Below are 84,119 nucleotides of genomic sequence, written 5' to 3' on the forward strand. Positions count from 1 at the left end.
GCCGGCCGCCCGCTGCGCCACGGGGCGGGCGGCGAAACCCGCGCTGCGCGGCTCGGCCTCCCACTGGCGCCAGGCGTCCACGCCGGGTCGCATCAGCACCCGGGCGCGCGCCGCCATCATGGCGTGCTCCAGCGTGGGCGGTGGCGCGGCCTGCGCCCCTGGGGGAATGCGGGAATGCATGTCGGCAATGCGCTGGCTCGTCAGCGGGTGGCTGCGCAGATACGGCCAGCTGCCGTTGTCGTTGATGCGGTTGGCCTGCTGCAGCTTGTCGAACATGCTGACGAAGCCCTGCGGCGCAAAACCGGCGGGCGCCATCAGTCCGTAGCCGACCCGATCGGCCTCACGCTCCATGTCACGGGAGAAATTCAACTGGTTCTGGACGGCCAGCGCCTGCCCACCCACCATCATCGCCTGCGCCGCCTCGGGGTTCTTGCTGGCCGCCAACGCGCCCAGCACCAGAGCCCCCAGCATCAACGGCGTCTGCCGGTTCTGCTGCGCGATCAGGCGGGAAATATGGCGCTGGGTGACGTGGCTCAACTCGTGCGCCAGCACCGAGGCCAACTCGTCCCGCGTACTCACCACGCCGACCAACCCCAGATGCACGCCGAAATAGCCACCGGGCAGTGCGAAAGCATTCACCGTACGGTCGCGGCCCAGCAGCACCTCCCAGGCAAAGCGCTCCTCCAGCTCCTGCGACAGCTCACCCCGCTCGCGCGCCGCCTTCAGCAGCTGCTGAAAAAGCGTCTGCACGTATTCGTTCAGGATGGGGTCGTCGATGTAGTCCGGGTCACGGTACAACTCGCGGATGATCCGATCGCCGAGGCGGCGCTCGTCGCTGGTTGTCATGTCGGCGCCGTCGCCCATGGAGGGTAGGCTGCGTTGGGCATGGGAGGCGGCAGCCGGGACTAGCCAGAGCGGCCCGATCACAGCCGCAGCAAGAAGCGCTCGCCGCCACAGCGGCCAAACCCATCTTTGAACTAAGACCATGAAACATCTCCAATAAACGCCGCCGTGTTGGTACTGTACTCGGGCGCACATGGATCGCCGTATGATGCATTGTTTTCTGCCCACTGGCTGACCACGCGCGCCCCTCAAATCATGAGCCACTCCCCCGCTTCATCCCCCCTTACTCACTTTGACTCTCACGGTCAGGCGCACATGGTGAATGTGGGCAGCAAGACCTCAACGCATCGCATTGCATTAGCATCCGGACGAATTGAGATGAATAAAAAGACTCTGGATTTGATCAAGGGCGGGACGACCAAAAAGGGTGATGTATTGGGTATTGCCCGAGTCGCGGGAGTGATGGCGGCAAAAAAAACAAGCGATTTGATTCCTCTATGCCATCCACTGATGCTGACTCGAATAGCAATTGATTTCGAAGATTTCTTTTCTACCGAACGGTCAACCACAGGTATTGCATGCACGGCCACCGTCGAGACCTTCGGGCCAACCGGTGTTGAAATGGAAGCTCTGATGGCCGTTCAAGTAGCCTTACTCACAATTTATGATATGTGCAAAGCGGCCGATAGAAAAATGAAAATTCAAGAAATTTTGGTAGAAAGGAAAGTTGGCGGCAAGTCCGACATTGCGTCTGATTGTTCAGCATAGCAAATCACTCAAAACCATCGATTTCGACGTATTCTATAATTTCCCCTTTCGCATTTAATATCACAGCCCAACCATGTTTCTTAGTTGAGGTTAGAGGCAGATAAAAAAAATCACCTTGAGCATCGCGATTTAGTTCCAATCGCTCTTCGACGAGTCGCTTATTTTTTTCGTTAGAATTAATCAATCCCTCAATAGGTTTAGCCCTAGTCATAGCTGAAGCTTTTGCAGATTCATCATAACGAGTCCACCAATTCGGCCGCATAGCCTGCGTAACCCCTTGAATGGATAGCTGGATACTAGACAAATATTCTTCCGCAGTTCTTGCCGCCCGAAGACTCAAGACACTAACACCAAAGTTTGGAATTTTCCGCAGGCCTGCAGGGGCTGCCTCGAGCAAATCTTTTTGAATTTCGTTTGCGGCAATGATGGTAAATCGATCCACTTCATACACCAAAGCAACCGGTCTGGCTTGGTACATCGACCAGACACCATATGCGAGCGCGGACAATTGCACAACAGCTATGAATAACAAATCCCAAAGCAATTGACGTCTGCTTTTTGAGGGCTTGGCAATCAACAAGGTCAACAGGGGTCCGCAGACTAGGTCAACCCCGACCATCATGATAAATATTTTTTCGACACCAAGCAATTTCCACCAAGGAGTCGGATACCACCCCCAAAAAACCAAAGCGCAAGCCATTAGGGAGACAATCAGACTGCATCCCAAATGCACTAACGCGCACTTGCAAGCAAATTCTATTTTTGGTGCTAGGACATCTTTCTTTGACACAGCATTCGATGGGATAAGTTGGCAAAAAAAAGAGCGCCGAGGCGCTCTTTTTATCGTTACTAGTGACTTAACGGCATTCCGATGGAGCAAAACGTACTGGCAGCGTAGCAGCGAAAGGTGCGGCAGGCAGCGCTGCTGCAGTGCGGGAGGCGACACCTGCAGCATAGCAGTCCCAACGAATCGTTTGTGCCGGGGGGGTACTTGCGGTAGCGGTACCTGCCAAAACAGCTCCTCCAGAGGTGGGAACCAAAGACAAGCGAGCGGAGGCAGCAGGTTGGACATTAGTCAGATAGTTGACTGCGATCGCTCCGGTAGCCTGCGAGATGGCAATACCAGTGGTAGCAGTATTCAGACTGGCAATGGTTGCAGGCAGCGTCGCGTTAGCGCTCACGCTACGGGTGGCGGGGGTGCCTGTGTAACCCAAGCCAAAAGCATTGCCTGCCGCTGCGTTCTCCGTCACAGCGAGCTTAGCCGCTCCAGCCAAGGTAAGTCCTTCCGTCACTCGAGCGCGAACTGTGTAGTCCTGATAAGCAGGCAGTGCCACAGCAGCCAAAATACCAATGATCGCCACAACGATCATCAATTCGATCAGGGTAAAACCCTTGTGCAGATTGCGTTTCATAAAATTCTCCAAGAGTCAAATTTCAAAAGTAACCTGCCGAAGATTCACCAGGTTCGGCACATCATCAGCAGGTTGCATGCCAGGTCGTTGATTCATTGTTCAGGGCTACAAACAGCCGCAAAGGTCAACAAAAAGTTACATGACAGCGCTCAGCCTGAAGAGCCCGACAATTTTGTAAGAGCTTGCTGTCAAATTCGTCAGATCGTGGACGTAGCGAGCAGGAATTCCATCTCCGTCCCTGCCAGTTCGATGCGGTCGCCGCCTCTCAGCGCCGTGGCCTCCGCCCCCGTCGCCACCCCATTCACCCGCGCCGTGCTTTCGCCTTCCACATGAACCAGCATGAATTCGTGATGCCGCTTGTTGATGGACGCCACGGCCACCCCTGGCTTGCCGATGGTGGTCACCACCTTGGTCAGTACCACCTCGCGGCCCGCAGCCGGGCCGGTGAGCACGCGGATGGAAGCCGTGGGAGCGGGCGTGGCGCTGAGCGGCATGGCGCCGGACAGGGGCGCAGGGCGCGAGGACTCCGCTCGTGGCGGCACCATGCCGGGCCGGAACACCATCGTGCGCTCGAAGTTGTCGGCGGGTTCTGCTTCGTGGACGAAGCGGATCTTGTACTTGCCCAGATCGACCACGTCGCCGTTGCGAAGGCGCAGTCGCTGGATGGGCTGGCCGTTGACGTAGGTGCCGTTGGTGCTCTGCAGGTCTTCGATTTCCACGGTGCCGCCGGGCACGGGCATGTGCAGTGCGGCGTGTTCGCCGCTGATGGCCAGGTTGTCGATCACGACGTCGTTGTAAGGGCGCCGGCCGACCGTGGTGCGGTCCTTGGTCAGTGGGACTTCCTTGATCACCACGCCGTCGATGGAGACGATCATTTTGGGCATGGGCCACTACTCCTGGTTGTTATGTCTCTGTGGGGGGCGCTGGCGGGCTCTAAGTCACCTTGCGCAGGATGTGGCTTCATTCGCCCGCCCTGCCTTTGCCGAAAAGCCGCGCCAACAGGCTGCGGCTCTTCGGTGCGCTGCCGGGTGCGGCACGGCTCTGGACCAACAGCACGGTGATGTTGTCCCGCCCACCCATCTCGTTGGCCAGTTCGACCAATCGGGCGGCTTTCAAGGGCAAAGCAAGCGGCATGCTCAGCACGTCGGCTACGGCGGCGTCCGCCACCATGTCGGTCAGGCCGTCCGAGCAGAAAAGGAACAGGTCATCGGACTGGACCGGAAATTCGTTGATCTCGACCTGCACGGTGGCGTCCACTCCCAGCGCCCGGGTGACCAGGTTGCGGTAGCCCGAGGCGGCGGCCTCCTCCGGCGACAACAGCCCGGCGTCGATCTGCTCTTGCAGCCAGGAGTGATCGCGGGTGATCTGCTGCAGTGTGCCGCTGCGCCACCGGTAGCAGCGCGAGTCGCCGATGTGCCCCAGGATGAGCCGCTCATGCTGAAACACGCCCACGACGAGGGTGGTGCCCATGCCGCTGTATTCGGCGTGGGCCAGCGCGGCGCTCAGGATGGCGTAATTGGCGTTGGTGACGGCGGTTTCCAGCGCGCGGCGGAGGTCCGCGCCGGCGGCGTCGGGGCCCGCTTCGCGCAGCCAGCCCGTCATGTCCGAGCAGATGACTTCCGTGGCCATGCTGCTGGCCACCTCTCCAGCGTTGTAACCCCCCATGCCGTCCGCCAGGACGGCAACGCGCAGATCTTCCAGCACGGCCACGGCGTCTTCATTGTTGCCACGCACGCGGCCACGGTCAGACAGGGCGGAGAACTCGTACTCCAGCCGGCCAGCGCAGGCGGAAAGCTTCATGGGCGCTGCGGCCACGCCAACGCGTGGTTCACAGACGCAGCGATGCCGGCCGACTGATACCGGATGGCGAGTGAAAGCGAGGGGTGGGTGGACCGCTTCGGTGCCGCTGAAGAGTTGTGGAAATCCGCCATATCGTGCCTTGTTCGTCGCGCACGCATCATAGACGAGGGGGTAGGCGGCAGCAGCAGCCCATAGCGAAAACCGGCCCGGTATCGCGACAACGCGCAGGACCGGGCTTGATGAATGACGTCCGTCCGCGCGGTTGCGGCCGGACGAGCCGCTCAGGCGGCCGCGGCCGTGTTCCGGCGATGTGCCCGCGCCTGCATCCACTTGCCGCCGCCGACCACCAGCAGCGCACCCAGCGCGGCAGCCACGTAGTGCAGCCAGGGGTGGGCCATGGCGTAGCCATGCAGCGCGGCGTCGTTGGCGATGGTTTCGCCGCCCACCCAGCCGATCAGGCCAGCGCCCAGCAGAATGATGACGGGGAAGCGCTCCATCAGCTTGATCATCAGCGTGCTGCCGAAGATCACCAGCGGGATGCTGATGGCCAGGCCCAGGATCAGCAGGACCATGTTGCCCTGCGCCGCTGCGGCTACCGCGATGACGTTGTCCAGGCTCATCACCAGGTCGGCGATCAGGATGGTACGCACGGCGGCCATCAGTCCGCCATTGGGCTTGGCTTCGCCCTCGCCGTCGTCGTTGTCGGTCAGCAGCTGGAAGCCGATCCAGAGCAACAGGCAGCCACCGATGATCTGCAGGAAGGAGAGCTCGAGCAGCTTGGCCGCGACCACGGTCAGGACGATGCGCAGGAAGACTGCGGCACCCGAACCCCAGGCGATGGCTTTCTTTTGCTGGTGGGGTGGCAGCGAGCGGGCCGCCAGCGCAATGACGACGGCGTTGTCGCCCGAGAGGATGATGTTGATCCAGACGATCTTGACCAGGCCGATCCAAAAGTCGGCGGAATGCACGAATTCCATGGCGATTGCTCCACTGTTATGAATGCAAGAAGCGCCCGAAACCTGCGTTTCGGGCGCTTCTCTTATGGGAGCGCACAGTGTAGCCAAGGCCGACGGGCCGGGTCGTGCGTAGTTTTGCGTAGCCAGCCACGCTCCACGTCACGGCCCTTCCGGGGCCCGTCACTCCACACACCGGCAGGAGGCCGGCGCAGGCGGCTTACTTCAGCTGGGCCTTGAGCAGCTTGCCCAGTTCCGACGGGTTGCGCGTGATGATGAAGCCGGACTCTTCCATGATGGCCAGCTTGGCATCGGCCGTGTCGGCACCGCCGGAGATCAGCGCGCCGGCGTGGCCCATGCGCTTGCCGGGAGGGGCGGTCACGCCAGCGATGAAGCCGACGATCGGCTTCTTCATGTTGGCCTTGCACCATTGGGCGGCTTCGGCCTCGTCCGGGCCACCGATTTCGCCGATCATGATGACGGCGTCGGTGTCCGGGTCGTCGTTGAACGCCTTCATCACGTCGATGTGCTTCAGGCCGTTGATGGGGTCGCCACCAATGCCCACGGCGCTCGACTGACCCAGGCCGACCTCGGTCAACATGGCGACGGCTTCGTACGTCAGCGTGCCCGAACGGGACACGACGCCAATGCGGCCCTTGCGGTGGATGTGACCGGGCATGATGCCGATCTTGATTTCGTCAGGCGTGATCAGGCCGGGGCAGTTGGGGCCCAGCAGCAGGGTCTTCTTGCCGCCGGCGGCTTCCTTGGCCTTCATCTTGTTGCGCACTTCGAGCATGTCGCGAACAGGAATGCCTTCGGTGATGCAGATGGCCATGTCCAGGTCGGCTTCGACCGCTTCCCAGATGGCGGCGGCAGCGCCTGCGGGCGGCACGTAGATCACCGACACGGTGGCGCCGGTCTGCGAAGCGGCTTCCTTGACGGAGGCGTAGATCGGGATGTTGAAGATCGACTCGCCGGCCTTCTTCGGGTTCACGCCGGCCACGAAGCAGTTCTTGCCGTTCGCGTATTCCTGGCACTTTTCGGTGTGGAACTGGCCCGTCTTGCCCGTGATGCCCTGGGTGATGACCTTGGTGTCTTTGTTGATGTAGATCGACATGATGCGTGTCCTAGTCAGTCGGGGACGGAGCTAAACGATCCGCCCCCAAAGGTCATTACTTAACGGCAGCAACGATCTTCGTCGCGGCTTCGGCCATGGTGTCTGCGGCGATGATGGGAAGGCCCGATTCGGCCAGCATCTTCTTGCCCAGCTCTTCGTTGGTGCCCTTCATGCGCACGACCAGCGGCACGTTCAGGTTCACGGCCTTGCAGGCGGTGATGACGCCGGTGGCGATGGTGTCGCACTTCATGATGCCGCCGAAGATGTTGACCAGGATGCCTTCGACCTTGGGGTTCTTCAGCATGATCTTGAAGGCTTCGGTGACCTTCTCGGGGGTGGCGCCGCCGCCCACGTCCAGGAAGTTGGCCGGCTCGCCGCCGAACAGCTTGATGGTGTCCATGGTGGCCATGGCCAGGCCCGCGCCGTTCACCAGGCAGCCGATGTTGCCGTCCAGGCTGATGTAGGCCAGGTCGAACTTGGAGGCTTCCACTTCGGCCGGATCTTCTTCGTCCAGGTCGCGGTAGGCCACGATCTCAGGGTGGCGGAACAGCGCGTTGGCATCGAAGTTGAACTTCGCGTCCAGGGCCATCAGGTTGCCTTTGGAGTCGCAGTTCAGCGGATTGATTTCCACCAGCGACGCGTCGGTCTCCATGTAGCACTTGTAGATCTTCGCGAAGATGTCCACGGCCTGGTCGACGGAGGCACCCGTCAGGCCGATGGCGGCCGCGACCTTCTTGCTCTGCTCAGGCGTGATGCCGGTCTGCGGGTCGATCATCTCGGTGATGATCTTCTCGGGAGTGGAGTGGGCCACTTCCTCGATGTCCATGCCGCCTTCGCTGGAGGCGATCAGGGCGACCTTCTGCGTGGCGCGGTCGGTGACCAGCGAGACGTAGAGTTCGTTCTTGATGTCGGCGCCGTCTTCGATGTAGAGGCGGCGGACCTTCTGGCCTTCAGGGCCGGTCTGGTGCGTCTTGAGCTGCATGCCCAGGATGTCACCAGCGAGCTTCTTCACGTCGTCGATGCTCTTGGCCACCTTCACGCCGCCGCCCTTGCCACGGCCACCGGCGTGGATCTGGGCCTTGACCACCCACACGGGGCCGCCGAGCTTCTGGGCAGCTTCCACGGCTTCCTGAACCGTGAAGGCGGGGATGCCGCGCGGAACGGGCACACCAAAATTGCGCAAGATTTCCTTGCCTTGGTATTCGTGAATCTTCATGAGGTCTCTCTCAGGAAAGTATGGTGGTTACCCGTTTGCCATGATCAGATAGGGATGTCTGGCGCGGGCTCGAGGACATGGCAACCGACGACTGTATCATGCTGCGGCGCACCATCCATGTGGATATAACTTACGTGTCCGTCGCGGCCCGCCCGCTTTCATTGCAGGAGCAGATTGATGTCTAAAGTGTTTATCGATGGCGAAGCCGGCACCACGGGACTGGAGATCCGCGAGCGCCTGCAGGCCATGCCGCAGATCGAGCTGGTGAGCATCGCGCCCGAGCTGCGCAAGGACGCCGCCGCCAAGCGCGCGCTCATCGCCGGTGTCGACCTGGTGGTGCTGTGCCTGCACGACGACGCCGCGCGCGAGACCGTCGCCCTGGTCGACGCCATCACGGCCGAGACCAGCCGCACGATCCGCATCATCGACGCCTCCACCGCCCATCGCACTGCCGCTGGCTGGGTCTACGGCTTTCCGGAGCTGTCGGCCGATCAGGCCGAGGCCGTGCGCGGCGCGCTGCGGGTCTCCAACCCGGGCTGCTATGCCACCGGCGCCATCGCGCTGGTGCGCCCGCTGGTCGATGCCGGCCTGCTGCCCAAGGACTACCCGGTGGCCCTGCCTTCGGTCAGCGGCTACTCGGGCGGCGGGCGCACCATGATCGAGGCCTACGAGAAGGGCGAGGCCGCGCCTTTCGAGCTGTATGCGCTGGGCCTCTCGCACAAGCACCTGCCCGAGATCATGAAGTACACCGGCCTCACCCGCCGGCCCATCTTCACGCCCTCGGTGGGCAACTTCCGCCAGGGCATGCTGGTGCAGCTGCCGCTGCACCTCGACCTGCTGCCCGGCACGCCCAAGGCGTCGGACCTGCACGACGCGCTGGCCGCCCACTACGCCCGCAGCAACACGCCCGACCAGTGGGTGCGCGTGCTGCCCCGCACGGACGACGGCAAGATCGAGCCCACGGCCCTGAACGACACCAACCAGCTGGAGCTGCGTGTGTTCTCCAGCGACGAGCACCGCCACGCCGTGGTGGTGGCCCGGCTGGACAACCTGGGCAAGGGCGCCAGCGGCGCGGCGGTGCAGAACCTGAAGCTGATGCTGGGGCTGTAAGCCCACAGCGGGCCGCCGCAACGCGGCTCGTGATCCGGAAGACCACAAGAAGAAGACCGCCGATGCGCGGGCGGCTCGGGGAGGGCCGTGTTCCATGCCACGTCACGATCTCTTGCGCCACGCTCGCCGGATGGCCAGCCGCGCGCGCCTGTCCGCCGCGGCGGCTGCAACCACCGCTGCAGCCGCCCTCGCCCTGCCTGCCCTGGCGCAGACCCTGCCCACCGTGGACGTGCAGGACGCCCCTTCCGCCATCGACGCCCAGACCCGCTCGTACGGCCGCGAGGAACTGGCCCGCTACGGCGACGCCACCCTGTCCGACATCCTCCGGCGCCTGCCCGGCATCACGCTGGATGCGGACGGACGGCTGCTCCTGCGCGGCATGGGCGGCGGCTACACGCAGGTGCTGCTGAACGGGCGGCCCCTGTCCATGCAGGGCAACGGACCGATCCTGGACGGCCTCGGCGCGGAGGTGATCGAGCGCATCGAGATCGTGCGCGGCAGCACCGCCACCGACAGCGGGGAGGGCGTGGCCGGCACGGTGCGCATCGTCACGCGCGAAGCCCACGGCGAACGCATCCGGCGCGCCCGGGTGGAGGGCGGCCGCACCCAGGGCGGCTCCACCGGCCTGCTGGCGCTGGAGCTGGGGGACCGGCTGGGCGACGTGGACTGGGTCGTGTCCGGCCGCTGGCGCAACGAGCACACCGACATTCGCCGGCTGACCGAGTCGATGGGCTCGGCGGCGGACGGCTCGACCTATTACCTGGACCGCACCCGCCTGGACACCGCCGAGCGCCGGCGCGACTTCGTCACCCAGGGCGCACTGGCCTGGCGCGCCACCGCGCAGGACCAGCTCACCCTGCAATGGCTGGGCGAGCTGGGCGCATCGCGCAAGCACACGCCCGGCGTGTTCCAGCACGACGCCCCCTGGCCCGCGCCGTATGCGACGTCGCTCACGCGGGACGACGAGCCCCGCTTCTGGCACCTGGAGCCGCAACTGCGCTGGCAGCACCGGCTGGCCGATGGCGGCACCTGGACGGTGGATGCGAGCCAGTCCCGCTCCGGCTCGCGCAGCCAATGGGACACCGCCACTTTCGACGGCGCCGGCGAACTGCTGGACCAGAGCGACTGGCGCGGCAGCTCGCGCGAACGCAGCCAGCGCGTCGGGCTGAAATGGGAGCAGCCCCTGGCGGCCGGCTGGCGCTGGGCCGCCGGCACCGAACTGCTGCGGGAGCGCTATCGCGAAGACGCGCTGTCCGACGACGAACCCGAGAGCTCGCGGCTGCGCCGCCGCGCCGTGTCCCTTTTCGGGCAGGTGCAGTGGAGCCCGGCGGCCGACTGGCGCATGGAAGCGGGCCTGCGCCGCGAACGCCGGCACATCGACAGCGGCGACGCGGAGAACGCCCGGCAACGGCAGAACGCCGACCACCTCTGGCTGCCGTCGATCAATGCGACATGGCATGAGACGGCCGACCGCAGCTGGCATGCCGGACTGGCCCGCAGCTACCGCCAGCCGCGCCTGCGCGACCTGTCGCCCGGCGGGCGCAGCACCGGCGATGCCAACCAGCCCTTCTTCCCCGACACGCGGGGCAACCCGGCGCTGCGCGCCGAAACCTCCACCGGCGCCGAACTGGGCCTGCGGCAGGCCTGGGGCCGCGCCACGCCGCATGAAGAGCGACCGGGCGAGCTGCGGCTGGGCCTGTTCGCCCGCCACATCCAGGACGCCATCACGCGCCGGCTGTTCCAGGATGACGACGGCCGCTGGGTGGTGGCGCCGTTCAACATCGGCCGCAACCGCGTGCTGGGCGCCGAGGCCGAGGTGCGCTGGGACATGGACAAGCTCGCCCCCGATCACCCCTGGCGCGCGCCGGTCGTGCTGCGCGCGGACCTGACGCTGACCCGCTCGCGCGTGGCGAGCAACAGCCCCGGCGTGCCCGCACGGCTGGTCGGGCAGTCGCCGGTGGTGCTGGGCGTGGGCTTCGACGCCGGCAGCCGCCGGTGGCCGGCGCTGACGTGGGGCGCCACCCTGCGGGCCGAGGCCGGCTACACGTCGCAGCCCAACACCGTCGGCCACCTGCGCACCCGCCCGCTGGCCACGCTGGACGCCTATGCGCTGTGGAAGGTCGATGCCGCCACCCGGCTGCGGCTGCGCACCACGCAATGGGGTTCCGACTGGCGCACCCGCCTGACCACGCCGCTGCACGAGAGCGGCAGCCAGCAGGTGGACACGGTGCGGCTCTCGCGCCCCTGGACGGTGGCGCTGTCGCTGGAACGCGACTTCTGACCGTGGGCCTGCGCCGTGCAGCGTGGAGGAGCATGCGGCACGCCGTGGCGGCCGCAGCGGTGCTGCTCGCGACGCTGGTCAGCGCCCTCGCATCGGAGGCTGCGAGCGCTCCCGGGGCCACTCCCGCCGCCACTCCTGCCACCACTTCCGCCGCCACCCCCGCCCCACCCCCTGCGACGACCGCCACGCGCGCCGAAGCGCTGCTGCAGCGGGCCGCCGCCACCTTGCAGGGGGCGCCCGACCCGGCGGCCTGGGACGCACTGCGGCAGGCCCGCCGCCTGTGGTCCACCGGCCCGGGGCTGACGCCGCGCGAGCGCGCGCTGGGCCTGGCCCGCGCCGGGCAGATCGCGAGCTGGCTGCATGCGCAGCGCGGACAGCACGAACGCGCCGACGCCGAGGCACGGGCATCGCTGCGCATCGCCCGCCAGTGGCTGCCGCCGCACGGCGCAGAGGTGCTGGGCGCGCGGCAGGTGCTTTTCTCGCACGCCGTGGCCCGGCAGCAGTGGGCCCGGGCCCGGGCAGAACTGGAACTGCTGCGCCCCTGGCTGGCCGCCGACGAGGCGTGCGACGACCCGCTCTGCGCGAACGTGCTGGCCACCCGATCGCGCATGCACGCGGCGCAGCAGGATCTGGACGCCGCCTATGCCGCGGCCCGTGCCGCGCACCGCTTCAGCCTGCGCACCGGTGAGCCGCACGGGCTGGGCTGGGCCGAGCTGTCGCTGGCCAGCCTGGCCCAGCGCCTGGGCCGGCGTGCGGAAGAACGCGACTGGCTGCAGTCCGTGCTGCAGCGCGCGGACTGCGGCGAGCTGCCCGCCGACCACCCCGCCGTGCCGCAGGCGCGCAGCGCCTACCAGGCCTTGCTGGCCAGCGACGGCGGCACGGCGGCGCTGGAGGCCGCGCGCCGCCAGGCACGGGAGGCCACCGCCACCCTGCAGGCGCGCGAAGGCCTGCTGTCGCGCGACCGCGCCGGGCTGCTGCTGGACCGCGCCGCCCTGAGCCACCAGGCAGGCGACCTGGACGCCGCGCGCCGCGAAGCGGCCGAGGCCTGGGCGATCGGCTGGGCGACGCAGCACGTCGACACGCAGTGGCAGGCCGTCGAGCGGCTGGTGCGGCTGTCGCAGGGCCGGAAGGCGCCGTGGGCGGAAGCGGCCTACGGCAAGATGTTCGTCAACACCGTGCAGCAGCAGCGGGCCGGCCTGCGCAGCTTCGCACCCGACGCGCAGGAGCGCTTCGTGCAGCCGCGCCTGCCAGGCTATGAAGAGCTGGCCGACGCGCTCTTGCGCATGCAGCGCTGGGCGGAGGCCGAGCAGGTGCTGTCCCTGGTGCGCAGCAACGCGTACCACGCCCTGGTGCGCAGCGCGCCACCCCCGCTCACGCTGCCCTTCACTCCAGGCGAGCGGCCCGGCCAGCAGCGGCTGGCACAGGCGGGGCAGTCGCTGCGGCAATGGCACGCGCAGCTGCAGCGGACCGGGCGGCCGGCGGACGACGCCACCAACGCGCGGCTGCAGGCCGAACTGGAGGGGGCCGTGCAGGCGCTGCTCGACCTGGCCCGGCCGCCCGTGGGGGTTCAAGGCGGCCCAGGCGGCCCAGGCGCTCCAGGTGCCGCCTCCGCAGTGACGCGAGCCGCCCTGCCCCCTGCCCCCCCGCCGGGCGGCGGCATCACCCGCGTGGTCTACCTGCCCGGCCCCGATGCGCTCTACATCGCGGTGCAGTCGCAGGGCCAGGCCACCGTGCGGGAGGTTGCGGTGAGCGACGCCGACTTGCTGGACCATGTCGCCGCGCTGCGCCGCGCCCTGCAGAACCCGGGCGCCGACCCCTTGCCGGCCGCGCAGGCGCTGCACGCGCTGCTCTGGGCGCCGATTGCCGACCTGGTGCCCACGGGCGACCATGCCCCGCCCGTGCGGCTGCGCGCCGAAGGCGTGCTGCGTTACCTGCCGTTCGCCGTGCTGCACGATGGGCAGCGCTGGCTGGTGGAGCAGGCCACGCTCAGCCTCGACGGGGGCGGCGCGCTGCCCGATTCCGGCCCGCCGGCGCCCCGCTCCACCGCCGCGCCCCGCCAGGGCTGGGCCCTGCTGGGCGCCAGCCACGGCGGCGGACTGCCGGCGCTGCCGCAGGTGCCGCACGAGCTGCGCGGCCTGCAACAGCTGGCGCCCGGGCCGGCGGCCGCCACGCCGCTGTCGCTGGACGAGCGCTTCACGCCCGAGCGACTGCGCCAGGCGCTGGCCACGCGCCAGGTGGTGCACATCGCCAGCCATTTCGTGCTGACCCCCGGCCAGCCCGCGGGCGGATGGCTGCAGCTGGGCAACCACCGGCGGCTGACGCTGCAGGCCCTGGCCGGCCCCGCCTACCGCTTCGACGGGCTGGAACTGCTCACCCTCTCGGCCTGCGAAACCGCCTTGCCGTCCGCGCCCGGCACGGACGATGCCCCGCTGGAAAGCCTGGCCTGGCTGGCCCATGCGCGCGGCGCGCGCAATGTGCTGGCCAGCCTGTGGGCCGTGCCCGATGCGCCTACCGGCCAGCTGATGCAGCGCGTGTACCGGCAGATCGCCCAGGGCCAGCCTCCCGCCGCCGCCCTGCAGCGCGCACAGGCCAGCCTGCTGACGGAGCCGCCACCGCCGGGCCCAGGCCCTGCCGCCGCCCGCGGGCTGCGCCCGCTCGCCCCGGACGCTGCAACGGCAGAGCCGCGCCAGCGCCCGCCGTCGCTGCACCCCTACTACTGGGGCGCTTTCGTGGTGCTGTCAGCCACGCAGGATTGATTGCTATTTTTTTAATAGCAATAAACGCTGAAGGGACAAGCGCCCGAGGCACTTTTGATTCGAAATTGACGGAAGCCCCGCCTGTCGGCGGGCCGGGCCCGGTGCGCCGCCGGCCGATCGAACGCCCACCGCTCGCTCTTGTTTTGATAGCTGAACCACCAGTTGGCATGCGCGCCGGAGGCGGTCTGCATTCCCGTCCCCTGGCCAGGGCTCAGGTGGGCGGGCGGGCGCCGGGGTGGCCGTCCGTCACCTGCCAGCCTGCGCGCGCCTGCCAAGCGGGCGGCACGGCCGGCGACGCTTCTCGGGGCAGGCCGTCCTTCGGCACCGGGGCCACCTGCAGCACCAGCGACTCCTGCGCTGGCGACAGCCCCGGCGTGATGTCGAAGCGCCGATGCAGCCGGGCGGGCGCGCGCGGGGTGCCGGCATCGAAGCGGGTGCTGTCGCCCGCCAGCGCCGGGTAGAGCACCGTCTGGACGCCGGCGGCGTCCACATGCACCAGCAGCACGTCCACCGGCAGGCCGCTGGTGTTGTCCAGCTGCAGATCCAGCACCGCCCCGACCGGCAGCGGGCCCAGCGCGAGCAGGGGCTGCCGCGCCCAGTCCCACGACCGCGCGGGCGTGCCGGGCAATGACGATGCCAGCCGCACCCGCACGCCGGCCGGGAGCGCGGCCGGCGGGGGCGCCGCCGCGTCGTCCAGCCGCAGCGGTGCCTGCGGCACCAGCGTCCAGAGCGGCGCGAGCAAGGTGCCCTCGAAGCGCGGCGAGGGCCAGCCCGAGGCCGGCAGACCGGCCGCCGCCGCCCACTGGCGGGACCGCGCCGTCAGCCCCCGGGCCAGCGCCGCATAGTCGGGCAGCGAGCCAACGCCGGGCGCCAGGGCGGCGCACAGGGCGCTGGTGAACAGCCCGCGCACGATGCCATCGGGCCCGCGCCATTCGGGCGTGCGCTGGGTGGACTCGCAGGCCAGCAGGGCGATGTAGCCTGCGGGCCGGGCGCGGGCCGGGGGAAGCTGGTCGGGCAGTTGGGCGGGCACATGGGCGGGCGACCCGCTGGAGGCCGGGGCGGGCGTGCGCAGGCCGCTGCCCGGCAAAGGCTGCAGGGACTGCAGATCGGCCACGCGCAGGCCGCGCCAGGCCAGGTCCAGCACGCTGGAGCGGGTGGCCGACGCGGCATGGCAGGCGTCCACCGCCAGCACCACGTGGGCGCCGCGCGCCAGCCAGTCGTCCACGCACTGGCCGATTTCGGCATCGCTCACCGCGCCCTGCAGCGGCCAGGCGCTGCCGGCGGGCAGACGGGCGGCGTCCGAGGTGAGCAGGCAGGTGCGCTGGCCGTCCGGCTCGTTCGCCGGCGCCGCCGGGGCCGCCACCCGCACACCGTGCCCCGACCAGAACAGCAACACCGTGTCGCCCGGCGCCAGCCGGCTGCCCTGCGCTTGCAGCGCCTTCAACACCTCGGCCCGGTCGGGCGAGGGCGCCACGGTGCCGGCGACGCCGTCGGCCAGCACGGTGATGTGCTGCGGCAGGAAACCGTGGCCGCCCAGCACCTTCCGCATCGCCACCACGTCGTGCGCGGGGCCCTTGAGCCACAGCGCGGCAGGCTGGCGCGCGAGGGCCGAGACGCCGATCAGCAGGGCATGCCGCTGGCCGCCAGCGCCGCGGGCGGCATCGGCCGGTCGCGGCCACAGGCCGGCCCACAGAGCGCCGGCGCTCGGCAGGACGGCGGTGGCACCCCAGGCGGCGGCGGTGGCGGCGGTGGCGGCGGTGGCGGTGATCGCTTGGCGGCGTTGCACGGCGGTGGTGGAAGACGGGAGCGGTCGCGAGCGGGTAGGCGGGGTGGCGGGCAGGGTGGCGATTCAGGGCGCCTCGGCCTGCAGGACGGCCGGATGGGCGCGCGCGGCCTGCAGCGCAGCCACTGCGTCGGCGGCCGGCACTTCCAGCACCCAGCGGCCCGGCGCCTCCAGCACCAGGCGGTGGCCCGGATGGCCGGCCAGCAGCGCCGGCAGCGTTTCGGCCTGCGCTCCAGCGCGCAGTCGCAGTGCGATGCGGACGGTGGCGGGAGGCGGTGCCTCCTGCAGGGCCTCCACCCCGGCCCCACGCCAGGCCAGGTCGGCCGGCGGGTGGGTGTCGCGCCAGGCGATCCAGCCGGCCTGCGCCACGATCACCAGCGTGGCCAGCGCGCCGGCGGGCTGGGCGAACCAGAGCGCCCAGCCCGCCCGGGTCCGGGAGGGCCGGGCACGGGGTGCCACCGCGGGCGCGGGGCCGGCTTCGGCGCCGGGCACCCGGCCCGGGTCGGCCGGGCGGACGGCGGTCTGCGCGGCGGCCGCGCCCGACGGGGCTTGCCGCATGCGCGCGCGCAGTTGCTCCAGGCCGGCCTGCAGGGGTTCCCGGGCGGCCTCGTCGCGCAGCTCGGCGCGCATCTGCCGGAGCCAGCGCACCTCCTGCGCGCTGGCGGGGTGGCGCGCGACATGCGCCACCACCCAGGCGGCGTCCGCCGGAGGCAGTGCGCCGCTCAGGTAGTCGGGCAGCAGGTCGGCAAAGCGCCTGGCCTCGTCCTCGCCCGGCAGGCCCGGTGGGGCGTCGTCGGTCATGCGCGCCCCCCTTGCAGGCCCAGCCAGCGCTCCATGCACAGCCGCAGGTGGCTGCGGCCATGGAACAGGCGGGTCTTGACCGTGTTTTCAGGGCACTGCTGGATGCGCGCGATCTCGGCGAGCGGCAGGTCTTCCAGCGCCCAGAGCATCAGCGCCTCGCGCTGCAGCCCGTTGCGCAGCCGGCGCAGGCAGCCCAGCAGCCCGGAGCGGCGCTGCGCGGCGTCCAGGTGCTCGGCCGGGCCGGGGGCGTCGTCCGCATGGTGTTCGGCCGCGTCGTCGAAGCCTTCGCCCGTGATTTCGCGCCGGTGCCGCGCACCCCATTGCCGCAGCCTGTCGATGGACTTGTTGCGGGCCAGCGTGAGCAGCCAGGTGCCGAAGGCCACCCGTCCGTCGAAGCGGGCCGGGTCGCGCCAGAGGTCGTGAAAGACGTCCACCGCCACCTCCTGCGACAGGGGTTCCGCCTCGGGGCCGCACGGCGCGAGCTGCAGCCGCGCGAACAGCTGCACCTTGCCTGCCCAGGCGCGCCAGAGCATGGCCATGGCTTCTTCATCGCCGGCCTGGATGGCTGCAAGCAGCTGCTGAGGGGAAGGGGAAGCGGACATGGAAAGTGAAAGAGGCCGCGCGGTGGGCGGTGGGTGCCGGGCCGCACCCTGGCGGCGGCGTGCGAATGATAGCCAGCGGCCGGCGCACCCCCTGCGCGGTCCCGCAAGATTTTTTGAACCCCCGGGCCCTCCCGCGCGAACAACCCACAAGCCCGGCGGATTCCGCTGCCGGCCAGCCACCCCGGCGCCCACCGGTCGCCCCGGTGGTCCACCCACCTCGTTCAAGGATTTCGCCCATGCTGTTCTCCCGCTCCCTGTGCGCCGCCGTTTGTGTTTGTGCCTCTGCGTTGCTGGCCGCCTGTGGTGGCGGCTCCGGCGGCAGCGACAGCCCGGGCCCTGACACCGGAGCAGGGACCGGTGCCGGCTCCGGTGGCAGCGTCCCGAATCCCACGCCCGCGCCAGCCACCGCCAGCTTCAAGGCCTTCGGCCAGCTCGACCCGGCCAGCGCCATGGACGCACCCACGCCGGTCAGCAACGTGCCGGTGAACGCCAGCGGCATGGTGGACGGCGCGTTCTTCATCGGCACGCTCGCGGTCACCCTCACGCCTGCCAGCGACGGCGGCTACACCGTCAGCAACAGCGTCTACCACACGGTGCTGACGCGCGCGGGCCTGATCGAGCTGTGCAACGCCAGCGGCCCCAACGACGGCACCCAGGGCCTCAAAAGCCGCTACGTGCTGCTGCCCGGCACCGCCAACGCCGTGGCGGTCACCGCGCTCCAGGGGCGCTCCTTCAAGCTGTACGAAGACTGCGCACAGACGCCCCGCTCCACGGCGTTCTTCCAGGCCGACGGCACCGTGCTGGAGCGCGAGGCCGGTGGCGCGAGCGAGACGGTCTCCGCCGCCGAGGTGGCAGCCACCTTCGGCACCTCGGGCTTCACGAGCGCAGAGCGCACCTACATCGCCCGGGCCTTCCGGCTGGCGAACGGCAAATACGCCTTCGTCTCGCACGGGCTGCCGGGCGGCGCCCGCAATGCACGGGGCTATGTCGAGTTCTTCGTCGAGGAATGAGCGGCCGCCGCACCACGCCGGGACCGCGCGCCCCGACGGCACCCACCAACCCACCACCCACAACCCATCCAGCACCGACCATGACACACCGCTGCCGTATCCCCTTCGCCGCGCTCTGCGCCGGCACCCTGCTGCTCGCCGGTTGCGGCGGCGCGCCCGATGACAGCCAGGTCAGGACGGCCATCGCGGCGCAGCTCGAGGCCGTCGCGGGCAAGAGCGGCGCCGCTTCCGTCCAGCAGATGCTGGGAGACATCAAGCTCATCGGCTGCAAGAGCTCGGAACGCGGCGGCTACTTCTGCGACTGGACGTCTTCGCTGGGCGCGGGCAGCGGCCGCTTCGTGAAGACCGATGCCGGCTGGACGGTGGTGGCGCCATGACGACCGCACTCGAACACCCCGGCACCAGCGTGCAGGCGCTCACCGAACAGCTTGCATCAGCCGCGCCCCAGCAGGCCGCCGCCGCCGAAGCGGCCCTGGTGCGGCTCGCGGACGCGGGCGACCTGGCCGCCTGCGACGCGCTGGTGTCGGCCTACTCCGAAGGCCGGCCCGCCCTGCCCCCCAATCCCGTGAAGGAGTACCGCTACACCGCGCGCGCGGCGGAGGGAGGTTCGGCCTTCCACCGCTACTGGCTCGCGCACCTGCAGTACCACGCCAAGGACTACCCCGGCGCCTACGCCAACGCATCCCTTGCGCATCAAGAGAACATCGGCGCCGCCACCGACCTGCTGGCGCGCATGCTGCTGCAGGGCCAGGGATGCCATGCGCAGCCGCTGGCGGCGCTGGACATGCTGACGCACAGCGTCGAGTCCCGCAGCAACACCGATGCCGCCCTCACGCTGGCCATGCTGTACCTGGAAGGCCAGCACGTCGGCGCCCATCCGCAGGCCGCGTATGACACCCTGCACGGCCTGGCGTCCGACTTCGCGGTGATCGCCCACATCGACAAGCCGGCCTACGCCCGCTACTGCTACCTGAAGGCCTGGGCGCTGCGCGGCGGCGCCCAGGGCCAGGACGGCGAGACCTGGCTGCCGCTGTGCGAGAAGGCGGCCGCGCTGGGCCATGCGGACGCGAAGGCCAGCCTGGCGGCGCAGCACCGCCAGGACGCGGGCCGCCAGCGGGAAGCGCAATGGGAGGGCCTGCAGCATTTCACCGCCTTCGGCGGCCGCTGGATGATGTTCTACCGCGTGGCCCGGCTGGCGGAGCAGCACGAGAAGTCCCATCAGCACGTGGGCAGCATCAACGGCAATGTCTACACCACCACCAGCCGCTGGAACGTGCTGGTGTTCGCCGAGCGGGATGGCTCACGCTTCGAGGTCAAGGTGCCCCCGAAGGCGAAGGTGGTGCCGCAGCGCGACTACGCGGTGCTGTTCATCGGCCCGGCCACCGGGACCGTCGGCGTGCCCCGGCTGATTTGCGACCTGGGCACGGGCGAGTCGGTCGAGCCCATGGGCGATCTGGCATCGAACTACCGCGACGAAAGCTCCAAGGTGCTCAAGGTGCTGTCGGTATGGGCCTGGCTGGGCGCGATCATCGCCGTGGGCGTGTGCCTCAGCCAGCAGAGCGCGATGGCGCTGCTGGCTGCCATCGGGCTGCTGGTGGCGGGGGTGAAGCTCGGCAGCGCGCATCGCGGGCAGCACGACGATGCGCTGGAGCGCGTCCGCGCCTTTTTCAAGGAGCATGCCAAGGATCTGGTGCGATGACGGCGTGCGCGGCGGGGGCGGGTGCGGGTGCGCAAGAGGGGCCGCCAGCCGGCCCCCACGATCTGCGGTGGATCAGGCAGCACCGCCAGGCCGCGCCGGCACTCCTCCCGCGTCTGGCCGACAGCCGCGGTGCCCGGGCTGGTGGAGCGAAGCAGAGACCCGACGCGCTTCGCGCACGGTCGACTGGAGGCATCCTGGCGGGCCGGCCAGCGCTGGCCGCACGGGCGGCCCCGTCCCAGGCGATGGCCTCAGGCACTCCCGACCCGCTGGAACCACCCGCCCGGCAACCGCGCCACGCTGCCTTCCAGCTCCAGTTCCAGCAGCGCCACCTGCAGGCCGGCCGTGTCCCGGCCGGTCCGGGCCTGCAAGGTGTCCAGGCCGACGGGGTCGAAGCCGAGCGCGGCCAGCAGGTCGGCGTAGGGGCTGGCGCTGTCGGCGGCCGGGGGCGCGCCACCGGAGGACTCGTCCCCACTGCCGTCGCCCGTCGCCGGGTCATCCGCCGGGTCATCCGCCGTGTTGCCCGCAGGTGGGCCGCTGGGGACGGCATCCGCACTCCGTCCCGTCGGGCCGGCCGGCATGCGCAGCTCTTCCAGCACGTCCTGCGCGGATTCGACCAGCTTGGCACCCTGGCGGATCAGCGCATGGCAGCCGCGGGACTGCGGGGCGTGGATGGAGCCGGGGATGGCGAACACCTCGCGGCCCTGCTCGGAGGCCATGCGGGCGGTGATGAGCGACCCGGACGCCAGCGCTGCCTCCACCACCAGCGTGCCTTGCGACAGTCCCGAGATGATGCGGTTGCGCTTGGGGAAGTTGGCGGGCAGCGGCGGCGTGCCCAGCGGGTATTCGCTGACCAGCAGCCCGTGCTGGGCGATGCGCCGCGCCAGGTCCAGGTTGCGGCGCGGGTAGACGCGGTCCAGCCCGGTGCCGACGACGGCGATGGTGGCGGGCAGCGCGGGGTCGCCCGCGTCCTGCAGCGCGCCTTCGTGCGCGGCGGCGTCCACGCCCAGCGCCAGGCCCGAGACGATGCTGCAGCCGGCGGCGCGCAGCGCGCGGGCGAATTGGCAGGCGTTGTCGGCGCCCTGGGCCGTGGGGTTGCGGCTGCCGACGATGGCCAGGCAGCGCGCGGCGGGAAACGGCTCGCAGTCGCCGTGCACAAAACGCGGGGCACCGGTCACGTACAGCAGCAGTGGCGGGTCTTCGGTGTCGAGCAGGCTGCGCGGATACGCGGCATCGCCCAGCGTGAGCAGGCCGCGCGCCGGCGCCGGATCGCTGCCGGCAGCCGGGGCCGCGGCGTCGGCGCCGCCGTCCAGCCACTGCCGCGTGGCCTGCACCTGCGCCTCCAGGCCGTCGGGCACGCTGCAGAGCGTGCGGGCCTGGGCGGGGGTGACGCAGGACAGCAGGGCCTGTTCGGTCTGGTGAAAGATGGCCTGCGGCAGGCCGAAGGCGGCCAGCAGGCGCCGCGCGGCCGTGTTGCCCACGCCGGTGCTGAGCGTGAGCCGCAGCCAGGCGGTGAGTTCTTCGGTATCCATGCCCTGCATTCCCCTCCCCGCATCCGGCAGCGTGGCCCGCTGCTCTGGCTTGTTGCGTCGCCCCGGGTCGCCGTGGTGGCTACACCCTGCGCTGCGCTCGATAACTACTGCGGGTTGACCAGCCGGTCGCCCACGCGCACACCCTGCTCGACCTGCAGCAGCAGCACGTACGAGACGCGGTCGAAGGTGCGGAACACCATGGCCGTGCCGTTGGCTTCGCTGGGCAGGCGGATGGTGGCGCGCTGCTCGTCGGTCTTGTCCTTGATGCGCTGGCCCTGGGTGAGCACGGTCAGCACATGGCCGGCTTCGACGCCGTCGCGCGCGCCCTTGTTGATGGCGATGACCTGGTTCTGCGCCGCATAGGCCACGGCCGTGCTGCCGTAGAGCGAAACCACGCGCGCATCGACCGGCACCTGCGGGGCGCGGGGCGTGTAGCTGGTGTAGCCGGGCGGCGGCACCGGCAGCAGGCGGTCGCCAGCGCGGATCTCTTCCTTCGCGGCGCGCAGGTCCACCGTGGCGGGGATGACGTCGAGCGTGTTGCCGCCCTTGCCGTCGGGGGTCGATTCGACCGACTGGCTGCGCACCAGCTCGGCCCGGCCCACGTACTGCGCCTCGTAGCCCAGGATTTCTCCGCTGACCGGGTCCTTCATGGGGGTGGCGTTGCGGAACACGCGGTAGTCACGCGGCACCTGCGGCGCCAGCACCAGCGGGTTGCCCTGCGGGCCCAGCGCATAGGCGCGGTCGCCGCTGGCCATCAGCACGCGCTCTTCGGTGGTGGCCACCAGGCGGGGCGCCTGCGAAAGGGTGAGTTCGTCCACCACCAGCGGCTCGACCAGGAAGGGCTCGATCAGGTGGGGCTTCAGCGTGGGCAGCGCCGTGTTGGCCAGGCTGTCGTAGCGCGTGCGGGGCGACACGCGCACCGTCTCGCCCTCGCCGCTGCCGGCCCGGCTGGTGCGCAGGCGCGCATAGCCGTCGGCCTTTTCCAGGTAGAGCGTCTGGCCCGGGTAGATGAGGTGCGGGTTGGGAATGGACTGCAGGTTCATGCCCCACAGCTCGGGCCAGCGCCAGGGCCGCTGCAGGTACATGCCCGAGATGCCCCAGAGCGTGTCGCCGCGCTGGACGACATAGGTGTCGGGCGCGCTGGGCGAGAGCTCGGCCAGCGGCACGCCGCGGGCGGCGACCTGCTGGGCCGTGGCGCGCTGCGCGCCGGTGACGGGATACGAGGCAGTCTGTGCCCACGCGGGAAGGACGGACGCGCATCCGCTCAGGAAAGCCAGCGTGCCCAGCACGGTGCGGCGCGCGCGCAGGGGTGCCCTCATGTTGTTCCTCTTGTGTTGCATTGGGATAGCCAGACCTCGTTCGGCGGGGGCGGCTCGCGTGACGTTCTGTGACGCTTGCAACAGGCCCCGCGATATTCAAAACCGTTGGAGATTCTCTGCGCAAGCCCTTCCAGGGGCAACGATTATTGAGAGGCGATCCGCGCGCCTGCCAGAAAGTGGCGAAAATAGCGACATATTTTCGTTCCGCCATGGCCATTCTTCCCATCCTTCGATACCCCGACCCCCGTCTGCACAAGGTGGCAAAGCCCGTGCAGCAGGTGGATGACCGCGTGCGCGCCCTGCTGGACGACATGCTCGCCACCATGTACGACGCGCAGGGCATCGGGCTGGCGGCCACGCAGGTGGACGTGCACGAGCGCATCGTCGTCATCGACGTGTCCGAAAAGCATGACGAGCCCCTGGTGCTCATTAACCCCGAGATCGTCTGGTCCAGCCCCGAGCGTGTGACGGGCGACGAGGGTTGCCTGTCGGTGCCGGGCATCTACGACGGCGTGGAGCGTGCCGCAGCCGTGCACGTGCGCGCGCTGGACCGCGAAGGCCAGCCGCGCGTGATCGAGGCCGACGGCCTGCTGGCCGTGTGCGTGCAGCACGAGATGGACCACCTGCTGGGCAAGGTGTTCGTCGAATATCTCTCCCCCCTGAAGCGCAACCGCATCAAGACCAAGCTGGTCAAGCAGCAGCGCGAGGACCAGCGCGCATGACGGACGGCGCAGGCTGCCACCCACGGCCCGCGCACCGGCTGCAGTGGCCGGCGCACGCCCTGTGGTCGCTGCTTGCGGCGCTGACCGCGCTCGTGCTGCTGGCGGGCTGCGCCGCCGGCCCCTCGTCGCTCGCGGCCGGCACGCCCCGCAAGGCGGTGCTGGCGCAGCTGGGCACCCCCTTCACCGCCACTCCGCTGGCCGGCGGCGGCGAGCGCCTGGTCTACAGCACCGGCCCCATGGGGTTCTACGTGTACCACGTCGATCTGGACGGCTCGGGCCGCGTGGCACGCACCGAGCAGGTGATGACGTTCGAGCGGCTGGCCGGCATTCCGATCAACCAGTGGACCGCTGTCGACGTACGCGCCAACTTCGGCCCGCCCATGCGCATCGACCGGGTGTACAGCTTCGACGGCGATGTGTGGACCTACCGCTTCATCGCCGACATCAACCTGCGCCGCCTGGCGCATGTGCATATCGACCCCGCTGGCGTGGTGCGCCGCGTCATGTTCACCGACGAACTGTTGTCCGACGACGACCGTTCGTTCTGATTTTTCCGCTCTCCGGCCGCTGCCGCCCCGCCGACCCACGGCGCCGGGCGGCGCGGTCCGTTTTGGCCCCGTTTCGACCCGCTCCATGAAGATCGTTTTCGCCGGTACGCCGGATTTCGCCCGTGTCGCCCTGCAGCGCCTGCTGGACGCCGGCTTCACCGTCCCGCTGGTGCTCACCCAGCCCGACCGGCCAGCCGGCCGGGGCATGAAGCTGCAGGCGTCGCCGGTCAAGCAATGTGCGCTGGACCACGGCATCGCCGTCGCCCAGCCACGCAGCCTGCGGCTGGACGGCAAGTTCCCCGAAGAAGCCGCTGCCGCCCGCGATGCGCTGCGGGCCGCCGGGGCGGACGTGATGGTGGTCGCCGCCTACGGCCTCATCCTGCCGCAGTGGGTGCTGGACCTGATGAGCGCCGCACGGCCGCGCGAAGGCGCGAAGGCCCCCCAGGGGGGCAGCGAATCACGCACCGCGGGGAGCGTGGGGGCCCACGGCCTGGGCTGCCTGAACATCCACGCCAGCCTGCTGCCGCGCTGGCGCGGCGCCGCGCCCATCCACCGCGCCATCGAGGCGGGCGATGCCGAAACCGGCGTGACCATCATGCAGATGGACGCCGGCCTGGACACCGGCGACATGCTGCTGATGGAGCGCACCGCCATCGCGCCGACGGACACCACCGCCACGCTGCACGACCGCCTGGCCGACCTGGGCGGCCGCATGATCGTGGAGGCGCTGGAGCTGGCGGCCTGCGGCGGCCTGCGCCCTGAGCCCCAGCCGGCCGAGGGCGTGACCTACGCGCACAAGATCGACAAGGCCGAGAGCACCATCGACTGGTCGCTCCCGGCCGAGGTGATCGGCCGGCGCATTCGCGCTTTCGACCCCTTCCCAGGCGCCAGCACCATCGCGGGTGGCGAAGCCGTCAAGCTGTGGAACTATGAAATCGATAGCGGCGTGCGCTGCAACGATGAGCGCCCGGGCCGGATTCTGTCCATAGATTCTTCTGGCATTGCCATCGCCACAGGCGATGGCGCACTGCGCCTGACGTTGCTGCAGCGCGCTGGCGGCAAGCGGCTGGCGGCGGCGGACTTCCTGCGCGGCTTCCCGCTCGCGGCCGGCCAGATGCTGGGCACGCCGGAGGCACCGGCGGAAGGCGCCGCCGCATGAACACCGCCGTGGCCGCCGTGCGCACCACCGTGCGCGACCCGGCTTTCCGCTGGGGGCTGAAGGACATGCTGGCCACCTCCCTGGGCATCGGCGCCTGGGGGCTGGTAACCGGCGTGGCCATGGTCAAGACGGGGCTGTCCGCGCCCATGGCGATCTTCATGTCCCTGGTCGTCTATGCGGGCAGCGCTCAGCTGGCCGTGCTGCCGCTGATGGCGGTGGGCGCGCCGCTCTGGGTGGTGTGGCTCACGGCTTCGTGCGTGAACCTGCGCTTCATCATCTTCAGCAGCATGTGGCGCAACTACTTCCACCCGCTGCCGCGGCGCCAGCGGCTGGCGGTGGGGTACTTCAGCGGCGACGTGATCTTCGTCGCGTTCATGAAGCGCTTTCCCCAGCAGGAGCCCCGGCCCGAGCAGGTGCCCTACTTCTGGGGCGCGGCCTCGCTCAACTGGCTGTGCTGGCAGGTGCCCACCATCACCGGCATCCTGCTGGCCAACACGGTGCCGCTCTCCTGGGGCCTGGGCTTCGCGGGCGTGCTGGCGCTGCTGGGCGTGCTGCTCTCGATGCTGTTCGACCGGGCCAGCTGGATCGCCGCCGCGGTGGCGGCCACGGCGGCCATCGCCGCCTTCGCGCTGCCGCTCAAGCTCAACATCCTGGTGGCCATTGCCGCCGCCGTGACGGCCGGCCTGCTGATCGAAGCGGCGGACCGCCACCTGCGCCGCAAGCCCCAGGTGCTGCTGGTGCCGGCGGACGGCGCACTGCCGCCGGCCGAACGCGAGCGCGTGGAGCAGGGCGACGTGCCGCTGCGCGAGGAGCGCCACCCATGAGCTGGAGCTTCGACTGGTCGTGGGTGGAGCCCACCATCGCCTTCCTCGGGCTGGGCGTCATCACGCTCATCTCGCGCTCGTTCTTCATGATTCCGGAGCGCGAACTGGCCATGCCCGACTGGCTCAAGCGCGGGCTCAAATACGCCCCGCTGGCCGCGCTCACGGCGGTGATCGCGCCCGAGCTGTTCATGACCCAGGGCGAATTCATCCACACCCTGCGCGACGCCCGCCTGCCGGGCGCGCTCTGCGCCGCAGCCTATTACTTCTGGCGGCGCGACATCCTGGGCACCATCGTGATCGGGATGGCGGTGTACCTGCCGCTGCACATCGGCTGGGGCTGGTAGACGGCGGCGGGCGGGGGGCGGCTTTGCCGGAAGGCACCGCCTAGAATGCGGCGCTTCCGCTTCCCCAACCTCGCCGACTCCATGCACATCCTTCGCTTCTCCGATCTCTGCGCCCAGGGCCAGGCCCGCGGCCAACGCGTGTTCATCCGTGCCGACCTGAACGTGCCGCAAGGCGACGACGGCCGCATCACCGAAGACACGCGCATCCGCGCATCGGTGCCCTGCATCCAGATGGCGCTGGACGCCGGCGCCGCCGTGATGGTCACCAGCCACCTGGGTCGCCCGACCGAAGGCACGCTCACCACCGCCGACTCGCTGGCGCCGGTCGCCCAGCGCCTGGGCGAGTTGCTGGGCCGTGAAGTGCCGCTGGTCGCCGACTGGGTGGACGGCGTGCAGGTGCAGCCCGGCCAGGTCGTGATGCTGGAGAACTGCCGCGTGAACCCCGGCGAGAAGAAGAACCAGCCTGAATTGGCGCAGAAGATGGCGCAGCTCTGCGACATCTACGTCAACGACGCCTTCGGCACCGCGCACCGCGCCGAGGGCACGACCTACGGCATCGCCGAATACGCGAAGGTGGCCTGCGCCGGTCCGCTGCTGTCGGCCGAGATCGACGCCATCACCCAGGCGCTGGCCGCGCCGAAGCGCCCGCTGGTCGCCATCGTGGCGGGCAGCAAGGTGAGCACCAAGCTGACCATCCTGCAAAGCCTGGCCAAGAACGTGGACGGCCTGATCGTGGGCGGCGGCATCGCCAACACCTTCATGCTGGCGGCAGGCCTCAAGATCGGCAAGAGCCTGGCCGAGCCCGACCTGCTGGGCGAGGCCACCGCCGTGATCGAGGCCATGAAGGCGCGCGGCGCCGAGGTGCCGATCCCCACCGACGTGGTGGTCGCCAAGACCTTCGCCGCCGACGCGCCGGCCACCGTCAAGGCCGCCACCGACGTGGCCGACGACGACCTGATCCTGGACATTGGCCCCGAGACCGCCCAGCGACTGGCCGCGCAGCTCAAGGCCGCCGGCACCATCGTCTGGAACGGCCCGGTGGGCGTGTTCGAGTTCGCGGCGTTCGAGAACGGCACCAAGGCCATCGCCCAGGCGATCGCCGAATCGCCCGCCTTCAGCATCGCGGGCGGCGGCGACACGCTGGCCGCGATCGCCAAGTACGGCATCGAGAAGGACGTGGGCTACATCTCCACCGGCGGCGGCGCCTTCCTGGAAGTGCTGGAAGGCAAGACGCTGCCGGCCTTCGAGATCCTGCAGAAGCGCGCCAACGGCTGAGCCCGGAAATTCAGGCCCGATCGGCCTGCAGCGCCTGATCCATTAGCGCAGGCTGCTATCCAAAAAAAAAGAAGCCCGCACGGCCTGCGCCTGCGGGCTTCTTGCATGGCGGTGGTGCGAGAGGACGCCTTCAGCCGAAGAGGTAGGTGCCGCCCGTCCAGGCCAGATAGCCCAGCACGCCGAAATACGCCACGCTCAAGCCCAGGCCCAGATAGCCCAGCAGCACGAACAGGCCGTCGCGCTGCAGCAGCCCCACGGCCAGCAGCAGGATGCCCACGGCCGGCGCGGTGTTGGAAAACGGAATGGGCCCCAGGGGCGCCATCAGCAGCAGGCCGCCGAAGACGATAGCCGCGCAGTTCAGGCGGCGCAGCGCACCGGCCGTCATCGCCGGCCAGCGGGGCCGCAGCCAGTGGTCGACGCGGCCCACCAGGCCCGCGCCCTTGCGCAGCACCGGCACCAGCCGGGCGGTGTCGAGCGGGCGGTCGAGCACGCGGCGCGGCAGCCAGGGCAGGCGGTTCATGAAGAGGGCGCCGGCCAGCAGCACGATGGCCGCGCCGAAGACGGTGGACACGCCCGGGATCGACACCGGAATAAGGAACGGCAGCGTGGCCAGCGCGCAGACCAGCAGCATGCCCTCGCGCCCGCTGCGCTCGATCATCGTGCGCAGGGTGACGCTGTCGCCCGGCGTGCGCTCGATCTCGTCGATGAGCGAGGCCAGCAGCGCGCTCAGCATGGCGTGCACTGACGGCGCGGGCGGCGCAGGCGGCGCGGGCAGCCCCGGCGGTGCTGGGCGAATGGGGCGCGGCGCAGGGGGCTGAAGGGCATGGCGGCCATTCTGCCGACCACCGGCCCGCCGCCTGCCGCAAACCCCCGCGTGCCGCAGGCCCACCGCCCGGCGGGCGCAGCGGTTGCCACGGCAGGCGGCCCCTACAATTTGCGCATGACTTTCACCGACAAGCTGCGCGGCGCGACCGCGCAGAACGATTCCCTGCTGTGCGTGGGACTGGACCCGGAACCGCAGCGCTTTCCCGACCACCTGCGGGGCGACGCCAGCAAGATCTACGACTTCTGCGCGGCCATCGTCGATGCCACGGCCCACCTGGTCAACGCCTTCAAGCCGCAGATCGCCTACTTCGCCGCGCACAGCGCCGAAGACCAGCTCGAACGGCTGATGCGCCACATGCGCGCCACGGCGCCGCAGGTGCCGGTGATCCTCGATGCCAAGCGCGGCGACATCGGCTCGACCGCCGAGCAGTACGCCCGCGAGGCCTTCGAGCGCTACGGCGCCGACGCGGTGACGCTCTCGCCCTTCATGGGCTTCGACTCCATCGCGCCCTACCTGGCCTACCACGGCAAGGGCGCCATCCTGCTGTGCCGCACCTCCAACCCCGGCGGCGACGACCTGCAGGCGCAGCGCCTGGCCAGCGTGGACGGCCAGCCGCTGCTGTACGAACACATCGCCCGGCTGGCGCAGGGCCCCTGGAACACCAATGGCCAGCTGGGACTGGTGGTGGGCGCCACCTACCCGGCCGAGATCGAACGCGTGCGCGCCCTGGCGCCCACCGTGCCGCTGCTGATCCCCGGCGTGGGCGCGCAGGGCGGCGACGCGGCGGCCACCGTGCGCGCCGGGCTGCGCAGCGACGGGCCGATCATCGTCAGTTCGTCGCGTGCGGTGCTGTATGCCTCGGCAGGCGCCGACTTCGCCGCCGCCGCGCGCACGGCGGCCGAAGCCACGCGCGACGCGCTCAACGCCGCACGGCGCTAGGCGTCCACCCGCGCACCGCCGCCCATGCAGCTGAAGTGGCTGGACGACTTCCTGGTGCTGGCGGCGGAGCGCAGCTTCACCCGCGCGGCCGAGCTGCGCCATGTCACCCATCCCGCCTTCGGCCGCCGCATCCGCGCGCTGGAAGCCTGGGCCGGCACGCCGCTGGTCGAGCGCGATGGCGGCGGGCCGGTGCGGCTCACGCCCGCCGGCCAGGCGTTCGTCGAAACGGCCGGGCAGATGGCGCGCAACCTCGCGCAGTCGCACGGCGAGCTGCAGGCCATTGCCGGACGCCAGGCCCGCACCGTCACGCTGGCCACGGGCCGCACGCTGTCGCGCACCGTGGTGGCCGACCTGCTGGTGCGCCTGCGCCCGCAGCTGGGCGACGGCGAGCTGCGCATCATCACGCGTTCGCTGGCGGCGGCCGTCGATGAGCTGCAGCGCGGCGAGGCCGACTTCTCCCTCATCTACCACCACCCCACGCTGGTGGTGCCGCTGGACGCGCGCCAGTTCGCGCACCTGACCGTGGCGACCGACCGGCTGGTGCCGCTGGCCCGCGCCGACGCCTCGGGCGCGCCGGTGTTCCGCTTCGGCGCGGCCGGCAGCGACGCAGCAGCCGCCGCCGCCGTGCCCTACATCGCCTACAGCCGCAGCCTGGCGCTGGGCCGGCTGGTGGAAGACCATCTGGCCAACCACCGGGCCGCCCCGCGCCTGAAGCAGCTGGTGGAATGCGATTCGCCCGACGCGCACCTGGAATATGCGCTGCGCGGGCTGGGCGTGACGTGGCTGCCGTGGTCCATGGCGCATGCCGAAACCCAGGCGGGCCGGCTGGCCCTGGCCGGCGACAAGCGCATGGAGATCCGGTTCGACGTGCGCATGTATCGCCCCAAGCGCCGGCTGGGGCCGCTGGCCGAGGCGCTCTGGGCGCAGATGGCGCGGCGTTGAGGGGCTGGGCCCCGCTCGGGTTCCCATCAGCAATCCGGTTCTCCGTCACCGTGAACCCGGACGCCGCGAGCCGCCGGAAGGATCAGCCAGCCGCCCCGGACGAGGCGTTTTCCACAAGCCGGCACGGAACGGGCGGGACCGCCGTTCCCCTGCGCAAACAGCACCAGCCCGTGCCGTTTCGGCACCATGTTGCGGCGCACCCCTTCGCACAATCGGCCGCATCGCCTTCCCCTTCACGGAAACCCCCATGCGCCCCAACCTCGCTCCCTTCTCCTCTTCCCGCGTGGCCTTCGCCGCACGCCGCCACGCGCTGGTCGCGGGTGCCGCCGCAGCGCTGCTGCTGGCCGCTGCCGCACCCGCCGCGCTGGCGCAGCAGCCGGCTGCGGGTGCCTACCCGGTCAAGCCGATCACCATCGTGGTGGGCTACCCGGCGGGCGGCAGTACCGACCTGATGGGCCGGCTGGTGGGCACCGAGCTCGCCAACCGCCTGGGCCAGCCGGTGGTGATCGAGAACATCGGCGGCGCGGGCGGCGCCATCGGTGCGCAGAAGGTGGCCAGCGCCCCGGCCGACGGCTACACGCTGCTGGTCGGCGCCAGCAACGAGATCGCCATCAACAAGCTGGTGACCAAGAAGGTCAAGTACGACGTCAAGGATTTCACCGCCATCGGGCTGGTGGGCACGCAGCCGATGGTGCTGGTGGCCTCGCCCGGCGCCGGTGTGAAGAACGCGGCCGAGTTCGTGCAGAAGGTGTCGGCCAACCCCGGCAAGTTCAGCTACGGCAGCTCGGGCGTGGGCACGGCGCTGCACCTGACCGGCGAGATGGTCAAGGAACAGGGCAAGCTGTTCATGACGCACATCCCCTACCGCGGCGTGGCGCCGCTCACCAACGACCTGCTGGGCAACAACCTGGAGTTCGGCGTGTTCGTGCTCTCCAGCGGCCTGCCGCACATCAAGAGCGGCAAGGTGGTGGCCCTCGGCACGACCGAGGCCAAGCGCTCGGCCATCACGCCCGACATCCCGGCGCTGGCCGAATCGCCCCAGTTCAAGAACGTGGACATCAACATCTGGTTCGCGCTGATGGCCCCGGCCAAGCTGCCCGCGCCGGTGTACGACAAGCTGAAGAAGGCGCTGAACGAGACGCTGCAGTCGCCCGAATTCCGCAAGAAGATGGAAGCCGCCGGCTCGGTGGTGTCGTCGCCCACGGTGGATGCCGACAAGTACATCGCCGCCGAGGTGGCCAAGTACCAGAAGATCGTGCAGTTCGCGAAGATCGAGGAGTAAGCCCGCATGACCGCAGCTGCTGCACCCGCCCTGCACTTCGCCCTGCCCGCGCCCGACATCGCCGCCTGGCGCGCCGGCAACACCGGCACCGAAGGCGTCTGGCAATTCGACAGTGGCCGGCCCGGCCGCCACGTGATGATCAGCGCCCTGGTGCACGGCAACGAGCTGTGCGGCGCCTGGGCGCTCAAGGGCCTGCTGGAGGCCGGCGTGCGCCCGCAGGCCGGCACGCTGACGCTGGCGTTCTGCAACCTGGCCGCGTTCGACCGCTTCGATGCGGCAAACCACGACGCCTCGCGCTTCGTCGACCAGGACATGAACCGCCAGTGGAGCGACGACCGCATCGACGCGGGCGACACGCAGGAACGCCGCCGCGCCGCCGCGCTGCGCCCCTTCGTGCAACAGGCCGACTGGCTGCTGGACCTGCATTCCATGCACGAGCCCTGCGCGCCGCTGTCGCTCACCGGCATGCCGCCGCGCAACCGCGCGCTGGCCCGCACCCTGGGCGCTCCGGCGCATGTGGTGATCGACGCCGGCCACAAGGACGGCACCCGCATGCGCGACTACGGCCGCTTCGGCCTGCCGGATGGTGCGGCGGGTGGCGAAGCCGGTGACGCCTGCTCGCTGCTGATCGAATGCGGCTTCCACGGCGACCCGGCCAGCCGCGGCGTGGCGCAGGACCAGTGCGTGCGCTTCCTGGTGGCGGCCGGCACCCTGCAGGCCGCCGAGGCCGAGCGCCTGCTGCCCGGCTGGCGCCAGCCCGACGCTCCCGTGCAATGGGCGCTGGAAGTCACCGGCCCGGTGGTGGCGCAAAGCGAGCACTTCCGGTTCTCCGAGCCCTTCACCGGGCTGGAGGTGATCGCCCGCGCCGGCACGGTGATCGGCTGGAACGCCGCCAGCGCCGCCGAGGCGCAAGGCGGCGGCGGCGAGCCGGTGACCACGCCGTACGACGACTGCGTGCTGGTCATGCCCTCCACCCGCCAGGCCCGCGCGGGTGTGACGGTGGTGCGCTTCGCCCGGCGCTCGCCGCTCTGATCGCTGGCGCCACGCGATCTGCTATTGTTTCAATAGCTGCCGGCGCTTGATCCATCGGCGCCAGCGGCCGAAAACACCTCAACAATCAGCCACGGCGGCCCCGCGCCGCCACCCAGCGCGGCCCCAGCACCACGCAGGCCAGCGCCATCACCACGAAGGCCACGCCCGCCCATTGCCAGGGCGAGATCACCTCGCCCAGCACCAGCGTGCCGGCCGTCAGCCCCACCACCGGCACGCCCAGGCTGAACGGGGCCACGCGGTTGGCGGGGTGGCGCGTCAGCAGCAAAGTCCAGAGCCCGTAGCCGCCGATGGTGGCCACCCAGCCCAGGAACAGCGCCGCGCCCCAGCCCGCCAGGGGCAGCGCGGCCCAGGTGGCCGGCTGCAGCCAGCGGGCGGCGTCGGCGTCGGCCCAGGCCGACAGCGCGATGAACGGCAGGATGGGCACCAGACAGCTCCAGCCGACGAAGGCCAGCGGGTCGTAGCCCGGCGACTGCTGCTGTGCGCGCCGCACCACGATGTTGGACGCCGCCCACGACGACGCACCGCAGAGCGCCAGGCCCACGCCCAGCACCGTCACGTCGCCCGCGCTGGCTCCCGGTGAGGTGAAGTGCAGCCCGAAGCACGCGAGCCCGATGGCCGCCAGCCCCATGCCGATCACCAGCGGCCGGCCGGGCCGCTCGTGCAGCAGCAAAAAGGCCCAGAGCGCGGTGAAGAACACCTGCGTCTGCACCAGCACGCTGGCCAGCGCCGCCGTCAGGCCCACGTGCAGCGCCAGGAACACCATGCCGAACTGGCCCACGCCCTGGAACAGGCCGTAGAGCAGCACCCAGCGCCAGTGCACGGCCGGCGGCCGCACGAAGAACACCAGCGGCAGCGCCGCGCACAGGTAGCGTGCGGCCCCCAGCTGGAACGGCGTGAAATAGCGCAGCCCCCACTTCATCACCACGAAGTTGACGCCCCAGATGGCGACCACCACCAGCGCGGCCACCAGGTCGCGCGTGGGCAGCGGCGCGGGCGCGGCGCGGTTCATGGCCGGCTCCGGCAGGGGGGCGCGGAGCGGTTCGGAACGGGCGAGCAGGCGGTGAGACAGGGCATGGGCAGCGGCACGGCGACGCGAGAGCGGCGACGTGAAGGAAGGGGGAGCGTGGCGGCCCGGCGGGCCGTGGGGCGGGGAGCAGGAATTATTCCGCAGACACCGCCGTCCTGCAGCCCGCGCGTTCTTGACATGCATCAAACGGCTGCGGCCCGGCCGTTGCTACATTGAGTTACAGGTCGGCCGGATGCCATGCAGCCCGTGCCGCCTGACCTCCACCGCCGCCTTCGGGGCCCCATGCCTGCCAGCCCATTTCGGCCCGCTCGGGCCGGGCTGGCCCCACCAGGGCCCGTGGCCGAAACGCCCCCGAGTCGCGAGGGCGAACCGGCCGACCTGCCGCCATCGCCCCCAGGCCGGCTTCCTTTCCTGAACCAGTTCCACCCCGCCATGGCCCGACTCGCCCACCTGCCCATCCTCTCCAAGTTCCTGCTCCTGGGCCTGCTCGGCCTGCTGACCAGCGCGGTGCCCACCGCGCTCTTCGTGTCGCGCTCGCTGGACGCGATGGGCCATGCCCGCGAGGAAGCGCAGGGCGGACCGCCCCTGCTGGCGCTGCACAAGGCGGTGCAAGGACTGCAGGTGCACCGGGGCCTGTCCGCCGGCATGCTGGGCGGCAACGACACCCTGGGGGCTCGACGCCCGGCCGCCCGCGACGCCGTCCACCAGGCCTTCGAAGCCGGCAGCGCCCGCTTTGCCGACGCCGGCGTGCCCGCCGCCCAGGCCCAGGCCTGGCAACAGGCACGCCAGACCTGGCAGGCGCTGGAGCCGGCCGTGGCGGCGCGCAGCCTGGCGCCTGCGCAGAGCACGGCGCAGCACACGGCGCTCATCACTGCGCTGCTGCTGACCGGCGAGGAGCTGCGGCACGCCTACGGCCTGCAGCTGGAGCCGAACGCCGCGACGCAGGCGCTGATCCAGGCCACCCTGGTGAGCGCACCGCTGCTGGGCGAAAAGCTGGGCGTGATGCGCGCGCAGGGCTCGGGCTTTCTGGGGCAGAAGGAGCTGCCCCCGCAAGGCCGCGGCGTGCTGCTGGGCCTGCGCGAACGGGTGCAGGAGCTGCAGGGCGACACCATGCGCGGGCTGGACCGTGCGTTCACCGCCGACCCGGCCTTCGCCGCCGCCATGCAGGCGCCCACCCGCGCGCTGCAGTCGCAGGTGAGCGAAGCGCTGCAGCTGGCCGACCGCGCGCTGATCGACCTGCCGGCCGGCGAGCTGCCCAGCCGCTCGCCCCAGGAATACTTCGATACCTTCACGCGCGCCATCGACGCGCTCTACGCACTCAACACCCTCGCCATGGACAGCCTGCAAAAGCAGCTGGACGGACGCATCGCCCGGCTGCAGCGCACCCTGCTCTGGCAGGCCCTGCTGCTGGCGGGCATGGTGGCGCTGGCCACGGGGCTGATGGCGCTGTTCGTGCGATCGGTCACCCGCCCGCTGGCCCAGGCCGTGGCGCTGGCGGACGAGGTGGCGCGCGGCGACCTGTCGGGCCCGCCGGTGGCGCATGGCGATGACGAGGTGGGCCGGTTGATCGCCGCGCTGCTGCGCATGCGAGCGCAGCTCACTCTGGTGGTGGCCGGCGTGCGCGGCGGTGCCGAGGGCGTGGCCACGGCCAGCGCCGAGATCGCCCAGGGCAACCACGATCTGTCGGCCCGCACCGAGGCCCAGGCCAGCGCGCTGGAGGAAACCGCCGCGTCGATGGAACAGATGACCGCCACCGTGCGCCAGAACGCCGACAGCGCCCGCCAGGCCAGCCAGCTGGCGGGCCGCGCCAGCGACGTGGCCGCGCAGGGCGGCGAGGCGGTGGCCCGCGTGGTGCAGACCATGCAGGGCATCCACGCCGCGTCCGGCAAGATCGCCGACATCATCGGCGTGATCGACTCCATCGCCTTCCAGACCAACATCCTGGCGCTGAACGCCGCCGTGGAGGCCGCCCGCGCCGGCGAGCAGGGCCGGGGCTTCGCGGTGGTGGCGGGCGAGGTGCGTTCGCTGGCCGGCCGCTCGGCGGAGGCGGCGCGCGAGATCAAGGCGCTGATCGGCTCCAGCGTGCAGGCGGTGGAGCAGGGCAACACGCTGGTGGCCAGCGCCGGCAGCACGATGGAGGAGGTCGTCTCGGCCGTGCGCCGGGTGACCGACATCATGGGCGGGATCAGCGCCGCCAGCCAGGAACAGAGCCAGGGCGTGGCCCAGGTGGGCGAGGCCGTCATGCAGATGGACCAGGCCACCCAGCAGAACGCCGCCCTGGTCGAGGAAATGGCGGCCGCGGCCGCCAGCCTGCGCACCCAGGCGGACGAACTGGTGCAGGCGGCGGCCGTCTTCCGGCTGGGCGCCGCCTAGCAGCGACCGACGCGCCCGTTTTTCCGAACCGTCAATCGCTATTATATTGATAGCACCATCCTTCGATGGAACAAGCGCTGGAGGGCAATCGGGCATCAGGCGAACGGCGGCTGCGGGCAGGATTGCGGCTCGCCAGGTAACGTCTTGACACGCATTGGGGCTACAAGCCGGGCGGGCTTGTCCGAAAAGCCTGACAGCGCCCTTGCCGGGCGCCCGGGGCTGCGCCACTGCCGCATCCCATCGTCCCGCCTGAAAGCCCACCATGCACCCCATCCCCTCGGCTGACGCCTCCACGGCGCAGCTGCCCTGCCGCGCGCCCGCGGATTCCTCTCTCGCCAGCGCGCAGCCGGCCCATGCTGACCGCCATCGCCCGGGCGCCGCGCCGGCGGCACCGGGCCTGGCCGCCGCGCTGGCGTCTGCCCTGCTGGTGGCCTGCGGAGGTGGCGGCGGCGGGGGTGATGCGGACGCGGGCGCGGGCGCGGGCTCCGGGGCAGCAGCCGGTGCCGGCGCGGGTGCGGGTGCGGGTGCGGGGAGTACAAGCGGAAGCGGTGCAGGCGCTGGCAGCGGCGCGGGCGGGGGTTCAGCCACGGGCAGCGGGAGCGGTTCCGGGGCCGGCACGGGCACGGGCTCCGGCACCACCGCCACGCCCGCCAGCGACGAGGAAGCCGTGCGCTTCCTGCTGCAGGCGCAGTTCTCCGCCACCGACGACGACATCGCCGCGCTGCGGGCCAAGGGCTACGGCCGGTGGCTGGCCGAGCAGTTCGCCCAGCCCGTCGGCACCACCGGCACGGCCTGGCTGATGCAGCGCGGCTACGGCGTGGCGGCGGCCGACACGCGCTACGACAACGCTGCCTACCCGGCCGACTTCATGCTCTGGAGCCAGCTCTTCACCGAGCGCGACGCGGTGCGCAAGCGCGTGGCGCTGGCGCTCTCGGAGATCATGGTGGTGTCCATCACCGGGCTGGAGCAGCCCTGGCGCATCTTCCTGGCCTCGGGCTACTGGGACGTGCTGAACCAGCATGCCTTCGGCAACTTCCGCGCGCTGCTGGAGGCCGTCACCCTGAGCCCGGCGATGGGCGTCTACCTCAGCACGCGCGGCAACCAGAAGGAAGACGCCCGCACCGGCCGCCAGCCCGACGAGAACTATGCCCGCGAGGTGATGCAGCTCTTTACCGTGGGCCTCTATCGCCTCAACCCTGACGGCACCGAGCAGCGGGACGCGAGCGGCAATCGCATCGACACCTATTCCGCCGCCGATGTCAGCAACCTGGCGCGCGTCTTCACCGGCTACGACTACGACACGCGCCAGAACCAGCCCACCGCCCTGGGCGGCACCACGGTGACGGGCCTGCAGCAGGCGCTGCTGCCCATGGCGTTCAACGGCGCCCGGCATTCCGCGCTGGCGGCCAGCTTCCTGGGCACCACCGTGGGCGCGGGCACGGCCGGCGACGCGGCGCTGAAAGCGGCGCTGGACACGCTCTTCAACCACCCCAACGTGGGCCCGTTCATCGGCCGGCAGCTGATCCAGCGGCTGGTGACCAGCAACCCCAGCCCGGCCTACGTGGGCCGCGTGGCCGCCACCTTCGCCGACAACGGCAGCGGCACGCGGGGCGATTTGCGCGCGGTGGTCGCCGCCGTGCTGCTGGACCCGGAGGCACGCGGCGCTGGCGGGCTGGCCAGCCCGCAGTTCGGCCGCCTGCGCGAGCCCATGGTGCGCTTCGTGCAGTGGGGCCGCACCTTCGGGCTGCAGTCCGCTCGCGGCAGCTGGAAGATCGGCGACCTGAGCGACCCGGCCGCGCGCCTGGGCCAGAGCCCGCTGCGCGCCGGCTCGGTGTTCAACTTCTTCCGTCCGGGCTACGTGCCGCCCTCCACCGCCCTGGCCACGGCGGGCCAGGTGGCGCCGGAATTCCAGATCGTCACCGAGACCAGCGTCAGCGGCTATCTGAACTTCATGCAGAACGCCATCCGCTCGGGCTACTACGTCAATGCGCCCGACCTGCCGCAGAACGCCAGCAACGCGGCCAACGGCTTCGACATCACCTGCAGCTACGCCAACCTGCTGCCGCTGGCGGCCGACGCCGCCGCACTGGTGCGCAAGGTGGCGCTGCTGCTGTCGGCGGGACAGGTCTCCGCCGCCACGCAGGCGCGCATCGTGGCCGCGCTCAACGCCACGCCGGTCACGGCCACCAGCACGGCCGCCGTGCAGCTCAACCGCGTGGCCGCCGCCGTGCTGCTGGTAATGGCCAGCCCCGAATACCTGGTGCAGAAGTGACCGCCTCGACAAAGAACCCGCCATGAACTTCATCGACCCCGCCCGCCACACGCGCCGCGCCTTCCTGCGCCGCAGCGCCCAACTGGCCGCCACCGGCACCGCCCTGCCCTTCGCCCTCAACCTGGCCGCCCTGGGCGAGGCCGCCGCCTTCGAGGCCAGCGACTACAAGGCGCTGGTCTGCGTGTTCCTCTACGGCGGCTGCGACTACGCCAACACCGTGGTGCCCTACGACGGCGCCCGCTACGCGCAGTATTCGGCCATTCGCGGCGGCAACAGCGACGGCACGGCCGGCGGCATCGCCCTGGCGCGCGCCGCGCTGGGCGGCACGGTGCTGCAGCCGGGCACGGCCCTGGCGGGCGGGCTGCAGTACGCGCTGCACCCCGCCATGACCGGCATGGCCGGCCTCTTCAACGCCGGCCGCGCGGCGGTGCAGCTGAACGTGGGGCCGCTGGTGGCGCCGATCACGCGCGCGCAGTACGCGAGCGGCGACCGGCGCAACTACCCCGCCCCCCCGAAGCTCTTCTCGCACAACGACCAGCAGTCGGTCTGGCAGTCCCAGGGGGCCGAGGGCTCCTCGGTGGGCTGGGGCGGCAACCTGGGGGACCTGGCGCTGTCCTCCAACGCAAATTCGCTCTTCACCTGCATCTCGGCCACCGGCAACACCGTGTTCCTGGCGGGCGACCAGGCCCTGCAGTACCAGATCAGCCCCGGCGGCGCGGTGCCCATCAACGCCGTGAAGGGCAACGTCTACGGCTCGGCCGCCGTGCGCGGCCTGCTTGCCGAGCTGGTGCAGTCGGCCGGCAGCCACGCAATGGAAGCGGAATATGCCCGCGTCACGCAGCGCTCCCTCGGCGCGGAAGGGCAGATCACCGCCGCGCTGGCCGGCGCCCAGCTGTCCACCGCCTTCCCCACCAACAATTCGCTGGCCGACCAGCTCAAGGTGGTGGCGCGGCTGATCGCCGCACGCGGCGCTCTGGGCACGCGGCGGCAGGTGTTCTTCGTCTCGCTGGGCGGGTTCGACCTGCACGACAACCTGATCGCCAACCAGCCGGTGCTGCTGGACCGGGTGAGCAGCGCCATGACGGCCTTCTACAACGCCACCGCCGAGCTGGGCGTGGCCGACAAGGTCACCGCCTTCACCGCGTCGGACTTCGGCCGCACGCTGACGTCGAACGGCGACGGCTCCGACCACGGCTGGGGCAACCACCACTTCGTCGTGGGCGGCGCGGTGCGCGGCGCGGCCTTCTACGGCACGCCGCCGCCCATCAGCGTGGGCAACGGCAGCGGCAGCGAAGACCAGTGGCACGTGGGCCAGGGGCGCCTCTTGCCCAGCACCGCCGTGGACCAGTACGCCGCCACGCTGGCGCGCTGGTTCGGCGTGGCCCCGGGCGAGCTGGCGGGCGTGCTGCCGCACATCGGCAACTTCGGCGGCTCGGCCTATCCCACCGACCTGGGGTTCATGGGGTGAGGGCCTCGCCTGGGGCACCCGCGCTGGCGGGCGCTTCGTGCAGCAGCTTGAGGAAGTGCTGCAGCGCGGCCGGCGCGGGCCGGTCGAGCCGCACCACGCTGCCGTAGGCCGCCAGCCGGTTGCGCACGGTGTAAGGCAGCACGTGCAGCAGGCCATGGCGCTGGTAGCGCAGCGCAATGGAGGCCGGAATGACGGCCACCATGCTGCTGCGCGCGATGAGGTTGGTGGTGGTGAGGATGGACGCGGTCTCGATCAGGCCGCCCGGCAGCGGCTGGTGGTGCATGGCGAACTCCTGCTCCAGCACGTCGCGCATGGGGCTGCCGGCGGGCTGCAGGATCCACGGGTAGCCCAGCAGTTCGGCGAAGCGCAATGAACGGCGCCGAGCCAAGGGGTGATCGGTGGCCACCACCACCGACAGCACCTCTTCTGCCAGAGGACGAAAGCTGCAGTCGCCGCCGCTGCGGCCCGGCATGCGGCCGATGACGACGTCCAGCCGCCCTTCGCGCAGCCGCTCCATGAGGCGGTTGCTGGTGTCCACCGCGATCTCCACGGTCAGCAGCGGATAGGCCGTCTTCAGCCGCACCAGCGCATCGCTCAGGACCTCTGGCGCCGCGGCCATGATGCAGCCCACGAACAGCTTGCCCGCGCTGCCCAGGTGCAGCGCATCCAGCTCCCGCCGCATGGCCTCGACGCCGCCGCGCATGCCGCGGAAGTACTGCGTCACGCAGCGGCCGGCCGCATTCACCTGCAGGCCCCGGCCTGCGCGGTCGAACAGCGCATGGCCGAGGGCATCTTCCAGCTCGTGAAGCATCTTGGTCGCCGCGGGCTGGGTCATGCCCAGGTCCGCCGCAGCCGCGTGCAGGGTTCCCCGCGCCTCGATGGCCAGCATCAACGCGACCTGGCGCATGCGCAGGCGGTTGAGCAGGGGCATGGGAACGGGCAAAGGCGCGTCGCGTCGTGCTTGCATTTGATAACCCATGGCAATCAATTCATCAGTTCATTTCATTTTACGGAAGCAATCCCGGTCCCTAGGATGCCCCCCAACGAATGCCGCGACACGCACGAAGAAGGCATCGGAAAAACATCAAGGAGACAAAAGACATGCTGCGCCGTACCTCTGTGAGCGGGCTGGCTCTGGCCGCCCTGCTGGCCCCGCTGGCCGTCCACGCCCAGGAGTGGCCTTCCCGCCCCGTGCGCATTCTGGTGGGTTCGTCCGCTGGCGGCGGCACCGACGCCATGGCGCGCGCCGTGGCCGACCGGCTGGGCCCCATGCTCAAGCAGCCCGTGGTGGTGGAGAACCGGCCCGGTGCATCGAACACCCTGGCGGCCGATGCCACCGCAAAGGCCACCGACGGCCACACCCTGCTCATGGGCGTGGTCACGGCCCACGCCATCGCGCCGCACCTGCTCAAGCTGAACTACGACAGCAACAAGGATCTGGTGCCGGTGGCCTACGTGGGCGCCGTGCCCAACGTGCTGGTCGCCACCAACGGCCTGCCGGCGCAGTCCGTCAAGGAACTGGTGGCGCTGGCGAAGAAGGAGCCCGGGCGCATCAACTACGCCAGCAGCGGCACCGGCAGCACGCAGCACATCGCCGCCGAAACCTTCAAGGACGCGGCAGGCATCGACCTCACCCACGTGCCCTACAAGGGCAGCAGCGCCGCCCTGGTGGACCTGGTGGGCGGTCAGGTGCAGATGAGCTTCGACACCATGCCGTCGGTGATCGGCCAGATCAAGAACGGCAAGATGCGCGCCCTGGCCGTGACCACACCGCAGCGCAACCCGCAGCTGCCCCAGGTGCCCACCATGGCGGAGGCCGGCCTGCCGCAGGTGGACATCGCTGCCTGGTACGGCATCTACATGCCCGCGACCACCCCCAAGGCCATCCAGCAGCGCGTCAACGACGCGGTCAATCAGGTCATCGCCATGCCTGAGACCCAGACCCGCCTGGGCGCCGTGGGCGCGGAACTGAAGCCGATGAGCCAGGCCGATTTCACCGCCTTCCACAACGCCGAGTACCAACGCTACGGCCAGCTCATCCGCAAGAACAACATCCGCATCGACTGACATGACTACGACGAACTCCACCCTGCCCGTGGTGGCCCTGACGCTCGGCGATCCCGCCGGCATCGGCCCCGAACTCATCGCCCGCCTGCTGTCGCGGCCCGAGGCCACCCAGCACGCCAACATCGTGCTGGTGGGCGACGCCTGGCTGTGGGAAGAAGGCCAGCGCATCGCCGGCGTGCAGGTGGCCACCGAGCCCGTCGCCGCGCTGGCCGAGGTGCGCGGCCGCACCGGCACCCTCCGCCCGGCCTTCCTGCGCAAGGACACGGTGGCGCAGGCCGACGTGCACCGCAGCCGCGCCGAGGCGGCAGGCGGCCGCTCGGTGCTGCAGGTGCTCGACCTCTGCATGGACGCCGCCCAGGCCGGCGAGATCGACGCCATCTGCTTCGCGCCGCTCAACAAGCAGGCCATGAAGCTGGGCGGCATGCGCCACGAGGACGAGCTGCACCACTTCGCCCAATACCTGGGCGTGCAGGGCTACTTCTGCGAATTCAACACGCTGGGCGGGCTGTGGACCTCGCGCATCTCGTCGCATGTGCCGCTCAAGGACGTGACGCAGTACCTGAGCGTGGAGCGCATCGAGCAGGCGGCCGAACTGATCTACCGCTCGCTGCGCGCCAGCGGCGTCGCCGAGCCGAAGGTGGCCATCGCCGCACTCAACCCGCACGGCGGCGACGGCGGCACCTGCGGCCGCGAGGAAGTGGACATCATCGCCCCGGCGGTGCAGGCGCTGCAGGCCCGCGAGTGGCCGACGCCCGCCCCCTTCCACGGCCCCTTCCCGGCCGACACCATCTTCCTGAAGGCCCAGGCCGGCGACTACCAGGCCATCGTGACCATGTACCACGACCAGGGACAGATCGCCATCAAGCTGCTGGGCTTCTCGCGCGGCGTGACCGTGCAGGGCGGCCTGCCCATCCCCATCACCACGCCGGCGCACGGCACGGCCTACGACATCGCGGGCCAGGGCAAGGCCAGCGTGGAAGCGACCTGGCAGGCCTTCCTGATCGCCTGCCGCATGGGCACTGCGCAGCGCGCGACCGCCTAGTCAACACCCCAGCCCGGAGGCAAACCCATGAAAATTGTCCGCACGATCGCGGCGGCCGTGGCCGCTGCATGCCTGGCCGCTAGCGCAATGGCGCAAACCAAGCCGCTGCGACTCGGTCACGGCATCGCGGAAGAACACCCGCTGGGTCAGGGCGCGATCCAGTTCGCCAAGATTCTCGAGAAGCGATCCGGCGGCAAGCTCACGATGAAGGTCTACGCGGCCACCCAGCTCGGCTCCGAGGCGCAGATGATCGCCGCCGTGCGCGGTGGCGTGCAGGATCTGGTCATCACCTCCACCGCGCCGGTGGCCACGATGATCAAGGAATACCTGCTGTTCGATCTGCCGTTTCTGCTGCAGAGCGAACAGGAGGCCGACGCGCTGCTCGACGGCCCGGTCGGCACCAAGCTTCTGGCACTGGCCCAGCCCAAGAACATGGTCGGCCTGTGCTACTGGGAAAACGGCTTCCGCCAGGTGACCAACAGCCGGAACGAGATCAAGGACATGGCGGGCCTGTCGGGACTGAAGCTGCGGGTGATGCAGAACCCGGTCTACATCGACGCTTTCAAGACGCTGGGCGCCAACGCGATCCCCATGCCGTTCACCGAGCTGTACACCGCTATGGAAAGCCGCGCTATCGACGCCGAGGAAAACCCGATAGCCATCATCCATTCGAACAAGTTCTACGAAGTCCAGAAATACGTCACGTTAACCAACCACGCCTATGCGCCCTACGTGGTGCTGATGGCCAAGAGCACCTGGGACAAGCTCGACGCGCCCGGACGGGAGGCCTTGCGCGACAGCTGCGCCGAGGCGCGCGACTGGCAGCGCACGCTGAGCCGCCGCATGACGGCCGAGTTGACCGACAAGCTCAGGAAGGAAGGCATGACCGTCACGCCACTCGCGCCCGCCGAGGTGCAGAAGATGCGTGCACGCCTCGCGCCCGTGACCGAACGCTACACCACGGAGATCGGCGCCGATCTTGTAGACCAGGCCCAGCAGCAGCTGGCCCGGAGCCGCGCCGCCAAGTAACCCCTTCGTTCCCATCATCCAAGAGACCACACCATGAAGATCAAATCCGTCCGCGCCCGCGTCTATGAATGGAAGGGCAAAACCGTTCCGCCTCAAGGCAATTTCTGCTCCAACGCCATGGACCTGCTCTATTCCAAGAAGGAGACCATGGCCACCTTCCGCTTCCACTCGTGGACGGTGGTGGAGATCGAGACCGACGACGGCATCGTCGGCCTGGGCAACGTGGCGTTGGCGCCCCGGATCGCCAAGGCCATCATCGACGAATACCTCGCGCCCCTGGTCGTCGGCCAGGACCCGTGGGACTACGAATACCTCTGGCAGCGCATGTACCGCGCCACCCATGCCTGGGGCCGCAAGGGCGTGACCATGGCGGCAATCTCGGCCGTCGATCTGGCGATCTGGGACATCCTGGGCAAGAGCGTGGGCAAGCCCGTGTTCAAGCTGCTGGGCGGCCGCACCAAGGAAAAGATCCCCTGCTACTACAGCAAGCTCTACCGCACCGACCTGAAGGAAATGCAGGACGAGGCGCAGAAGTTCCTGGACCAGGGCTTCAAGGCCTTCAAGATGCGTTTCGGCTACGGCCCGGCGCACCTGCAGGAAGGCGTGAAGGAGAACCTCAAGTCGGTCGAGGCGGTGCGCGAAGTGATCGGCTACGACACCGACCTGATGCTCGAGTGCTACATGGGCTGGAACCTGGAATACGCCAAGCGCATCCTGCCGAAGCTGGAGAAGTTCGAGCCGCGCTGGCTGGAGGAGCCGGTGATCGCCGACGACATCGACGGCTATGCCGAGCTGAACCAGCTCACCAGCATCCCCATTTCGGGCGGCGAGCATGAATTCAGCCTGTACGGCTTCAAGCAGCTGCTGGACAAGAAGGCCGTCTCGGTCGTGCAGTACGACACCAACCGCGTGGGCGGCATCACCGCGGCGCACAAGATCAACGCGCTGTGCGAGGCCTACAGCGTGCCGGTGATCCCGCACGCCGGCCAGATGCACAACTACCACCTGACCATGAGCACGCTGGCCTCGCCCATGGCGGAGTACTTCCCCATCCACGACGTGGAAGTGGGCAACGAGCTGTTCTGGTACATCTTCGACGGCGAGCCGATCGCGGAGAACGGCTTCCTGCAGCTGCGCGACGACGTCCCCGGCCTGGGCCTGACGCTCAAGACCGAGTACCTGGACCAGTTCCAGATCACCGAGTGAGGCGCGCCGTGCGCCGCCTGTTCGCTGTCCCTCCGCAGCCATGTACAGCCATGCCAGGGCCGTCGACGTCAGCCCCTGCAGGGCAGGGCGACAGCGTGGGCACCGAACAGGCGCGCGCATTGCGCACCAAGTACGAAAAGCGAGAACGCCAGCCCTGGCGCGAGCCCGATACCGCGCGGATTCCCGCCGGCACCGGGGGCGAGTAGATCCGCCTTGGCATCGAGTGGATGAAGAACACCCCGAAGCACATCGGCAACCGGGCCCCGGATGCCACCAGGCACCTCAACGGGACCTGCGCCGCGCTGCGCACGCAGGGCTTTGCCGTCCCCGAAAACTTCAATAACCACAAGGACTACCTGCGCGCCAGGAACAGTCCGTTCACGAACATCAACGAGGACTGCTGATGATCGAAGTCCTGGACACCCGTTTCGCTGCGCGCTTCGCAGTCGATGCACGCCTGGAAAAGCTCTGCACCGGCGCCGTCTGGAGCGAAGGCCCCGTCTGGCTGCCCGGTGAGCAGGCCGTGCTGTGGAGCGACATCCCCAACAACCGCATGCTGCGCTGGTCGGATGCGGACGGTATGGCGGTATGGCGCGAGAACGTGGAATTCACCAACGGCCACACGCTGGATGCGAACGGCGACTTGCTGCACTGCTCGCACGGGCTGCGCGCCATCGTGCGCACACCCTTGAAGAACGGCCGTCTGCTGGCCGGTACGCCCGATGAAATCGTCGTCGACCGCTACCAGGGAAAGCGTCTGAATTCGCCCAACGACATCGTGGTCAAGCGCGACGGCACGATCTGGTTCACCGACCCACCCTACGGCATTCTGAGCGACCGCGAAGGCCATCAGGCCGAGCGCGAGCAGGCCGCGAACCATGTGTTCTGCTGGGACGCCGCCAAGCGCGAGCTGCGCGCCGCCAGCGATTGGGTGCAGGAGCCCAACGGCCTGGCCTTCTCGCCCGATGAGCGGCTCTTGTATGTGTCCGACACCTCGGCTGCCCTGGCCTCGCCCGGCCAGGGCCACCACCACATCGCCGTGTTCGACGTGCTGCCCGGCAACCACCTCGCCCACCCGCGCGTGTTTGCGCAGGTCAGTCCCGGCCTGCCCGACGGCTTCCGTGTCGATGCCCAGGGCTGGCTCTACACCAGCAGTGAAGACAGCGTGCAGGTCTATCACCCCGACGGCAGCCTGCTCGCGCGCATTGCCGTGCCCGAGAAAGTGGGCAACCTGTGCTTTGGCGGCGCAGGCCAGATTTTCATTGCGGCCAGCACCTCGCTCTACCGCATTACCCTGGAGGACAAAGCATGAGTTCCGAAATCCTGTTGCTGGTGGAAAAGTGCAGCCACTGCTTCAGCTACTACGATCTGGATAGCGGCCAGCGCCTATCCAGTGTGGCCTTGCCTGATTTCCCGCATGAATTCGTGGTCGACGCCGCGCACCGCTACGCCTACGTGGGCCACTACGGCGTGGAGACCTCGGGCCACCTGGGCGCGGGCGGCACCAGCATTTTCCAGATCGACCTGGCCGAACGCCGCCTGGCGCGCACCATCGATCTGGCGCCCTTCAATCGCCTGCACGGAATGCAGATGGACGATGCCGGCCGCCTCTACGCCCTGAGCGAAGACCGCGCCCAGCTCGCCGTGCTGGATCAACCCGCCACCGACACCGCGCCGCGCCGCGCAGTGAGCACCGGCGGCATCAAGTCGCACCTGTTCGCACTCACCCGCGACGGCCAGACCGCGTATGCAATGAACCTGCTGTCGCATACCGTCACCAAGATCAGGCCTCACGACGCCACCTTCGCCCCCGTGTCCTGCGCACCCGGCGACAAGCCCGAGGGCTATGCGCTCTCCGCCGACGAAAAAACGCTGTACGTCACCTGCCGCTGGAGCAAAAACCTCGCGGCCATTGACACCGCCACCATGCAGGTGATGTACACCGCGCCCAGCCGCGACGACGCCACCCGCCTCTACCTGTGCCGCGATGGCCGCCTGCTCGCCACCAATTACGGCGAGCGTTCCATCAGCGTGGTCGATCCGAACACGCTGATGGAGCTGGCCCACATCCCCATGCAGGCGCGTGCCATTGCCCTGAGCCTGCACCCCAGCCGCCCGCTCGCCTTCGTCAGCCAGGACGACGACCGGCTCGGCTACCTGAACCTGGACACGCTTCGGTTCGAGCGCTTCATCGCCACCCAGTGCGAGCCCGACGTGTCGAAAGTGTGGCAGCCATGAACAGCGCAGCCGCGACGCCCACCCCTCAACCCGTGATGCGGCTGGATGGCCTGTCCAAGCGCTTCGGCGGCACGCTGGCCGTCGATGGCGTGTCGCTAGACCTCTACGCCGGCGAAGTGCTGGCGCTGCTGGGAGAGAACGGCGCGGGCAAATCCACCCTCATCAAGATGCTGGCGGGGGTCTATGCCGCCGACAGCGGCAGCATTGAGCTGCTGGGCCAGGCCGAAGCCCAATGGCGCGCCAAGCCCAAGGACAGCCAAGGCATCGCCTTCATCCACCAGGACCTGGGCCTGGTGGAGTGGATGACGGTGGCAGAGAACATCGCCATCGGCATGGGCTTTCCCAGGCGTCGGGGTCTGGGCTTCGGCCTGATCGACTGGAAGGCCGTCAACGAGCGCGCCCGCCGCGTGCTGGCCCACGTGGGCTGCGACATCGACCCACTCCGTCGCGTGTTCACCCTCTCGCGCGCCGAAAAATCGCTGCTCGCCATCGGTCGCGCGCTGGACACGCAGGCCCGCGTCCTGGTGCTGGACGAACCCACCGCCAGCCTGCCCATGAGCGACGTGCAGCGCCTCTTTACCGTGCTGCGCCGCCTGCGCGAGGGCGGCGTGGCCATGGTCTATGTCTCGCACCGGCTCGACGAGATCATGGAGCTGTCCGACCGCGCCGCCGTCATGCGCGACGGCCGCCTGGTCGGCGTACGCAGCACGGCGCAATCGAGCACCGCCGAGCTGGTAGAGCTGATCGTGGGCCGCAAGATGGAAGGCGTCAGCGCCAAGGCCCGAGTGCCTGCCGCTGATGCGCCCGAGGTGCTGCGCCTGAACGGTCTCTGCAGCGCCAACGCCGGGCCGGTGAGCTTTGCTGCGCGGCGCGGCGAGGTGCTTGGCCTTATCGGCCTGCGCGGTGCGGGGCACGAGGCCGTGAGCCGCGCACTGTTCGGCCTGTCCGACATTGCCAAAGGCAGCATCCACCTGCTGGCTCGCCGCTACCACGCCCGCACCCCGGATGAGGCCATTGCCGCTGGCGTGGCCCTGGTCGCGGCGGACCGGCTGGAGGAAAACCTCGGCCCCGCGCTCTCGGTGCAGGAAAACCTGTTCCCCAACCCCGCATTGACGCAAGGCAGCCTGCTGACGCGCCGCCGCCCCGACCAGGAAGCGGCCACGGCGCGCGAGCTGATCCAGCGCTTCGACGTGAACCCGCCCGCGCCCCATGCCGACGTGCAGAACCTGAGCGGCGGCAACCAGCAGAAGGTGGTGCTGGCACGCTGGATGCACTTGGCCAAGCCGCTGCTGATCCTGGAGGAGCCCACCGCCGGCGTGGACGTTGGCGCCAAGCACCAGATCTACGAGCTGCTGCGCCAGCAGGCCGAGGCGGGCATCTGCGTGCTGGTGGTCTCCACCGACTTCGAGGAGGTCGCCAAGGTCTGCACCCGCGCCCTGGTTTTCCGCAGCGGGCAGGTGGCCAGCGAACTGATGGGAGAGCAGTTGGGCATCGCGCAGCTGCTCACTGCTTCCGCCGGAGAAATGCCAGCGCCAATGGCCCCGGAAGCGCTGGCCGTCTGAGTTTCAAGAGACAAAAAAGGAGATTCCCCGTGAGCACATCATCCATCCGCGCGACGGCGCTGGAACCCGATCCCAGCACTGGAGAGCGTAGCGGCGGCCTGCTAGGCGCCATCGGCCGCCAGGTGCCGGTCTATGGCCTGCCCGCGCTCACGCTGGGGCTGATCGTACTGTTCTCCTTGCTACTGCCCGCCACCTTTCCCACGCTGTTCAACCTGCGCTCCATCCTGAGCGACAAATCGGTCATCGCCCTGCTGGCGCTGGCCGCCACGGTGCCGATGATGACGGGCAAGATCGATCTCACCGTGGGCTACGGCATCGTGCTGTGGCACATCCTGGCGATCAGCCTGCAAACCCAGTTCGGCCTGCCCTGGCCCGCGGCGGTGCTCATCGTGCTGGCTTGCGGAGCGCTGTTCGGGCTGCTCAACGGCATTCTGGTGGAACAGGCGCAGATCGACTCATTCATCGCCACGCTGGGCACCGGCACCGTGCTGTACGCGCTGGCGCTGTGGCACAGCGGCGGGCGGCAGGTTTTGGGCGACCTGCCTGACGGCTTCGTGAACATCGCGGGCGGGGAGCTGCTGGGCCTGCCCGTCACCGCCTTCTACGTGCTGGCCGCCGCCGTGGTGCTATGGCTCATCAGCGAGCACACCCCCATAGGCCGCGCGCTGTACGTGATCGGTTCCAACCCCAAGGCCGCCGTGCTCAACGGCATACCGCTGCAGAAGTGCGTGATCGGGGCGTTCATGACCTCTGGCCTGCTCTCGGCCTTTGCCGGGGTGGTGCTGGCCTCGCGGCTACAGATCGGCCAGGCGGGCGTGGGGCTGGAATTCTTGCTGCCCGCGCTGGTGGGCGCCTTCCTGGGCTCCACCACCATCCGGCCCGGCCGCGTGAACGTCTGGGGCAGTCTGGTGGGCGTGGCGATCCTGGCCGTTGGTATCTCGGGCATCCAGCAGTTCGGCGGCGCGTTCTTCGTGGAGCCGCTGTTCAACGGGCTGACGCTGCTGGTGTCCATCGGCATCGCGGGCTACGCCCAGCGCAAGCGCGGCCAATCCATCAAGCGGCGCATTGCGCAGCAGCAGATGGCGCAGGCCCTCACCACGCCCACAGACAAAAAAGACTGATTTTTACAAGGAGACAAAGCAATGGCGACCTCATTCACACGGGCGTTCAAACCCCTGATCGCAGCACTGGCCCTCGGCGGTCTCGCCTGCACCGCACAGGCCGACGACTTCCTGGCCGCGGCCAAGCAGAAAGTGGCCGCCGCCACGGCCCCGGTCAACCAGTGGGACGGTCCCACCACCGGCCCCAAGGCCGCCCCGGGCAAGACCCTGGTCTTTGTCGCCTCCGACATGCGCAACGGTGGCGTGCTCGGCGTGTCAAAGGGCGTGGAAGAAGCAGTGAAGCTGCTGGGCTGGAAGATCCGAGTGCTCGACGGCCAGGGCTCGGTGCAGGGCCGCACCGCCGCATTCAACCAGGCGATTGCACTCAAGCCCGACGGCATTCTGCTCGGCGGCTTCGACGCCAAGGAGCAAGGCAGCGGCGTGCAGTCGGCGGGCAGGGCCGGCATTCCCGTCGTGGGCTGGCACGCGGCCAAGGACGCGGGCGCCGTGGACGGCCTGTTCTACAACGTGACGACCAATGCGCAGGACGTGGCCGACATCGCCGCCCTGTATGCCGTGGCCAAGTCGGAAGGCAAGGCCGGCGTGGTGATATTCACCGACTCGGCCTACTCGGTGGCGATCGCCAAGTCCAACGCCATGGCCGAGGTCATCAAGCGCTGCACGGGCTGCACGCTGCTGGGCGTGGAAGACACGCCACTGGCCGATACCTCCAACCGCATGCCGCAGCTCACCACCTCGCTGCTGCAACGCCACGGAGCCAAGTGGACGTATTCGCTGGGCATCAACGACCTGTACTTCGACTTCATCGGCCCCACGCTGCAAGCTGCGGGCGGCGAGGCTAAGGAGATGAAGAACCTCTCGGGCGGCGACGGCTCGGCATCGGCCTACCAGCGGATCCGCAGCCGGCGCTACAAGGCGGGCACCGTGCCCGAACCGCTGAATCTGCACGGCTGGCAGATGGTGGACGAGGCGAACCGCGCCATGGCGGGCGAGAAGCCCAGCGGCTACTCCACGCCCGTACACCTGGTGACGGCGGACAACATCAAGAACGACGGCGGCCCGAGCAACCAGTTCGATCCCGACAACGGCTACCGCAAGGCCTACCAGTCCATCTGGGGCCGCTGATCTTTTTTCCCATTCAACGAGGACATTACATGGCCGGACTCTCCCAGCCGCGCTATCGCGGCATCTTCCCGGTGGTGCCCACCACCTTCCACGAAGACGGCACGCTGGACCTGGCCAGCCAGAAGCGCTGCCTGGACTTCATGATCGCCAGTGGCGTCGATGGCCTGTGCATCCTGGCCAACTTCTCCGAGCAGTTCCTGATCGCCGACGACGAGCGCGAACTGCTCACGCGCACGGCGCTGGAGCACGTTGCCGGCCGCGTGCCGGTGATCGTGACCACCACCCACACCAGCACGAAGGTGTGCGCCGAGCGCAGCCGCCGCGCGCAGGACATGGGCGCGGCCATGGTGATGGTGATGCCGCCCTACCACGGCGCCACGTTCCGCTTCGGCGAGGCGGCCGTGCAGTCGTTCTACCGGGGGGTGTCCGATGCGATCGACATCCCCATCATGGTCCAGGACGCGCCCGCCGCCGGCACGCCGCTGCCGCCGGCCCTGCTGGCGAAGATGGCCCGCGAGATCGAGCAGGTCAGCTATTTCAAGATGGAGACGGCCGGCGCCGCGAACAAGCTGCGCGAACTCATCGCCCTGGGCGGCGAGGCCATCGAAGGCCCCTGGGACGGCGAGGAGGCCATCACCCTGCTGGCCGACCTGGAGGCCGGCGCGACCGGTGCGATGACGGGCGGCGGCTTCGCCGACGGCATCCGCCCCATCATCGAAGCGCACCGCGCGGGCGACCGGGACGCGGCCTTCGCCCAGTATCAGCGCTGGCTGCCGCTCATCAACCACGAGAACCGGCAGGCGGGCTTCCTCGCGGCCAAGGCGCTGATGAAGGAAGGCGGCGTGATCGCATGCGACGCACCGCGCGCGCCCTGGCCGCCCATGCACCCCGAGACCCGGCGCGAACTGATCGACATCGCGCGCCGGCTGGATCCGCTGGTGCTGCGCTGGGCACGCTGAGCGCACACCTACCCCCCTGCCGCCACCTTCCGGGAGGGGGCTCCCCGCACCGGTCCCTTTCCCTGCGGACCGCGTTTTCCTGGCAATGACAAACACGACAACAACGGAGACCACCATGAAACGACTCGCTTTTCTCAAGACGGTATGGGCTGCCCTGGCGCTGGGAGCCACGCTGGCGGCACCTGCCGCGGCGCAGACGGCGCCCACCAAGATCCGATTCGCCCATGCCGGGCCAGAGACGGCGTCGCAGCACCTGGCGGCGCTGGAGTTCGCGCGCCTCGTCAAGGAACGCAGCAGCGGCAAGCTGGAGGTGCAGGTGTTCCCCGGCAGCCAGCTCGGCAACGACTCCACGGTGATCGGCGCGGTGCGCGGCGGCACCATCGACATGATGATGGCCGGCAGCGGCAACTTCTCGGGCATGTCGTCCAAGTTCGACGTGCTGGACATCCCCTTCCTGTTCCGCAACCCGGCACACGCCTACGCCACGGTGGACGGCGATGTCGGCCAGCGCCTGGCGCGCGAACTGGAGCCGCACAACCTCCAGCAGCTGGCGTTCTGGGAGGTGGGCTTCCGCTCCATCACCACCAAGAACCGCCCGGTGACCAAGCCCGAGGACGTCAAGGGCCTGAAGATCCGCGTCACGCCCAACCCCACGCATATCCAGGCCTGGAAGCTGCTGGGCGCCAACCCCATCCCCATGCCGCTGGGCGAGCTGTACCAGGCGCTGGAGTCGGGCGCGGTGGACTCGCAGGAACACCCGGTGGACATCACCTACGCGGCCAAGTTCTACGAGGTGCAGAAACAGCTCACGCTGAGCCGCCACGCCTTCACGGCGATGCCGGTGGTGATGAACCGGAAGAAGTTCGACGCCCTGCCGCCCGCGCTGCAGCAGGTGCTGCTGGCGTCGGCCAACGACGCCAAGCTGTTCCAGCGCCAGCTCAACCAGAAGAACGAGCCAGGCATCCTGGCCGAGCTGCGCAAGCACGGCATGAACGTGATCGAGACCTTCGATCCGGCGCCCTTCCGCGCCATCGTGGGCGATGCGGTGCGCCAGTCGTTCGTGGCCAAGAACGGGCCGGAGCTGCTGAATGCCGTGGACGCGGTCAAGTGAAGGCGCAGGGAATCCCGACATGAAAACCCTCGTCACGCGCGCGGCCGAAGGGCTGCTGATCGTGCTGCTGGCCGTCATGGTGGTGCTGGTGTTCGGCAACGTCGTGCTGCGCTACTTCTTCAACTCCGGCATCGTCTTCTCCGAGGAGGTGTCGCGCTTCGTCTTCATGTGGCTCACGCTGATCGGCGCGCTGGTGGTGATGAAGGACAACGCCCACCTGGGCATGTCCAGCCTCATCGACCGGCTGGGCGAGCAAGGCCAGCGCATCTGCCGCTTTCTGTCCGACGCGCTCACGCTGGCCTGCTGCCTGCTGCTGGCGCACGGCACCTGGGCGCAGGTGGTGATCGGCATGGACAACGCCGCCCCCGTCACGGGCGTGCCCCTGGGACTGGTGTTCCTCTCGCTGCTGATCAGCAGCGTCGGCATGGCCCTGCTGCTGGCGCATTCGCTGTGGCGCCAGGTGACGGGCCGCATGCCGCGCGAGGAACTGGTGCCCCGCTCCGTGAGCGCCGGCGAATGACGGACGAACGCACAAGGAACACCCCATGACGATCGCCGTCTTCCTCATCGCGCTTCTGGGCAGCATGGCCCTGGGCATGCCCATCGCGTTCTCGCTGCTGGCCTGTGGCGTGGCGCTGATGGTCCACCTGGGCAATTTCGACACCCAGATCCTCGCGCAGAACCTGCTCGAGGGCGTGAACAACTATCCGCTGATGGCCGTGCCGTTCTTCATGCTGGCCGGCGAACTGATGAATGCCGGCGGCCTGTCGCGCCGGATCGTCACGGTGGCCGAGGCCCTGGTGGGCCACGTGCGCGGCGGCCTGGGCTACGTGGCCATCCTGGCCTGCCTGATCGTGGCCAGCATCTCGGGCTCGGCCGTGGCCGACACGGCCGCCGTGGCGGCGCTGCTGATCCCGATGATGCGCAACGCCGGCTACAACGTGCCGCGCGCCTCGGGCCTCATCGCCGCCGGGGGCATCATCGCGCCGGTGGTGCCGCCGTCCATCCCCATCGTGGTGTTCGGCGTGGCGGCGCAGCTGTCCATCACCAAGCTGTTCCTCGCGGGCATCTTCCCCGGGATCATGATGGCGCTGGCCCTGGCCTTCACCTGGTGGCTGTGCGCGAAGAAGGAGAACGTGGCGCCGGGCCGTCCCTTCGACGCGCGCGTGCTGGCGCGGGCGCTCTACGACGGCATCTGGGCGCTGATCCTGCCGGGCGTGATCATCGGCGGCATGAAGTTCGGCATCTTCACGCCGACGGAAGCCGCCGTGGTGGCCGTGGTCTACGCGCTGCTGGCGGGCCTCTTCGTCTACCGCGAGCTCAAGCTCCGGCAGATCCCGCACCTGATGCTGGTGGCGGCCAAGACTTCCAGCACCGTGATGTTCCTGGTGGCCGCCGCCCTGGTGTCGGCCTGGCTCATCACCATCGCGGACATCCCCTCGCAGGCCACGGCGCTGCTGCAGCCCTTCATGGACAACAAGATCCTGCTGATGTTCGTCATCATGATCCTGGTGATCGTGGTGGGCACGGCGCTGGACCTGATGCCCACGGTGCTGATCCTCACGCCCATCCTGATGCCGGTGATCAAGCAGGCAGGCATCGACCCGATCTACTTCGGCGTGATGTTCATCATGAACAACGCCATCGGCCTGCTCACGCCGCCCGTGGGCACGGTGCTGAACGTGGTGGCCGGCGTGGCCAAGACCAAGCTGGACGACGTCATCAAGGGCGTCTGGCCCTTCCTGCTGGCGCAGACCCTCCTGATGTTTCTCTTCGTGCTGTTCCCGCAGCTCATCACGGTGCCAGCCAGCTGGTTCCGCTGACCTGAAAGGTATTTCCCCATGACCCGCGAAACCCTCCTGCTGGTGCAGAAATGCGCCCATACCTTCAGCTTCTACGACGCCGCCAGCGGCCGCGCAGAAAAGCACATCGTGGTGCCCAACTTCCCGCATGAATTCGTCGTCGATCCGGTGCGCCAGCTCGCCTACGTCGGGCACTACGGCATCGAGACCGCCAGCCACCTCGGCGACGAGGGCGGGCACTCGGTGTTCGTGATCGACCTGCAGCGCCGCGAGCACGTGAAGACGCTGAACCTCTGGCCCTTCTACCGCCCCCACGGGCTGGCGGTGGACGGCCGGGGCCGGCTCTTTGCCATGTCCGAGGCACACAACGTGCTGCTGCGATTTTCCGAGCCGCTGCAGCGGCAAGTGCCGGACCTGGCCGTGCCCTCGGGCGGCTACAAGACCCACCTGTTCGCGCTGACGCGCGATGCCGAGACGGCCTATGCGCTGAATCTGCTGTCGAACACCGTCACCAAGATCCGGCCCAACGACCCGACCTTCACGCCGGTGGCCGTGGTGCCCGGCCCGGTGCCGGAAGGCAACGTGCTGTCGGCCGACGAATCGCTGCTCTACGTGGCCAACCGGGGCGACGACACGCTGGTGGCGATCGACACGGCGCGCATGGCGGTGGTGGCCTCGGGCAAGACCCGGCGCGACCCGAACCGCGTCTACCGCTATGTGGGCAGCGACGGGCAGGACCGGCTGCTCACCACCAATTCGGGCGAGCAGAGCCTGTCGGTGTTCGGCACCGACCTGAAAGAGCAGCGCTGCGTCGAGCTGCCGGCCAGCCCCCTGGCGCTGTCGTTCCACCCGAAGGAGCGCGCCGCCTACATCTCGTTCCAGGACGAGAAGGTGCGCCGCCTGAACCTGGACAGCTTCGCCTTCGAGCAGGAGATCGCCACGCTGCGCGAGCCCGACTCCTCCTACCTCTGGATCGCCTGACACAGCGCATACGCCCGACACCTCACGAGACCAGGAGACACGCATGCAACGACACCACTTCCTCCGCACCCTGGCGGGCTGCGCCGCCGCAGCGCTGCTGGCTGCCGCACCTCTTGCGCAGGCCCAGGCGCCGGCCATGAAGCTGCGCATGGCGCATTCGGGCGCCGAGACCGAAACCCAGCACCTGGCGGCGCTGGAGTTCGCCCGGCAGGTCAAGGCCCGCACCCAGGGCCAGATCGAGGTGCAGGTCTATGGCTCCAGCGCGCTGGGCAACGACAACACCGTGATCGGCGCCGTGCGCGGCGGCACCATCGATCTGGCGACATCGGGCACGCCCTACTACACCGGCATGGTCGGCCGCATGAACGTGCTGGACCTGCCCTACCTCTTCACCAGCACCGAGCACGCCTACAAGGTGCTGGACGGCCCCATCGGCCGGGGCCTGCTCGACGAGCTGGAAGGCCACGGCATGAAGGGCCTCGCCTACTGGGAGGTGGGCTTCCGCAGCCTGACGAATTCACGCCGCGCGGTGCGCGTGCCCGAGGACGTGAAGGGCCTGAAGATCCGCACCACGCCGAACCCGGCGCACATCAAGGCCTTCCAGATCCTGGGCGCCACGCCCACGCCCATGCCGTTGGCCGAGGTGTTCACGGCGCTGGAAAACAAGGCGGTGGATGGGCAGGAGAACCCGGTCAACATCGTGCGCAACAACAAGCTCTTCGAGGTGCAAAAGCACATGTCCCTCACGCGCCACGCCTACACCGCCATGCCGGTGGTGATGAACAAGGCGAAGTTCGCGGCGCTCAAGCCCGAGCAGCAGAGCGCGCTGGTCGATGCGGCCCGCGCAGCCGCCACCTTCCAGCGCGACCTGATCAAGAAGAGCGAGGCCGGTGACATCGCGTTCCTGCGGTCCCAGGGCATGCAGGTGGAGGAGAACGTGGACGCCGAGCCCTTCCGCAAGCTGGTGGCCGAGCCCACGCAGCAGATGTTCGCCGACAAGTACGGGCGGCAGCTGATCGACGCCGTGCTGCAGGCGCGTTGACATGAGCCTGGACGCGCATGACGAGCCAGCGGCCGACCCGCCGGTGGTCGATGCCCACCATCACCTGTGGAGCTTCGACGAGGGCCGCTACCCCTGGTTGCAGCAGGACTACGATGCCGGGCGCTTCTTCCTGGGCGAGCACCGCGCGCTGTGCCAGGATTTCCTGCCTGCGCACTACCGCGCGGCGAGTGCCGGCTGCAACGTCGTGGCGACGGTGCATGTCGAGGCCGAGCGCGACCGGGGCGAGCAGGTGGCCGAAACCGCGTGGCTGCATCGCCAGCACGCCGAGCATGGCTTTCCCAACGCAGTCGTGGCCCATGCCTGGCTGGACCGCCCGGAGACCGAGGAGCGCCTGCGCGAGCACCTTCGGTATCCGCTGGTGCGCGGCATCCGCAGCAAGCCCGTCACGGCGCCGACGCCGGACGCGAGCGTGCGGGGCCAGCCGGGCACCCTGCAGGACGAAGCCTGGCTGCGGGGCCTGGCCCTGCTGCCCGAGCTGGGCCTGAGCTGGGACCTGCGCGTGCCCAGCTGGCACCTGGCCGAGGCGGCCGAAGTGGCCGCCATGTTCCCGCGACTGGCCATCGTGCTCAACCACCACGGCTTCGCCTGGGACCGCAGCGAAGCCGGCATGCAGCGCTGGCGCCAGGGCATGGAGAGGCTGGCGCGCGAGCCCAACGTCCACGTCAAGCTGTCGGAATTCGGCCTGCGCGACAGCCCCTGGATCGAGGCCGACAACGGGCGCATCGTGCGCGAGACGCTGGACATCTTCGGCTGGGAGCGCTGCATGTTCGCCAGCAACTTTCCCGTGGCGGGCCTGCGCATCCGCTACCCGGAACTGGTGGCTGCCATGCGCCGCATGACCGCCTACCTCGGCACGGATCGACAACATGCCGTGATGTGCGTCAACGCGCTGCGCTTCTACCGGATCTGCCTATGAACGCCGACCTGCAGACCGCACGCGAGGAGTTCCTGGCTGCGCAGGACGACCGGCTGTTGCCCATCGTCGATGCCCATCACCACTTCTGGGATCTGGGCCGCAACCCCCACCCCTGGCTGCAGCAGGAGCCGCCCATTGCGTTCCGCTATGGCGACTACCGTGCCATCCGCTGCGACTTCCTGCCTGCTCACTACCAGGCAGCGCAGGGCGCGCACCGGGTGCTGCGCCATGTCTTGATGGAAGGCGAGTGGGACCCGCGCGACCCCATCGGTGAGGCGCAGTGGGTGGAAGATCTGGCCCGCCGGACGGGCAAGCCGCACGCCCTGGCCGCCCAGGCCTGGCTGGATGCCCCGGCGTGGGACGTGCAGCTGGCGGCCTATGCCGGCATGCCGCTGGTGCGCAGCGTGCGCCACAAGCCGCGCAGCGTGCCGCGCTGCGAGCACCAAGCGGGCTACGCCGCGCGGGGCTCCATGCGCTGCCCGCGCTGGCGTTCCGGCTATGCGCGGCTCGAAGGGGCCGGGCTGATGTTCGAGCTGCAGGCGCCCTGGTGGCATTTCGCCGAAGCCGCGGAGCTGGCGCGCGACTTCCCGCGCACCCGCATCGTGGTGAACCACGCCGGCCTGCCTGCCGAGCGCGACGCCGAATCGCTGGCCGCCTGGCGCGCCGCGCTCGAAGCGCTGGCGCGCGAGCCGCACGTCTTCCTCAAGATCTCGGGCCTGGGCGTGCCCGGCCGCCGCTGGACGCCGGAGCTGCAGGCCCCCGTGGTGCACGACGCGATCAGCATCTTCGGCTGGGAGCGCTGCCTGTTCGCCAGCAACTACCCAGTCGATTCGCTGGTAGCGCCACTCGACCAGATCTTTCAAGGCTTCAAGCAGCTGACAGCCGCCCGGCCGGCACATCAGAGGCTGGCCCTGTTCTGCGACAACGCGGCCGGGCTCTACAGGATCGACTGACTGCGCCGGCTTGCACAACCCCCACAGGAGACCACGACCATGCGCCCCTTCTGGAGAATCGCCCTGGCCGCCACGGCCATTGCCGCCAGCGCCCTGGCTGGTGCGCAGGAGATCAAGGCCCGCTTCGGCACCAGCCTGCCCGACAGCCACCCGCAGACCCTGGGCGCCCGCAAGTTCGCGGAACGGGTGGAGGCCAGGACGGCGGGCCGCATCAAGATTGCGGTGTATTCGGGCGGACAGCTGGGCAGCGATCTGCAGATGCAGGCCGCGCTACAGGGCGGCACACAGGAGTTCGCTGCGCCCTCGACCGCCACGTTGGCTGGGCTGGTCAAGGATTTCGGCGTGCTGGGCCTGCCCTTTTCGTTCGCCAGCGAAAGGGAGGCGGATGCCGTGCTCGACGGCCCCTTCGGCCGCAAGCTGCTTGGGCGGCTGCCCGAACGTGGCCTGGTGGGCCTGGCCTTCTGGGAAAACGGCTTTCGCAACGTGACGAACAACAAGCGCCCCATCGAGCGCGCCGAAGATCTGGCGGGCTTGAAGGTCCGCACCATGCAGAACAGCCTCTACATCGACATGTTCAGCGGTCTTGGCGCGAATGCAGTGCCCATGGCGGTCACCGAGCTGTTCACCGCGCTGGAGTCGCGCGCCGTGGATGCGCAGGAGAACCCGTACACGGTGGTGCATGCCCAGAAGTTCTATGACGTGCAGAAATACCTCTCCACCACGGGTCACGCCTACGACGCGCTCGCACTGATTGCCTCGAAGAAGTTCTGGGACCGGCTCTCGCCTGCGGACCAGCAGGCCGTGCAGGCCGCGGCTGCCGAAGCCACCGCGTACGAGCGCGCCGCGAGCCGCGCACTCAATGCCCAACTGCGCGCTGAACTGGCCCGGCTGGGTATGCAGATCAATGACGTCGCGCCCGAGGAACGCGCCCGCATGCGCACCAGGCTGCAACCCGTCATCGCCAAGTACACGACCGGCGCCGGGGAGGACACCGCGCGCGAGTTCTTCGCGGCGATCGAACAGGCACGCAGGCCTTGAGGCGCTCCCGGCCGCCATCAGGCGCCGCTGCACATCCTGCCGAGATGCCCCACGGCCTCGGATGCAGCGCCTGGCCCGGACCGCTCCGCCGGGTTGGGTGAGCCGTGATTGCCCCCTGAGCACTGCTTGTCGGCCACGCTTCGCAGCCAGCCCCCTCCGGCAGGCGTGCTCCCAGTCCGTTCACACCGTCCGGCTCAGGTACGGCTGCAGATACCGCCCGGTGTGGCTGGCCGGGTTCGCGGCCACGTCCTCGGGCGTGCCTTCCGCCACCACGGTGCCGCCACCGGCGCCGCCCTCCGGGCCCATGTCGATGATCCAGTCCGCCGTCTTGATGACGTCGAGGTTGTGCTCGATCACGACGATGGTGTTGCCCGCGTCGCGCAGCTGGTGCAGCACCTTCAGCAGCAGGTCGATGTCGGCGAAGTGCAGGCCGGTGGTGGGCTCGTCCAGGATGTAGAGCGTGCGGCCGGTGTCGCGCTTCGATAGCTCCTGCGCCAGCTTCACGCGCTGGGCCTCGCCGCCCGACAGCGTGGTGGCGGCCTGGCCCAGGCGAATGTATGACAGCCCCACATCCAGCAGCGTCTGCAGCTTGCGGGCGATGGTGGGCACGTCCTGGAAGAAGGCGTGCGCGTCTTCCACCGTCAGGTCCAGCACCTGGGCGATGTTCCTGCCCTTCCACAGCACTTCCAGCGTCTCGCGGTTGTAGCGTTGGCCGTGGCAGATGTCGCAGGGCACGTACACGTCGGGCAGGAAGTGCATCTCCACCTTGACCACGCCGTCGCCCTGGCAGGCCTCGCAGCGGCCGCCAGCCACGTTGAAGGAAAAGCGGCCCGGCCCGTAGCCCCGCTCTTTGGCGGTGTTGGTCTCGGCCATCAGTTCGCGGATGGGCGTGAACAGGCCCGTGTAGGTGGCCGGGTTGCTGCGCGGCGTGCGGCCGATGGGCGACTGGTCGACGTTGATGACCTTGTCGAAGTATTCGATGCCTTCGATGGCCTCGTGCGGCGCGGGCTCGTCGTGCGCGCGGTAGAGCTGGCGCGCCACGGCGGCGTAGAGCGTGTCGTTGACCAGCGTGCTCTTGCCCGAGCCCGAGACGCCCGTCACGCAGGTGAAGAGGCCCACGGGGAATTCGACGCTCACGTCCTTCAGGCTGTGGCCGCTGGCGCCCACCACGCGCAGGGCCTGCAGCCGGCCCTGGGTGGCGCGGTGCTCGGCCAGCCGCTCGGCACGGCGGCGGCTGGCATCGGTCTCGGGAAAGCGCGGCTTGCCCGAAGCCTTCCGGGGCTCGGGCGCGGCAGCCTGTTCCAGCACCGGCAGCCAGGGCGTGCGCCGCGCGGGCACGGGAATGGTGCGCGTGCCCGACAGGTACTGGCCGGTGAGCGATTCGGGATGGGCGCGCACTTCGTCGTAGGTGCCCTGCGCCATCACGCGGCCGCCGTGCACGCCGGCGCCCGGGCCCATGTCCACCACATGGTCGGCGGCGCGCATCATGTCTTCGTCGTGCTCGACCACGATCACGCTGTTGCCGATGTCGCGCAGATGCTGCAGCGTGGCGATGAGGCGGTCGTTGTCGCGCTGGTGCAGGCCGATGCTGGGCTCGTCGAGCACGTACATCACGCCCGTCAGGCCCGAGCCGATCTGGCTGGCCAGGCGGATGCGCTGGGCCTCGCCGCCCGAGAGCGTCTCGGCGCTGCGGTCCAGGCTCAGGTAGTTGAGGCCCACGTCGTTCAGGAAAGTGAGGCGCGTGGCGATCTCGCGCACCACCTTGCCGGCGATCTCGGCCTTGGCGCCGGTGAGGCTGAGCGCGTGGAACCAGGCCAGCGCCTCCGACAGCGTGGCGCGGCTCACTTCATAGATGGCGCGGGACTGCTCGCCCTCGCCCACCCGCACATGGCGCGCCTCGAGCCGCAGGCGCGTGCCGTGGCAATCGGGGCAGGGCTGGGTGCTGCGCAGGCGCGCCAGGTCGTCGCGCACCACCACCGAATCGGTCTCGCGGTAGCGCCGCGCCATGTTCGGCAGGATGCCCTCGAACGGGTGCTTCTTGATGACGGCCTTGCCCTTGTTGGCGCCGCTGTCCAGGATGTAGCTGAAGGCGATCTCTTCGTCGCCGGAGCCCTGCAGCACGGCGTGCTGCACCCGCTCGGGCAACGACTCGAAGGGCGCTTCCACATCGAAGCCGTAATGCCGGGCCAGGCTCTCCAGCATGGCGAAGTAATAGCCATTGCGCCGGTCCCACCCCTTGATCGCGCCGCTGGCCAGGCTTAAAGAAGGGAAGGCCACCACGCGCGCGGGGTCGAACACCTCCTGCTGGCCCAGGCCATCGCAGGTGGGGCAGGCGCCCATGGGTGCGTTGAACGAAAAGAGGCGCGGCTCCAGCTCGGGCAGCGAAAAACCGCAGACCGGGCAGGCGAATTTGCTGGAAAACAGGTGCTCGGCGCCCGAATCCATCTCCAGCGCCAGCACCCGGCCGTTGCCGTCGGCGCCGCTCGCGCCATGGCCCACGCGCAGCGCGGCCTCGAAGCTCTCGGCCAGGCGCTGCTGCGCATCGGGGCGCACCTTCAGCCGGTCGATCACCACGTCGATGTCGTGCTTCTCGGTCTTCTTCAGCTGCGGCAGGTTCTCCACCTCGTGGATCTGGCCGTCCACGCGGAAGCGCACGTAGCCCAGCGCCTGCATCTGCGTGAAGAGCTCGGTGAACTCGCCCTTCTTGTCGCGCGCCACCGGCGCCAGCACCATCAGGCGCGTGTCCTCGGGCAGCGCCAGCACGCTGTCCACCATCTGGCTCACCGTCTGCGCCGACAGCGGCAGGCCGTGCTCAGGGCAATAGGGAGTGCCGGCGCGCGCGTACAGCAGGCGCAGGTAGTCGTGGATCTCGGTGACCGTGCCGACGGTGGAACGCGGATTGTGGCTGGTGGCCTTCTGCTCGATGGAAATGGCGGGCGAGAGGCCTTCGATCAGATCCACGTCGGGCTTGTCGAGCCGGCCCAGGAACTGCCGCGCATAGGCCGACAGGCTCTCGACGTAGCGGCGCTGGCCCTCGGCATAGAGCGTGTCGAACGCCAGGCTGGACTTGCCCGAGCCCGACAGCCCGGTGATCACCACGAGCTGGTTGCGCGGCAGGTCCAGGTCGATGTTCTTCAGGTTGTGCGTGCGCGCACCGCGGATGCTGATGCGCTGCTCGCGCAGGGCGCGGGCGAGGTAGGTGCCGCTCTCGGGCTGGGCCGAAGGGGCGGCGTCATCGTGGGCAGGAAAAGTCACGGCAGCAGGCGATTCAAAAGGGCAACCGGCCATCATAGGTGAGCGCCCCAGCGCGTGCTGGCCGTGGCCATCGGCCTGGTCGCCACGCCTGCCGAGATGCTATTAAACATATAGCTACAAGCGCCGATGGAATAAGCGCCACAGGCTGTTTTGATGCAAAAACCCCACCCAGGTGCCGCCGCGCCCGGGACGATGCGCGAGAATCCCGGCTTCTCCTGGCCCCACGACCTTCGCCACACCAGCGCGCGCACCGTGCAGCAGCAACCTTCCACGCCCTCTTCCCCGGCGGCTTCCCCCTCCCCCGCTGGAACCTCAGCCACCACCATGACCCCGCTGGAGCGCCGCTCCAGCGTCAGCCTGGCGTTGATCTTCGCGCTGCGCATGCTGGGGCTCTTCCTGGTGCTGCCCGTGTTCGCACTGGAGGCGCGCAAGTACCCGGGCGGCGACGATCCGGCCCTGGTGGGGCTGGCCATGGGCATCTACGGCCTCACCCAGGCCGTGCTGCAGTTGCCGCTGGGCCTGGCGTCGGACCGGTTCGGGCGCAAGCGGGTCATCGTGCTGGGCCTGCTGGTGTTCGCCGGCGGCAGCCTGCTGGCGGCGCTGGCCGATTCGCTCACCGGGCTGCTCTGGGGCCGCGCGCTGCAGGGCGCGGGCGCCGTCTCTGCCGCCGTCACGGCGCTGCTGGCCGATCAGACGCGCGACGGGGTGCGGACGAAAGCCATGGCGCTGGTGGGGGGCAGCATCGGGCTGATGTTCGCCGTGGCGCTGGTGGCCGCGCCGCCGCTGGCGGCGCGCTTCGGTTTGGCCGGCATCTTCGGGCTGACCTGCGCGCTGGCGCTGGCCGGCATTGCGGTGGTGCTGTGGGTGGTGCCGCCCGAGCCTGCACGCCATGCCGACCTGCCGCGCGGCCGCCTGGCCGACGTCTGGCGCCAGCCGGAGCTGCTGCGGCTGAATTTTGGCGTGTTCGCCCTGCACACGGTGCAGCTGGCCATGTGGGTGGCCGTGCCCGCCCTGCTGGTGCAGGCGGGGCTGCCCAAGAACGCGCACTGGCATCTCTACCTGCCCGCCGTGGTGCTGTCGTTCGCGGCCATGGGGGGCCTGTTCGCGCTGGAACGCGCGGGCCGCCTGCGCGGGGCGCTGCTGGGCGCCATCGGCCTGGTGCTGATCGTGCAGGCCGGCCTGGGCTGGGCCGCCGCGGCTGGCACGCCGGCCAGCCTGTGGGCGCTGGGCGGACTGCTGTTCCTCTTCTTCTGCGGATTCAACGCGCTGGAGGCCAGCCAGCCCAGCCTGGTGTCGCGCACTGCGCCACCCGCCGTGCGCGGCGCGGCGCTGGGCACGTACAACACGCTGCAGTCGCTGGGGCTTTTCGCGGGCGGGGCGCTGGGGGGCGGCGTCTTGCGCTGGGGCGGTGCGCCGGTGCTGTTTCTGGTGACCGGGCTGCTCTGCCTCGGCTGGCTGGCGGTGGCCTGGGGCATGCGCCCCGTGCCGCCGCAGGCTGGCCGGGGCCGCCATTGATGCGCTTGCCCGCTCAGCGCGCTGGCGGCGGGCGGCCGGAGCCGGGCGCGTCAGCCGACTCCGGTTGGACCGACGCAGCAGGGTCGGGCGGATCGGGCAGGTGCGCGGCGCTCAGCATCGAGGCGGCCAGCGTTTCGTAGAGCGGCCGCGCCAGCATGCGCGACACCAGGCTGGCCAGCATGGCCGAGGCCATGAGGCTCAGCACCAGGGCGTGGCCGTCGACCATTTCCATCACGATGATGAACGCCGTGAGCGGCGCCTGCGTGACCGCCGCCAGAAAGGCGGCCATGCCCATGGCGATGAGGGCCGGCGCAATGGAGGGCGCGATGTCGCCCCCGGCCAGCAGCGCCACGTTGTGGCCCACGCCCGCGCCGATGGACAGCGACGGCGCGAAGATGCCGCCCGGCACGCCCACCCAGGCCGAGAGCCAGGTGGCGATGAATTTCAGTGTGACGTAGAAGGCCGGCACGTCGGCTTGGCCGGCCAGCATGTGCTTGACGGCTTCGGACCCCGCGCCAAACGTGGCCCCGCCCGTGACCAGCCCGATCACCGCGATCGCCAGGCCGCCCGCCGCCGCGAACCGCACCGGCCAGCGCGCGCGCCAGCGGTTGAAGCGGTCGGGCGACCCCGTGAGCGATGCGGCCATCAGCTTGGCGAACAGCCCGCCCAGCACGCCGCAGGCGAGCGACACCGCCAGGCCCGGCAGCAGTGCCTCCCAGCCCAGCCGGGGCACCTGGATGCGCCCGAAGTAGCTGAGGTTGCCGAACGCCGACACGCCCATCAGGCCGGCCAGCACGATGGCCGCGATGATCAGCCCGCTGCTGCGCGATTCAAGCTTGCGGGAGAGCTCCTCGATGGCGAACACCACCCCCGCCAGCGGCGCGTTGAACGCTGCGGCGATGCCCGCCGCGCCGCCGGCCACCAGCAGCGCGTGGGCGGTGATGCCCGAGCGCGGACCGAACCAGCGGCGCGCGTGGTGCATGACGCCCGCCGCGACCTGCACCGAGGGGCCCTCGCGCCCGATCGACAGCCCCGCCATGAAGCCCGCGCTGGACAGCAGGATCTTGGCAGCCGAGAGCCGCAGCGACACGAAACGCCCGCGCTGCGGTTCGGTGAGGCCCGGCTCCAGCGCCGCGATCACCTGCGGGATGCCCGAGCCGGAGGCACCCGGCACCCAGCGACGCGTGGCCCAGACCACGGCCGCCGTCACCGCGGGAGTCCACAGCAGCACGGCCCAGCCGTGGCCCGAGTGGAAGATGCGCTCGAACACGCCGAACGCCCATTCCGCCAGCATGGTGAACACCACGACGCTGAGGCCGGCCGCCACGGCGTAGGCCAGCACGATGCTGCGGTCGAGCCAGCGCCGGCCGTCGCGCAGTTCCGAGCGCAGGTTGTCCAGGAAGTCGGGTTCTCGTTGCATGGCGAAGAGGGAGGCCGGCGCGAAGCTGTCCGGAAGAAAGCGCGGGTGGGCGGCGAGGGAGAGGACCATTGTGGCACCCGATGCGGCGCCGTCCGCTGCGCCCGGGGCGGGCGCGCAAGCCTTGGCCGCTTGGGGCACAATCCCCGATCCCTCTTCGCGGCGCCCCCGTGGCCGCCGCGCAGGCCGTAGTGCCTTTCCACCACCATTCTCTACAGGCCCCGTTCACACCATGGCATCCGTCAACAAAGTCATCATCGTCGGCAATCTCGGGCGCGACCCCGAGATGCGCACCTTCCCGAGCGGCGACCAGGTCGCCAACGTCACCATCGCCACCACCGACCGCTGGCGCGACAAGAACACCGGCGAGAACAAGGAAGCCACCGAGTGGCATCGCATCGTGTTCAACGGCCGTCTGGCGGAGATCGTGGGCCAGTATTTGCGCAAGGGCTCGCAGGTGTACGTGGAAGGCTCGCTGCGCACCCGCAAGTGGACCGACCAGGCCGGCGTGGAGAAATTCACCACCGAGATCCGCGCCGACACTATGCAGATGCTGGGCAGCCGCCAGGGCATGGGCGGCGGCCAGGGCGGTGGCGGCGGCGGTTATGACGACGGCGGCTACGGCGGCGGTGGCGATGACGGTTATGGCGGCGGCGGCAACAGCGCCCCACCGGCCCGCCGCGCTGCGCCCCAGGGTGCCGCGCCCCGGCCCGCGCCTGCGCCGCGCCCTGCGCCCGCTCCCGTCGCCCAGCCACCGCGCGCCGCGTCGGGCTTCGACGACATGGACGACGACATTCCGTTCTGACGAACGACCGGCAGGCCAGCGCCGGCCTGCCCCGCGAACGCCCCGCATGCCTGCCGGCCTGCGGGGTTTTTTTCTTCCACGCGCCGCCGTGCCAGGGCGCTGGAGGGCCGCGCTGGCGCAAGGCCAGGGCATTTCAGCGCAGCCTGGGCACGGCGCACGGCCGCCCGCGCGGCGCCGGTCAATCCTCCCGCGCCCGGTACAACGCGTCGTCGAGCGACAGCGGCCGGGCCAGGTAGTAGCCCTGCGCATAGTCCACGCCCAGCTGGCGCAGCACGTCCAGTTCGGGCGCCTTCTCGACGCCTTCGGCCACGATCAGGCTGCCGATCTCGTGCGCGAAACTGATCAGGCCCTTGGCGAGGGCCCGGCGGTGGTTGTCGCGGTCGATGGACTGGGTGATGCTGATGTCGAGCTTGATGACCTCGGGCTGCAGGTTGAGGATGTGGCGCATGCTCGAGTAGCCCGCGCCCGCGTCGTCCACGGCCAGCACGGCACCGCGGGCGCGGAACGGCTCCAGCGCCTCGGCCAGTGCCACATAGTCGGTCACGATGGCGTGTTCGGTGACTTCCAGCACCACGCGCGACAGATCGGTGCCGTCGTAGAGCAGCGGCTCCAGCGTGCCCGAGATGATGAGCGCGGGCGAGCAGTTCACGTTGAGCTGCACGCTGTCGGGAAAGGCGGGCAGGGCGGCCAGGGCCTTGCGGATGGCCAGCAGTTCGAGCTCCATGCCCAGCCCCACGCCGTGCGCCGCATTGAACCAGTGGTCGGGCGGGCGGCGGGGCTCGACGTCGAACCGCGAGAGGCATTCGAAACCATGGATGCGCCGCCTGGCGATGTCGTAGACCGGCTGGAAGACGATGCGCAGGCTGTCTGCGGCCATCGCCATGCGGACGTCGCGCTCGACGTTCTCCTGCTGCAGCTCGTGCTTGGCTTCGGCATCGAAGTAGAAGCCCAGGAATTCCGCGAAGGCGTGCAGCACCTCCATGTCCCGCTCGGTCAGCGACTGGACCGGCTGGTAGCTGAAGCAGCAGAGCGTGCCGTAGACACGCCGGTTCTCGAGCAGGATGGGCGCGCTCAGGTGCGAGCCGATGGGGATCTCCGCCGTTTCCGGAATCTCCACCGCGCCCGGAACGCGCGCGGTGTCGGGGATAAAGCCGGGCAGGTTGCCTTCGAAGACCTTCTGGCAGTAGCCCACCGACAGCGGAATCACCTGGCCCTGCCGCAGCACGCATCCCGGCTCGGCATTCAGGTGGTCCAGTACCCGGTCGGTTTCCCGGAACCGGGAGATGAATGCGACGTCCATCGACAGATGGCGCCGGACCACCTGCAGCACCCGGTCCAGGCCGGCCGCGCCCACAGAGTGCTCGAAAAACGGAGCCAATGGATCTTTGTAATCGGGCTGGTTTCCATGTAACGGCATAGGAACCTTCAGATCGGACGACAGGTAGCCAGATAGTCCTTAACAAACACTTCCAAAATTTGTAAGGAAATCAGCTATCTGCAGATACTCGCATACCGATAAGACATGCTGAAACAGATGTGTCGCGATTCCGTCAGGCAGGCGGTGCGGTGGGCCTCCGGGTCAGCAGGGCAGGGCACGCAGCCTGCGGGACCGGGGAAGGCAAGAGGGGCCCGTGCCGCGTCGCGCGGGGACACTGTGCGGCGACGGGCCCGGCGCGTCAACCGGCGAACTCGCCCAGCATGTCCAGCACATGGGCCACCGCCACGTCCGGCGTGGGCAGCTCGCGGAAGGCCAGCGCCATCGGGCGCATCAGGGGCGGATCGAGATGGCGCACCTGTACGGCCGGCGCCGCGTCCGCTGAGCGCTGCCCGGCTCCATCGCCAGGCCCGGATACCTGCGCCATGTCCAGCACCTCCTCCAGCGGCAGAACGGCTGCGCTCTGGCAGGCTGCCGCCAGGCTTTTGAGCGCCCCCGGGTAGCTGAGCGTGAGATAGGGCCGGGGATGGAGCCCCGCACGGCCGAACCAGCCGGCGATCAGCCCATGCATCTGCGTCGCGGGCGCAAACGACGCCCAGCGGCGGCCGGCCAGCCACTGCGGCGTGACCTTCTCGGGCGCGTCCCATTCCCCGGGCAGCAGCGCCACCATCGGGTCATTGCGCCAGGGCCGCACCGGCACCTGGGCTGTTGCAGCCTGCGGGCTGGCGACGATGGCGACATCGAGGGTGCCGGCTTGCAGCCTTGCCATGGCGTCAGCCGATCCAACGGCTTCCAGGCGAACCTCCACGCCCGGCGCACGGCGATGCAGCGCCTGCAGCATCAGCGGCAGCAGGCGGGTGCTGACGCCGGCTGAAACGCCCACCCGGACCACCCCTTCACGTCCGGCAGCCCGGCGCCGCACCCGGTCGGCCAGCTCGTCGCTGGCGGCCAGCAGCCGGCGCCCGTCTTCGACGAGCACCTGGCCAGCCGGCGTCAGTTCGGCCTGCCGGCGCCCCCGCACCACGAGCAGGGCGTCAAGGCGCGATTCGAGTTCCTTGATGTGCAGGCTCACGGTGGGCGGCGCCAGGTGCAGGGCCTGCGCGGCGGCGGCGAAGGTGCCCAGGTCGGCAATGGCCACCAACGTCTGCAATTGGTCGAGATTCAGGTTACGCATCAGATATTGTGAATCTGGCAGTCATTGAATTCAACTTTACAGAAGATGAGGGGGTGGCGAGCATGCCTGCATGTCCAGCCCCGAGAAGCCCAGCCCCTCCGTCCCGCATGCCTCCCAACCCGAGGCCTCTTCCCCTGCGAGCCCTCGCCAGGGGTGGAGGGCCTGGCTGCAGCGCTGGCGGGAGGCCTGCGCGCGGGCAGAGCAGCGCATCACCGCAGGTTTCCGGGTTCCACCCGGCGGCGGTTGAGCCAGCAGTAGAATGCCCCGCCTGCCGGCCCCTTCCTACCCGGCCACACGCCCCGCGCCCACCGCCAACGGCCGCCAGCGCAGCCAAGCTCCCAGGCATCGATCGAACGTACTTTTTCCAACATAGATCACACGCCAGGAGAGAACCCATGCGCACCCCACCCGAAGACGTTACCGACCCCGTGATCGACCCTTCCGACGATCCGAATGCCGAACTGCCAGAAGGCCAGGACATCAACGACCGCCTGAGCGCGGAAGACGACGTGGCCGATTCGTTGAACGACGTGTCGGCCCATGCCTTCGACGACATGCCCCAGGACGGCCCGCTGAATTTCGACGACGGCACCGACATGGGCCACCCGCGCGGCAACACGGCGCGCGAGGGCGGCACCTGGGAAGCGGAAGGCGCCGACGCCGGCGATCTCAAGCCACCGTCGGAGATCCTGTCCGACACCAACGGCCCCAGCGACAAGGACAAGGGCCGCGGCTGAACGCCTCACGCCACCGGCGCATGCGCCCGGCCGGTGGCAGGCCCGCCCCGCCGGCTAGGCGTACTTGCCGGTCAACCCGCCATCCACCACGAGTTCCGTGCCGGTGATGTAAGCCGCTGCGTCCGACGCGAGGAAGGCGCAGGCATGCGCCACCTCCCAGGCATCCCCCATCCGGCCCATGGGCACCTGTCGGGCGCGGGCGGCGCGGGCCTTGTCCAGGCTGGTGCCTGAAAACATCTTGGCGACCGTAGCCGCGATGCGCGGCGCTGCGGGATCTGCTGCCGCGCGGGATGTGAGTCCCCGCAACGCAACGGGCGCCCGAAGGCGCCCGTATTGCTTCTATTTCGATAGCTGAAAGCGCATCATTGACAAGCGCTGCAGCCCGATACGGCACTCAAACGGAGTGCCGCACCGTTCAATGCACCACCATCAACGTGAACGGCCATACGTAGGCCTGCAGCGTCACGTACAGCCCCACCAGGCAGGCCAGCGCGATGGAGTGGAAGAACACGTAGCGCAGGATGTCGCCTTCGTGGTTGAACCAGCGCGTGGCGGTGGAGGCCACCACGATGGACTGGGCGTCGATCATCTTGCCCATCACGCCACCCGAGCTGTTGGCCGCGCCCATCAGGTTGGGCGACAGGCCCAGCTGGTCGGCCGCCACCTTCTGCATGCCGCCGAAGAGCACGTTCGAGGCCGTGTCCGAGCCGGTGAGCGCCACGCCCAGCCAGCCCATCAGCGTGCCGAAGAAGGGGTAGAACACGCCGGTGTTGGCGAAGGCCAGGCCCAGCGTGGTGTCGGTGCCCGAATAGCGGGTGAGGGTGCCCAGCGCCAGCATGAGCACGATGGTCAGCAGCGAGAAGCGCACCAGCCATACCGTGCGCAGGAAGGTGCGCACGATGGCCACGGGGTTGTACTTCATGAAGATGGCGCTCACCACCGCCGACACCAGGATGGCGGTGCCGGTGGCCGACAGCAGGTTCAGCGTGTAGACCGCGCCTTCCTTGGTGGGCACGGGCACCACGGGCGGCACCTTCTCGATCAGGTTGTGCAGGCCGGCCATGGGGAAGGCGGGCGCGAACAGGCCGTTGAGCCAGGCCTTGACCGGCGGCAGGCCCCAGATGAAGACGAACACCGAGAGGATGACCCAGGGCGTCCACGCGGCGATCAGTTCGGCGCGGGTGTGCTGGGCGACGGCTTGCGCGGGCTTGGCTTCGGCGGCGCTCACGTCGCGGCCGCGCAGCGAGGGCGAGGTCCACACGGTCTTGGGCTTCCAGACGCGCAGGAAGGCGACCAGCGACGCCATCGACACGATGGCGGCGATGATGTCCACCAGCTCGGGGCCGATGTAGTTGGCCACCAGGAACTGCGGAATGGCGAACGACAGGCCGGTCACCAGGATGGCAGGCCAGATCTCCTTCATGCCCTTCCAGCCGGCGAAGGCCCAGATCAGCCAGAACGGCACCAGCAGCGAGAAGAAGGGCAGCTGGCGGCCGATCATGGCCGTCACTTCCATCAGGTCGTAGCCGTGCACCTTGGCCAGCGTGATGACCGGCGTGCCCAGCGCGCCGAAGGCCACCGGCGCCGTATTGGCGATGAGCGACAGCCCCGATGCGGCGAGCGGCGAGAAGCCCAGCCCGATCAGGATGGCCGCCGTGACGGCCACCGGCGTGCCGAAGCCGGCCGCGCCCTCGAAGAACGCGCCGAAGCTGAAGGCGATCAGCAGCAGCTGGATGCGCCGGTCCTCGGTGATGCCCGAGAGCGAATCCTGCAGCACCTTGAAGCTGCCGTTCTGCTCGGTGAGCTGGTGCAAGAAGATGATGTTCAGCACGATCCAGCCGATGGGCAGGAGGCCCGTGAAGCCGCCGTAGAGCGCCGCGCGACCGGCCATTTCCGCCGGCATGCCGTAGGCGAAGACGGCCACCAGCAGCGCGGCGACCAGCCCCATACCGGCGGCGATGTGCGCCTTGATGTGGAAGAAGCCGAGCGCGGCCAGCATGACCACCACCGGGATCGCGGCCAGCGCGGTCGAGATGATCATGTTGCCGAACGGGTCGTAGATTTGCTGCCAGGTCATGGTGTTGTCTCCGGTGCTTTGGTGTGCCTAGTGCATTGATCGGTGAACGGCAGAGACCCGTCTTTCGGAGGCGCCCACGGGCCGCCGCCACGGTTTGGCTGACGCGAAGCGCACGACTGTAGGAACAAAGTTCCGCGCCGTGCGTGAAATCCAGTCTAGGCGCGATTGAGACGATTTCAAACCCGTCAGGGCGGCGTAAGGAGCACCCTGCGGGCCGGTGCCGGAAGGTGGAATGTCGATCGGCGCAGGCGCAGCGGAGCGCCCCGAGCGGCGCGCCGGGCAGTGGGTTTTGACGGTCGTGGCAGGCGTGGCGGGCGGCCCGCGCCGCGCCGTCGCTGGCAGGGAAGACTCAGCCGCGGGCGGCGATCACGCCGCCGCCCAGGCAGACCTCGCCGTCGTACAGCACGGCGCTCTGGCCCGGGGTGACGGCCCATTGCGGGTCGGCGAACTGCAGCGTGAAGCTGCGGCCATCGCCATCGCCATCGCCATCGCCATCGCCGTCGCCGTCGCCGTCGGCAGCGTCGGTGAACGTGCACGCCGCGTCCTGCTGGCGGTAGCGCGTCTTGGCCGCAAGCGCGCCGGCCTGGGGCGGGTGGCCGGCCACCCAGCTGGCGTCGGCTGCCTGTAATGTGGGCGACAGCAGCCAGGGGTGGTCATGCCCCTGCACCACGCGCAGGGTGTTGGTGTCCAGCTCCTTGCGGGCCACGAACCAGGGGGCATGCTCGCCCGCGCCGCGCTGCGCGCCCTTGTCCTTCACGCCGCCGATGCCCAGCCCCTGGCGCTGGCCCAGCGTGTAGAACGACAGCCCCTGGTGGCGGCCCAGCACGCGGCCGCGCTCGTCCTTGATGGGGCCGGGCTCCTTCTGGATGTAGCGGTTGAGGAATTCGCGGAACGGCCGCTCGCCGATGAAGCAGATGCCGGTCGAATCCTTCTTCTTCGCGTTGGGCAGGCCGATTTCTTCGGCGATGCGGCGCACCTCGGTCTTGTGCAGCTCGCCCACCGGGAACAGCGTCTTGGACAGCTGCGCCTGGTTCAGCCGGTGCAGAAAGTAGCTCTGGTCTTTCGACGGGTCCAGCCCCTTGAGCAACTCGAAGAGCCCCGTGGCCGCGTTCTGCCGCACCCTCGCGTAATGCCCGGTGGCGATTTTTTCGGCGCCCAGGCGCATGGCGTGGTCCAGGAAGGCCTTGAACTTGATCTCGGCATTGCACAGCACGTCGGGGTTGGGCGTGCGGCCGGCCTGGTATTCGCGCAGGAATTCGGCGAACACACGGTCACGGTAGTCGGCGGCGAAGTTGACGTGCTCGATCTCGATGCCGATCACGTCGGCCACGGCGGCGGCGTCGACGAAATCGACGTTGGAGGAGCAATATTCGCTGTCGTCGTCGTCTTCCCAGTTCTTCATGAAGATGCCGACCACCTCATGCCCCATCGCTTTGAGCAGGTGCGCCGTGACCGCGGAATCGACCCCGCCCGACAACCCGACCACCACCCGATGCTTGCTGCTGTTCATGGGGCGGGATTATCCCCGTGGCGGGGAAGCGATGCGGTCACGGGGACTTGGCCCACCGCCTGGAATGCACTATTCAATTGATAGCACGGTACGGTGCCGCATCAAGCGCTGGCGCCCGATTCGGCACTGCAGGGCAGGCGGCCACTGTTCCATGGAGCGCACCACAGCGTCGCGCGTGCAGGCACTGGCGCAGCGGCAAGGCGGCCCCATATGCTTGTGCATGGCCCGCATCCTGCGGGCCCCACGCCCGTCACCAGGAGACCCTGCCATGACCACCGCTTCTGCCACCTCGCCCGTCCTCAGCCGCCAGCCGCTGACCGGCGGCCTCTGGCCCACGCTCGACCCGTTCCTCTTCTGCGCCCACCACGACGACGCCTATCCCGCCGGCACGCCCGCGCTGGGCCCGGCCGCGTCGCTGGCGGGTCGGCAGATCGGCCAGGACTTTTCCGGCAAGGACGGCTGGAGCATGTACCACGGCGACGTGGTGCCCGGCTTTCCGCCGCATCCGCACCGCGGTTTCGAGACGGTGACCATCGTGCGCGAAGGCCTCATCGACCACAGCGACTCGCTGGGCGCATCGGCCCGCTTCGGCCAGGGCGACGTGCAGTGGCTCACCGCCGGCCGCGGCGTGGTGCATGCCGAGATGTTCCCGCTGCTGGACGCCGCCGGCCCCAATCCGCTGGAGCTGTTCCAGATCTGGCTGAACCTGCCCGCGCGCCAGAAGATGGTGGACCCGCACTTCACCATGTTCTGGTCCGAGCGCATTCCGCGCCTGGTGCTGCGCGAAGGCGCTGGCAGCGAAGGCCCTGCCACGCATGTCGCCGTGATCGCCGGCACGCTGCAAGGCGCCGCGCCGCTGGCGCCGCCGCCCGGCTCCTGGGCCGCGCAGGCGGCATCGGACGTCGCCATCTGGACGATCCGCATGGAACCCGGCGCCCGCTGGACGCTGCCCGCCGCCGCCGGCGAAGGCACGCGCCGCATGCTCTACCACTTCGCGGGCAGCGGCGTCACCGTCGCGGGCGAAGCCACCGGCCATGCGTCGTTGGAACTGCACGCCGGTGCGGCCGTGCAACTGGTCAACGCAGGCGCCGAGGACGCCGAATTCCTGCTGCTGCAAGGCCGCCCGCTGAACGAGCCGGTGGCGAAATACGGCCCGTTCGTGATGAACACGGAGCAGGAGATCATGCAGGCGCTGCAGGACTACCGCCGCACCGAATTCGGCGGCTGGCCCTGGGGCGACGCGGCCCCGGTGCACGGCCCCGAGCCCCGCCGCTTCGCACGCCGCCCCGGCACGGCGGCGGACGAGCTGCCCACCGAGGCCGGCACAACCGCCTGAGGCCCTGGCGCGCCCTCGCGGCGCGTCCGGCCCCACGCCCGCCCTCGTCTTGCCGCCATGGCCGACAATGGCGGGCTCCTTTTTCTCTTTTCAGACCTCCCAGGACCGCCACCCATGCAGATCGCCAAGGACACCGCCGTCACCCTCAGCTACAAGATCACCGACCCCGCCACGGGCAAGCCGCTGGATTCGGGCAACGTGGCCTATCTGCACGGCGGCTACGACAACCTCTTCGCCAAGGTCGAAGAAGCGCTGGAAGGCCAGTCGGTCGGCCACACCGCCACGGTCGATCTGGCCGTCGCCGACGCCTTCGGCGAGCGTGACGAGAGCCTGGTGCGCACCATTCCGAAGAGCGAGTTCCCGCCCGGCGTGAAGGTCGGCGGCCAGCTGCGTGGCGTGGGCGACGACGGCCAGCCGGCGGTCTTCAACGTGGTCAAGATCAAGGGCCCCGAAGTGCACCTGGACGGCAACCACCCCCTGGCCGGCCACGCGCTGCGCTTCACCGCCAAGGTGACCGAGGTGCGCGCCGCCACGCAGGAAGAGATCGCCCACCGCCATGTGCATGGCGGCCACGGGCATCACCACTGATCCGGCAGGGGAACCCGGCGGGCGGCCCTGACGCCGCCCGCTACTCATTTCATAGCTGCCGGCGCTTGCCCACCCAGCGCCAGCGCCTCAAAAGCATCTTGAACCCCACGCAACGGGTGCTCAGCCCCGCGCCTTGATCGCCGTCTGCGTGATCGCCCGGCCCAGCGCCTCGAAGGCGCGGCCGGCCTGCTTCTGTTCGTCCAGGCCCTCGGCGCAGGTGGCCACGACGATGGCGCGCTGGCCGCCGTCCTGCGGGTCGATCACGCCCATGTGGCAGGCGCGCTGGTGCTGCGTGCCGGTCTTGTGGATGAAGCGCACCGTGCGCGGCAGGCCGGCCTCGAGCCGGTAGGCGTCGTAGGTGTCGAACTTCAGGTCCTTGTAGAGCAGTTGCTGGTGTTCGGCGTTCACCAGCTTGCCGCGCACCAGGCTTTCCAGCAGGCCGCCGTAGGCCACCAGCGTGGCGGTGTTGTCGCCGCTGCGGTAGAAGCGGGCATAGGCCTCGTCCATGGTTTTGACCTGCAGCTGCGCCTGCGGCACGTCGAGCGCGCGGGCCAGGGCCTGCACGCGGCGCGGGCCCATGGGGGCGCCGGCGATGCGCACCAGGTCGGTGTGCGTCAGCTGCCGCGCCTGGGGGCTGAACTCGCTGTAGACGCCGTAGCGCACTGCCGAGAAATCGGTGATGCGGCCGGCGCCGGCGCCCAGCAGGGTGCGGGCGCGCTGGGCGATGGCGTCGGGCCCGGCGGAGCGCATGAGCATGTTGGCGGCGGTGTTGTCGCTTTCCATCAGCATGCGGCGCAGCAGGTCCTTCACGTCGTGCCGGGTGCCGTTCTCCTGCCACACCACGCCGCCCGAGCCATCCACCTTGTCGCTTTCCTGCAGGGCCAGCTCCTGGTCCATGCGCAGGCGGCCCTGCTCCACGCTCTGCAGCACGGCGATGGCAATGGGCAGCTTGGCGGACGAGGCCAGGTACCAGGGCCGGTCGGCCTGGTGGGCGAACAGTTCGCCCGTGTCCAGCCGCTTGATGTAGACGCCCAGCTGGCCGGGCGTGTCGCGTTCGATGCGCTGCACCTGCTGGCCCAGCGCGGCCACCCAGGCGCCCGGGGCACCCATGTCGCCAGCGGGGGCCGCCTTCTGCGCCGCGGGCGTGGCGGGCTGCGGCTTCGCCTGGGCCTGCGCCGCGTCAGGGCTCGTCGCCGCGCAGATCGTCATCCACAGCAGCAGGCCCAGGGGCAGGGCGCCCCGTGACGGCGGGCATGGGCAGGGCGTCCGGCGCGCGCTGGTGGGCGTTGGCTGGGTAGGCGGGCACGGCTTGGCAGGGGGTTTCATGGGGTTTTCCGTGGGACAGCAGGCCGGACTGGCAGAGCGCGATGCCCACCTGCCGCAGCGTGCGGTCGGATCGGGCGGTGGAGGGTTCGCCCCGGGTACAGGCGACGACGATGACGCGGGCTTCCCGCGGCTGCTGCGCCGTGGGCGTGACGATGACGAGGCCGGAATCGCAGGTGCGGGCCCGTTGCGTGCCGGTCTTGTGCGCAAAGCGCGTGCCGCTGGGCAGCCCGGCCTTGATGCGCTGGGGGCCGGTCTTCACGCGCTCCATCACCCCGAGCAGGTAGCGGGTGTGGGTGGGGTTCAGCAAGCGGCCCTCGACCAGCTGCGCCAGCAGTTCGCCATAGGCGTCGAGCCGGCCGGAGTTGAGGCCGGTGGCGTAGTAGGCCTCGAACGCGTCGCCCACGCCGATGGGCGCCAGGCTGGCGGGCGGCACGCGCACCAGCCGCGCCAGCGTCTCCTTGACCTCGCGGTCGCTGCGCTGGGCCTTGAGCGTCAGGAAATCGGTGCCCGACAGGTGCACGGCCTCGGGCGTGAGCTGGCTGTAGGCATGCCGCCGCACGTCGGCCAGCGTGGTGATGCGCTCCAGCCCGCCGGGAACGGCCTCTTGCGCCACGGCATTCACGGCGGGCTGGCCGACCAGGCCGATCAGCATGTCGCTGGCCGTGTTGTCGCTGTAGATGATCATCTGCTCGAGCAGCCAGCGCACCGTGAGCGCCGTCCCCACCGGCTGGCGCTTGGCGGGCCCGGCGCCGTCCACGTAGTCGGACCCGCGCAGGGTGAGGGGCGTGTCGAGCGTGAAGGCGCCGCGCTCCACCCCCCGCAGCACGGCGATGGCGACCGGCACCTTCACCGACGAGGCGAGGTACCAGCGCTCGCTGGCATGGAACGACATCGATTCGCCCGTGTTCAGGTCGCGCACGTAGACGCCGAACGGCGTGGCACCGCCGGCGGCAGCGCGTTCCAGCTCGCGCTGCAGCGCGCGCGCCCAGGCCGCCGGGCGCTGCGAGGCCGATGCCTGCGCCGCGCCCTGCCAGACCGGGGCCGCAGGCGGCATGGCTCCCGCACCGGCCGCTCCAGTCACAGGGGATGGCAGCGGCGACGGGGTCTGGGCCAGTGCGGCCGGGGCCAGGCCCTGCAGCACGCCCCACGCCAGAACGACGAGGGCGGGGCGCAGGGCGCGTGACAGGGCACGTGACAGGGCGGAGGGCGATGGGCGCGTGGACGAGGTCAAGCACATGGGCAGCGTGTCGTGGCTCCGGGGATCGAACCCGGAGAAGCAAGTACGGCTGCCTACCGTAGCCTGCGACGCCCTGGGGATGCGTAGCGCCGCAGGCGGGTCGGCTGTCGGACAGGGGCGCATGGCCCTGGGCCAGCAAGTTCCACCCACTGTTTTTATACTCAGTGGTTCATGCCGGAATTCCAACCCACCCGCACCCACCGCACCCGTTTGATGCAGATCTGGCGCTCCGCCGGCTGGCCCTGCAAGGACGCGCTGGAGATCGACCTGCTGGCCGCCCGGCTGGTGGCGCAGCACACCACCCGCGAAGGCCACGAGGTGCTGCGCCTGACCGACGCCGGCATCACGCTGCTGGCCGAGGCGCGCCAGCGCGGCCTGCGCTCGCTGTCTGCGCACGACCGGCTGGCCGAGCGCTTCGCCGGCCATCTGCTTTCGGCGGGGCGCATCGTCTGGCGCGAGCTGCCGCTGCGCGCCGCGCTGGAAGCGCCCGTGGCGCCCGCCGATGCCGTACCCCGGCCGGCTCCCGCTGGCGCGCCCCGGCTCTGGGCCGACGAAGACGCGGACGGCGCCTCGTCCGGGCGCGCGGCCCAGGTCTGGCGCATGGCCCGGCCCGACCTGTTTTCGGTGCGCAATACCAGCGTGCCCGCCTACCTGCAGCCCATGGTGCACGAGGTGAAGGCCAGCCGGGCCGATCTGCTGTCCGACCTGCGGCACGCCGACAAGCGCCAGGCCTACCAGTGGCTGTGCGAGGAGTGCTATTACGTCTTCCCGGTCGGCATCGCCACGCCCGAGGAAATTCCCGAACAGTTCGGCGTGTGGGTGCTGCACGGCAAGGTGCAGGACCTGGGCCAGCCCGGCGACGCCAGCCGCTTCGAGCTATTGCGGCCCGCGCGGCATGCCCGCTGCACGCTGCCCTTCGCCGTGTGGATGACGCTGTGCAAGGCGACCCCGGTGCGCGGCCAGGGCGAGCCGGCACAGGCACAGCTGGGGGAGGGCCTGCCCGGGCCTGAGGCGGCGGGCGATGCCGACGCCGGGGAAGACCTGGTGGCGCTGGCCGACGCCGCGACGCCCTGCGGGCCACCGCGGGCGGCCGAGGCTGAGCCCACGCCGCCACCGGAAAGCGCCGTGTGACATACACCGTCGCGGTGCGGGAGCTGTGCGAGTTCACCGCCAAGGCGGGCGACCTGGACCTGCGCTTCACGCCCGCGCCCACTGCGCTCGAAGGCATGGCCGGCCATGCGGTGGTGGCCGGGCGGCGCGGCGCGGGCTACGAGCGCGAGGTGACGCTGGCCGGTGACTGGCGCGAAGGCCTGCGCCACCTGCGCGTGCGAGGCCGGGCCGACGGGTTCGATCCGGCGGCCGGCCGGCTGGAAGAGGTCAAGACCTTCAAGGGCCGGCTCGACCGGCAGCCCGCATCGCACCGCGCCCTGCACTGGGCGCAGGCCAAGGTCTACGGCTGGCTGTTGTGCGAGGCGCGTGAGCTGGCCGCCATCGATGTGGCGCTGGTGTACTTCGACATCGGCAGCCAGCAGGAGACGGTGCTTACCGAACACTGCAGCGCCGAGGCGCTGCGCGCGCATTTCGACACGCAGTGCCGCCGCTTCGTGGCCTGGGCCGAACAGGAGGTGGCGCACCGCGCCGCGCGCGACGCCGCCCTGGCCGCGCTCGCGTTCCCGTTCGGCGCCTTCCGCACCGGCCAGCGCCCGCTGGCGGAGGCCGTCTACCGCGCCGCCACCGCCGGCCGCTGCCTGCTGGCCCAGGCGCCCACCGGCATCGGCAAGACGGCGGGTACGCTGTTTCCGCTGCTGAAGGCGGCCCCGGGCGAACAGCTGGACAAGATCTTCTTCCTGGCCGCCAAGACGTCGGGCCGTCAGGTGGCGCTGGACGCGCTGGCGCGCATGGCGGCGCCCCCCGCCCCCCCGGGCGGCAGCAGCGCGGCGCCGGCCCTGCCGCTGCGCGTGCTGGAGCTGGTGGCGCGCGAAAAAGCCTGCGAACACCCCGGCCAGGCCTGCCACGGCGACGCCTGCCCGCTGGCGCGCGGCTTCTACGACCGGCTCCCCGCCGCCCGAGCCGCGGCGCTCGACCCGCTGGCATCCTCCACCTCCACCTCCACCTCCACCTCCACCTCCACCGGACCGCTGGCGCTGGACCAGGCCCACGTGCGCGAAGCCGCGCTGGCCCACGGCGTGTGCCCCTATTACCTGTCGCAGGAACTGGCGCGCTGGGCCGACGTGGTGGTGGGCGACTACCACTACTACTTCGACCTGGGCGCGATGCTGCATGGCCTGGCCCAGGCCAACCAGTGGCGCGTGGCCGTGCTGGTGGACGAGGCGCACAACCTCGTCGAGCGCGGCCGGCGCATGTACACGGCCGAGCTGCTGCCCGGCACGCTGCACGATGCCCGCCGCTCGGCCACCGCAGCGACGGTGCCCGCCGTGAAGAAGGCGCTGGACCGCATCCGCCGCGCCTGGGTGGCGCTGGACAAGGCGGTGGAGGCGGAAAGCCTGGCGCCGCCCGCAGGTGCCAGCAGCTACGTGGTGCGGGAAGACGGCTTTCCGCCCAAGCTGCTGATGGCGGTGCAGCAGGGCAGCAGCTTGCTGGGCGAGCATTTCGCCGAACACCCCGAACAGGCCGACGGCGCCCTGCAGGCTTTCTATCTCGAGGCCCTGCAGACGCTGCGCATGGCCGAACTGCTCGGCACGCATTCGCTGGTCGACGTGCAGCGGCCCCGAGGCGCGGCGCCGGGCGGCTCCACCATATGCGTGCGCAACATCGTGCCCGCGCCCTTCCTCGCGCCGCGCCTTGCTGCCGCCCGCACCGCCACGCTGTTTTCGGCCACGCTGGCGCCCACGCGCTACTACGCCGACCTGCTGGGCCTGCCCGAAGGGCATGCGGCCACCGAGGTCGCCTCGCCCTTCGCCGCGACGCAGCTGCAGGTGCGGGTGGCGCGCCACATCTCCACGCGCTGGGCGCACCGCGCCGCGTCGGCGGCGCCCATCGCCGACCTGATGGCGCGCCAGTTCACCGAACGGCCCGGCAACTACCTGGCGTTCTTCAGCAGCTACGACTACCTGGCCCAGGTGGCCGAGGCCTTCGCCCGGCGCCACACCGCGCTGCCGCACTGGTGCCAGTCCCGCCGCATGCAGGAGGCCGAGCAGCGCGCCTTCCTGGCCCGCTTCACCGAAGACAGCGAGGGCATCGGCTTCGCCGTGCTGGGCGGCGCGTTCGCCGAAGGCATCGACCTGCCCGGCCGGCGGCTGATCGGCGCTTTTCTCTCCACCCTGGGCCTGCCGCAGATCAACCCGGTGAACGAGCAGATCCGCGCACGGATGGAACAGCTGTTCGGGGCGGGCTACGACTACACCTATCTCTATCCCGGCCTGCAGAAGGTCGTGCAGGCTGCCGGCAGGGTCATCCGCACGCCCAGCGACGAAGGCGTGGTGCACCTGATCGACGACCGGTTCGCGCGTGCGGAAGTGCGCAGGTTGTTGCCGGGGTGGTGGGCCCCTCAGCACAGCTGACACAGGCTTTAACCAGTCGGCCCGTGTTTTCGCCGGATCGAGGAAAGCGGCAGGCTATCGGCAATTATTTACTTTTGCAGTGCTTTACGTAAGATTGCTGTAACCACCGTTAGGCTGAATTCTCTTGAAAATATTTATTCCAAGAGAGGGCCTGTCATGAAATTCCTTTTTGGCCTCATTTTGAGCGGCGACGTCCGCTGCTGCTTACAACCCAGGAAACTGCCAGACCAAACCACTTGGTCTAAATGACTGCGTCCCTGGCACATAAATACCAGCAACCGCCATTGACGAGGGATACGCCTCCATTCATTCCGGCAGTGTTCAGGGACGAAACCCATTCTTCCTGCATGGCCCTGCTTTCCGATGAATTCAGGTAATCGCCTGGTTTTAAAGCACCTCATTACTCACGAAGGGCCTGACGACCCACCAGACCTCGCTCCTATCGCAGGCAATTATCGTCACGTTTTTTTGAAGCATCCGATACCGCTTCTTGGCTTTCATAATATGAGGGAGAAAATTGATGACCGCAAAAAACCAGTCCTTGGTTGCTGGTGCTGCTGTGGGCCTCACTGACCGCAGGCTGCGGCGGTGGTGGCGATAGTAGGGAGCCTGCTGCACCAGCACCAGCACCAGCACCTGCACCAGCACCTGCACCGCTCAAGCTCGAATTGCTTACCGGCAAAGCGTCCATCGATTTCGACCTATGCGCGCAATCCGATGGCAAGCTAGGGAAGGTCTGCAAAACCCCTTCCCTGCGTCCTGTGCCAGATGAACCGGGGGTGATTTTTCGTAATGCGCGAGATCAGCCTGATTTCCCGCGCGCAATGCCCGTTCNGGAAGGTCTGCAAAACCCCTTCCCTGCGTCCTGTGCCAGATGAACCGGGGGTGATTTTTCGTAATGCGCGAGATCAGCCTGATTTCCCGCGCGCAATGCCCGTTCGGCAGGCAGATTTGGCGCGTGCAGCGGCCCTTCGGCGCATTCCGGGCGCACTCATGCCTGCACCGCCAGCAATTGCCGGCGGGCCATCCACACATTGCCCAGCGCAAACATCACCTGCAGCCGCGCCGTGTTCTTGGCCAAGCCCCGGTAGCGCACCTTGGCATGACCGAACTGCTGCTTGATCACCCGGAACGGGTGCTCCACCCTGGCCCGGATGCTCGCTTTGATCTGCTCGAGTCGCTCGATGGCCTGGGCCAGTGGCCGGCGCCTGTCCAGCACCGCACGTTTGCCCGGGCGCATGGCGATATGCCAGTTCACCTTCAGGCCCCGGGCTTCGGGCCGCTTGTCCACTCCCTGGTAGCCCGCGTCGCCAAAGGCATCCTTCTCCTGCCCGTGCAGCAAATGCGTGGCCTGGGTGACGTCGCTGACATTGGCCGCTGTGCCGATGACCGTATGCACCAGGCCCGACTCGGCATCCACGCCGATATGCGCCTTCATCCCGAAGTGCCACTGGTTGCCCTTCTTCGTCTGGCGCATCTCCGGGTCGCGCTCACCCCGGGCATTCCTGGTCGAACTGRGCGCGGCAATCAGCGTGGCATCCACCAACGTTCCTGTCTTGAGCATGAGCCCTTGCGCTGCCAGATGCGCGTTGATCGTTGCGAGAATCTCCGGGGCCAGCCGCTGCTTCTCCAGCAAATGGCGAAACCGCAGGATCGTCGTCTCGTCCGGCAACCGGGCCCTCCCCGAGAGCCCCGCGAACTCCCGGTACAGCGGGCGTTCGTGCAGTTCTTCCTCCATGGCCGGGTCGCTCAGGTTCCACCACAGTTGCAGGCAGTGGATGCGCAAYATCGTCTCCACGGCAAATGGAGGGCGTCCACCCAGCGCCTGGTGCGCGCCGCGCGCATGTGGCTGGATCAGCGCCACCAGCGYCGCCCATGGCACCACGCGGTTCATCTCTTCAAGGAAGATCTCCTTGCGGG

At 69.5% G+C, this 84,119-nt stretch carries 72 protein-coding genes and 1 pseudogene (1 of these 73 running past the window's edge); 47 read left to right on the plus strand and 26 right to left on the minus strand.

Annotated features, from left to right (window positions below; all coding sequences use genetic code 11):
- A protein-coding gene (locus tag ASF94_RS17190; RefSeq protein WP_056669220.1) for a M48 family metalloprotease crosses the window boundary here: on the minus strand, window positions 1-987 show its 5' portion. It extends 660 nt beyond the left edge of the window; 987 of the gene's 1,647 nt are visible here — the first part of the coding sequence; its start codon is at window positions 985-987; the stop codon falls past the left edge of the window.
- 111 nt (window positions 988-1,098) lie between these two features.
- Between ASF94_RS17190 and moaC the strand changes: the two genes are divergently transcribed.
- Window positions 1,099-1,611: a cyclic pyranopterin monophosphate synthase MoaC gene (moaC, locus tag ASF94_RS20965; protein ID WP_082493382.1), complete on the plus strand. Its 513-nt coding sequence runs from the start codon at window positions 1,099-1,101 to the stop codon at window positions 1,609-1,611.
- Between the two features lie 4 nt (window positions 1,612-1,615).
- On the opposite strand, the gene tfpZ is transcribed toward moaC, so the two are convergent.
- The 7 genes from tfpZ to sucC all read right to left on the minus strand — a co-directional run bounded on the left by tfpZ (window position 1,616) and on the right by sucC (window position 8,109).
- Window positions 1,616-2,566 (minus strand): TfpX/TfpZ family type IV pilin accessory protein, encoded by a 951-nt coding sequence (gene tfpZ, locus ASF94_RS21940; protein WP_304439549.1) that lies wholly within the window; start codon window positions 2,564-2,566, stop codon window positions 1,616-1,618.
- Window positions 2,469-3,023 carry a pilin gene (locus tag ASF94_RS20970; RefSeq protein ID WP_082493383.1) on the minus strand — a complete coding sequence of 185 codons (555 nt, stop codon included), beginning with the start codon at window positions 3,021-3,023 and terminating at the stop codon, window positions 2,469-2,471. The genes tfpZ and ASF94_RS20970 overlap by 98 nt, the downstream gene beginning before the upstream one ends.
- A gap of 197 nt (window positions 3,024-3,220) precedes the next feature.
- Window positions 3,221-3,907, minus strand: a complete 687-nt coding sequence (locus ASF94_RS17195; RefSeq protein ID WP_056669222.1) for an FHA domain-containing protein — start codon at window positions 3,905-3,907, stop codon at window positions 3,221-3,223.
- A 76-nt stretch (window positions 3,908-3,983) separates the two neighbouring features.
- Window positions 3,984-4,823: a Stp1/IreP family PP2C-type Ser/Thr phosphatase gene (locus ASF94_RS17200; protein ID WP_056669223.1), complete on the minus strand. Its 840-nt coding sequence runs from the start codon at window positions 4,821-4,823 to the stop codon at window positions 3,984-3,986.
- A 281-nt stretch (window positions 4,824-5,104) separates the two neighbouring features.
- Entirely contained in the window at window positions 5,105-5,800 is a 696-nt protein-coding gene (locus tag ASF94_RS17205; RefSeq protein ID WP_056669226.1) for a TerC family protein, read from the minus strand.
- Window positions 5,801-5,996: 196 nt separating this feature from the next.
- The gene (sucD, locus tag ASF94_RS17210; RefSeq protein WP_056669228.1) at window positions 5,997-6,893 is read right to left on the minus strand and encodes a succinate--CoA ligase subunit alpha; all 897 of its coding nucleotides are present in this window, start codon (window positions 6,891-6,893) and stop codon (window positions 5,997-5,999) included.
- A gap of 55 nt (window positions 6,894-6,948) precedes the next feature.
- Window positions 6,949-8,109: an ADP-forming succinate--CoA ligase subunit beta gene (gene sucC / locus ASF94_RS17215; RefSeq protein ID WP_056669229.1), complete on the minus strand. Its 1,161-nt coding sequence runs from the start codon at window positions 8,107-8,109 to the stop codon at window positions 6,949-6,951.
- 177 nt (window positions 8,110-8,286) lie between these two features.
- Here sucC and argC point away from each other — a divergent pair, with 177 nt between their 5' ends.
- From argC to ASF94_RS17230, 3 genes are all read left to right on the plus strand, one after another.
- Window positions 8,287-9,219, plus strand: a complete 933-nt coding sequence (argC, locus tag ASF94_RS17220) for an N-acetyl-gamma-glutamyl-phosphate reductase (RefSeq protein WP_056669231.1) — start codon at window positions 8,287-8,289, stop codon at window positions 9,217-9,219.
- A gap of 94 nt (window positions 9,220-9,313) precedes the next feature.
- A complete protein-coding gene (locus ASF94_RS17225) occupies window positions 9,314-11,500 on the plus strand; it encodes a TonB-dependent siderophore receptor (RefSeq protein WP_082493384.1) in 2,187 nt (728 codons plus the stop codon).
- Window positions 11,501-11,532: 32 nt separating this feature from the next.
- Window positions 11,533-14,256, plus strand: coding sequence for a CHAT domain-containing protein (locus tag ASF94_RS17230; protein WP_056669234.1), 2,724 nt, complete (start codon window positions 11,533-11,535; stop codon window positions 14,254-14,256).
- 211 nt (window positions 14,257-14,467) lie between these two features.
- Here ASF94_RS17230 and ASF94_RS17235 read toward each other — a convergent pair whose 3' ends face one another.
- The 3 genes from ASF94_RS17235 to ASF94_RS17245 all read right to left on the minus strand — a co-directional run bounded on the left by ASF94_RS17235 (window position 14,468) and on the right by ASF94_RS17245 (window position 17,442).
- Window positions 14,468-16,042 carry a caspase family protein gene (locus ASF94_RS17235; RefSeq protein ID WP_056669237.1) on the minus strand — a complete coding sequence of 525 codons (1,575 nt, stop codon included), beginning with the start codon at window positions 16,040-16,042 and terminating at the stop codon, window positions 14,468-14,470.
- A 63-nt stretch (window positions 16,043-16,105) separates the two neighbouring features.
- Window positions 16,106-16,840, minus strand: a complete 735-nt coding sequence (locus ASF94_RS17240) for an anti-sigma factor (protein ID WP_056669238.1) — start codon at window positions 16,838-16,840, stop codon at window positions 16,106-16,108.
- Window positions 16,837-17,442, minus strand: a complete 606-nt coding sequence (locus ASF94_RS17245; RefSeq protein ID WP_056669239.1) for an RNA polymerase sigma factor — start codon at window positions 17,440-17,442, stop codon at window positions 16,837-16,839. The genes ASF94_RS17240 and ASF94_RS17245 overlap by 4 nt, the downstream gene beginning before the upstream one ends.
- A 236-nt stretch (window positions 17,443-17,678) precedes the next feature.
- Between ASF94_RS17245 and ASF94_RS21830 the strand changes: the two genes are divergently transcribed.
- The 3 genes from ASF94_RS21830 (at window position 17,679) to ASF94_RS17260 (ending at window position 20,151) form a co-directional block, all read left to right on the plus strand.
- On the plus strand, window positions 17,679-18,452 hold the full coding sequence (locus ASF94_RS21830; protein ID WP_235505414.1) for a hypothetical protein: 774 nt from the start codon (window positions 17,679-17,681) through the stop codon (window positions 18,450-18,452).
- Window positions 18,453-18,532: 80 nt separating this feature from the next.
- Window positions 18,533-18,829, plus strand: coding sequence for a hypothetical protein (locus ASF94_RS17255; protein ID WP_056669241.1), 297 nt, complete (start codon window positions 18,533-18,535; stop codon window positions 18,827-18,829).
- Window positions 18,826-20,151 carry a tetratricopeptide repeat protein gene (locus tag ASF94_RS17260; RefSeq protein WP_056669243.1) on the plus strand — a complete coding sequence of 442 codons (1,326 nt, stop codon included), beginning with the start codon at window positions 18,826-18,828 and terminating at the stop codon, window positions 20,149-20,151. The genes ASF94_RS17255 and ASF94_RS17260 overlap by 4 nt, the downstream gene beginning before the upstream one ends.
- A 248-nt stretch (window positions 20,152-20,399) precedes the next feature.
- On the opposite strand, the gene dprA is transcribed toward ASF94_RS17260, so the two are convergent.
- Together dprA and ASF94_RS17270 are read right to left on the minus strand one after the other, a co-directional pair.
- Window positions 20,400-21,680 carry a DNA-processing protein DprA gene (gene dprA / locus ASF94_RS17265; protein WP_056669437.1) on the minus strand — a complete coding sequence of 427 codons (1,281 nt, stop codon included), beginning with the start codon at window positions 21,678-21,680 and terminating at the stop codon, window positions 20,400-20,402.
- Window positions 21,681-21,784: 104 nt separating this feature from the next.
- Complete coding sequence (locus ASF94_RS17270) at window positions 21,785-22,999, minus strand: LysM peptidoglycan-binding domain-containing protein (RefSeq protein ID WP_082493385.1); 1,215 nt, start codon at window positions 22,997-22,999, stop codon at window positions 21,785-21,787.
- A gap of 209 nt (window positions 23,000-23,208) precedes the next feature.
- Between ASF94_RS17270 and def the strand changes: the two genes are divergently transcribed.
- From def to ASF94_RS17300, 6 genes are all read left to right on the plus strand, one after another.
- Complete coding sequence (gene def, locus ASF94_RS17275; protein WP_056669245.1) at window positions 23,209-23,721, plus strand: peptide deformylase; 513 nt, start codon at window positions 23,209-23,211, stop codon at window positions 23,719-23,721.
- Window positions 23,718-24,269, plus strand: coding sequence for a hypothetical protein (locus ASF94_RS17280; protein WP_235505415.1), 552 nt, complete (start codon window positions 23,718-23,720; stop codon window positions 24,267-24,269). The genes def and ASF94_RS17280 overlap by 4 nt, the downstream gene beginning before the upstream one ends.
- An 85-nt stretch (window positions 24,270-24,354) precedes the next feature.
- Window positions 24,355-25,428 (plus strand): methionyl-tRNA formyltransferase, encoded by a 1,074-nt coding sequence (locus ASF94_RS17285; protein ID WP_056669247.1) that lies wholly within the window; start codon window positions 24,355-24,357, stop codon window positions 25,426-25,428.
- Window positions 25,425-26,252 (plus strand): AzlC family ABC transporter permease, encoded by an 828-nt coding sequence (locus tag ASF94_RS17290; protein ID WP_056669249.1) that lies wholly within the window; start codon window positions 25,425-25,427, stop codon window positions 26,250-26,252. The genes ASF94_RS17285 and ASF94_RS17290 overlap by 4 nt, the downstream gene beginning before the upstream one ends.
- The gene (locus tag ASF94_RS17295; RefSeq protein WP_056669252.1) at window positions 26,249-26,596 is read left to right on the plus strand and encodes an AzlD domain-containing protein; all 348 of its coding nucleotides are present in this window, start codon (window positions 26,249-26,251) and stop codon (window positions 26,594-26,596) included. Before ASF94_RS17290 ends, ASF94_RS17295 begins: the two co-directional genes overlap by 4 nt.
- Before the next feature lie 81 nt (window positions 26,597-26,677).
- Window positions 26,678-27,871, plus strand: a complete 1,194-nt coding sequence (locus tag ASF94_RS17300) for a phosphoglycerate kinase (RefSeq protein WP_056669444.1) — start codon at window positions 26,678-26,680, stop codon at window positions 27,869-27,871.
- Between the two features lie 130 nt (window positions 27,872-28,001).
- Here the strand turns inward: ASF94_RS17300 and ASF94_RS17305 are convergent, their stop codons facing one another.
- On the minus strand, window positions 28,002-28,604 hold the full coding sequence (locus tag ASF94_RS17305; protein WP_056669254.1) for an exopolysaccharide biosynthesis protein: 603 nt from the start codon (window positions 28,602-28,604) through the stop codon (window positions 28,002-28,004).
- A 207-nt stretch (window positions 28,605-28,811) separates the two neighbouring features.
- Between ASF94_RS17305 and pyrF the strand changes: the two genes are divergently transcribed.
- From pyrF to ASF94_RS17325, 4 genes are all read left to right on the plus strand, one after another.
- The gene (gene pyrF / locus ASF94_RS17310) at window positions 28,812-29,636 is read left to right on the plus strand and encodes an orotidine-5'-phosphate decarboxylase (RefSeq protein ID WP_056669446.1); all 825 of its coding nucleotides are present in this window, start codon (window positions 28,812-28,814) and stop codon (window positions 29,634-29,636) included.
- A 24-nt stretch (window positions 29,637-29,660) separates the two neighbouring features.
- On the plus strand, window positions 29,661-30,578 hold the full coding sequence (locus ASF94_RS17315) for a LysR family transcriptional regulator (RefSeq protein WP_056669260.1): 918 nt from the start codon (window positions 29,661-29,663) through the stop codon (window positions 30,576-30,578).
- Between the two features lie 247 nt (window positions 30,579-30,825).
- A complete protein-coding gene (locus ASF94_RS17320; RefSeq protein ID WP_056669261.1) occupies window positions 30,826-31,860 on the plus strand; it encodes a tripartite tricarboxylate transporter substrate binding protein in 1,035 nt (344 codons plus the stop codon).
- A 6-nt stretch (window positions 31,861-31,866) separates the two neighbouring features.
- Window positions 31,867-32,892, plus strand: coding sequence for a succinylglutamate desuccinylase/aspartoacylase family protein (locus tag ASF94_RS17325; RefSeq protein WP_056669266.1), 1,026 nt, complete (start codon window positions 31,867-31,869; stop codon window positions 32,890-32,892).
- Between the two features lie 85 nt (window positions 32,893-32,977).
- Here ASF94_RS17325 and ASF94_RS17330 read toward each other — a convergent pair whose 3' ends face one another.
- On the minus strand, window positions 32,978-33,922 hold the full coding sequence (locus ASF94_RS17330) for an EamA family transporter (protein WP_056669267.1): 945 nt from the start codon (window positions 33,920-33,922) through the stop codon (window positions 32,978-32,980).
- 450 nt (window positions 33,923-34,372) lie between these two features.
- Here ASF94_RS17330 and ASF94_RS17335 point away from each other — a divergent pair, with 450 nt between their 5' ends.
- The 3 genes from ASF94_RS17335 to ASF94_RS17345 all read left to right on the plus strand — a co-directional run bounded on the left by ASF94_RS17335 (window position 34,373) and on the right by ASF94_RS17345 (window position 40,053).
- Entirely contained in the window at window positions 34,373-36,313 is a 1,941-nt protein-coding gene (locus ASF94_RS17335) for a methyl-accepting chemotaxis protein (RefSeq protein WP_056669268.1), read from the plus strand.
- A gap of 262 nt (window positions 36,314-36,575) precedes the next feature.
- Complete coding sequence (locus ASF94_RS17340; protein WP_056669272.1) at window positions 36,576-38,585, plus strand: DUF1800 family protein; 2,010 nt, start codon at window positions 36,576-36,578, stop codon at window positions 38,583-38,585.
- A gap of 22 nt (window positions 38,586-38,607) precedes the next feature.
- Window positions 38,608-40,053: a DUF1501 domain-containing protein gene (locus ASF94_RS17345; protein ID WP_056669275.1), complete on the plus strand. Its 1,446-nt coding sequence runs from the start codon at window positions 38,608-38,610 to the stop codon at window positions 40,051-40,053.
- Here the strand turns inward: ASF94_RS17345 and ASF94_RS17350 are convergent.
- Complete coding sequence (locus ASF94_RS17350; RefSeq protein ID WP_082493386.1) at window positions 40,043-40,984, minus strand: LysR substrate-binding domain-containing protein; 942 nt, start codon at window positions 40,982-40,984, stop codon at window positions 40,043-40,045. The genes ASF94_RS17345 and ASF94_RS17350 overlap by 11 nt on opposite strands.
- A gap of 170 nt (window positions 40,985-41,154) precedes the next feature.
- Between ASF94_RS17350 and ASF94_RS17355 the strand changes: the two genes are divergently transcribed.
- The 20 genes from ASF94_RS17355 to ASF94_RS17440 all read left to right on the plus strand — a co-directional run bounded on the left by ASF94_RS17355 (window position 41,155) and on the right by ASF94_RS17440 (window position 60,266).
- Entirely contained in the window at window positions 41,155-42,120 is a 966-nt protein-coding gene (locus tag ASF94_RS17355) for a tripartite tricarboxylate transporter substrate binding protein (RefSeq protein ID WP_056669280.1), read from the plus strand.
- Window position 42,121: 1 nt separating this feature from the next.
- Complete coding sequence (locus ASF94_RS17360; RefSeq protein WP_056669281.1) at window positions 42,122-43,162, plus strand: 4-hydroxythreonine-4-phosphate dehydrogenase PdxA; 1,041 nt, start codon at window positions 42,122-42,124, stop codon at window positions 43,160-43,162.
- Window positions 43,163-43,189: 27 nt separating this feature from the next.
- Window positions 43,190-44,191, plus strand: a complete 1,002-nt coding sequence (locus ASF94_RS17365; RefSeq protein ID WP_056669283.1) for a TRAP transporter substrate-binding protein — start codon at window positions 43,190-43,192, stop codon at window positions 44,189-44,191.
- 33 nt (window positions 44,192-44,224) lie between these two features.
- On the plus strand, window positions 44,225-45,397 hold the full coding sequence (locus ASF94_RS17370; RefSeq protein WP_056669287.1) for an L-rhamnonate dehydratase: 1,173 nt from the start codon (window positions 44,225-44,227) through the stop codon (window positions 45,395-45,397).
- A gap of 50 nt (window positions 45,398-45,447) precedes the next feature.
- Window positions 45,448-45,603 carry a hypothetical protein gene (locus ASF94_RS21405; protein WP_156382576.1) on the plus strand — a complete coding sequence of 52 codons (156 nt, stop codon included), beginning with the start codon at window positions 45,448-45,450 and terminating at the stop codon, window positions 45,601-45,603.
- A 21-nt stretch (window positions 45,604-45,624) separates the two neighbouring features.
- Entirely contained in the window at window positions 45,625-45,801 is a 177-nt protein-coding gene (locus tag ASF94_RS21410; RefSeq protein WP_156382577.1) for a hypothetical protein, read from the plus strand.
- On the plus strand, window positions 45,801-46,709 hold the full coding sequence (locus tag ASF94_RS17375) for an SMP-30/gluconolactonase/LRE family protein (RefSeq protein WP_156382578.1): 909 nt from the start codon (window positions 45,801-45,803) through the stop codon (window positions 46,707-46,709). The genes ASF94_RS21410 and ASF94_RS17375 overlap by 1 nt, the downstream gene beginning before the upstream one ends.
- Window positions 46,706-47,635, plus strand: coding sequence for a YncE family protein (locus tag ASF94_RS17380; RefSeq protein WP_056669291.1), 930 nt, complete (start codon window positions 46,706-46,708; stop codon window positions 47,633-47,635). Before ASF94_RS17375 ends, ASF94_RS17380 begins: the two co-directional genes overlap by 4 nt.
- Window positions 47,632-49,197, plus strand: a complete 1,566-nt coding sequence (locus ASF94_RS17385) for a sugar ABC transporter ATP-binding protein (RefSeq protein ID WP_056669448.1) — start codon at window positions 47,632-47,634, stop codon at window positions 49,195-49,197. Before ASF94_RS17380 ends, ASF94_RS17385 begins: the two co-directional genes overlap by 4 nt.
- Before the next feature lie 29 nt (window positions 49,198-49,226).
- Window positions 49,227-50,318 (plus strand): ABC transporter permease, encoded by a 1,092-nt coding sequence (locus tag ASF94_RS17390; RefSeq protein WP_056669294.1) that lies wholly within the window; start codon window positions 49,227-49,229, stop codon window positions 50,316-50,318.
- A gap of 21 nt (window positions 50,319-50,339) precedes the next feature.
- The gene (locus ASF94_RS17395) at window positions 50,340-51,443 is read left to right on the plus strand and encodes a substrate-binding domain-containing protein (protein ID WP_056669297.1); all 1,104 of its coding nucleotides are present in this window, start codon (window positions 50,340-50,342) and stop codon (window positions 51,441-51,443) included.
- Window positions 51,444-51,472: 29 nt separating this feature from the next.
- A complete protein-coding gene (locus tag ASF94_RS17400; RefSeq protein WP_056669299.1) occupies window positions 51,473-52,402 on the plus strand; it encodes a dihydrodipicolinate synthase family protein in 930 nt (309 codons plus the stop codon).
- A 115-nt stretch (window positions 52,403-52,517) separates the two neighbouring features.
- Window positions 52,518-53,513 (plus strand): TRAP transporter substrate-binding protein, encoded by a 996-nt coding sequence (locus tag ASF94_RS17405; protein WP_056669302.1) that lies wholly within the window; start codon window positions 52,518-52,520, stop codon window positions 53,511-53,513.
- A 19-nt stretch (window positions 53,514-53,532) separates the two neighbouring features.
- Window positions 53,533-54,033, plus strand: a complete 501-nt coding sequence (locus ASF94_RS17410) for a TRAP transporter small permease (protein ID WP_056669305.1) — start codon at window positions 53,533-53,535, stop codon at window positions 54,031-54,033.
- Window positions 54,034-54,058: 25 nt separating this feature from the next.
- The gene (locus ASF94_RS17415) at window positions 54,059-55,336 is read left to right on the plus strand and encodes a TRAP transporter large permease subunit (RefSeq protein ID WP_056669308.1); all 1,278 of its coding nucleotides are present in this window, start codon (window positions 54,059-54,061) and stop codon (window positions 55,334-55,336) included.
- A gap of 18 nt (window positions 55,337-55,354) precedes the next feature.
- Window positions 55,355-56,296 carry a YncE family protein gene (locus tag ASF94_RS17420; RefSeq protein WP_056669312.1) on the plus strand — a complete coding sequence of 314 codons (942 nt, stop codon included), beginning with the start codon at window positions 55,355-55,357 and terminating at the stop codon, window positions 56,294-56,296.
- A gap of 43 nt (window positions 56,297-56,339) precedes the next feature.
- Window positions 56,340-57,338, plus strand: a complete 999-nt coding sequence (locus ASF94_RS17425) for a TRAP transporter substrate-binding protein (protein ID WP_056669315.1) — start codon at window positions 56,340-56,342, stop codon at window positions 57,336-57,338.
- A 1-nt stretch (window position 57,339) separates the two neighbouring features.
- Window positions 57,340-58,275 carry an amidohydrolase gene (locus ASF94_RS17430; RefSeq protein WP_056669318.1) on the plus strand — a complete coding sequence of 312 codons (936 nt, stop codon included), beginning with the start codon at window positions 57,340-57,342 and terminating at the stop codon, window positions 58,273-58,275.
- Window positions 58,272-59,228, plus strand: a complete 957-nt coding sequence (locus ASF94_RS17435; RefSeq protein WP_056669321.1) for an amidohydrolase — start codon at window positions 58,272-58,274, stop codon at window positions 59,226-59,228. Before ASF94_RS17430 ends, ASF94_RS17435 begins: the two co-directional genes overlap by 4 nt.
- Before the next feature lie 39 nt (window positions 59,229-59,267).
- Complete coding sequence (locus tag ASF94_RS17440) at window positions 59,268-60,266, plus strand: TRAP transporter substrate-binding protein (protein ID WP_056669324.1); 999 nt, start codon at window positions 59,268-59,270, stop codon at window positions 60,264-60,266.
- Window positions 60,267-60,446: 180 nt separating this feature from the next.
- Here ASF94_RS17440 and uvrA read toward each other — a convergent pair whose 3' ends face one another.
- Window positions 60,447-63,554 (minus strand): excinuclease ABC subunit UvrA, encoded by a 3,108-nt coding sequence (uvrA, locus tag ASF94_RS17445; protein WP_056669450.1) that lies wholly within the window; start codon window positions 63,552-63,554, stop codon window positions 60,447-60,449.
- A gap of 291 nt (window positions 63,555-63,845) precedes the next feature.
- Here uvrA and ASF94_RS17450 point away from each other — a divergent pair, with 291 nt between their 5' ends.
- The gene (locus ASF94_RS17450) at window positions 63,846-65,036 is read left to right on the plus strand and encodes an MFS transporter (RefSeq protein WP_056669327.1); all 1,191 of its coding nucleotides are present in this window, start codon (window positions 63,846-63,848) and stop codon (window positions 65,034-65,036) included.
- A 13-nt stretch (window positions 65,037-65,049) separates the two neighbouring features.
- On the opposite strand, the gene ASF94_RS17455 is transcribed toward ASF94_RS17450, so the two are convergent.
- A complete protein-coding gene (locus ASF94_RS17455) occupies window positions 65,050-66,456 on the minus strand; it encodes a chloride channel protein (protein ID WP_056669452.1) in 1,407 nt (468 codons plus the stop codon).
- A 229-nt stretch (window positions 66,457-66,685) separates the two neighbouring features.
- Here ASF94_RS17455 and ssb point away from each other — a divergent pair, with 229 nt between their 5' ends.
- The gene (ssb, locus tag ASF94_RS17460) at window positions 66,686-67,258 is read left to right on the plus strand and encodes a single-stranded DNA-binding protein (RefSeq protein WP_056669330.1); all 573 of its coding nucleotides are present in this window, start codon (window positions 66,686-66,688) and stop codon (window positions 67,256-67,258) included.
- 178 nt (window positions 67,259-67,436) lie between these two features.
- On the opposite strand, the gene ASF94_RS17465 is transcribed toward ssb, so the two are convergent.
- Together ASF94_RS17465 and ASF94_RS17470 are read right to left on the minus strand one after the other, a co-directional pair.
- Window positions 67,437-68,636 carry an EAL domain-containing protein gene (locus ASF94_RS17465; RefSeq protein ID WP_235505416.1) on the minus strand — a complete coding sequence of 400 codons (1,200 nt, stop codon included), beginning with the start codon at window positions 68,634-68,636 and terminating at the stop codon, window positions 67,437-67,439.
- 298 nt (window positions 68,637-68,934) lie between these two features.
- A complete protein-coding gene (locus ASF94_RS17470) occupies window positions 68,935-69,867 on the minus strand; it encodes a LysR family transcriptional regulator (protein ID WP_056669335.1) in 933 nt (310 codons plus the stop codon).
- A 395-nt stretch (window positions 69,868-70,262) separates the two neighbouring features.
- Between ASF94_RS17470 and ASF94_RS17475 the strand changes: the two genes are divergently transcribed.
- Window positions 70,263-70,604, plus strand: coding sequence for a hypothetical protein (locus ASF94_RS17475; protein WP_056669337.1), 342 nt, complete (start codon window positions 70,263-70,265; stop codon window positions 70,602-70,604).
- A gap of 54 nt (window positions 70,605-70,658) precedes the next feature.
- Here the strand turns inward: ASF94_RS17475 and ASF94_RS21900 are convergent.
- The 3 genes and pseudogenes from ASF94_RS21900 to mnmA all read right to left on the minus strand — a co-directional run.
- Window positions 70,659-70,868 (minus strand): annotated as a pseudogene (locus tag ASF94_RS21900) (SDR family oxidoreductase); the annotation flags it as partial.
- Between the two features lie 151 nt (window positions 70,869-71,019).
- Window positions 71,020-72,681 (minus strand): L-lactate permease, encoded by a 1,662-nt coding sequence (locus ASF94_RS17485; RefSeq protein ID WP_056669343.1) that lies wholly within the window; start codon window positions 72,679-72,681, stop codon window positions 71,020-71,022.
- Between the two features lie 349 nt (window positions 72,682-73,030).
- Window positions 73,031-74,191, minus strand: a complete 1,161-nt coding sequence (gene mnmA / locus ASF94_RS17490) for a tRNA 2-thiouridine(34) synthase MnmA (RefSeq protein ID WP_056669346.1) — start codon at window positions 74,189-74,191, stop codon at window positions 73,031-73,033.
- A gap of 268 nt (window positions 74,192-74,459) precedes the next feature.
- On the opposite strand from mnmA, the gene ASF94_RS17495 reads away from it, so the two are divergent.
- On the plus strand, window positions 74,460-75,527 hold the full coding sequence (locus tag ASF94_RS17495; protein WP_056669349.1) for a pirin family protein: 1,068 nt from the start codon (window positions 74,460-74,462) through the stop codon (window positions 75,525-75,527).
- A 114-nt stretch (window positions 75,528-75,641) separates the two neighbouring features.
- Entirely contained in the window at window positions 75,642-76,115 is a 474-nt protein-coding gene (locus ASF94_RS17500; RefSeq protein ID WP_056669353.1) for a peptidylprolyl isomerase, read from the plus strand.
- Between the two features lie 120 nt (window positions 76,116-76,235).
- On the opposite strand, the gene ASF94_RS17505 is transcribed toward ASF94_RS17500, so the two are convergent.
- Both ASF94_RS17505 and ASF94_RS17510 read right to left on the minus strand, forming a co-directional pair.
- Complete coding sequence (locus ASF94_RS17505; RefSeq protein WP_235505417.1) at window positions 76,236-77,324, minus strand: serine hydrolase; 1,089 nt, start codon at window positions 77,322-77,324, stop codon at window positions 76,236-76,238.
- Window positions 77,296-78,678, minus strand: coding sequence for a serine hydrolase (locus tag ASF94_RS17510; RefSeq protein WP_082493387.1), 1,383 nt, complete (start codon window positions 78,676-78,678; stop codon window positions 77,296-77,298). Before ASF94_RS17510 ends, ASF94_RS17505 begins: the two co-directional genes overlap by 29 nt.
- Window positions 78,679-78,849: 171 nt before the next feature.
- Here ASF94_RS17510 and ASF94_RS17515 point away from each other — a divergent pair, with 171 nt between their 5' ends.
- Window positions 78,850-79,809, plus strand: a complete 960-nt coding sequence (locus ASF94_RS17515) for a hypothetical protein (protein WP_056669357.1) — start codon at window positions 78,850-78,852, stop codon at window positions 79,807-79,809.
- Complete coding sequence (locus tag ASF94_RS17520) at window positions 79,806-82,199, plus strand: ATP-dependent DNA helicase (RefSeq protein WP_056669360.1); 2,394 nt, start codon at window positions 79,806-79,808, stop codon at window positions 82,197-82,199. Before ASF94_RS17515 ends, ASF94_RS17520 begins: the two co-directional genes overlap by 4 nt.
- A gap of 991 nt (window positions 82,200-83,190) precedes the next feature.
- Here ASF94_RS17520 and ASF94_RS17530 read toward each other — a convergent pair.
- The coding region (locus ASF94_RS17530; RefSeq protein ID WP_056669459.1) for an IS5 family transposase at window positions 83,191-84,119 on the minus strand (929 nt) is incomplete at its 5' end.

Origin of the sequence: Acidovorax sp. Leaf160, from assembly GCF_001424265.1 — a bacterium.
Classification (GTDB): Bacteria; Pseudomonadota; Gammaproteobacteria; order Burkholderiales; family Burkholderiaceae_C; genus Paracidovorax.

Excerpts from the sequence above, each read along its gene's own strand:
- ASF94_RS17440 (WP_056669324.1), top strand. The coding sequence starts at position 59,268 with ATGCGCCCCTTCTGGAGAATCGCCCTGGCCGCCACGGCCATTGCCGCC.
- mnmA (WP_056669346.1), bottom strand. The coding sequence starts at position 74,191 with ATGAACAGCAGCAAGCATCGGGTGGTGGTCGGGTTGTCGGGCGGGGTC.
- ASF94_RS17455 (WP_056669452.1), bottom strand. The coding sequence starts at position 66,456 with ATGCAACGAGAACCCGACTTCCTGGACAACCTGCGCTCGGAACTGCGC.
- ASF94_RS21405 (WP_156382576.1), top strand. The coding sequence starts at position 45,448 with ATGCCAGGGCCGTCGACGTCAGCCCCTGCAGGGCAGGGCGACAGCGTG.
- ASF94_RS17395 (WP_056669297.1), top strand. The coding sequence starts at position 50,340 with ATGGCGACCTCATTCACACGGGCGTTCAAACCCCTGATCGCAGCACTG.
- ASF94_RS17380 (WP_056669291.1), top strand. The coding sequence starts at position 46,706 with ATGAGTTCCGAAATCCTGTTGCTGGTGGAAAAGTGCAGCCACTGCTTC.
- moaC (WP_082493382.1), top strand. The coding sequence starts at position 1,099 with ATGAGCCACTCCCCCGCTTCATCCCCCCTTACTCACTTTGACTCTCAC.
- ASF94_RS17415 (WP_056669308.1), top strand. The coding sequence starts at position 54,059 with ATGACGATCGCCGTCTTCCTCATCGCGCTTCTGGGCAGCATGGCCCTG.
- ASF94_RS17225 (WP_082493384.1), top strand. The coding sequence starts at position 9,314 with ATGCCACGTCACGATCTCTTGCGCCACGCTCGCCGGATGGCCAGCCGC.
- ASF94_RS17200 (WP_056669223.1), bottom strand. The coding sequence starts at position 4,823 with ATGAAGCTTTCCGCCTGCGCTGGCCGGCTGGAGTACGAGTTCTCCGCC.
- uvrA (WP_056669450.1), bottom strand. The coding sequence starts at position 63,554 with ATGGCCGGTTGCCCTTTTGAATCGCCTGCTGCCGTGACTTTTCCTGCC.
- ASF94_RS17285 (WP_056669247.1), top strand. The coding sequence starts at position 24,355 with ATGAAGATCGTTTTCGCCGGTACGCCGGATTTCGCCCGTGTCGCCCTG.
- ASF94_RS17300 (WP_056669444.1), top strand. The coding sequence starts at position 26,678 with ATGCACATCCTTCGCTTCTCCGATCTCTGCGCCCAGGGCCAGGCCCGC.
- ASF94_RS17205 (WP_056669226.1), bottom strand. The coding sequence starts at position 5,800 with ATGGAATTCGTGCATTCCGCCGACTTTTGGATCGGCCTGGTCAAGATC.
- ASF94_RS17405 (WP_056669302.1), top strand. The coding sequence starts at position 52,518 with ATGAAACGACTCGCTTTTCTCAAGACGGTATGGGCTGCCCTGGCGCTG.
- ASF94_RS17475 (WP_056669337.1), top strand. The coding sequence starts at position 70,263 with ATGCGCACCCCACCCGAAGACGTTACCGACCCCGTGATCGACCCTTCC.
- ASF94_RS17340 (WP_056669272.1), top strand. The coding sequence starts at position 36,576 with ATGCACCCCATCCCCTCGGCTGACGCCTCCACGGCGCAGCTGCCCTGC.
- ASF94_RS17295 (WP_056669252.1), top strand. The coding sequence starts at position 26,249 with ATGAGCTGGAGCTTCGACTGGTCGTGGGTGGAGCCCACCATCGCCTTC.
- ASF94_RS17425 (WP_056669315.1), top strand. The coding sequence starts at position 56,340 with ATGCAACGACACCACTTCCTCCGCACCCTGGCGGGCTGCGCCGCCGCA.
- ASF94_RS17500 (WP_056669353.1), top strand. The coding sequence starts at position 75,642 with ATGCAGATCGCCAAGGACACCGCCGTCACCCTCAGCTACAAGATCACC.
- ASF94_RS17270 (WP_082493385.1), bottom strand. The coding sequence starts at position 22,999 with ATGAGGGCACCCCTGCGCGCGCGCCGCACCGTGCTGGGCACGCTGGCT.
- pyrF (WP_056669446.1), top strand. The coding sequence starts at position 28,812 with ATGACTTTCACCGACAAGCTGCGCGGCGCGACCGCGCAGAACGATTCC.
- ASF94_RS17330 (WP_056669267.1), bottom strand. The coding sequence starts at position 33,922 with ATGAACCGCGCCGCGCCCGCGCCGCTGCCCACGCGCGACCTGGTGGCC.
- ASF94_RS17230 (WP_056669234.1), top strand. The coding sequence starts at position 11,533 with ATGCGGCACGCCGTGGCGGCCGCAGCGGTGCTGCTCGCGACGCTGGTC.
- def (WP_056669245.1), top strand. The coding sequence starts at position 23,209 with ATGGCCATTCTTCCCATCCTTCGATACCCCGACCCCCGTCTGCACAAG.
- ASF94_RS17450 (WP_056669327.1), top strand. The coding sequence starts at position 63,846 with ATGACCCCGCTGGAGCGCCGCTCCAGCGTCAGCCTGGCGTTGATCTTC.
- ASF94_RS17375 (WP_156382578.1), top strand. The coding sequence starts at position 45,801 with ATGATCGAAGTCCTGGACACCCGTTTCGCTGCGCGCTTCGCAGTCGAT.
- ssb (WP_056669330.1), top strand. The coding sequence starts at position 66,686 with ATGGCATCCGTCAACAAAGTCATCATCGTCGGCAATCTCGGGCGCGAC.
- ASF94_RS17400 (WP_056669299.1), top strand. The coding sequence starts at position 51,473 with ATGGCCGGACTCTCCCAGCCGCGCTATCGCGGCATCTTCCCGGTGGTG.
- ASF94_RS17335 (WP_056669268.1), top strand. The coding sequence starts at position 34,373 with ATGGCCCGACTCGCCCACCTGCCCATCCTCTCCAAGTTCCTGCTCCTG.
- ASF94_RS17195 (WP_056669222.1), bottom strand. The coding sequence starts at position 3,907 with ATGCCCAAAATGATCGTCTCCATCGACGGCGTGGTGATCAAGGAAGTC.
- ASF94_RS17320 (WP_056669261.1), top strand. The coding sequence starts at position 30,826 with ATGCGCCCCAACCTCGCTCCCTTCTCCTCTTCCCGCGTGGCCTTCGCC.
- ASF94_RS20970 (WP_082493383.1), bottom strand. The coding sequence starts at position 3,023 with ATGAAACGCAATCTGCACAAGGGTTTTACCCTGATCGAATTGATGATC.
- ASF94_RS17260 (WP_056669243.1), top strand. The coding sequence starts at position 18,826 with ATGACGACCGCACTCGAACACCCCGGCACCAGCGTGCAGGCGCTCACC.
- argC (WP_056669231.1), top strand. The coding sequence starts at position 8,287 with ATGTCTAAAGTGTTTATCGATGGCGAAGCCGGCACCACGGGACTGGAG.
- ASF94_RS17365 (WP_056669283.1), top strand. The coding sequence starts at position 43,190 with ATGAAAATTGTCCGCACGATCGCGGCGGCCGTGGCCGCTGCATGCCTG.
- ASF94_RS17385 (WP_056669448.1), top strand. The coding sequence starts at position 47,632 with ATGAACAGCGCAGCCGCGACGCCCACCCCTCAACCCGTGATGCGGCTG.
- ASF94_RS17350 (WP_082493386.1), bottom strand. The coding sequence starts at position 40,984 with ATGCCCCTGCTCAACCGCCTGCGCATGCGCCAGGTCGCGTTGATGCTG.
- ASF94_RS17355 (WP_056669280.1), top strand. The coding sequence starts at position 41,155 with ATGCTGCGCCGTACCTCTGTGAGCGGGCTGGCTCTGGCCGCCCTGCTG.
- ASF94_RS17420 (WP_056669312.1), top strand. The coding sequence starts at position 55,355 with ATGACCCGCGAAACCCTCCTGCTGGTGCAGAAATGCGCCCATACCTTC.
- sucD (WP_056669228.1), bottom strand. The coding sequence starts at position 6,893 with ATGTCGATCTACATCAACAAAGACACCAAGGTCATCACCCAGGGCATC.
- ASF94_RS17515 (WP_056669357.1), top strand. The coding sequence starts at position 78,850 with ATGCCGGAATTCCAACCCACCCGCACCCACCGCACCCGTTTGATGCAG.
- ASF94_RS21410 (WP_156382577.1), top strand. The coding sequence starts at position 45,625 with ATGAAGAACACCCCGAAGCACATCGGCAACCGGGCCCCGGATGCCACC.
- ASF94_RS17470 (WP_056669335.1), bottom strand. The coding sequence starts at position 69,867 with ATGCGTAACCTGAATCTCGACCAATTGCAGACGTTGGTGGCCATTGCC.
- dprA (WP_056669437.1), bottom strand. The coding sequence starts at position 21,680 with ATGGATACCGAAGAACTCACCGCCTGGCTGCGGCTCACGCTCAGCACC.
- ASF94_RS17240 (WP_056669238.1), bottom strand. The coding sequence starts at position 16,840 with ATGACCGACGACGCCCCACCGGGCCTGCCGGGCGAGGACGAGGCCAGG.
- ASF94_RS21830 (WP_235505414.1), top strand. The coding sequence starts at position 17,679 with ATGCTGTTCTCCCGCTCCCTGTGCGCCGCCGTTTGTGTTTGTGCCTCT.
- ASF94_RS17280 (WP_235505415.1), top strand. The coding sequence starts at position 23,718 with ATGACGGACGGCGCAGGCTGCCACCCACGGCCCGCGCACCGGCTGCAG.
- ASF94_RS17505 (WP_235505417.1), bottom strand. The coding sequence starts at position 77,324 with ATGACGATCTGCGCGGCGACGAGCCCTGACGCGGCGCAGGCCCAGGCG.
- ASF94_RS17370 (WP_056669287.1), top strand. The coding sequence starts at position 44,225 with ATGAAGATCAAATCCGTCCGCGCCCGCGTCTATGAATGGAAGGGCAAA.
- ASF94_RS17315 (WP_056669260.1), top strand. The coding sequence starts at position 29,661 with ATGCAGCTGAAGTGGCTGGACGACTTCCTGGTGCTGGCGGCGGAGCGC.
- ASF94_RS17325 (WP_056669266.1), top strand. The coding sequence starts at position 31,867 with ATGACCGCAGCTGCTGCACCCGCCCTGCACTTCGCCCTGCCCGCGCCC.
- ASF94_RS17430 (WP_056669318.1), top strand. The coding sequence starts at position 57,340 with ATGAGCCTGGACGCGCATGACGAGCCAGCGGCCGACCCGCCGGTGGTC.
- ASF94_RS17435 (WP_056669321.1), top strand. The coding sequence starts at position 58,272 with ATGAACGCCGACCTGCAGACCGCACGCGAGGAGTTCCTGGCTGCGCAG.
- ASF94_RS17245 (WP_056669239.1), bottom strand. The coding sequence starts at position 17,442 with ATGTCCGCTTCCCCTTCCCCTCAGCAGCTGCTTGCAGCCATCCAGGCC.
- ASF94_RS17410 (WP_056669305.1), top strand. The coding sequence starts at position 53,533 with ATGAAAACCCTCGTCACGCGCGCGGCCGAAGGGCTGCTGATCGTGCTG.
- ASF94_RS17345 (WP_056669275.1), top strand. The coding sequence starts at position 38,608 with ATGAACTTCATCGACCCCGCCCGCCACACGCGCCGCGCCTTCCTGCGC.
- ASF94_RS17360 (WP_056669281.1), top strand. The coding sequence starts at position 42,122 with ATGACTACGACGAACTCCACCCTGCCCGTGGTGGCCCTGACGCTCGGC.
- sucC (WP_056669229.1), bottom strand. The coding sequence starts at position 8,109 with ATGAAGATTCACGAATACCAAGGCAAGGAAATCTTGCGCAATTTTGGT.
- ASF94_RS17305 (WP_056669254.1), bottom strand. The coding sequence starts at position 28,604 with ATGCTGAGCGCGCTGCTGGCCTCGCTCATCGACGAGATCGAGCGCACG.
- ASF94_RS17290 (WP_056669249.1), top strand. The coding sequence starts at position 25,425 with ATGAACACCGCCGTGGCCGCCGTGCGCACCACCGTGCGCGACCCGGCT.
- tfpZ (WP_304439549.1), bottom strand. The coding sequence starts at position 2,566 with ATGCTGCAGGTGTCGCCTCCCGCACTGCAGCAGCGCTGCCTGCCGCAC.
- ASF94_RS17485 (WP_056669343.1), bottom strand. The coding sequence starts at position 72,681 with ATGACCTGGCAGCAAATCTACGACCCGTTCGGCAACATGATCATCTCG.
- ASF94_RS17495 (WP_056669349.1), top strand. The coding sequence starts at position 74,460 with ATGACCACCGCTTCTGCCACCTCGCCCGTCCTCAGCCGCCAGCCGCTG.
- ASF94_RS17255 (WP_056669241.1), top strand. The coding sequence starts at position 18,533 with ATGACACACCGCTGCCGTATCCCCTTCGCCGCGCTCTGCGCCGGCACC.
- ASF94_RS17510 (WP_082493387.1), bottom strand. The coding sequence starts at position 78,678 with ATGTGCTTGACCTCGTCCACGCGCCCATCGCCCTCCGCCCTGTCACGT.